Source organism: Rhizobium sp. SRI_017 (genome assembly GCF_057586295.1).
In genome coordinates this window covers 280,445-394,961 of record NZ_JBYCZP010000002.1, presented here as the reverse complement: position 1 = coordinate 394,961, position 114,517 = coordinate 280,445, and the positions used below count along the sequence as shown (strand labels likewise).

Sequence of the window (114,517 nt, the reverse complement as noted above, 5' to 3'; positions counted from 1 at the left end):
GCAGATCTGTCGCACTTTCGGCGATCGCCATGCCGAGAGCCTCGAAATCCCGTCGTCTGCCTGACGCGCTCGCCCGCCAGACGAGCCCGATCTTGCGGGACGGTTGCGGCTCGGCGAAGGGCACGATGCGCATGCGGTTGCGACTCGCCTCATCCTTGACGGCAATCTCCGGGATAAGCGTGATGCCCATGCCATGGCTCACCATCTGCAGAAGCGTGGCCATGGACGTCGCGCCATAATTGGCCACCCGCCTTCCGGCGCTGGTGCCGCAAACCGCAAGCGCCTGGTCGCGCAGGCAATGCCCCTCCTCGAGCAAGAGCAGCCGCTCAACATCGACCATGTCCTCGGTCATCGGCGACATCAGGATCGTCTTCTCATCCTCCGCGCTGGCGATCAGGAACCGGTCTTCGAACAAAAAGGCGCTATCCAGCCCCTCCCCTGTGACCGGCAACGCCACGATGGCGCAGTCCAGCCGGCCGTGCTTGAGATCGTCGATACAGCCGGTGGTCAGCAGTTCCTTGAGCTCGATGGCAAGTTGCGGGTAACGGCGGCGCAGTTCGGGTATCAGCTTCGGCACCATATAGGGCGCGACCGTCGGGATGATGCCGAGCCTCAACCGTCCACCGAACGGCCCCTGCCGCGGCTTCACCCGGTCGGCAAGCCCCTCGGCTCGCTCAAGAATGTCACGAATCTCCGGTAGGAGTTCCTCGCCTTCGCGGGTGAGGATCGCACCGGAGCGCTGCCGCTCGACCAGTTTGACATCGAGCAATCGCTCCATCTCGGCGATCTGCGCCGAAAGCGCAGGCTGGCTGACGGCGACCATTTCCGCGGCCTTGCCGAAATGGCGGGTCGTCGCGAGCGCCTCGAAATATCGCATCTGTCGCAAAGTGATCATGATAGGTTTTTCCTATCGAAAATTGCATGAAATGCAATTGGAAACTATCGCCGCGAAGGCGTTAGAACAGGCTTAGAACAATTCCAACATTCCAGGAGGAAATCAGATGGACGCGAAAGTCGAAGATGCCGGCAAATGTCCCGTACCGCATGGCGGGAGCAAGGCCAGATCGAACCGGGACTGGTGGCCGGAGATGCTGGACATCAGCACTCTGCACCGCAATTCCACGCTCTCCGACCCGATGGGCAAGGCGTTCGACTACGCCGAGGAATTCAAGAAGCTCGATCTCAATGCCCTCAAGGCAGACTTGAATGCCCTGATGACCGATTCGCAGGAGTGGTGGCCGGCTGACTTCGGTCACTATGGCGGTCTTTTCATCCGCATGGCCTGGCACAGTGCGGGCACCTATCGCATCACCGATGGCCGCGGCGGCGCCGGCATGGGCCAGCAGCGTTTTGCGCCGCTCAACAGCTGGCCGGACAATGTCAATCTCGACAAGGCCCGCCGCCTGCTCTGGCCGATAAAGCAGAAGTACGGCAACCAGATCTCCTGGGCCGACCTGCTGATCCTCACGGGCAATGTCGCGCTCGAATCCATGGGTTTCAAGACCTTCGGTTTCGCCGGCGGCCGCGCCGATGTGTGGGAGCCGGAAGAACTCTACTGGGGTCCCGAAGGCACATGGCTCGGCGACGAGCGTTACAGCGGCGAGCGTGAGTTGTCAGAGCCGCTCGGCGCAGTGCAGATGGGTCTGATCTATGTCAACCCGGAAGGCCCGAACGGCACTCCCGATCCGCTCGCCTCTGCGCGCGACATCAGGGAAACCTTCGCCCGCATGGCGATGAATGACGAAGAAACCGTGGCCCTGATCGCCGGCGGCCACACCTTCGGCAAGACCCATGGCGCAGGCGATCCGTCCTTCGTCGGTGTCGATCCCGAAGGCGGCGAGCTTGAGCAGCAGGGCCTCGGCTGGACCAGCAAGTTCAATTCCGGCGTCGGCCGCGATGCCATCGGCAGCGGGCTCGAAGTGACATGGACCCAAACTCCGACCAAGTGGAGCAATTTCTTCTTCGAAAACCTGTTCGGCTTTGAATGGGAGCTGACGAAAAGCCCGGGCGGCGCCAACCAGTGGACGGCAAAGACGACAGAAGCTTCCATCCCGGACGCTTTCGACCCGTCCAAGAAGCATCGCCCGACCATGTTGACCAGCGACTTGGCGCTGCGGTTCGACCCGATCTACGAGAAGATCTCGCGCCGCTTCCTGGAAAACCCGGATCAGTTCGCCGATGCCTTCGCCCGCGCCTGGTTCAAGCTGACCCATCGCGACATGGGCCCGAAGGTCCGCTATCTCGGCCCGGAAGTGCCGGCTGAGGACCTGATCTGGCAGGACGTGATCCCCGCCGTCGACCACCCGCTCGTCGACGACAGGGACATTGCCGAGCTCAAGGCCAAGGTTCTCGCCTCCGGCCTCTCGGTGCAGGAACTGGTCTCGACCGCCTGGGCCTCCGCCTCGACCTTCCGCGGTTCCGACAAGCGAGGCGGCGCCAACGGCGCCCGCATCCGGCTTGCCCCGCAGAAGGATTGGGAAGCGAACAACCCGGCGCAGCTCGCGAAGGTTCTCGGCATTCTCGAAGGCATCCAGACGGATTTCCAGGCCGGCGGCAAGAAGATCTCGTTGGCCGACCTCATCGTGCTTGCCGGTGCGGCCGGCATCGAAAAGGCAGCCAAGGCCGGCGGACAGGACATCACCGTGCCCGTCACGCCGGGCCGAGGCGATGCCTCCGAGGAGCAGACAGATGTGCATTCTTTCGCACCGCTCGAGCCCCGCGCCGACGGTTTCCGCAACTATGTGAACAACAATAAGCACCAGTTCATGAAGGCCGAGGAAGCACTGATCGACCGCGCCCAGTTGCTTACCCTGACCGGTCCGGAACTGACGGTACTGATTGGCGGTCTCCGCGTGCTGGAGGCCGGCAAGCCCGAGCACGGCGTGTTCACCTCGCGTCCCGGGGCGCTGACGAACGACTTCTTCGTCAACCTGCTCGACATGGCCACCGTCTGGGCGCCCGTTGCCGACAAGAAGGGCGTCTATGAAGGCCGCGACCGCAAGACGGGCACGCCCAAGTGGACGGGCACCCGTATCGACCTGATCTTCGGGTCACACTCGCAGCTGCGTGCCTTCGCCGAAGTCTATGGCCAGAGCGATTCCCAGGCGAAGTTCGTCAAGGATTTCGTCGCTGCCTGGAACAAGGTGATGAACGCGGATCGCTTCGACCTCGTGGCCTGATCCGGACTACTCCCAAGACTGACAGGCCCGCGGCGAGTGATCGCCGCGGGCCTTTTCTTGTGATCCGAGCTCAGGGCTTGGCGAGCCAGCCCTTCATGAAGGCGATCTCGCCTTCCTGCGCCTTGATGATGTTGCCGGACAGTTTGTGGAGTTCCGGATCCTTGCCATGCTCCAGCTGCACCTTGGCCATGTCGAGTGCGCCCTGGTGATGCGGGATCATCATCAAGACGAAGTCGCGGTCGGGATCGCCGGTCATCGCGGCATTCATGTCCCTGTTCATCTTCTCCATGCCCTCCATGTAGGCCATGCTCGAGGGCATGTGGTGCGCATGTGTGGCGTCGGTGGGCTTGGAATGTTTTGCGAGCCAGCCCTTCAGAAAGGTGATTTCACTTTCCTGTGCCGTGACGATCGTTTCGGAGAGTTTCCGGAGCCCTGGATCCTTGCCGTATTCGAGCTGCACTTTCGCCATGTCGATGGCACCCTGGTGATGCGGGATCATCATGGCCGCGAAGTCGACATCGGCGTCGCCGGTCATGGCGGCATTCATGTCGCGGTTCATCTTGGCCATGCCATCCATATAGGCCTTGGCAGCCCCGTCTGCTGCATTCTCCACGGCCGCCATGTTGTGGTTCGCGTGATCGTCCTCGGCCCGCGTCACAACCGGCAGCGCCAGCATCGCCAATGTCAATCCAATGCAAACTGTCTTCTTCATCATGACATTCCTTCCGAGACCCAGTTGGATCATGGATGGGTTGTAGACGTTCCAACGATGGCAAGGTCAAGAGGGTGCTGCGCGGGTGATGAAATCGGTCAGCAGCGCAGGCGGCTTGTGTGATCGGTCAGCGATAAAGTGGAGGCCCTGCCGAGGAGTCGAACCTGGATCGGCTGCAAACGAAGCAGCTGCTCTGGCATTGAGCTACGAGGGCCGTGACCTCTCCTATCGCTCCGGGAGTGCCCTCCCGCAAGCGGTTCACGGGGTTAAGGTTACCGTGGATCAGGTGGCCGGCTGCGTTCATCACAAGCAAACGGGCCTTAAACCGATCAGCCTGCCAGTTGCTGGGGCATGCGCTCGACGACCGGACTGATCACTGCGAGATCGTCGACATGGACGACCCGGTTGCGACCGGCGGCCTTGGCAAGATAGAGCGCCTTGTCCGCATCACTGAGCAGCATCGAGAAGCCCTCCTCGCCGCCCGACCGCGACAGGCCGGCGGAGAAGGTTACAGTTATCTGCCCGCCCGACACATGGAATATGTGGTTCTCCAACACAGCGCGGGCGCGTTCCAGCACTGCCAGCGCCTCTTCCCTGCCTCGATCGGGCATCACGACCCCGAATTCCTCGCCGCCTAGCCGGGCAAGCACCACCTCTTCGCCAAAGGCGTTCCGAAGTTCCTCGGCCACCTCGATCAGCACCTTGTCGCCGGCACTGTGGCCATGGGTATCGTTGATCAACTTGAACCGGTCGATGTCTATCACCGCGATGACATAGGGAGCGCGGATCGCAGCGATCGCATCGGTAAACGCCCGGCGGTTGAGTAGTCCGGTCAGGGGATCGATGCGCGACATGCGCTCGAAGGCGTCGCGGGAAATCGCCAGCTCCCGAATTGCGCGGCCGACGAGATAGTAGGCGAGGAAGGAAATAGGCCCGGCGACGCAGGCCGTGACCACGGCGTCGCCCACCGGATCGGTCGGGATGGTGGCAAGGCCAATGCGGCCGAAGACCTCATAGATAAGGAAATTGAGGCCGATCGCCGCAAGCGTCGTCACAAGGGAGCGCGTCGAAGCAAAACGCAGCACGTCGGCGCGCCTGGAGAACGCACCGGCAGCGATGCTCTGGACGATCCACTCCTGTAGGCGGGAAACCATATATATCGCTTTCGTAACAGCGAATATAATGACGCAGTAAATCTTAAAGCTGAGTTTCATGGTCCATGCAGATCTTCACCAGCATGAACTAATAAACATCACCCTATGCAGCAAATCGGGACACCTCGGCACCCGGAATGAATTCGCCCAGGCGCTTGATCTCCCACTCAAGCAGAATGCCCGAATGTTCGAACACGGTGCGGCGCACGGTCTCGCCAAGATTTTCCAGATCATAGCCGGTGGCATGGCCGATATTGATCATGAAATTGCAGTGGAGCGGAGACATCTGCGCGCCACCGATCTGCAAGCCGCGGCAGCCCGCCTCGTCGATCAGCTTCCAGGCCGAATGACCTTCGGGATTCTTGAAGGTCGAGCCGCCGGTCTTTTCCCGCACCGGCTGGACCGTCTCGCGGTGATGCCGGACCGCGTCCATTTCGGCGCGGATCTTGGCCTTGTCCTCAGCATAACCTTCGAAGGTCGCGTGCGTGAAGATCAGCCCTTCCGGCGCCTGCGACTTGCGATAGCTGTAATGCATGTCGGCATTGGAGAGTGTGACGCGATTGCCCTTGCGGTCGACGGCCTCGATCTCGACGACACGGTCCTTGGTCTCGGTGCCGTTGGCGCCGGCATTCATGCGAAGCGCGCCGCCGATCGAGCCAGGAATACCATAATAGAACGCAAAGCCGCCGATCGAATTATCGAGCGCCATGGCGGCGATATTCTTGTCCGGGCAGATCGCGCCGGCGCGGATGCGATTCTCCCCCGCAAGCTCGACATCGCCAAATCCCTTGGCCGACAGACGCAGCACGACACCGCGGATGCCGCCGTCGCGCACCAGGAGATTGGAGCCGACGCCGACCACGGTCAGCGGCACTTGTTCCGGCAAGACTTTCAGAAAGGTCGCCAGATCATCGACATCGTGCGGCTGGAACATCAACTCGGCAAGGCCGCCGGCGCGGAACCACGTCACGCGGTCCATCGGCGCATTCGGCGTCAACTTGCCCCTGATATCCTTCACGCCCTCGCCCAATTCGGCGAGGAGCTTCTCCCCATCAACCTGCTTCATTGTTTCTTCCCTGACAACGCCGCCAGATCCTTCGGCAACGCCTGTGCCCAATTCGTTATGTTTCCAGCCCCCAAAAGAACCACATAATCCCCCGGCTGCGCAATGGCGGCGACGTAGGCCGGTAGCGCATCGGAGGCCGCTAGGAAGCGCGCATCGCGATGGCCGCCCGACTTGATGCGGGAGACGAGTTCTTCCGACGTCACGCCTTCGATCGGATCCTCTCCGGCCGAGTAGATCGGCGCGATGAAGACCGTGTCGGCGTCGTTGAAGCAGGAGGCGAACTCCTCGTAGAGGCTCGCGACGCGGGTGTAGCGGTGCGGCTGGTGGATCGCTATGATGCGGCCGTTGCAGCTGTCGCGCGCTGCCCGAAGCACCGCCTTGATCTCGACAGGATGATGGCCGTAGTCGTCGAAGATCTGCACGCCATTCCATTCGCCGGTATTGGTGAAGCGGCGCTTGACGCCGGCAAAGCCTGCAAGACCCTTTTTGATGTCCTCGGGCGAAATGCCGAGGCGCTGGGCGACGGCGATGGCGGCGGTGGCATTCGACACATTGTGCCGGCCCGGCATGGGTAGGCGCAGATCGCTGAGCTCGATCGTCAGGCCCGTGCGGCGGCGGCGAATCTCGACGTCGAAGATCGACACGGCACCTTCGAAGCGGACATTCTTGAAACGAACGTCAGCTTGAGGATTCTCGCCATAGGTGACGACCTTGCGGTCTTCGATCTTGGACACCATGGCCTGGACCTCGGGATGGTCGAGGCACATCACGCCGAAGCCGTAGAACGGCACGTTCTCGACGAATTGACGGAAGGCCGCGCGGGCGTTGTCGAAGGTGCCGTAATGGTCGAGATGCTCAGGGTCGATATTGGTGACGATGGCGATTTCGGCCGGCAGCTTGAGGAAGGTTCCGTCGGATTCGTCGGCCTCGACCACCATCCACTCGCCTTCGCCCATGCGGGCATTGGTGCCGTAGGCGTTGATGATACCGCCGTTGATGACCGTCGGGTCGAGACCGCCGGCCTCGAGAAGCGTTCCGACCATCGACGTCGTTGTCGTCTTGCCGTGCGTACCGCCAACAGCGATCGCATTGCGAAAGCGCATCAGCTCGGCGAGCATTTCGGCGCGACGCACGACCGGCAACAGTTTTTCGCGCGCAGCGACGAGCTCGGGATTGCTCTTCTTGATCGCGGTCGACACGACGACCACTTCCGCTTCGCCGAGATTGTCCGCCTTGTGTCCAACATGGACGTCGATACCCTTGGCGCGCAGGCGCTGGACGTTGGCGCTGTCGGCCTGGTCCGAGCCCTGCACCTTGTGGCCGAGATTGTGCAGCACCTCGGCGATGCCGCTCATGCCGATGCCGCCGATGCCGATGAAATGAACGAGCCCGATGCTCTTGGGCATTTTCATGCGTTTGGACCTTCCTTGAATTCCGTCACCGACTTGCCCGCGGCGATCCCTTCGACGAGATCCGCGAGGCGCTGCGCGGCGTCCGGCTTGCCGGTCACCTTGGCGGCATGCGCGGTCGCGGCGAGCTTTGCCGGATCATCCATGGCGTGCCGGAGGATCTTGGCAAGCTTTTCCGGCGAAAGATGGGACTGCGTGATCACTTCCGCGCCACCTTCGGCCCTCAGTGCCGCCGCGTTGGCAGCTTGGTCGTGATCAAGGGCGTAAGGGTAAGGCACGAGAATTGCCGGACGGCCAATCACGGCGAGTTCCGACACCGTGGAAGCGCCGGAGCGGCTGATGACGAGATTGGCATCGGCAATGCGCTTCGGCATATCACCGAAGAAGGGCGAAACGTCGGCGGAGAGGCCGAGCTTGTCATAGCTTTTGTTGACGGCATCCTGATCCTCGGCACGCGCCTGCTGCGTCACCTTCAGCCGTTTGCGGTACTGGTCTTCGAGCAGGCAGATCGCTGAGGGGATCGCGCTCGAGAAGAACTGCGCGCCTTGGCTGCCACCAAAGACGACAAGGTTGAACGGGTCGTTTTCACCGGAGGCAACATAAGCCTGGGCGGCGGCCGAGATGACACCCGGTCGCACCGGGTTGCCCGTGACGACCGTCTTGGCCGCATGCGCACCGTGCCCCTCCGGCAGGAAGCCGCCGGCAATCGCCTGGACGCGGGAAGCAAGCATCTTGTTGGCCCGGCCCATGACTGCATTCTGCTCATGAATCAGCGATGGGATCTTCATCGTTGTCGAGGCAAGCAGCGGCGGAACGGTCGGATAGCCGCCGAAACCGATGACGGCCTTCGGCTTGAGCCTGGAGAAAAGGCTACGCGCGGAGCGCATGCCGGACCAGAGCGTGTAGAGAGCCTTGGCGAGCGCGATCGGGTTCTTCGAGCCTATCGTCGCCGATGGCACGACATGGATTTCGTCAGCAGGAAACTTGCCGGCAAAGCGCTCGGCGCGGCTGTCGGTCACCAGATGCACGCGGTAGCCGCGCGCCTTCAGTTCATGTCCGAGCGCTTCGGCCGGAAACAGATGGCCGCCGGTACCACCGGCGGCGAGGACGATCAGCCCTTTGTCTTCCATTTGTTCACTCCGCGGGCACACCATGGCCGCCGCGGAAGAAGCTGCGCTCCTGAGCGCGCTTTTCGGGCCGGTGCCGTGTCAAGGCCAGTATGAATCCGGCGGTGACACATATGGCAATCTGCGACGAACCGCCATAGGAAATCAGCGGCAGCGTCATGCCTTTTGCCGGCAGAAGCTGCAGATTGACGCCGATATTGATGATCGACTGTAGGCCGATCTGCAGGACGAGGCCAGCGACCGCGAAACGGGTGAAGTGATTGCGGTCGCGGAACGCGTGGTTGAGGCCGCGCATCACGACGAAGATGTAAAGCCCGACCATCGCCAGACAGAAAATGATGCCGAATTCCTCGGCCGCGACCGAGAAGACGAAGTCGGTATGGCTGTCCGGCAGGATGCGCTTGACGATGCCCTCGCCCGGTCCGACACCGGCCCAGCCGCCGCGCAGGATCGCCTCATGGGCGGTGTCGACCTGGAAGGTATTGCCTTCGCCGGTGAGAAATTGATTGATGCGTGCTGCCACATGCGGGAAGAAGCCATAGGCAAAAAAGATTGCCCCGGCCCCGGCGCCGGCCATGAGCACGATCCAGATCCACGGCATCCCTGCCATGAAGAACATCGCGCCCCAGACGGAGGTCGTGAGGATGGTCTGGCCGAGGTCAGGCTCGGCGATCAGCAGGGCAGCGACGATGACCAGCAGGATCATCGCGAAGAGATTGCCGGGAATATCGGGCTGGCGCTGATGCTCGGCAAAGAGCCAGGCACAAACCACGACGAATGCCGGCTTCATGAATTCGGATGGCTGGATGGAGACGAAGGAAATGGTAATCCAGCGGCGCGAACCCTTCACTTCCATGCCGACGAACAGGACCAGCACCATCATCACAAGCGCAACGACCAGCATGATCACGGCAGTGCGGCGCACCTGACGTGGCGTGAGGAAGGAAAGCCCGATCATCACCACCAGCGAGGGCAGCAGGAACAAGGCGTGGCGTTCGACGAAATGGAAACTGTCGAGGCCGATGCGCTCGGCAACAGCGGGCGAAGCGGCGAAGGACAGCATGAAACCGGTGCCGATGAGAAGCACGAAAACCGCCAGAAAAAACCGGTCGATCGTCCAGAACCACTCCGCCAGTGGTCCCCGCTCCGCTCTGCTTACCATACGCAAATTCCTCGTTTTTCGCCATGATGCAGGCAATCGATTAATTTGCTGTTAACCACGTCCGCCGCAACGTGGCTGCCAGCCGAATCTGAGCCTAAGAACGCAACCGTGAGTCAGCCTGACGGCAGCCCGTCAAATCAGCATGCTGACGCCGTCAAGAGCAGCGACGAGCGACACGAAATGGTCGCCGCGGACTTCGAAATTCTTGAACTGGTCGAAGCTTGCGCATGCCGGCGAAAGCATCACGACGGCGCCGGGAACTTCATCCCGCTCCGCGTCCGCTGCGGCATGGCGCACGGCATTGTCGAGCGTGCCGGAGATTTCGTAGGGCACGTCGGTGCCGAGTGTCGCGGCGAATTGCGGCGCCGCCTCGCCGATCAGGTAGGCCTTGGCGATCCTGTTGTAGAGCGGCTTGAGCGAGGTGATACCACCCTCTTTGGGCAGACCGCCCGCGATCCAGTAGATCCGATCATAGGACGAAAGCGCCGGCGCCGCCGCTTCGGCATTGGTCGCCTTGGAATCGTTGACGAAAGTCACAGCGCCGCGGCGGCCAATTGGCTGCATGCGATGCATCAAACCGGGGAAAGAGCGGAGACCCATTTGAATCTCGGTGACGGAGACTCCAACCGCGAGGCAGGCGGCGATAGCCGCGCAGGCATTCTGCGAATTGTGCGAGCCGCGCAGGGTCTGGATGCCGTCGAGGTCGGCGACACCTTCCGCGTTGCCGTTCTTCGCGCGAAGGATCTTCGTCCCCTCGGCGTAGAGGCCATTTTCGAGCGCATGGCGGCGCGAGATACGGACGACGTCGACGCCAGCCTTTTCAACGCGGTCGGCGATCAGACTGCAAAAGCTGTCGTCGTCACCGATGATCGCCGTCTTCGAGCCCGCGACCAGCCGCTCCTTGACGTCGGCATAATGCTGCATCGTGCCGTGGCGGTCGAGATGATCTGGGGTGAGGTTGAGCAGGATGCCCGCTGTCGGGTTGATCGTCGGGGCCAGATCGATCTGGTACGACGAGCACTCCACGACGTAGAAACGGTCCGGCGCGGGCGGATCAAGTGTCAGCACCGCAGTGCCGATATTGCCGCCGAGCTGCGTGTCGCGGCCGGAAGATTTCAGGATATGGGCAATCAGCGCCGTCGTGGTCGACTTTCCGTTCGTGCCGGTAATGGCAATGAAGGGGCAATCGGGCGAGAGCACCCGGCGCTCGCGGACGAAGAGCTCGACGTCACCGATGGTCTCGACCCCCGCCGCATGCGCCAGATCAACCGTCCAGTGTGGCTTGGGATGGGTGAGCGGCACGCCGGGCGACAGTACGAAAGCGGCAAAGGCGCTCCAGTCGACGCTGCGGAGATCGGCCGTGCCGATGCCCCGCGACGCAGCTTTGGCGACCGAATCCGGATTGTCGTCCCAGGCGGAGACGTCAGCGCCGCCCGCCACAAGCGCTTCCGCCGTTGCGAGACCCGAGCCGCCGAGCCCGAAAAGCGCGACCTTGCGGCCTTTGAAAGAGCTGACGATCATCGGATTACCGGATCTTGAGGGTGGCAAGGCCAACGAGAGCGAGGATCACGGAAATGATCCAGAAGCGGATCACGACCTGGCTTTCGGTCCAGCCCTTCTTCTCGAAGTGATGGTGGATCGGCGCCATCAGGAACACGCGTTTGCCGGTCAGCTTGAACGAGCCGACCTGGATGATGACCGAAAGCGTCTCCATGACGAAGACGCCGCCGATGATGGCCATGACGATCTCATGCTTGGTGGCAACGGCGACCGAACCGATCAGGCCGCCAAGCGAGAGCGAGCCGGTATCGCCCATGAAGATGGCGGCGGGTGGGGCGTTGAACCAGAGGAAGCCGAGACCGGCCCCTATCACCGTCGCGACAAGGACCGTCAGTTCACCGGTGCCGGGCACGAAATTGATCTGCAGATAATTGGAGAAGACTGCATTGCCGGCGAGATAGGCGATCACGCCGAAGGAAGCCGAGGCGATCATGACCGGCACGATCGCGAGACCGTCGAGACCATCAGTGAAGTTCACGGCATTGCCGGCGGCAACGATCACGAAAGCGCCGAAGATGATGAAGAAATAGCCGAGGTTGAGCAGAAGATCCTTGAAGAAGGGAAAGGCAACAGACGTGCCGATCGTCGAGCCGGGCTGGCCAGCAGCAATGCCCGTGCGCATCATGAAATAGACGGCGACGGCGGCTATGAGCGCCTCCACCAAGAGCCGCATCCGGCCCGAAAATCCGGCCGTCGTCTGCTTGGTCACCTTGAGATAGTCGTCATAGAAGCCGATCAGGCCAAAGCCCAGCATCACGAGCAGGCAGGAGACGACATAGACATTGCCGAGATCGGCCCAGAGTAGGGACGACACCACCACGGAAACGAGAATCATGAGGCCGCCCATGGTCGGCGTACCGGCCTTCTTCAGGTGCGTCTGCGGCCCGTCGGCGCGGATCGGCTGGCCCTTGCCCTGCCGGACTCGGAGCGAATCGATCATGCGCGGACCGAACATGAAGACGATGAAGGTCGAGGTGAAGAGCGCGGCACCTGCGCGGAACGTGATGTAGCGGAACAGATTGAAGGCCTGCAGGTGATCAGCAAATTCTACAAGCCACAAAAACATCAATCTGTTCCCCGTTAGGCCGCTTCACGCGGCCGGAAATTTCGCGGTCAGTGCCGCCACGACGCGGCCGAAGCCCGTCCCGTTGGACGACTTCACCATCAGGACGTCGCCACTGCGGACATTCTCCAGCGCATGGGCCGAGAGTTCGTCCGCCGTGCCGAAATAGATGGTCTCCTTGCCGGAACCCGTCTCCTTATCGAACCCGAGCGCATCGCGCAAATGCGCCATGTCCGGACCGGCCAGCCAGATGTCGGTTACACCTGATTCCTTGAGCGGAGCCGACAAACCGGCATGGACCTCGGCCGAGTACTCGCCCATTTCCAGCATGTCGCCCAAAATGGCGATCTTCCGTCCGCCCTCACCCGGTGTGGCCGTGTCGAGCAGCGAAATCGCTGCCCGCATCGAAGCGGGATTGGCATTGTAGCTCTCATCGATCAGCGTGAACGGCCCATCGGCGGCCCGAAGGCGGATGCGCTGGCCGCGCCCCTTGGCGGCAGAGACGTCACCGAAGGCAGCCACAACCTTGTCGAGATCGGCACCAGCGAGATGGCCGGCGGCGAGGACAGCAACCGCGTTCTCGGCGATATGCCGACCTGGTGCCTTGAGAGCGACCTCGACGGTGCGTCCACCGATGACAGCCCAGAAAGTCGCAGCATCGCCTTCTGCCTGGTAATCGACAAGGCGGAAGTCGGCTTTCACATGCGCGCCGAAAGAGTGGATGTTGGCGATGCCGCAGGCAGTCGCAGCATTTTCAAGGAATTCGAACTGGTCGTTGTCCCTGTTGATCAGCACATGGCCGTCATCCGTCACGCCTTCGAAGATCTCGGCCTTTGCGGCAGCAATCTCCTCCAAACTCTTGAAATTGCCGAGATGGGCCGCGGCGATGGTGGTGATGATGGCGACATGCGGGCGGACCATCTTCACCAGCGGACGAATCTCGTCCGGATGGTTCATGCCGATCTCGAAGACGCCGAAATCTGCCGTCTCGGGCAACCGAGCCAGCGTCAGGGGCACGCCCCAGTGATTGTTGAAAGAGGCCGGGGAATAGTGAACGCTGCCGCAGGCCGAGAGCACATGCCGCAGCATCTCCTTGGTTGTCGTTTTGCCGACCGAACCTGTGACCGCGATGATCTTGGCCTGCGAACGGTCGCGCGCCGCATGTGCCAGCTTCTCCATCGCCTCGAGCACGTCGGGCACGACGATCAGAGGCGCATGAACGGACCCCAGCGCCGGCAACCGGCCTTCCGACACGACAAGCACGCCCGCGCCATTGGCGGCCGCAACATTGGCAAAGTCATGGCCATCGACGCGATCGCCCTTTATGGCGAAGAAGGCGTCACCTGGCGCGATGCTTCTGGAATCGATCGAAATGCCGCCGATCCCCTTGGGCATCGTGCCCCTCGGGCGACCGGCCATCGCCTCGATCATGTCAGCGGTTTTCCACAGAAGCTCGGTCATGCGGCGAGCGCCTTCCTGATTTCTTCGTGATCCGAGAAGGGCAGCGTCTTGTCTCCGACGATCTGGCCCTCTTCATGGCCCTTTCCGGCGACGATCAATGTGTCGCCGGCCTGCAGCATGCCCACCGCATCGCGGATCGCCGTGGCCCTGTCGCCGATCTCGATCGCACCGGGCGCCGCAGCCATGATCTCGGAACGGATCTGCTCGGCCACTTCGCTGCGCGGATTGTCGTCGGTGACGATGGCAATATCGGCGAGACGCGTCGCCACCTCGCCCATGATCGGCCGCTTGCCCTTGTCGCGATCGCCGCCGCAGCCGAAGACCACGACCACGCGGCCGGTCGTGAACGGCCGGACGGAAGCCAGTACGATTTCGAGCGCATCCGGCTTATGGGCATAGTCGACATAGCAGAGAGCGCCGACCTTCGTCTGGCCGACCAGTTCGAGACGGCCCGGAGCGCCCTTGATGTGGTGCAGAGCCTGGAAGGCTTTTGCGGCCGAAACGCCAGTGACGATCGCGAGCCCTGCGGACACGAGCGCATTGGCGATCTGGAAATCACCGGCCAGCGGCAAGTGCACTTCGAAAATATCGCCGCCAACATGAACCTCGGCGACCTGCTTGTCGCGAAAATGTTCGACACGCTTCAGCGACAGGAACTCGCCCTTGCGGCCGACCGTACAGACATCGAGGCTTGCGGCCCGAGCAGCCGCAATCGCTTTGCCCGACCATTCGTCGTCGGAATAGATCACTGCTGGTGCGCCATTCGGCAGCAGCGTATCGAACAGCCGCATCTTGCTCTGGAAATAATGCTCGACGGTCGGATGGTAATCCATGTGGTCGCGGCCGAGATTGGTGAAGGCACCGGCGGCGAGCTTGACGCCATCGAGGCGGCGCTGGTCGAGGCCGTGGCTCGACGCCTCCATTGCGGCGTGACTAACGCCCTCGCCCGCAAGTTCGGCCAGCAGCTTATGGAGCGACACCGGGTCCGGCGTGGTCAGCGAGCCATAGTCGTTACGATTGGGGGCGATCACGCCGGTCGTGCCGATCTGCGCCGCCGCAATGCCGACCTGCGCCCAGATCTGGCGGGTGAAGGAAGCGACCGACGTCTTGCCGGCCGTGCCGGTCACTGCGACCATCGTCCTTGGCTGGGCGCCCGCGAAGTTCGCCGCCGAGAGCGCCAGCATCCGGCGCGGATCATCGACCTGGATAACAGGAATGGAGAGACCGGAGAGCGGGGTGTTTTTCGCAGTGACGACTGCAGCGGCGCCCTTGGCCGCGGCATCCGCCGCGAAAGCCGAGCCATCCGCCTTGCTGCCGGCAAAGGCAAAGAACAGATTGCCCGGCGCGACTGTGCGGCTGTCGGAGGAAATACCCGTCACCGTGAGATCTGCAAAAGGTGCGGCCTCAGAATAGGCTGCGCCCACAACGTCCCCGAGCTTCATCCGCCCACGTCCCCCTGTCCATCCGAATCAGGATTTCGTTTTTAATCGTCAATACGACTCAAGCAAGGCAGTTCCGTCGAGACCGAACCGTGGCTTGACGCCCAGCATGGGTGCCGCGCGGCGAATGATCTCACCGGCCATGATGCCCGCATTGCAGCCCGCCGTGACGCCGCATCCCTTATGCGGAACCGTCGGCTCGTCGATGATCGTAAGCACGATATATCTCGGATCAGTGATCGGGAAGGCCGCGATGAAGGCGTTGAACCGAACCGAGTTCGAATAGCGGCCATTCACGACCTTTTCGGCCGTGCCGGTCTTGCCGCCCACCAGCAGGCCCGGCGTGTCGGCGCGGCGGCCGGAGCCGTCGATCACGTTCGCGCGGAAGAGCATGCGCATGTTTTCGACGGTCTTCGGCTTGAGCACCAGCACGGCATTCTCGTCAGCCTGCTCGAGACTACGCGGCAGGAAGGTCGGCTGGATCAGCTTGCCGCCATTCATCAGCGCGGCGGCAGCAACGGCAGTCTGCAGGGGCGTGGTCGACACGCCGTGACCGAAGGCGACAGTCATCGAGGTGATCTTTTTCCAGACCTTCGGCTGTGACGGGGTCGCCGTCTCCGGCAGTTCGGTGTTGAGACGCGTCAGCAGGCCGAGGCGTGTCAGGAATTCCTTGTGGCCATCGATTCCCACCGCATCCGCCATCTTGGCAGAACCGATATTGGAGGAGTGGACGAAGACATCCGTGACCGACAGGATGCGCCGGGTCGCATGGAAGTCGTGGATGGTGAAGCCGCCGATGTAGAGCGGCCGACGGGCGTCGAACGTGTCGTTCATCGTCACCTTGCCGGAATCCAGCGCCATGGCGCTGGTGAAGGCCTTGAAGGTGGAGCCCATTTCAAAGACACCGCCCGAGACGCGGTTCATATCGCTCTTGGTCTTGCGGTCTATCGTCTCGGCCGGATTGTTGGGATCGAAATCAGGCATCGAACCCAGTGCAATCACCTCGCCTGTATTGGCATCAAGCACAACGGCGCCGGCGCCGATGGCCTTGTAGTTCCCCATCGCGGTCACGAGCACGTCGTGCACGATGTTCTGGACTCGGAGGTCCATCGACAACCGAACCGGCTCGAGCTTTGCGTTGACACTCGTCATGCCGAGTTCGGCGAGATCGGCGAGGCCCTGCGTGTCGAGATATTTCTCCATGCCGCCAACGCCGCGATTGTCGATATTGACATAGCCGACGAAGTGAGCGGCGACAGGGCCGCTCGGATAGAAACGTCGCTTGGCGGGCCGGAAGCCGATGCCGGGAATGCCGAGTGCCAGGATTTCACTCTGCTGCTTGGGCGTAAGCTGGCGGCTGAGCCACTGGAAATGCGACTTGTGCGTGAGCTTCTTGTAGGTCGCCTTGGTGTCGAGATTGGGAAGCACCGTCGACAGAAGTTCGAGCGCCTCGTCGGGATCGACGACCTTGTGCGGCTCGACGAAGAGCGAGACCGTACGCACGTCAGTGGCCAGCACTTCGCCATTGCGGTCAAGAATGTCGGGGCGCGAGGCCACCGTGTTGTCGGCCCGCATGATCGAAGCCACGGTCTGTGGCGCGGTCATGCCATATTGCACCAGCCGCCCACCGATCACGGCATAGACGATGGTGAAGGCGCCGATCATGATGGCGATGCGGTTGCGGGTCTGGCCACCGATCGACTTGCGGGTGCCCTCGAAGGTGAGCGTCGCGGGCGCACCGATCTCGCGGCCCCCGGCGCCGGTGTTGAAATGGGCCTTGCTCTTCAAGACCATGATGCGAGAGAGAAAGCTCATTCCGACTTCACCGATCCCGTTATGATCTTCTCAGCTTCAAGTCTTGCGGCTTCCGCCATTTTCTTTTCATGCGCCTTGGCTTCCTTGGGGGAGACCTTGCCGTCCTTGTCGGCGTCCGCCGGGTCGAAGACCGGCAGTTCCGCCTTGAGCATCGGCAGCTCCGAAGGCTGCACGAGCTGCGTCGATTCCGTCGGCGCGAGCTGTAGCTCTTCCTTGTAGGTCTCGATCAGTTTGGTGAGCCGCGACGGCTGGGTAAGCAGTGCCCAGTCAGCCCTGAGAAGGTCGATCGTGTCGCGTTCGAGCTTGATCTCGGCTTCGATCTTGCGGACCTCCTCGAGCTTGAGTTCCGCCTGATGCTTGATCGTGTAGGTGACCGCGGCGACGGCCGTCATCACCACCGCGAGAATGATATCGAGGGTACGAAACATCAGCCCCCCATCCTTTCGATGCTGGCGAGTTGCGGCAGGTCGAAGATCGTGAGATCGGCCTTGCCCGGCGGAGATTGGGTACGAATGCCGGAGCGAAGCTTGGCGGAGCGTGCACGCGGATTGACATCCGCCTCGGCATCACTTGCGGCGACAGCCTGGCGGGAAATGGGTTCGAAGATAACAGGCGCCTGGGCGATTTCGGGCAGGTGCCGCGAGCCCGAGGCCTTGCCGGCGCGGTCGGCGAAGAAGCGTTTGACGATCCGGTCTTCGAGCGAATGAAAGCAGACGACGACGAGGCGTCCGCCGGGCTTGAGCGCCCGCTCGGCGGCAAAGAGCGCGCCGGCCAGTTCGCCGAGTTCGTTGTTCACATAGATGCGCAGCGCCTGGAAGACGCGCGTCGCGGGATGGATCTTGTCGACGGCACGGCGAGGATTGACCATCTCGATCAGGCTCGCGAGATCCCGCGTCGTGGTGAATTTCTTCTCGGCACGACGCTTCTCGATGGCACGCGCGATACGGCTTGCCTGCCGCTCCTCGCCGAGAAAATTGAAGATGCGGATCAGATCGGTGGCGCGCGCCTTGTTGACGACATCGGCCGCGCTGACGCCGTCGGACGACATGCGCATGTCGAGCGGACCGTTCCTCTGGAAGGAAAAGCCGCGCTCGGCCTCATCGATCTGCATGGAGGAGACGCCGACATCGAGCACGACGCCATCAAGCCCGCCATCAGGGGCGAAATCGTCGAGCCGGCTGAATGTGGAATGCTTGAGCGTAAGCCTGCCGCTGAATTCTGCGACGAGCGCCTGCCCCCCCGCGATCGCATTCGGATCGCGATCGAGCGCGATGACGCTGGCGCCCTGTTCCAGAATTGCGCGCGTATAGCCGCCAGCGCCGAAGGTCCCGTCGAGGATGACGGTGCCGGGAGCTGGCGCGAGATGTTCGAGCACCTCCGCCAGCATAACAGGCACATGCCGGATCGATCCGCCAATGGCATCGCTTTCGCTGCCATGATCCGCCATAGAGCCCATACCCCGCATCATGAAGAGCCGAGGCCTCGTTTCCTCAACTCTTCCCTTGCCGCCGTCTGGGCCGCCGAAAACTCTTCCGGCCGCCACAGTTGAAAGTAGTCCGACCGACCCACGAAGGTGATCTCCCCGGCTATCCCCGTATGGCTCCGGACAAAGTCCGTCACCGATAGCCGGCCCTCGGAATCGAGCCGCATGAACATCCCGCCGCCGTGAACGATCAGCGAAATCCTGTTGGCCTCCAGCGAGAACGGATCCAGACCTTCGAGTTGCCGCTCGAAACGCGTAAGCAGGTCCGGGCCGCCGATATTGATCGCCGGAAAATGAAAGTCCTGAAAGCAGTAGAGCTCCTCGATGCCCATCGCGCCGAGAACAGTGCGGAAGGAGGCGGGCACGGAGACCCTTCCCTTCGCATCGATCCTGTTCGTCGCACTCGAAAGGAACCGGGGCATGACGCGAGACTGACGCTCCGACTTCCGCGGCGCCGCCGCCAGACGGACCCGCTACGCAACTGAAAATACTGAACAGACTTTCGCCTCCCCGCGCGTTTGCGCGAGGTTCAGACGACCCCGAGGGCCGATCCTCACCTGATGGGAAACGGGCCTTACATTGCCCTTGTATTGTGTGCATTTGGGATAACATGGGCAAATATGGGCGTCAATGGGATCATGCTCATTTCGGAGCGCAAATGCTCACAATATTCATAGGCTGTTAAGTTTAACGAAAGGTTAGGACACGCCCGCCGTGTGAAAATTATGAAATTCTAAAGAAACGAGGAAATGAGCCAGTTGGCCTGTAAGCCGGGTTCTGTATGGCTCCGGTCGCCCGGAACGTGGCAGCCATTCATCTGGGGCGTTGCTCGCACAACGCCTCACGCAACCCACCCGGATGACGAGGCCGGAAACGGCCCTGGCGCTTGCGCGCACGTGTCATCCCTATTCGGTCTTGCTCCCGGCGGGGTTTACCAAGCCGTCCCTGTCGCCAGGTCCGCGGTGGGCTCTTACCCCACCTTTTCACCCTTACCCGGCATGCCGGGCGGTTCGATCTCTGTGGCACTTTCCCTAGGGTCGCCCCCGCCGGATGTTATCCGGCGCCGTGTTTCCGTGGAGCCCGGACTTTCCTCACCTCGCGGCCTTTCGACCATTGCGAAGCGCGGCTGCCCAGCCAACTGGCAGGGGTCATTTAGGGGAGCGAGGACACGAAGGGAAGCAAAATCGGCAAAATAACTGATCAGAGAAATTGCGGAGTAAAATCCGCACGGTACGCCTGGTCGATGATTCTGCCATGCAGCAGCAGTTCTGCCCCAAGCCGGCCGATCTCGTCCGAACTCTTGGCGGCTGCCCCGCATCCGCCAGCCATGACCGCGATCGACGAGGCCGAGGTCCAGCCGATCGCCGGATAGCCGGTCGGCGTGTAGGAGACGACGCAGGAGTCGGTATGGATCCGAGATATCTTCAGCCCCGGCAGTAGATTGACCATGTTGTGGATCAGATGTTTCCGCGCTTCGGCATCGCCCTCTGTCTTGAACCAGTTTCTTACGTCTGGCTCGGTTTCGAGCGATATATCAACGACATCGCCGCCGATCTTGAGATAGGTCTTGCCATCGGGATAGCGGATCGGCGGCAGCATGTAGACGCCGAGCATGGCATCTTCGGGTTTGAAGATCATCGAAGGCATCTCCGCCAGCCGTTCAGCCTCCGCCTCGTCGACTTCGAAGAAGGCGACCGTCCGGGCATAGACATTGAGGTCGAGCGGATCGGGCAAAAGGCCTTGCTTGTTGCTGAAGCCGCCGGCTGCGACCAGCACCTTCGCTGTCGTGATGACATCGCCGTTATCAAGCACGATCTCGGCATGACCGTCGCGCTGATGGATCGCCTCCACTTGCTTGCGAAGCACCGTGCCGCCGGCAAGCTCGGTAAGGCGCGTCTGGGCCGCGACCAGATTGCGCGGGCTGACATGGCCAGCACCCTTCGGCTCGAACACGGCCTCGGACCCTTGTGGGAAGGAGAAATATGGGAACTTCTCCGCAAGTCCGGCATCATCGAGCAGTTCGATCTCGACGCCGAGCTTTGCCGCGCTATCGCGCACACTGACCATATAGTCTTGGCTCGGGCCGGTCGTCAGCCCTGAGACCAGGCAGCCTTTCTCAGAGAAGAAGGTGATGCCGCTGCGCGTCTCAATATCGCGATAGCGCGCGATCGAACGATTTGCAAAGCGCGCCCAGTTCTCGTCCGGATCGATCGTCCTGGTGATGCGACCCTCATCGTAGTGGCTCCCGAAGACGCCATCATGCGTCGCGCGATCCGCCGGCTCATCGGGGCCGATCAACACCACGCCGGGAACCTGTTCCGCGAGATGGCGCGCCGCCGCCGCGCCGGTGAGGCCACGTCCGACGATGGCGTACTGAAACTGAGGGGTCATGAGAACTCCGGCAATTCGACTCGCTCCCTTATGGAGCAGATGCCGGCCTCGCGGCAATGGCCCTGATGTCGGCGCGAACGCTCGCTAGCGAGCCAGAACCCGCACGATGCCGGCGGCAATCAGGATGATTGTGCCAACCCATAGGCCGGAAGAATTCGGCTGGCCCCATGACTTCAGATTGGCCTGAATTTCGGCCGATCCCCTGCGCTCATTGGTGAGCTTGTGCACGCGCGAGACAAGCGCCTGAACCCGTATCCGTCGCCAGTTGAAAGCAAGCGCGCCGGCGGTGATGAGATAGACAGTCGAGGCGAGTTGGCCATAAGGCACATTCATACCCTGCACCCGCATGACATGAAACGCCGCTGTCGCAGCGACAAGGATGATGATCAGCGCGGCGAGCCCCGTGAGCCGATAATAGAGAGCAAACGGCAGCGGAAAAAACAGTGCGAGCCACGAAAAACTCCAGGGAAACGAGTCCTTCGCCCTCGCTTCGCGATAATAGTCGAGCATTTTCAGGTCATCGCCCCAGGCCGCCTCGACATAGGCCGGCTCGATTGGCTCGACATTGATGACCGGCCGCTCCGCCGGTTGCGGCATTGACTCACGGCCAACGGCAATTGTGAGAGCACTCAAAAAGTCGCGCGCATCTTCTTCACCCAAATATTCGAGCAAAACCGTGTCCTGGTTCAAGATGCCGAAGCGGCTTTCGAAATCGCGCAGGATCGCCGCATAGTCACCCAATGGCCCGGCATCACGACCACGGGGATCGACCTGCCAATTCGACACGTCGGGCAATTCACCGGCTTGCCGCTTGATATCCTCAAGAAGCCGCGGCAGGACCGTCCACATGTTGTAGTCATGGTTCGAGAGGGCGTCCGCCTCCATGGCGTCGAAAAGCTCAGACCATTGAGCCTTGAGATCGCGCCAGGGGTGGGCCTTGCCCACACCATCCAGCATCTCCGCGATATCGGGAGACCCATCGTCCACCATCGCGCCTGAAGCTTCAAGCAGTTCGCTGAGATTCACGGTGCCGACATCTGCCGCCGCAGGCGGTTCGGGGTCCGGCGGCTCGACGATCGGTTCAGGCGTCGGCGTATGATCGACCGCCGGCTCAATCACCTGTTCAGAAGGTCCCGGCGCGACCACTTCGACGGCCTTCGGCGGATTGACGTAGCGGCATTCGGCCAGCGCGGCGTCCCGCGCTTCGCGCAAGGCCTGAAATCCCGTGGGATCCTCGTCGGGTCGCGTGACGCGAAGTTTCACCGCATAGGCCTTGCGGATCTCGGCGGCGTCGTTCGTCGGCGAGATTTCGAGCACCGACCAGGGATAGCGCAGCGCCATCGCCCTCAGCCCCGCGTGAAGACGAATTTGTCGAAGCGATCGAGGAATTCGCGGAACTCCTGCCTGATGCGCTCGACGTCGCGCAGGCGCTGATCCTCGATGGCCGCATGGAACTGCATCAGGCCCTCGGAGATCGCGTTGCGGTCCTCGTCGAGCGCCTCGGCATAGAGCCGTTCGGCGCGAGCAATCAGCGCCTTGTTTTCCGCCTGGTCGCGCGGCGCGAGCTTGAGCAGCGCGAGTTCGGCAAAGCGAGCGGCGAGATCGGCTTCGCCGAGCCCGATGCTGTTGGCGAACACGGTCTTGAACACCTGCCTGGTCGAATTGACTGTCGCCTCGACCTCCAGCGCGCCGTTTAGGTCGTAAGTAAAGCGGACATCGACGGTCTCCTCGCCCGCCGGCTTCGGCGGCACCCTCACGCGCATATTGCCGATCAGGATATTGTGCTCGGGCCGCATGTTCTCGCCCTGATAGACGCGCAGGTCGATCTCGGTCTGGTTGTTGTCGAGCGTGACGAAGGATTCCGAGCGGCTGATCGGCACGGTCGCATTGCGTTGGATGATCGGCGACACCACGTCCTCGCGCCGGCCATCCGGCCGGCTCCGCATTGTGCCGATGCCGAGGGTGAAGGGGCAGACATCGGTGAGCAGCACATCCTCGACCGCCGCCGCGCGCGCCTTGAGTGCCGCCTGGATGACGGCACCCTGGGCCACGACTTCGTCCGGATTGATGCCGGCATAGGGCAGCTTGCCGAAGAGACGCGCGATCATCTGGCGGATGGCCGGCATGCGTGTCGCACCACCGACCAGCACGATGGCATCCAGCGCGTCGGGCGCGATGGTCGAATCCCGCAGTGCCCGCTCCAGCGGCTGACGCAGGCGCCGGAAGAGGTCGGCGCATTCGATCTCGAAATCGTCGCGGGTAATTCGACCTTCGAGCGTGGAGTTCGAAAGCGTGATCCGGTACTCGACCTCCTGCCGCGCCGTGAGTTCGAGCTTGACAGCCTCGGCGCCACGAATGAGGCGGGCAAGTTCGACGCCTGCCAGTGTCGCGATGTCAACCTGGCCCTTGCGGCACAGCAGCCGTGCCAGCGTATTGCTGAAATCGTCGCCACCGAGAAAGTTGTCGCCGGCCGAAGCGCGAATCTCAAAGACCCCGTCATATTTGTGCATGACCGACACGTCGAAGGTGCCACCGCCAAGGTCGAAGACCAGGAATTGCCCCTCCTCACGTGTCTCCAGACCATAGGCCAGCACGGCTGCAGTCGGCTCGTTGATCAGCCGCTCGACCTTGAGGCCGGCGAGCCGGGCCGCATGGATGGTCGCCTTGCGCTGGACATCGTTGAAATAGGCCGGGCAGGAAATCACCGCCTCGGTGACCGCCTCGCCATGCTGGGCGCGGAAATCGTCCATCAGCGAGCGCAGGACAAAGGAAGAAAGGTCCTCGGCGCGGAACGACTGGCGGCCGAGCTTTACCACCTTATCGGTGCCCATCCAGCGCTTGAAGGACATGACGGCGCCTTCGGGATTGGCCAGCGCCATTTCGCGCGCCGTCTCGCCGACGACGATGTCGCCGTTGGCGCCGATGGAGACGGCCGATGGCGTGAGGAAACTGCCATGGCCGTTGCGGATCAGGTTCGCCTTACCGTCTTCAAATACGCCGATGAGTGAGTTGGTCGTTCCAAGATCTATGCCGATGATCGCCATTCGAAACTACGGATTTCCTTCTGCGTCCCGCAGCAGACTGAATACCGGTTACAATGGAGGCCGACAACAGAAAGTTGCCAAGTCAGGCGCCGGGCAAAGCCTTGAGCAGCCGATGCAGGGTGTCTATTGTCGAAGCGTCGGCAATGCCGTCGACGCGCTCTTGGCGATAGTGGCGCTGGAACGCTTCGACGACGCCCCGGGTTCGCGCGCAATAGTCGCTGCTCACCGGCACGTCGTAGCCGAAGAGCACGAGCATGGCCTGGAGCGCCTCGACCGGTGGGCCGCCGTCGCCCTGCTGGAAGAAGCGCCCGCCGGCAACGGGACTCGGTTCAACCCAATGCCCTATGCCCGAAGCAGCCAACGTCGCCCATGGGAATCGCTCGCCGGGATCGATCTTGCGGACCGGCGCGACGTCGGAATGGGCGAGCACGCGTTCGGGCACAATCGCATTGCGATCGACAATATCGCGACAGAGTTCGATGACAGCCGCAACCTGCTGCGCCGGAAAGTCCGGCAGGCCACCGGGATGGCCCGGATTGGCGATCTCTATGCCGATGGAGGCGGAATTGATATCCGTCTCGCCCTTCCAACAGCTCTTGCCCGCATGCCAGGCCCGCGCGGACTCAGGCACAAGCTGCAAGACGCGGCCATCCTCGAAGACGAAATAGTGGCTTGAGACCTCGCTCTCGGCTCTTGTCAACCAGTCGAGCGCACTGTCGGCCGTCGGCATGCCGGTATAGTGCAGGATCAGCATGTCAGGCACACGACCATCGCTCCGCTCACCAAAATTTGGTGAGGGTTTGACGTCGGCACGATTGAAGTCCGGCGCGAAGCCGCTCATGCCGCCTTAAGCTCTCGCTCGATTGCTGCATAGGCCGCGTTGTAGCGAGCCATGCGGTCATTGGCGATGACATGGAAACTTGCCGGCACGCCCCGCGCGATCAGGCGGTCTGGGTGATGCTCCTGCACCAGGCGATAATAGTGTTTGCGGATGGTCGGAAAGTCATCGTTTCGCGAAACACCGAGCACGAGATAGGGGTCACGCCCCTCGACATGGACGTGGCGCTCTATGATGCGCTCGAAATGCTCGTCGGAAATACGGAAGATCGCAGCGATACTGGCCAGGAACCCGACTTCCTTCTCATGGATGGCGCCATCGGCTTTGGCGATATGGAAGAGCCCGTCCAGCACATTCTCCAGCACTGGGCAATTCGCGTTGCCGGAACTGCAGAGGCCCGAAAGCTTCTCGGCATAGGCCTCGTAGCCCGCAACATCCTGCTTGGCGAGATTATAGAGCCGCGCGACATTGCGCGCTTCGCCCTCGGGGAACTGGAAGATCTCGCGGAAGGCGTCGATCTCGTGTTCGGTCACGATGCCATCGGCTTTCGCCATCTTTGCAGACAGAGCAATGACTGCAACCGAGAACGCCACCTGACGGCGCGTTTCCGGGTCACCTTCAAAAATTGTACGGATTGCCTCGACCAGGCCGGAAAGTGCGTTTGTGGCGGTCTCGGTTATGGCATTAAGCAGCTTTTCCCAAAAGGACATCGAACGGCTCTCAAATCATTCCGGTTTCAAGGACCGGAACATATGAAGATTCCACAATAATGACTGCAAATGCAAGGCGCGGCGAGGATGAAATTTTCGTAATGCCCTGCCAGCCGGAATGATGATTGTTCGAGACTGTCGTGGCGAGAAAGAAAAAGCCCGAGCGCACGGCCCGGGCCTTCCAAAACTCAAGCTTGCGCCCGCCGATCAGGGGCAAACGCGCGTCTTGGTGATGATCGTCTTGCGGTTCTTGATCACCTTGACAGTCTTGTAATAGCAGGGCTGGCGGATGATCACCTTCTTGACCACGGGCACGCGCGGCTTCACGATCACCTTGATGCTGTCGGCCGAGGCCGGAGCGCTGAAAGTAATGGCGGCGGCACAGGCCATGGCAGCGGCGATAATTGTCTTCTTCATATTTCAATCTCCAGGATTCAGGGCACTACACCGAGCGGTATCCGTGCACGTAATGGATCATTCGGGTGAAAAGTTCCCTCAACAACCAGTCTCCCGATTCGGTAATAGAAAAATGCCCGCGGGAGCGCAAGCAGTCCGGCATCGCTACGATAGAGCAGTTAAGATCGACTTAACCATTGTTTCATTCCGTTCATCCTGCGGAGCGCAAGACTTTTCGCATTGACCCTTCTGCCGTGGGGCCGTGCGGGTGCTGGATCAAACGGTCGCAAACTGGACTTTCATGTCTCAAGGAAATTCATGATTTCTTCACTTTACTAAAGCGATGGGCTATTCCATCCATTCGCCCGCAAATGGATATCGCCTGGAGAAAATCGATCATGGCCAAACAGAAAGCCGCATTGCTCACTGCCGGCGGGCTCGCCCCGTGTCTTTCGTCCGCCGTCGGAGGATTGATCGGGCGATATAGCGACGTGGCGCCGGATGTCGAAATCATCGCCTATCGCTCTGGATATCAGGGCGTCCTGCTCGGCGACTCCATCTCCATCACCAAGGACATGCGAGAGAAATCCCACCTGCTCCATCGCCATGGCGGCTCGCCGATCGGCAACAGCCGCGTGAAGCTGACCAACGTAGCGGACTGCGTGAAACGCGGCCTCGTCAAGGAAGGCCAGAACCCGCTCCGCGTCGCGGCAGAGCAACTGACCAAAGACGGCGTCACCATCCTGCACACGATCGGCGGCGACGACACCAATACGACTGCGGCTGACCTCGCCGCCTACCTCGGCGCCAATGGCTACAATCTCACGGTCGTCGGCCTTCCGAAGACTGTCGACAACGATATCGTGCCAATAAGGCAGTCGCTCGGCGCCTGGACGGCGGCCGAAGTCGGGGCGCATTTCTTCGACAATGTCTCGAACGAGCAGAGTGCCGCACCGAAGACGCTAGTGGTTCACGAAGTCATGGGCCGCCATTCTGGCTGGCTCACGGCCGCGACCGCCAAGGCCTACATCGAGAAGACCAGGAACAATGAGTATGTCGAAGGGCTGATGATGAATTCTCAGCTCAAGAATATCGATGCCGTCTATCTCCCCGAAATGACCTTCGACTTCCAGCAGGAGGGCGAGCGGCTGCGCAAGGTCATGGAGCGGCACAGCTTCGCCACCATCTTCGTCTCGGAAGGTGCGGGTCTTGATGCGATCGTCGCCGAGCGCGAGGCATCCGGCGAGCAGATCAAGCGCGACGCCTTCGGCCATGTGAAGATCGATACGATCAATGTCGGCAACTGGTTCTCGAAGAATCTCGGCGGCCTGATCGGCGCCGAGCGCGCCATGGTGCAGAAGTCCGGCTACTATGCCCGCTCTGCTCCGGCCAATGCCGAGGACCTGCGACTCATTCAGGGCATGGTCGACCTTGCCGTCGAAAGTGCGCTCAACCGCGTCTCCGGCGTCACTGGCCATGACGAAGACAAGGGCGGAAAGCTCAGAACCATTGAATTCGAACGCATTGCCGGCGGGAAGCACTTCGATCCGTCCATCCGCTGGTTCGGCGAAATGATGGGCGCCATCGGCCAGCCCTGGAGTGCAGCGTAACGCTTGATCCGACGGATTTCCGGGAAGTGTTGCCGTTGCGCAAGCCTCGGGTAACACTTCCTTAACTCTATGAATTCATAAAGGATTAACTATAAGGTACCGCTGAAATTTCGCGACCTCTGATCGCACGGATCATCGCCATGCCTGCCTCTGGTTGCAAAGTGACTTTTGGCGGGTTGCCGCCCAAAAGTTAATGAGGTATCAGGGCGTAACGATTTGTGAAGACTTACCTCGCGCGGTTGGCGGACCGGCAGGCAAACACGGACGGGCAAAATGGGGCAGACTCTGAAGCTGGCGACGAAGGCGTTTATGGCCACCGGCGCCTTGGTTCTGGCGGCATCCTGCAGCAGCACGGCACCAGTCTACACGGCGGTTCCGAGTAAGAAGCCCACGCAGGAAGAGATCGCCATGCTCAACCAGCTTCAGGCGACCGACACGACCGCTCTTGCAAGTCCTGACACCGTAGCACTTCAGACCCAGCCGAGCGATATGGCGACCGACCAGAGCGTCGCGATGGCCTATGCCATTCCGCAGCCCAAGCCGGCGACGGTGACTAACGATGCCGCCCAGGCGATCGACACCAATCTGGCACTTTCGACGACGACGAAGACCGCGGTCAAGACCCGCAGCATTGAGATCGCAGCTGTTGATCCGGCGATACTCCAGCTTCAGCCGGCAAGCCAGGATCCGGTCAAGGCCGAAGGCGTGACTACCAACGCCATGCTCGAGACCAAGACGCAGAATCTCGATCCCTTCGTCTCCTCCACCAAGAATACCAATCTCAACCAGCTCATCGCCAAATATTCGGCCCTCTATGACGTGCCGGAGCACCTTGTGCACCACGTCGTCCGCCGTGAAAGCAACTACAATCCGACGGCTGTTCACAGCGGTAACTGGGGTCTGATGCAGATCCGTTACAACACGGCCAAGGGCATGGGCTACGACGGCTCGCCGACCGGCCTGCTCGACGCCGAAACCAATCTCAAATATGCCGTGAAATATCTCCGTGGCGCATGGATCGTCGCCGACAAGGATGCGAAGAAAGCCGACTGGCTCTACCGCACCGGCTATTACTTCCAGGCCAAGAAGAAGGGCCTGCTCGACGAAACGGGCCTGAGATAGGCCCTTCCCCTTATTGCTCTTCAGGCGGTATGCGCGGCTGAAGTTCCGGATCCGGAACCGGCTCGCGCGCGGCAGTCACCAGCTTTTCCAAGAGTTTCGCCGGGCGATATTTCAGCCGTGACGGCGTGAGGCCAAGCCGTAGCACGACCAGGCGCTCCGACGGCACGATCGCCATCGATTGCCCATCATGGCCGACCGCCCAATAGGTATCGGCGGGCAAGGCGAACGGTTCGTCACCCTTGCGCTCGCCGCTCTCCATCTTCCAGGCCAATGCGCCGGTATAAACTCCGCCGGACAACTCCGTCGCCGTCGACACACGCTGGATATATTCCGGCGACAGCACCTGTTCGCCATTCCACTGGCCATTGTCGACAAGCAGCAGCCCGAACCGCGCCCAATCGCGCGCTGTCGCATACATCAGCGACCCGCCGGAGAACGTTCCCGCCTCATCCGGCTCCATCACGGCGCTCGTCATGCCGATACGGCCGAAAAGTGCCTTGCGCGGATAGGCGAGTGCCTCCTTCTGGTCGGTGAAGGTGTTCATCCAGAGCCGCGTGAGCAGGACAGCTGAACCCGTCGTATATTCCCACTTCTCGCCGGGCTGGGCCTCGAGCGCTTTCGAGCCGACGAAACGCGCCTGATCAGGTTCCAGAAAGAGCATCCGCGTCACGTCATTGACGTCGCCATAGGTCTCCTCAAGGTCGAGGCCGCTCTGCATCGCAAGGAGGTCGGAAATCTTGATCTTGGCGCGATCGTCGGTCCATTCGGGGAACAGCTTGTCCTGATCGTAGGACAGCTTGCCCTCGGCGATCCGCGCCGCGATCAAGGCGCCTGTCACCGTCTTGGTCATCGACCAGCCCAGCAGTGGCGTGGTCTCGCTGAAGCCTTCGCCGTAACGCTCCCCGATGATACGGCCGTCCTTGACCACGACGATCGCGCGCATATCGGGACCAGCGAGGTCAGGGTCTGCGAGCAGAGCCTGCACCGGGTCGCTCACCGGCTTGCTGACCTGATCGCCAAGTGGCCATTCGAGTTCAGACTTCTCTGCTTTGGGGATTTCCGCGAGCGCGACGGCCCGCGCCGCAGCCACGTTGCCATCAGGCACCGCGACACAGCCAAGGCCGGGGCGATAGAGCGCCGTCTGCTGAGCGACGAAGCCAAAGAGCCTGGTCGTGATTGAATCTTCGCCCCTTTCGAAGGACACGTATTTCAGGAGCGGATGACCCGGCGCCTGAACATCCTTGCTCAGCACTTCCGCTGGATCACGGCCGGCGACGAACGTGTTGGAACACACGATCTTTGCGGCATAGGCGGTGCCAACTCTCAACAATTCCGGCGGAAAGAAATAGAGCCAACCGATGGCTCCGACGACGATGGCAGCGAGCGCCAGCCCGAGCCATTTCAATATCCGCGCGACAATCCGCATGCGTCACTCCTGTTCGTCCCGACTTAATAACCGAGTGGGAAACGAATTGCGATGATTGCGGAAAATCAAATCGTGGATGGAGCTGTGGACGGACGATGTCATGCACTGACGCGCAGGGCCGTCTCGGCAAACGAGCCGGACTGGCTGTATGCGAGCGCGCTCGCGGCACTGGCCGTGAGCGGCCGCGAAATCAGGAAACCCTGTACGTCTGCGGCGCCGAGCATGCGCACCGCTTCAAGCTGGTCCTCATTCTCGATGCCCTCGACCGTCGTCTGTATCCCGAAGATCTGGCCGAGCCTGAGGATGATCTGGACGAGTTCGGTCTCGCGCCCGCCTTCGAGCATGGCTTGCGTGAAGGACCGATCGATTTTCAACCGATCGATCGGAAACTGCTTGAGATGGTTGATGCTGGAGAAACCCATGCCGAAATCGTCGATGGCAACCTTCACACCGAGGTCGCTGAGTTCGGACAGCCCTTTCCTGATAATGGCCGTGTCGATGGTGAACGCCGCTTCAGTGATCTCGATGGTCAGGCGGCTTGGCGCGACGTTGTGGATCTCTAGCAGCGTTCTGATGTGGTCGACAAATCGCGCATCGCAAAACTCGTCACCGGTGACATTCACCGCCACGCCGATCGCCTCAGGCCAGCGGCCGGCATCCTCGATGGCACGACCGAGAACGAAACGGCCGAGAGCCAGCATATGGCCCGAACGTTCGGCGATCGACAGGAAATGCTCAGGACTCAGAACACCACGTTGCGGGTGGCGCCAGCGGGCAAGCGCCTCAAAGGCGGCAATCTCGCGCGTCGTCGCGTTCACGACCGGCTGGTACTCGACAAAGAATTCCTCGCGCAGCAAACCGGAGGCGATTTCCTGTTCCGTCCGCATGCGTTCCTGCATGCCGCTCGCCAGAACACGATCGTGAAAAACATGCGCCGATCCGGCGATGTCCTTTGCAGCATAAAGCGCGAGGTCGGCACGCTTGATGACATCGGGCATCGAGAAGTCGTCCGCCTCGAAATAGGCGATACCGATGGAAACGCCGATCACAGCGCGACCTGCTCTCAGCTCGAATGGTTCTGCCGCGCGCAACTCAACCGAACGGCAGAGCCTCTCCAGATCGACATCGCTGGGCGATCCGGCAACCGTCACCACGAATTCGTCGCCGCCGAGGCGGAATATCCGTGCCTGAGGGCCGACTGCGCCGGTGACCCTGATTGAGAACAGCTGCAACAGTTCGTCGCCCGCATCATGACCCAGTGTATCGTTGACATGCTTGAACTTGTCGAGGTCGAGCAGCAGAAAAGCGGGCCGCGACCGGCCCTTCCTCCGCGCCATGGCAAAGCGCTCGATTTCCCGTTCCAGCGAGGCCCGGTTCGGCAACCCGGTCAGCCGATCATGCAGCGATAGATAGAGCAGCTCACGCTCGATGACTTCTCCCGCGCTGAGCCTGATGAGGAGCCGTTCTCTGCTGCGCCCGAACAGGAAAAAGACTGTCGCCATAAGGAGAGGCAATGCGAAGAGCAGCGCACGGAACGGCTCGTCGAGACGAAGCTCAACCGCACGGTTGCGGTGCAAGAGAAATTCGGCGACGAGCCCGAGAATGGGGAACAGTGACCCTAGCGCCAGGCCAACGATCGCATATCGCTGGGAAACCCCTGGCAGCAAAGCTCGTAACATCATGTTAGCAGCTCCTGCGACATACAGATGACGCTATCGGGCAAAAATTAATTTTCCCTTTTGATGTCCGGCCGTTGCGGCCGATCAACAGGCTATCTTTTGGACTGTCATTAAACCTTCGTTGAATCGCAATATTCCCCGGCCATCGCAATCGAGGGGAGCTGGCATGACGCAAGCGCTGAAGAAGAAGAAGAAATTCGGGCTCGACGAGCGGCTCAAAGGCGCGCTCCTGCAGCACAGGGCATTGAGTTTCGACGGCATGTCGGAACGGCTCTTTGGCCTGCTCTTCTCCGGCTTGGTCTATCCGCAAATCTGGGAAGACCCCGACGTCGACCTGCTCGCCATGGAACTCACCCCGGAGCATCGCATCGCGACGATCGCATCCGGCGGCTGCAACATGCTGAGCTATCTCGCCAAGGGCCCGGCTTCGATCGATGTCGCCGACCTCAACGCCAGCCATATCGCGCTCAACAGGCTCAAGATCGCAGCCTTCGCTCATTTGCCCGGCCATCCCGACGTGATGCGTTTCTTCGGCATCGCCAACGAACCGTCAAACGGCCAAGCCTACAAGCAGTTCATCGCACCGCATCTCGATTTCGAGACCCGACGCTATTGGGAAAAGCGTCGGCTCAACGGCCAGAAGCGCATCGACGTCTTCAACGGAAATTTCTACCGCACCGGCCTGCTCGGCCGCTTCATCGGCGCGAGCCACATGGCCGCCCGTCTCTACGGCGTCGACCTCACCGAGATCATTGAGGCGCGCACGATCGAGGAGCAGCGCGAATTCTTCGACCGCAAGATCGCACCGATCTTCGACCGCAAGGTCGTGCGCTGGATTACCGCGCGCAAGAGCTCGCTTTTCGGTCTCGGAATCCCGCCGCGGCAGTTCGATGAGCTGGCGAGCCTCACCGACGACAGGTCATTGGCCAACGTGTTGCGCGAACGCGTCGAAAAGCTCGCCTGCCATTTCCCGCTCAATGAGAACTACTTCGCCTGGCAGGCCTTCGCTCGCCGCTATCCCAGGCCCGAAGAAGGCAAGCTGCCGCCCTATCTCACGCGCGAGAGCTATCAGCCGATCAAGAACAATCTCGACCGCGTGACGCTCCATCATGCAAATTTCGAGGCCGTTCTCGCGACGAAGCCTGATGCCTCCATGGATCGCTTCGTGCTGCTCGACGCACAGGACTGGATGACCGACCAGCAGCTCAACAGCCTGTGGCGGGAAATCACCCGCACGGCGCGCGAAGGCGCCCGCATCATCTTCCGTACGGCCGCCGAGAAGAGCATCGTCGAAAACCGGCTCGCAACCGAGGTCGACCGCCGCTGGATCTATCTCCGCGAACGCTCGGAACAGCTCAACCGCAAGGACCGGTCGGCGATCTATGGCGGCTTTCACGTCTACGAGCTCGCGAAATGACCGCCGCGCCGACGATGACGCGGAGCGATCACTCCCGGCTGATGGACCGGGTCTACCGCCGGCAACGACACATCTATGACCTGACCCGAAAATACTATCTTCTGGGCCGCGACCGGATGATCCACGGGCTCGACATGTCCGAAGGTCAAAGCCTGCTCGAAGTGGGCTGCGGCACCGGCCGCAATCTGGCTGTTGTTGCCAGCCACTATCCCATGACGCGCCTCTTCGGCCTCGATATCTCCTCGGAGATGCTGGCGACGGCACGTGGCAAGCTCGCCGGCCTTCCCCATGAGGTCACGCTCCGGGAACTCGACGCAAGCCGCTTCGTGCCAGCCGATTTCGACGAGCCGGGCTTTGACCGCATCATGATTTCCTATGCGCTGTCGATGATCCCGGATTGGGAGAAGACGATCGCCGCCTCGCTCGCAGCACTCAAGCCGGGCGGCTCGCTCCACATAGCCGATTTCGGCCAGCAGGAGGGACTGCCGCGCTGGTTTGGCGCGCTGCTGCGAGGCTGGCTCCGGCGATTCCATGTCACCCCGCGTGCCAATCTCGAATCGGCTTTGCGGTCGACGATCGAGGGCGCACCCTACCGACTAGAGTTCTCAAGCCATGCACTCGGCTATGCCTGGCTCGCTGTCATCAGGCGATTGTGAATCGAAAATGGTCCGAGGCTTGCGTTACAAGCCCGGTCCGTATCGATTTGGCTTGAAACTAACCCAATTTTTACGATGATATGGAAGAACGGAGGTTCAATCCTCCTACGGCAGACATTGCGCGGGCAGCGCGTGGGGCTCAGGAGGCAGTGTGTGTCGCGTATCATCGGGGGAACAATGCGGATTCTCGCAGTTGCTATCCTGCCTCTGCTTATGGCTTTGGCGTCCTGCTCGTCCACGGATTACGATCTCGTGGAAACAGCATCCATATCCCCAAAATTCCAGGACACCGATCCACAGAATTTCGGCAAGATCACACCGCACCATCACCCGGTGCATGGCATCGACGTCTCCAAGTGGAATGGCGAGATCGACTGGATGTCTGTGAAGAACTCCGGCGTATCCTTCGTCTTCATCAAGGCGACCGAAGGCAAGGATCGGTTCGACGACAAGTTTAACCAGAACTGGCAGGGTGCGCGGGCGGCTCGCATTCCATACGCGCCCTATCACTTCTATTATTTCTGCTCGACCGCGGACGAGCAGGCCGACTGGTTCATCCAAAATGTGCCGAAGAGCGCGACATACCTTCCGCCCGTTCTCGACGTCGAATGGAATGGCGCTTCCAAGACCTGCAAATACCGCCCGTCAAAGGTGACGGCTGTTTACGAACTCAAGAAGTTCATGGACCGGCTGGAAAAGCATTACGGCAAGCGCCCGATCATCTACACGGCCGTCGACTTCCACCGCGATATCCTCGTCGGCGAGTTCGACAACTATCACTACTGGCTGCGCGCCGTCGCCCAGCATCCGTCCAAGGTCTACGATCGCGATCGCTGGGCCTTCTGGCAGTATACATCCACCGGCCAGATCCCGGGCATCAAGGGCGACACGGATATCAACGTTTTTGCCGGCACGCGCAAGAACTGGCAAAAATGGGTGAAGTCCGCCGCCGCCGAAAGCAACTGAGAACAGGTTCTCAACAGGCGGAATAAGGATAAGGCAGACTTGCATCTGCCTTAATCTTCTGGAAAAGCTTCTGCACCCCAAAGAAGCCAAGTCCAGAAGGTCTTCCATGACGCGCACCACCGCCGCCACCGCTCTCCTTATCCTCTCCGTTCTCGCCGTCCCCGCCCTCGCCCAAGAACAGCCGAAAGCGCCCTGCGGCGGCGATCTCAGCACTTTCCTGGATGGTGTTCGTGCCGACGCCACGGCGAAGGGCATTCCTGCTGAGGCCATCGACCGCGCGCTGGCCAGCGCGCAGATCGACAAGAAGGTGCTGAGCCGTGACCGCGGACAGGGCGTCTTCCGCCAGACCTTCCTCGAATTCTCCAAGCGCACTGTCTCCCAGGCGCGCCTCGACATCGGTCGCCAGAAGATCAAGCAATATGCCGACACTTTCGCCAAGGCCGAGGCCGACTACGGCGTGCCGGCACCTGTCATCACCGCCTTCTGGGCCATGGAAACCGATTTCGGCGCCGTGCAGGGAGACTTCAATACCCGCGATGCGCTGGTGACGCTGGCCCATGATTGCCGTCGTCCGGAACTCTTCCGCCCGCAGCTTCTCTCGCTCATTGAGATGGTCCAGCACGGCGACCTCGATCCGGACGCCAATACCGGAGCCTGGGCGGGCGAGATCGGCCAGGTGCAGATGCTGCCCAGGGACATCATCGCCTTCGGTACCGACGGCGACGGCGACGGCCATGTCAACCTGAAGAAGAGCGAAGAGGATGTGATCCTCACTGCCGCCCGCTTTATCCAGAGCCTCGGTTTCAACAGGGGTGAACCCTGGATCCAGGAAGTGACCATTCCCGACAATCTCCCCTTCGAGAAGACCGGCCTTGGCGGCCCCCTCACCGCCGCCGAATGGTTTGCGCTCGGTGTCCAGCCGCGCGACGGCAATACCAGCTTCGGCCATCTCAAGGCAGCCATCGCCTTGCCGCAGGGTCGCAAGGGACCGGCCTTCATGACCTATCCGAATTTCGGCATCTATCTCGAGTGGAACCAGTCCTTCATCTACACGACCTCCGCCGCCTATTTCGCGACGCGGCTCGCCGGCGCCGGGACCTACCAGAAGGGTAACCCGGAAGCCGGCCTTTCTCCCGACCAGATGAAACAGTTGCAGGAAAAGTTGCAGGCACTCGGCCACGATGTCGGCAAGATCGACGGCATTCTCGGCGGCGGCACGCGCGTCGCGATCCAGAAGGAACAGGCGCGGCTTGGTATGCCCGCGGATGGCTGGGCCACCCCGGCGCTGCTGAACGCACTCTGACCCGAATATCCATGCCGGTCGCCGCCCGGCTTTCGGGTGGCGCCCGCGCGTTGGGTTCGGATAGGACGCTCCAGCAGACAAAGGGCGTCGAGAATGAGCAACCAACCTTCCTCCCAAATTTCCGGCAATGCATGGCTGATGCTTCTCGGCCTCGGCCTGCTCTGGGGCGGCTCATTCTTCTTTGCCGGCGTCGCGGTGCAACACATTCCGCCCTTCACCCTCGCCTTCCTGCGTTTCGCGCTCGCGGCGCTGGCGCTCCACATCTTCATCGCCGGCCGTTACGGGATCTACGGCGTGATGAGAGCGCGCTGGCGCCCCTTCCTGATCCTTGGGCTCTTCAACAACGTCCTGCCGCACAGTATGATCTTTCTCGGCCAGACCGAGATCGGCGCCGGCCTCGCCTCAATCCTCAATGCGACGACGCCGATCTGGACTGTCATCGTCGCCCATCTCATGACCGAGGACGAGAAGCTCACAAGCCGCAAGATGATGGGTACGCTGATCGGCCTTGTCGGGACGGTCATTCTTTTCGCGCCGCAGCTGACGATCGGCGCCGATGCGCCACTCTGGGCGATGGCGCTGCCGCTGGCCGCGGCGATCTCCTACGGCTTTGCCGCCGTCTGGGGTCGGCAGTTCCGCGATGTCGCACCGGCCGTCACTGCAACCGGGCAATTGACCGCCTCGACGCTGATCATCCTGCCGCTGGTGCTTCTGCACGACATGCCCTGGCAACTACCGCTGCCACCTGCGGGCGCGTTCGGCGCGGTTCTGGCACTGGCCTTGCTCTCGACGGCGCTCGCCTACATCATCTATTTCCGCCTGATCAGCACCGCTGGCGCCACCAATGCCTCACTGGTGACACTGCTGGTTCCGCCGAGCGCGATCTTGCTCTCAACCCTCTTTCTCGGCGAGCGCCTGGGGCCAGAGGACTGGCTTGGTCTTGCGTTCATCATCCTTGGCCTCCTCGTCCTCGACGGCAGGTTGATGCGCAGAATCACCCAAGCACGGGAAACGGGCGCGAAGTGATCCGGGCGGAGACGTCAGCGCCACGACGCAGCCGAAAATCTTAACCCTGACGCTAGCCGCGACAAAATAATTACAGGCGGCAAAAATCCAGATGTTTCATGAGATTGGACGAAGATTCGTCATCAATTTTTCACAATCATGTTGCGGCGCGGCATAGATTCCGCTTTTCAACCATCAAAAATTAACCCTTAATGCCCGGGTCAACACAGACCAAGGAGGCCACGATGGGGCTTACAAATTCCTTTAATGCCGTGTTGGTAGGAGCAGCTTTTGCCTTCGTCGCACTGATGATCTTCATCTGACGGCTGCAAGGTCCGGGACAACAAAGCGTCCGGAGACAAATTCAAGAAAAGGGTGCCGCGACAGAGCGGCGCCCTTTTTTTTCGTTTGCTTCAGGCCGCTCGGCTGGCCGCTGCACCGCGCTCGCTGAAGAGGCCGGTGCGCTCCAGAACGTCGGAAACCAGCGGCGCCCGATTCATCGTGTAGAAATGGAATTCCCGGATGCCGAGACGCCTGAGGCCCTCGACCTGGCGCGCCGCAAGTTCCGCCGCCCGGACTGCGTGTTCTTCGGGCTTGTCTTCGACCGGGGCCAGCGCCGCATCGACGAAAGCTGGAACGGTGGCACCGCACAGCCGGGCAAAACGCTTGACCTGGGCCAGATTCTGGATCGGCAGGATGCCGGGTACGACGGGAATGGTGATGCCGGCCGCGGCCACGCGGTCGAGATAGCGGGCAAACACGTCATTGTCGAAGAAGAACTGGGTGAGCGCCCGGGTCGCTCCGTTATCGGCCTTGCGCTTGAGCATGTCGATATCGGCAACCGTGTCCGCACTTTCGGGATGCTTTTCCGGATAGGCCGAGACAGAAATCTCGAAATCGCCCATGGCGCGCAATCCGGCCGTCAGCTCCGCCCCGTTGGCGTAGCCGCCGGGGTGAGGCTGATAGGCTGTGCCGATGCCGCCATGCGCGTCCCCGCGCAAGGCGACGAAATGCCGGACGCCCGCGGCCCGGAACTCGGCTACGATATCGGCCACTTCTTCACGCGTCGAGCCGACGCAAGTCAGGTGCGAGGCAGCGGCAAGACCGTTTTCCGCAATCATCCGCGCAACCGTCGACAGCGTCGTGTCGCGCGTCGAACCGCCGGCCCCATAGGTGACCGACACGAAATCGGGTTTCCAGCGCTTGAGCGCATCCACCGCGATCCAGATCTGCCGCTCCATCTCGTCCGACTTCGGCGGAAAGAATTCAAAGGAGAGTTTGACGTCGTCGTTGCGGCTGTTCATCGTCAGGCCCTCCTGCTGGCAATTTTCAAGGTCGAGTCGTCGGCGATTTCCATCCGGCGGTCACGCGCCAGCCAGATCGTGACTGTCAGCGCCTCCTCGCCCTTCTCGGGCTGGAGATCGCGCGTTTCGATCACTTCGAGGCCCGCGGCCTTGAGCCAGCCGGCCATCGTCTCGCGCGAAAAGCCGAGACGCGCGTGATGATGCTCGATGCGGAGCGCATCGATGCCGTGCGGCGCGAAATCGACGATCAGCAGCCGGCCACCCGGGCGCAGCATGCGGGCCGCTTCGTTGATCGCAAATTGCGGCTCGTCGAGATAGTGCAGCACCTGATGAATGGTGACGAGGTCGAAGCCGCCGCCTTCGAGCGGCAGGTTGAAGATGTCGCCGAGCCGGATCGATGCCTTCGATATGCCGGACTTCTCGAGATTGGAGCGCGCCACAGCCAGCATTTCGCGACTGGCGTCGATGCCCATGCCATGACGGTAGATGCCTTCGAAGAGCTGCAGCAGCCGGCCCGTGCCCGTGCCGAGATCGAGCAGCGAATCCACGGGGCGGTCGCCGATCATGTCGCGCAGCGCGCTTTCGACCTCGGCCTCGCTCACATGCAGCCGCCGCAGATTGTCCCAGCTCTGGGCGTTGCGGCTGAAATAGGCCATCGCCTTGTCGGCACGCGCGGCACGGACCTGACCGAGCCGGCTCTGGTCGCGCGCGATGACAGCGTCACCGCTCGATGCTTCCTCGACGATGCGGCGGGCAAGCTGCGCCGCGTCCCCTTCGCGTCGCAGACGAAACCACGCCCAGGCGCCTTCCTGGTAGCGCTCGATGAGGCCCGCCTCGGTGAGCAGCTTGAGGTGGCGAGAAATGCGCGGCTGCGACTGGCCAAGGATGTCGGTGAGATCGCTGACGGTAAGGTCGCCCGACGAGAGCAGCACCAGAAGCCGCATCCGGGTCGTCTCGGCCGAAGCCTTGAGGACATCCACCAGCTTGTTCAACGAAAGGCTCGACCGTGAACTCATTCAACACCCAATCAACATATAAAGATATCTTTATGTGATTTCGCGACGAGGCGCAAGCAGAAAATGGAATGTCGCTTTCGGCACATTGCGACAGGCCTTGCTTCATGTTCCCGCAGAAACAGCGGCGATCCATCGTTTGTGGGAAAACAGGCTCAACGGATGAGAGAAAACATCCAGCGAAACGAAACAACAACCCATATCTCTAGGAGAGATCCATGAAAAAGTTCATCATCGGCGCCACCGCCGCCCTCGTCGCCACCGTCTCCCTCGCATCGGCTGCTGAAGCAGGCTGGAAGTGGAAGCACAAGCATCACAATCACGGCTGGAAGCGTCATCATTGGGGTGTCGTGGTCGTGAACCCGGGCTATGGCTACGACGACGACTACTGCTACGTGAAGAAGATCAAGCGTTACGACGATTGGGGCAATGTCTACATCAAGAAGGTTCGCGTCTGCGGCTGATCCCGCCCCCCTGAATGCCGGAGAGGCCGCCAGATCCTCCCCCCTGCAAGCGGCGGCACATTCCTAGCTCGCGATCACGCCAGCTAATCTCCGAGGCAGACCCGGCGCGCTCCACCGCCGGGTTCTGTCTTTTTGACGTTCGACGAAGAAATCTGCCAGCGTGGGCAGCGACAAGGCGAAGGCCGTCGGCAAGCGACGCACAGAATGGTTGCGCAACCGATGCCTGTGAACTGCCCTGCCCGGCAGGCGGATTGGGCAATAACGTCAAGGGCCGGCGAGGGACCCCGTCTTGCCCCCTCCTTCACGATACAAGAGAGCCACGCACCGTTTGGCGCGTGGCTCTTGATATTTGCCTCTGCGAACGTGGGCCCGGTCGCTATCGCTTAGCGCGTCAGGCGCTTGTAGGTAACCCGCCCAGGATTGACGGATTCGGGGCCCTTGCGACGAATCTTGTCCTGTTCGTAATCCTCGAAATTGCCCTCGAACCACTCGACATGGCTGTCGCCCTCGAACGCCAGGATATGGGTCGCGAGCCGATCCAGGAACATGCGGTCGTGGCTGATGATAACAGCGCAGCCGGCGAAATTCTCGAGTGCATCCTCGAGCGCCGCGAGCGTTTCGGTATCGAGGTCGTTGGTCGGTTCGTCGAGCAGCAGGACATTGCCGCCGGATTTCAGCATCTTGGCGAGATGGACCCGGTTTCGCTGGCCGCCTGAGAGCGTGCCGACCTTCTGCTGCTGGTCACCGCCCTTGAAGTTGAAGGCACCGCAATAGGCGCGCGAGTTCATGTCGAATTTGCCGAGCTTGATAATATCGACGCCACCGGAGATTTCCTCCCACACGGTCTTGCTGCCATCGAGCGTATCGCGGCTCTGGTCGACATAGGAGAGTTGGACGGAATCGCCGATCCGGACGGCACCGGAATCGGGTTTCTCCTGGCCGGTAATCATGCGAAACAGCGTCGACTTGCCGGCACCGTTCGGACCGATAACACCGACAATGCCGCCCGGCGGCAGCTTGAAGGTCAAGTCGTCGATCAGCACCGTGTCGTCGTAGCCCTTGGAAAGGCCCTCGACCTCGATCACCACGTTGCCAAGACGCTCGCCCACCGGGATGATGATCTGCGCGTCTCCCGGCCTGCGGTTCTCCGCTGCTTCGACCAGTTCGTCATAGGCCCGGATACGCGCCTTGGACTTGACCTGACGTGCCTTCGGGCTTGCCCGGATCCATTCCTGTTCCCGGGAGATCGCCTTCTGGCGCGAGGCGTCTTCACGGCCTTCCTGCGCCATGCGCTTGGCCTTGGCATCGAGGTACTTCGTGTAGTTGCCCTCATAAGGAATGCCGCGACCGCGGTCGAGTTCGAGAATCCAGTTGGTGACGTTGTCGAGGAAGTAGCGATCGTGGGTCACCATCAGCACGGAGCCGGGATATTCGCGCAGGTGCTTCTCGAGCCAGGCGATCGTCTCGGCGTCGAGATGGTTGGTCGGTTCGTCGAGCAGCAGCAGGTCCGGCTTGGAGAGCAGCAGTTTGCAAAGCGCCACTCGCCGCCGCTCACCACCGGAAAGACCATCGATCTCTGTATCTCCGGGCGGGCAGCCCAGGGCCGACATCGCCATTTCGACTTGAGATTCGAGGTCCCAGAGATTCTGGCTGTCAATGACGTCCTGGAGCCTGGAGCTTTCGTCTGCCGTCTCGTCGGAATAGTTCATCATCAGTTCGTTGTAGCGCTCAAGGATCGCGGTCTTGGCCGCAACGCCCTCCATGACATTGTCGCGCACATTCTTGTTCGGATCGAGTTGCGGCTCCTGTGGCAGGTAGCCAAGCGTGGCGCCATCGGCCAGCCACGCCTCGCCCGACCATTCCTTGTCAAGACCAGCCATGATCTTGAGCACCGTGGACTTGCCGGCGCCATTGGGGCCGAGGATGCCGATCTTGGCGTCTGGGTAGAAGGAGAGGTGGATATTCTCCAGAACCTTCTTGTTACCATAGGCCTTGGTCAGCCCGGCCATGTGGTAGATGAATTGACGAGCCATGCGCGTGATTACTCCGGATGAGATCTGGCGGAAATTTTGTCCGTCTTTATGCGATTACTCTCCGGCGTTCAATGACGATCGGCGCATGGCTCGCGATCACTGCAGGCCCGCCTCGTCGACGACACCTTCCGCACATCCGAACTTCGTCTCCTTGGCTGCCGCGATCAAGGTAGCAAGATCGTCCCCCTCGCCTTCGACTTCGCCGAGACCGATGGTTAGGCCGGTAATAACGCGCCGGTCACGATCCTTGCTGCAGCGCATCTTGACGCGATTGCCCGCGCCGGCGCCGAAGGCAGCGTCAAACGCGGCCTTGACTTCCTCCTCGCGGATCGTGCCGCCAAGATTATCCTCGAAGAGCTTCCGAACCTCGGAACCATTCAGGACAGCCAGCATCTTGAGGGCCCGGCCGTAATACTCGTCGGCGACCATTCCCGAGCAAGTGCCGTACTTCACCCATTGGTGACGATCATAGCCCGATGCAACGCCCGGCATCGCCTTGGCGAGTTCGAGCTTGACGTCCTCGGCCAGGGAAAGTTCCGGCATCGACAGCCAGTCCTTCTTCTTGTCCTGGTCACGCAAACCCGTCTCGACGCCGCAGTAAATCTTGCGCATGCGCCAGAGCCCGCTCAGCGAAAACTGCCTGGCATCGACGCTCGATGCCGTCTGGCGAGCACACTCAGGGGTTTTAGATTGTTTTTCGCAGAAACCCGGCATCCAGGTAACGCCGAGAATCATCGCGGTCTTTGCCGTCGATTTTGTCATTTGTGCGGGATTATCGACCGTTTCCACCGGATTCGCCGAAGCCGGGGCGGAAAACGAGCCGAAAACAGAAAGAAACATGCCTATTGCAGTCAACAATGCGTAGTCCCTGCCCGATCTGAACATTGCCATCCCCTAATAAGTGAGAGAACATAACATGTACATTAGAAATACATTACAAGAATGTTTGCAAGTAGAATCTGCATGTAGACCGAAATTTTTACAACCAGACGCAGCATGGTTTCGAAAGCCCTCTTTCCGAGGCAAAGCGTGTCTGCTACCGCTCGGGCAACGGGGAGGCCGAGCCCATGGCGTTCGAACAGGAAATCGCGCTCGAAAGTCCGAGCGGCGCGACGGTTAACATGCGACATCAGCCAGCAGAGGGCAACAGGCATGGCCTCATCCTTCTCTGCCATGGCCTGGCAGAGCATTCGCTGCGCTATGCGCGGTTTGCGCATTATCTCTCGACCCGTGGTTATGAGGTTTATGGCTTCGACCATCGCGGGCACGGAAAGACCAAGGCGCCGGATGCGCCGCTCGGACGCTTCGCGCAAAGGGACGGCGAGGCAAGGGTGCTTGCCGATCTTGCCGCGGTCCGCGCCCATGCCACCGCAACCCATCCTGGCCTCCCCCTGATCCTGTTCGGCCACTCCATGGGCGGCATGATCGCCACGCGCGCCGCCGAGACGCAGCCGCACGCCTATGGCGGTCTCTGTATCTGGAACTCGCATCTCAATCCGGGCATCGCCGGACGGGCGGGCATCGCAATTCTGAAGGCGGAGCGCTTCTTCAAGGGCTCCGATGTGCCGAGCCGCTTCGGTCCCGCATTCACCTTCGACGCCTGGGCCAAATCGGTGCAGAACGCGCGCACCGATTTCGATTGGCTGAGCCGCGACGAGGCAGAGGTCACGAAATATATCGCCGACCCGCTTTGCGGTTTCGATTGCTCGGTGTCGCTCTGGATCGACCTGCTTGGCATGGCGCTGGCGGGCGGGCATCGCGAAAATCTTGCGCGCCTGCCGAAAGACCTGCCGATCAACCTGGTTGGCGGTGGGCAGGATCCGGCGACCGATCGGGGCCAGGCAATGTCGTGGCTCGCCGCACGCCTCAAGAGCCTCGATATCAATAATGTTCATTTGACGATCTATCCCGAGATGCGTCACGAGACGCTCAACGAAATCGGCAGGGAGCAGGCAATGGTGATGCTCGCGGATTGGGCCGATGGCGTCGTCGCGGCGAGAATGGTCAAATGAGTCTATCTGCAGCGTCCCTTTCCTGGCGAGACCGCATCGCCGGCTCGGGCGTGTTCCTGATGGTGGCATCGGTCGTGATCGCGCCGATGATCGATATCTTCTCGAAGCTCGCGACGGCGACTGTACCCGCCGCGGAGATCACGCTCGGTCGCTTCGTCGTGCAGGCGGCACTGATGCTGCCCTTCGCGATGATGCGCGGCCGCGTGTTCAGCCGTTCCCTGAAGCATGTGAGCCTCCACATGCTCCGCGGCCTGATTCTCACCATCGGCATGATTTCCTTCGTCCTTGCGCTGAAGAGCATGCCGATCGCCGACGCCATCGCCATCTTCTTCGTCGAGCCAGCAATACTGACGCTAATGAGCGGCGTCTTCCTGCGCGAGCATATCGGCTGGAAGAAGATCACTGCCTGTGCGACCGGCTTCGCCGGATCGCTGCTGGTCATTCAGCCAAGCTTTTCGCAATTCGGCCTGGTGGCACTCCTGCCTGTTGTCACCGCCTTCACGGTCGCGACCTTCATCCTGCTGACGCGCGCACTCGCCCATATCGAAGATCCCTGGTCCGTGCAGTTCCAGTCGAGCTTCTGGGCGATCGGCATTGCAATCGTGATCCTCCTGCTCGGCGAGGGAACGGGCTCCGAGATCATCGACCCCGTCATGCCCGATCTGCAATCGCTCATCTTCATGGGCTGTGTCGGCATCGCTGCCGCGCTCTCGGGCATTCTCGGTGCTTACGCCTATCGCGCCGCGCCAGCCTCGATTCTGGCGCCGCTACAATATTTCGAAATCGTCTCGGCCTCGATCCTTGCCTATTTCGTGTTCGGCGATTTCCCCGATGCCCTCAAGTGGCTCGGCATTGCCACCATCATCGCGTCGGGGATCTTCATTATCATCAAGGGCGGGGAACGTACGCCGCCGTCACCGGAAACGACGATATGAGCCGGATTTCGCGTGGAGGCGCTTGCGCCCGGGTGACGCCGAACGCTATCAGCGTTAGGACACCCGAACATCTTTCGGACCCAAGGGAGACACCATGCTTGAAGGTCTTTTCACAGTCGATGCGCTTGTCACGTTCCTGATCCTGACCGCGCTCGAGACCGTGCTCGGTTTCGACAACCTTCTCTACATCTCAATCGAATCCAAGAAGGTCGACCCGGCGCGCGAGGCCTGGGTGCGTCGCACCGGCATCATGCTCGCGATCGGTCTTCGCGTAGTGCTGCTTTTCGTGGTGCTGCAGCTGATCGCAGCCTTCCAGTCGCCGTTCTTCGCCTTCCACAGTGCGATCTTCGACGTGTCGCTCAGCGGTCATGCGCTGATCGTGCTCTTCGGCGGCGTCTTCCTGATCTACACTGCGATCAAGGAGATCTGGCACATGATCGGCAAGCCGGACCTCGAAAATGGCGCCAGTCAGGCGCCCCGCCGCACGGTGACGGCGGCGCTGGTATGGATCCTGATCATGAACATCGTCTTCTCCTTCGACACGGTGCTGTCGGCGGTGGCGCTGACCAAGAATTTCATCGTCATGACCGCCGCGATCCTCGTCTCCGGCATCCTGATGGTGGTTATGGCCGATACGGTTGCCAACTTCCTCAAGAAGAACCGGATGTACGAGGTGCTCGGCCTCTTCGTACTGCTGCTGGTCGGCTACATGCTGATGTCGGAAGGCGGCCATCTCGCCCACCTCTCCTTCCTCGGCTTCCCGGTCGAGCCGATGGCGAAATCGACCTTCTACTTCGTGCTCTTCACGCTCGTGATCGTCGAGGTGATCCAGAGCCGCTACCAGAAGCGCATCCTGGCTGAACAGAGCGACGAGAAGCACTAGAACCCACTGACGACGCGGCACGCTTCGCGGCGTGCCGTCAATGAGAGAAGAAGACGGGAAATGACATCTCAGAACAAGAGAACCGGCGGCCAGCTGATCGTCGAAGCGCTGGCGGCCAATGGCGTGAAGCGTGTGTCCTGCGTGCCGGGCGAAAGCTTCCTGGCCGTGCTCGACGCGCTGCATGATAGCGAGATCGAGGTCATGGTCTGCCGCCAGGAAGGTGGCGCGGCGATGATGGCCGATTGCTGGGGCCGGCTGACCGGTCAACCGGGCGTCTGCTTCGTCACCCGCGGCCCGGGCGCCACCAATGCCAGCGCCGGCCTCCACATCGCCCGGCAGGATTCGGTGCCGATGCTGCTGTTCATCGGTCAGGTGCAGCGCGACGCCCGCGAGCGAGAAGCCTTCCAGGAGGTCGAATATCGCCGCGCCTTCACCGAATTTGCCAAATGGGTGGTGGATATCGACGACGCGTCCCGCATTCCGGAACTCGTCACCCGCGCCTTCGCTGTAGCAACCTCAGGCCGGCCCGGTCCGGTCGTGATCGCCCTTCCCGAGGATATGCTGCGCGACCTCGTCGAGGCACCCTCGGCAAAGCCCTACATGCCGGTTCCGACCCATCCCGGCCCTTCGCAGATATCCGAACTCGGTGCGCTGCTGGAGAAGGCGAAGAAGCCGCTCGTCATTCTCGGCGGCACGCGCTGGACCGAGCAATCGGTTCAGGATTTTGCGGCCTTCGCGGAGCGCTGGAAGCTGCCGGTTACCTGCTCGTTCCGCCGCCAGATGCTGTTCGACCATCTGCATGAAAATTACGCCGGCGATGTCGGCATCGGCATCAATCCGACATTAGCCAAAGAGATCAAGGATGCAGACCTGCTCCTCGTTCTTGGCGCCCGCCTCGGCGAGATGCCCTCCTCCGGCTACACGCTGCTCGACATCCCCTATCCCAGCCAGACGCTCGTCCATGTGCATGCCGACGCCGGCGAGCTCGGCCGCGTCTACCGGCCGGATCTCGCCATCAATGCGGATTCGGCAAGCTTCGTCTCGGCACTGGCAAATCTGAGCCCCAAGACAGAACCCACCTGGGCCGATCGCACGAAGTCTCTCCACGCGGCCTATCTTGCATGGTCGACGCCACCGGCGTCCGGGCCTGGCAATGTCCATATGGGTCCGATCATGGAGTGGCTCGAAGCCAACCTGCCCGACGATGCGATCATGACCAATGGCGCCGGCAACTACGCGACCTGGCTGCACCGCTTCCACCGCTTCCGCAAATTCGCGACGCAGGCGGCCCCGACGTCCGGCTCGATGGGCTACGGCCTGCCCGGCGCCGTGGGCGCCAAGGCGCTGCATCCCGATCGCGAGGTTGTCTGCTTTGCCGGCGACGGCTGCTTCATGATGCATGGCCAGGAATTTGCGACGGCGGTGCGCTACAATTTGCCAATCATCACGCTGGTCATCAACAACGGCATCTACGGCACGATCCGCATGCATCAGGAGCGGGACTATCCCGGCCGGGTGAGCGGCACCGGCCTCACCAATCCGGATTTCGCCGCCTATGCCCGCGCCTTCGGCGGCCATGGCGAGACCGTCGAGAGGACCTCCGATTTCGCCGGAGCTTACCTACGCGCCCGCGCCAGCGGCAAGCCTGCCATCATCGAAGTCAAACTCGACCCGGAAGCCATTACGCCGACGCGGACGCTGAGCCAGATCAGGGATGCGGCACGGAAGTAGCGCGTCACCTAAACTAAAATGCCCGCGACGAGCGCGGGCATCCTTGTATCCGTTCTAAGAAATCGATCAGGCAGCGCGTCGCCCCGCCAATGCCGGGCTCTGCGTGCCAAGATCGAAGCGAGAGATCAGGTCCACCAAGCGATTCGCTTCGGCAGCGAGTTTGAGCGTCGCGGCCGACGTTTCTTCGACCATGGCCGCGTTCTGCTGGGTCACGTTGTCGATCTGGTTGACCGCCTGGTTGATCTCGTTGAGGCTCGTCGCCTGCTCCTTGGCGGAGTCGGCGATCGCGTGGATGTGGTTGTTGATTGCAAAGACCCGGCCTTCGATCTCGGACAGAGCCGAACCGGTAGCCTGGACGAGCTTGACGCCCGACTGGACTTCGTCGCCAGACTTCGTGATCAGCGCCTTGATGTCCTTGGCCGCGTTTGCCGAACGCTGGGCGAGTTCGCGCACTTCCTGTGCAACGACCGCAAAGCCCTTGCCGGCGTCGCCCGCGCGGGCAGCCTCGACACCGGCGTTGAGCGCGAGAAGGTTGGTCTGGAAAGCAATCTCGTCAATCACGTTGATGATCTGACTGATTTCCTGCGAGGCCTGTTCAATACGGCCCATGGCGGAGATAGCATCGCCGACGACGAGGCCTGCCTGGCTGGCATTCTGCTTGGCGTCGGTCACCATGGTCGCGGCTTCTGTCGCCTTCTGGGTGGCCGAGCGGACAACGCCGGTGATCTCCTGCAGCGCTGCCGAAGTCTCTTCAAGAGCGGCGGCCTGCTGTTCGGTACGGCGCGACAGGTCGTTGGTCGAGGAGCCGAGCTCGCTGATGTTGCCGTTGATCGAGTCGGACGTATCCAGCACTTCGCGGATCGTACCCTTGAGGCTGGTCATCGTGGCGTTGACATTGGACTGCAGCTCGGCGAAGGCCCCCTGATAGGTACCCTGCATCGAACGCGTCAGGCGGTTCTCGGCAAGGTTGGCCATGACGGCGCGCATCTCGCTGATGCCAGCGTCCACAGTGGTGAGAAGCTGGTCGACGTCATTGGCGACGCGATTGAGGTCGCGGTCACCGAAATCCTTTTCGATACGCTTGGAGAAGTCGCCGCCTGCCGCGGACGCGACCACAGCCGACATGCGGGCCTGCATGTCGTCGTTGCGGGCACGCGCCTCGGCCTGCCGTGCATGATGTTCTGCCACCGCCTGGCCGTTTTCCTTGAAAACACCGACGGCATCAGCCATCTGGCCGATCTCGTCCTTGCGACCGAGAAACGGAACCTCGACATCGAAGCGGCCTTCTGCGACTTCGCGGATCGTGCGGACGATGCGCAGGATGGGGTTGCTGAGGTGGACGCGGGCGATATATGCGCCAAGGCCGGCGCCGGCTGTTAGGCCGACGACGGTGATCAAGGCGACCAGCATCAGGACGTGCTGCTTGAAGGCCTCGAGCCCGTCCCGGACGTTGGTAAGATTCGTCTGGTCGACTTCGACCATCGCATCGATTTCCTTCTGGAAAGCCTTGCGGTTGGCGCGGTTGTCATCGTTGTTGCCCTGCTTGTTCGCAGCGGCGGGATTTTCCTGAGTACCCAGCCGCGCGGTCTCGGTGCGGAATGTCTTGAATTCGGCCGAGCGCGCGAGGAGCGTGTCAAAAGTAGCCTTTTGCTCAGCCGCTACAAGCGGCGTCCAGGCGGCAAGAACCTTATCCATCTCGCCGAGATTCTCAACGAGGCCGTCGGCGAACTTCTTGGCGCCCTCGGTGTCCTTGGCGCCATAGATCCCGCGCGACTCCATCACGACGGCCGTCACGTAGCGGTTGAGTCTTTCGCCAAGATACACGCGGTCGGACACGAGTTTGTATTCTGCGAGCTGGGCGCTGTACTCCGTGACTGCATAAAGCGCCGTTGCACCGATAATGAGTGCTGACAGGCACAATATGCCAACCAGGCTGTAGATCTTTCCGCTGATATTCACTTCGCTCACTCCGCAAGCTGACCCATTTCGGGTCGAATTCAGCGGAAAATAAGCCATTTAGCCTTAACTAATGCTTACTTGGGCAAAAGAACAGCGACATACCTATCTAGAATTGCAGAAAAAGATACGGAAACTACCCGAAATAATCGAAAAATCTTCGGAAATCGCGATCAGCGGAGATGTTGGGTCTGCTGATAAATGATCGTCGAGCGATTCCCTGAGCGGCAATAGCCGAGCATCGGCTTCGGGAGCTCGTCCAGTGCGTCGACCATACCGCGAACCGCATCGGCGGTTGGTTGGCCACTGACAGGGATATGGCGAACCTCGAGGCCGAGCGCCTGGGCGTGCGCGGCGATGTCCGCGAAATCAGGCTGACCCGGGTCTTCGTCGTCAGGCCGATGGCAGACGATGGACTTGAAGCCCATATCCTTGATCTCGTCGAGATCATCAACCGCGATCTGCGCGGTCACCGCATACTCATCATTGATCGGTCGGATATTCATTGCGCCACTCATCTGATAGGTTGCCTGTTGATACGTTGCCTGATCGGTCATGCCATCAGGCATGGCCGTGGATCATTGGAAGCTAAAGCTCAGCCGGTAGATAAGGAATTCTCCCGGCGCGAGCAAGGTCATCAGTCCCTCCCCCTCCAGTTCGCCGCGCTTCTTCCACGGATGCGAAACGGGTTCGATGCCGAGCACATGCGCCGGTGATGACTGGTTGCGCCACATCTGCAGATGGGGCAGCGTGTCGGTCGCGAAACGGACGTTGAGCGATTTGCCGCCGAGCGGCGCGATCGGTCCAAGCACGACACGCGCGAATTCATCGCCAGCCTCGACATCGGCCGGGACGCAGAAAACGTGCCCGTCGCCCTCGCCAAAAGTCCAGCCGAGGCTGCCTTCCTTGAACATGCTGCCGCCGAGCTTCGTGTCTTCGTCGAAGAGATGGGCACCGATGTTCATGTGATACATCAGCATCGGCGGAAATGGCTGAGGCCCGATATTCGTCAGCCGGTCGATCAGCATCACCTCGCCCGTCGCGCCATCCATCCGCCAGGTTCTGAGGATTTCTGCCTCGCCACCTTGCGCCATGCGCACGATCACGCGGGCGATGACCTCCTCGTGAGTCTCCTCCCGATCATGAGCGATGATCTCGGGTTTGGTCGCGGCCATCGAGCCGTGCAGCGGATATTTGCGGCCGCTGTTTCCGGCGATCGGCTCCGGATGGCGTATATGATCAGGACCGCAGGTAAAGAGGAAGCCCCCTACCGCGTGCAGGATCCGCGGGTCGCCATCATCGGGCACGGCCCGGCCGGGCGAGAGCTCGATCCCATTCACCCGGCACGAACCGACATCAAGCGCCGACGTCAGGTCGAGTTGCAGATCGGGACCTGCCCCTATGTGAAACTTCATCGCTTCCCCCGCTCTCGGATTCGGGCCGAACATAACCCAGATGCGCTGGCTCGTCTCTCACGGGCGGAGAATTTTCCCGCGTTCAACTGAATTTTACTCTTTGTTCACCACGGGTTTAGAAATTCCACAATAGAGTCAAAATTCACGTGTTTGCCTCGATGGCAACGGAACTTATCCCCACAAGAAGACTTGTTCGAGATGAAACGCAGACTGATCGCCATATCGCTCCTAGCCATGTCGCTGATGGCCTCGACCGCCCTCGCCCAGGATTACCAAGGGGATCCTGACGGCAAGGTGCTGCTGACGCCAGAGGGCGAAATCTTGGACTACGTGCCCGATGCGTCCGACGTCATCGTCAAGATGAACCGCAAGGGCCAGAAGGTTCTCATCGATCACTATGGCAATGTCGTCGCCACCGAGGTGCCTGCACGGCAATATCTCGACCGCCGCACCGCTCGCCAGGACAATTTCGACGAAGGACAGGGCGTCGGCCAATTGCCCGGAGTCGAGGATTTCGGCAATACCGAACGCTATCCCCGCGAAGCACTGAACGACCCCGACTATTTTCCGGAGCGACCTCAGGATGACGACTTCTCGACCGGCGCGGTGCCGGACGAAAACCAGGACAATCAGGTTTTCGAGGACCAGACCCTGCCCGGCGACGGCATCAAGAATGACAATATGAACCAGGACGATCTCGCTGCGATCGACCCGAATACCGAGGTGATCGAGGAGAAGCCGGCGATCGAATCCGACATCACGCTCGACGGCAAGAAATCGAAGTTCGAGATCACCGCTCTGCAAGTCTTCCTCGACCGCGAAGGCGCCTCGCCCGGCGTCATCGACGGCAAGATGGGCTCGAACGTTTCCAAGGCGATCCGCTCCTACGAGAAGATCACCGGCGAAACGCTCGATCCGAACAACAGCGAAGACATTTTGACCCGCCTCGGCTTCAATGGCGGTCTGCCGGTCATGACCTACGAGATCTCCTCGGCTGATGCCGCCGGTCCCTACGTCGCCTCGATCCCCGAGGACTATTCGCTAAAGGCGCAATTGCCGTCGCTCGCCTATTCGAGCGTTACCGAAGCCTTGGCCGAGAAATTCCATATGGACGAGAACTATCTCAAGGAACTCAATCCGGGCGTCGACTTCACCATTCCCGGCACCCAGATCAAGGTCATCAATCCCGGCACAGAGAAGAAGGGGCTCGTTGCGCGCATCGTCGCCGACAAGGCTCGCAAGCAAGTTTTCGCCTACGACGACGCCGGCCAGCTCATTACGTCCTATCCCGCCTCGATCGGTTCGAGCGATACGCCTTCGCCGTCCGGTCTGCACGCCGTGGCCCGCGTGGCCTTCGATCCCAATTATACTTACAATCCGAAGATCAATTTCCAGCAGGGCAACAATACCAAGGTGCTGACGATTCCGCCCGGTCCAAACGGTCCGGTGGGTACGATCTGGATCGCACTCGACAAGCCGACTTACGGCATCCATGGCACCCCGGACCCGTCCCGCATCGGCCGTTCGCAGAGCCATGGCTGCATAAGACTCACCAACTGGGATGCAACTGAGCTCGCCAAGATGGTAAAGCCTGGCGTGATGGTCGAATTCATCGATTGATCTGACGCCGAATTTGCGTCACTGAGCAATATCCATCGCATTCAATGCAACTTATGGGAATCATTGATTTGTTTCCGCGAGGCACAGCCTTGTTCGCGCCAAAGTGTTAACTATTCGTTAAGGTTAATATTCGACGAATGCGTGTCCTGACACGAAACATCATTGTCGCAAGTTGACTAAAATTTATTGTTTGTTAATCTTTTTAAACGCTTAGACGAGTTTTCTCAGATTGGTGACGGGACGGGGAGATCACCAGCGGGACAAAACCGGCCTCGAGCGCGAGTGGAAATGAGTGCGGCGGTAATTCAATGGCAATGTTCGAAAATATACCCGACCAACTTAGAACAAGTCTTCCTGCGGTTGAAAAGCAGACCTATCCTGTCAATCTACTTGAACGCTGGGAACAGCCCGGCATCTGGTGGCAGGAACGTGTAGAACACAAAATCGATCCTTATCAGAAATACTCGACGACACGAGTGGGCAACTTCATCGAAGGCGCGCACCGGGATGGCACACCTTTTCGTGGCCATAATTTCGCAAGCCAGGATTATCTCTCGCTGGCGTCGCATCCGGCGCTCAAGAAAGCCGCGATCGAGGCAATCGAGACCTATGGTCTTCATAGCGCCGGGTCAGCGGCCCTGATGGGTAACACTGCCCTCTCCGTGGCGCTTGAACAGCGGCTCGCTTCCTTCCTCGGTTATGACGATGTCGTGGTCTTCCCGATCGGCTGGGCCGCCGGCTATGGTTCGGTTAAGACCCTCGTCAAGCCGCATGACCATGTGGTTATCGACATCCTCGCCCATGCCTGCCTGCAGGAAGCGGCGCGAGATGCCACCGACAATGTCCACGTCCATTCGCATATGAATGTGCAGGCCGTGGAAAGCCGCCTCGCCCGCATCCGCCGCGAGGATGAGACCTGCGGCATCCTGGTCGTGACGGAGACGCTGTTCTCCATGGATAGCGACTTCCCCGATATCGCTGCATTGCAGGCGGTCTGCCACCAGTACAATGCGACACTGCTCGTTGATTGCGCCCATGACCTCGGCGCGCTCGGTGCCACGGGCCGCGGCAAGCTCGAAGACCACGATCTGGTCGGCAAGGTCGACATTCTCGTCGGCGCCTTCTCCAAGAGCTTCGCATCGATGGGAGGCTTCGTCGCCACCAACAACAAGGGTTTTCGCTTCGGCCTTCGTGGTCAATGCGGCCCCTCGACCTTCACCAATGCCATGTCGCCGGTGCAGGCTGCCACTATTCTGGCTGCAATCGATATCGTCGAAGGCGAGGAAGGCAAGGCAAGGCGCGAGCGGCTGATGCACAATTCGCTCCGCCTCCGCGCCGGTCTCGAGGAAGCCGGTTTCGAGGTGCTTGGAAAACCGAGCGCGGTGGTGCCGATGCTGATCGGCGACGTCCTGCTCGCCCGGCTCATGACGCGCTATGCGGTCGATTTCGGCGGCGTCGTCAATCTCGTCGAGCATCCGGCCGTTGCCCGTAATGCCTGCCGCTGGCGCCTTCAGGTCATGGCGGACCATACCGACGAGCAGATCGACGCCATGGTCGAGATCGCCGAAAAGGCGCGCGAGATGGCCGAAATGCATATCGAATGGCTGTCGGCCAACGACAACAATGGCGCCGGCGCGGTTGACCTGCCGATCACCGCCGAAGGCAAGATTGCCCTTGCCGCTGAATAGGCCCCAACTCCGGGTTCGAAACGCAGAAGCCTTGCTCCGGAATCGGGAGATCCCCGTTTCCGGAGCTTTTTCGTCGTGCTAGGGGAACTCGATACTCATGCCATGGCACGAGTCACAGCAGCAGCAAGAAGATTTCCGCCCGATGCGCAACGACAAGACCAACAAGAATCTCTGGAGTCACTCGGCTCCCCCGGCGCCAACCACTTCTCCGCTCCAAGGAAATACCACCTGCCAGGTCGCGATCATCGGCGGCGGCTACACGGGTCTGTCGACGGCGTTGCATTTGGCCGAGGCGGGCATCGACTGCGTCGTGCTCGAAGCCAGGGATATCGGCTTCGGTGGTTCAGGCCGCAATGTCGGCCTCGTCAATGCAGGCATGTGGATGCGGCCGGACGACATCATCGAAACGGCCGGCGAGAAGGTCGGCAGCCGACTGGTGAGCGAACTCGGCAATGGTCCCGCCTACGTCTTCGAGCTCATTGCAAAGCATGCTATCGAATGCGAGGCCGTCCATAACGGCACATTGCATCTCGCGGTCGGTGACGCCGGCGTCAAGGAAGTCGAGACGCGTGCCGCCCAATGGCACAAGCGCGGCGCACCCGTCGAGGCCTTGTCAGCCGCTACCGCGGCCGAACTCACCGGCGCCGAGGGCTTCGCCGGAGCCTTGCTCGACCGTCGCGCCGGCACCGTCCAGCCACTCGGCTATGCGCGCGGTCTGGCACGCGCCGCAATGGCAGCCGGCGCCCGCATCCACACCGCAACATCAGTGCTCGATGGCAGGCGTGACGGCGATGCGGTGATCCTCCGCACGGCCCATGGCGAAGTTCGCGCCGACAAGCTGATCGTCGCCAGCAATGCCTATTCCGGCGTGGTGCCCTCAATGAACTGGAGCGAGCACCGCGAGGAGCTGGTGCCGATGTATTATTTCCAGTTCGCCACCGCGCCCCTGCCCGCCGACGTGATCAGCCGTATCCTGCCGCAGGGCCACGGCTGCTGGGATACCGGCATGGTCATGACCTCTTTCCGCACCGACAAGGCAGGGCGGTTGATCTATGGCTCGATCGGCTCGCTCGACTCGCTCGGCCGCATGTCGCACGAACCCTTTGCGCGACGTGCGATCCGCGCGCTCTTCCCCTTCGTTGGCAATGTTACATTCGAGTATTGGTGGGATGGCAAGATCGGCATGACCGCCAACAATCTTCCGTCTTTCCACAAGCCGGAAAAGAATATCTGGTCCATCGCGGGCTATAATGGCCGCGGCATCTCTCCGGGAACCGTGTTCGGCCGGGCGCTGGCCCAAGTAGCACTTGGCAACCAGGAGGCCATGATGCTGCCGGTGACGACAGCCGGCTCGGATTCACTACGCGCTGCCAAGTCCGCATTCTATGATATCGGCGCCGCTGCCAAACATTTCATTGACCATAGACTTTGATTGGACCTATGAATGCTTTCGCAACCTAATCTCGGGGTCCTCCGCGACTATAGATTGCGGAGCACCCATGTTAAACAGCGGATATACATCCAATGACGTTATCAGCGACATGGCAGGCGCTGGCGATTCCGCCAGCATCATCGCCTGTTTTCGCCGCTTTGTTGAGCCATTTCATATCGATACCTTCACGAGTGGCGAGATCGATACATCGATCCGACGGCGTGCGGTCTTTCATGCAATGGAGTGGCCGGAACGCTGGCGGACCTACTATTTCCAATCTGGGCTGCTAGAACACGACCCGCTGATCGAGGCGATGCCGTTCATGGGCGCGTCCTTCACCTGGGACGAGTTGCGGGCAAGGCGGGCGATCAGCGTCGCAGGCACCGAAGCACTCAACAAGATCGCGGCCGAGGGCTGGGTCGACGGCCTGTGCGTATCGATTCATCGCGCCGGCACGCACTATGGCCTGGTCAGCCTCGTGGCAATGAACCATCATCTCACTCCGGGCGAGAAGCGGCAACTCGAAGCCGTGTCCCTGGCCTTTCACGAACGGCTGCGGCATACCGTGCCGAAGGAAGGATTCCGGATCCCACCCGCGGGCCTGACGCCGCGCGAGATCGACTGTATCCGGCTCATCGCCGAAGGGCTCTCGGACATCACGGCAGGCGCGGCGCTCGGCATCAAGGGATCGACGGTGCACGAACATGCCGAGCGGGCCAAGATGAAGCTGCAGGCCAAGAACCGCGCTGAACTCGTGGCGCTCGCCATCGGCTTCGGCATCATCTGCCGCTGAATTCTCCGAGATCGGAAGGAGAAGAAGCCGGCTGGTTCGCCGGCCTCTTCGGTCTCGTCAGATGCACTCGTGGAAGAGCCTGTTCGCCGCGTCGAGTGTTAGTTCCACCGGATTGGCACCAGCCGTCGGATCGACGATCGCCATCGCCGACATCTCGTCGATACGGTCCGTGCCGACGCCGAGAGCCGACAGTTTGTCCGGCACATTGAGTTCTTCCCGCAACGTCAGCACATAGTTGTAAAAGCCGTCAAAGCCACCGGATATGCCGAGATAGGCGGCGGCGGACGCGAGCTTGCCTTCCACGGCCGGACGGTTGAACCGCAGCACGGGCGGCATCACCACTGCATTCGTCATGCCGTGGTGGGTGTGATAGATCGCGCCGACCGGGTGCGACAGCGAATGGATCGCGCCGAGCCCTTTCTGGAAGGCGACCGCCCCCATGGCCGCCGCCGACATCATATGGGTGCGGGCTTCGATATCGGTGCCGTCCTTGTAGGCCCGCGGCAGATAGTCCTTGACCAACCGCAGGCCTTCGAGCGCGATGCCCTGGCTCATCGGATGATAGAACGGCGAGCAATAGGCCTCCAGGCAATGGGCGAAAGCATCCATGCCGGTGCCTGCCGTAATCACCTTGGGCATGCCGACGGTCAACTCCGGGTCGCAGATCGTCACGCCGGGCAGAAATTTGGGATGAAAGATGATCTTCTTGGTATGCGTCTCGGAATTGGTGATGACCGAGGCGCGGCCGACTTCCGAGCCGGTGCCGGCGGTCGTCGGTACGGCAACAATGGGGGCGATACCGTCACTGTTGGCGCGCGTCCACCAGTCGCCGATATCCTCGAAGTCCCAGACTGGGCGGGTCTGGCCGGCCATGAAGGCCACGCATTTACCAAGGTCGAGGCCCGAGCCGCCACCGAAGGCAACGACGCCATCGTGGCCACCATCCCTAAAGGCCTTGACGCCGGCCGCGAGGTTGTGGTCGTTCGGGTTCGGATCGACGTCGGCGAAGATCGCCCGGCCGAGGCCACCGGCCTCCAGAATATCAAGGGCATTCTGCGTAATCGCCATCGGCGCCAGGCCGCGATCGGTGACCAGAAGCGGCTTCCTCATGCCTAGCGACTTGCAGTGGTCGCCGAGTTCCTTGATGCGCCCGGCGCCCATCTTGACTGATGTCGGGTAGCTCCAGTTTGCGGTGATGCTCATCAGAATTGCTTTCTTAGGTGGTAGGATTTCGGGCGGGTCAAGTTGTGGAAGCCGAGGACCGAGAGCGAGCCGCCGCGGCCAGTTTCCTTGACGCCGGTCCAGCAGAGCGCCGGATCGAGATAATCAGCCCTGTTCATGAAGATCGTGCCGCTCTCAAGCTCATCGCCGATGCGTCGAGCGCGCTCGACATCCTGCGTCCAGAGCGACGCCGTCAGACCGTATTTGCAATCATTCATCAGCTCGAGCGCTTCAGTATCGTTCTTGACCTTCATGATGCCGACGGCCGGGCCGAAGGTCTCTTCATTCATGATCGACATGGAATGATCGACATCGACGAGAATCTGCGGCGCGATATAGGCACCGCCATCGTCGGCCGGGAAGAGCTTGGGATCGACCAAAGCCTTGGCGCCCTTGGCCACGGCTTCCGCGATCTGCTCGCGCACGACCTTGGCGAAACGCTTGTTGGCCATCGGGCCAAGCGACGTTTCGGGGTCGAGCGGATTGCCGAGCTTATAGTTCGACACCCACTTCACCGACTTCTCGACGAACTCGTCATAGTGCTTTTCGTTGACATAGATGCGCTCAATGCCGCAGCAGCACTGGCCGGAATTGTAGGTCGCGCCGTCCATCAGCGTATCGACCGCGGCGTCGAGATCGGCATCCTCCATCACATAGCCCGGATCCTTGCCGCCGAGTTCGAGACCGACGCCTGTGAAAGTCCCGGCAGCAGCGCGCTCGATAGACCGGCCACCCTCGACGGAGCCGGTGAAATTGATGAAATTGAACTGGCCGTCGGCGATCAGCTTCGAAGTCGTATCGTGGTCGAGGAAGATGTTCATGAACACATCTTCCGGCACGCCCGCTTCGTTGAAGGCCCGCACCAGCCGCTCGCCCACAAGGATCGTCTGGCTGGCATGCTTGATGATGACCGTATTGCCCGCCATCAGCGCCGGGGCGACCGTATTGATCGCCGTCATGTAGGGGTAATTCCAGGGCGCGATGACGAAGACGACGCCATGCGGCTCGCGGGAAATGTAGCGCTCGAACTTGTCGCTTTTTTCCACCACCATCGGCGCCAAGGCATCATGGGCGATGGAGGCGACATAGTTGGAGCGCTCGTTGAAGCCCTTGAACTCGCCGCCATAGCGCACCGGCCGGCCCATCTGCCAGGCCAGCTCCTTGACGATGTCCTCGGCCATTTCGTTGACGCGTGCGACGCCCTTGAGCACGAGCGAGACGCGCTCTTCCAGCGGCCGCTTCGCCCAGGCCTTCTGTGCCTTGCGCACGCGCGTGATCGCCACCTTCGCATCGTCGAAGCTTGATGCCGGACGTTCGGCATAGACCGAGCCGTCAACCGGCGAAATGCATTGGATCATGGTCATGATCTTCTTCCCGTCTTGTGGATTATGGATGTCCGATACACCGGAGGCGGCCCGCCTCCAATACCCCTTGAGGGTATCGGAGCAGGCCATAAGCACAGACTATGAATAGGGCTCTAAGCCCTCTCGAAGCCGCGCGCCACCTCCCAGTCCGTGATCTTGCGGTCGTATTCTTCCTGTTCCCAACTGGCGGCGCGCACATAGTGATCGACGACGTCGTCACCGAAGGCGTCGCGGAGGAACCTGGATTTGTCGAGCGTCACAGTCGCGTCGCGCAGCGTCTTCGGGATCTCGCGGACCTTCTTGGCGCCATAGGCGTCGCCTTCGAAGGGTTCCTCGAGCTTCAGCTTCTTCTCGATGCCATCAAGACCGGCCGCAAGCAGCGCGGCAAAGGCGAGATAGGGGTTGAGATCGGAACCTCCGACGCGGCATTCGATACGGATGCCCTTGGTCTCTTCCCCGCAGAGCCGATAGCCGGCCGTGCGGTTGTCCTTCGACCAGATCGCCTTGGTCGGCGCGAAGGTTCCGGCGACGAAGCGCTTGTAGGAATTGATATAGGGCGCCAGGAAATAGGTGATCTCGCCGGCATGGGCGAGCAGACCAGCGACATAGTGCTCCATCAGCTCGGACATGCCGTAGCGGCCCTTCTTGTCGAAGAACAGCGGCTTGCCGTCGAGCGACCAGAGTGACTGATGGATATGCGACGACGAGCCGGCCGCGGCATTGCTCCACTTGGCGAGGAAGGTAATGGCCTTGCCCTTCGACCAAGCGATTTCCTTGCAACCATTCTTGATGATCGAATGGCGGTCGGCCATGTCAATCGCCTCGGCATAGCGAACGTTGATCTCTTCCTGGCCGGCCGAAGCCTCGCCCTTGGAATTCTCGACCGGAATGTCAGCACCTTGAAGGCCATTGCGGATCGCCCGCATGACATCCTCCTCCTTCGAGGTCTGGAAAATGTGGTAGTCCTCGTTGTAGCCCGAGACGAGCTGCAGGTCGCGGTAACCGCTGAGGCGCGCGTCGTCATAGGTCTGGTCGAAGAGGAAGAATTCGAGCTCCGAGGCCATGAAGGCCTTCATCCCCATTTTCTCGAGCCGCTTAACCTGCTTCTTGAGGATGGCGCGCGGTGAATGCGGCACTTCCTCATGGGTGTGATGGTCGAGCACGTCGCAGAGCACCAGCGCCGTGGCTTCGAGCCACGGAATACGGCGGAGCGTGCCCATGTCGGGCTTCATCGTGTAGTCGCCGTAGCCTTTCTCCCAGCTCGTGGACTTGTAGCCAGAGACGGTCTCCATCTCCATGTCGGTCGCAAGAAGGTAGTTGCAGCTATGGGTCTCCTCATGCGCGCTGTCGACAAAGTATTGCGCATGAAAGCGCTTGCCCATCAGGCGTCCCTGCATGTCGACCAGCACAGCGAGCACCGTGTCGATCGTGCCTGATGACACATCCTTTTTGAGTTGGTCGAAAGTGTATGAAGCGCTCATCGGAAAACCATCCCTGTCCGTGCAGCGAGCCGGGTGGCGCGCAGCGCTGAATTTTGTTCGAAGGGACTCCCCGACCGCCTGGGCCGGGGAGGCATTGGATCGACTTAGTGGGTTTCGCCCACGGCCCGTTCGGCGGCGGCAATTTCCGCCGCGCGCTTGGCGACTTCGTCACCGATCGGCGGGCCCTTGAAGCGGCGCTGCTCGAAGACGAACCAGATGACAACGGAGAGCACGACAAAACCGAGCGTCACACCGAGAACTTTGTCATTCGGCGGCTGGATGGCGATATAAATAATGATCGCCATGCCAATGGTCGAAAGAACACCCATCAGCTTGAACATGCCCTCACCAATATTCCAGGGACCGGGAGCGGGCCATTTCTTCGTGCCATAGGCGAAAATGCCGAGCACGATCGGCATCAGGAACGACAGGAACAGGAAGATCAAGGTCGCGTTGACCACGGTTACATACAAGCTTGCCGAGCCCACCGAGATAAAGAGGGCGCCCCAGACGAAAAGGCTTTCAAGTGCCGCCGCAGTCCAGATCGCCGCGACCGGCGTGCGGAACTTCGGACTGACACTCGATAAGGCCTTGGAACCCGCAGGTATGCCGCCATCCCTCGAAAACGCGAAGATCATACGCGATGCCGATGTGACGGTCGCAAGGCCGCAGAGGAACTGCGCGATCAGGATCGCCAGATAAAGCAAGGTCACCAGCCAGGCAGGCATGATGGCATTGACTGTCATGAAGAACACGCCCCAGCCCTGCTTGGCACCTTCTGCCATATCCGGAATGGCGATAACAAAGGCGGACAGCATCACCCAACCAGCCAGGGATGACCAGATGACCGAGGATATGATCGACCTCGGAACGGAATGCGCCGCCTTCTTTGTTTCTTCCGAAGTATGCGCCGAAGCGTCATAGCCGGTGATCGTGTATATCGGCAGCAGCAGTCCGAGAGCGAAAATATAAAGCATGCTGTCAGATTGCGGCCAGACGTCGGCACCGGCCGGGCCGGAATTGTTGGTGAACGTCCACAGTCGAGAGATGTCGTGCGTCGGTGCATAGTACAGGCAGGCAATCGTCAGGACCGCCGCAGTCACGAGGATCAGCGAGCCGGAGAAATCGGTGAGCTTTGCGGTGAGGCCAATGCCAAAATGGTTGATCGCGGCCTGTATCGCCGTGAAAATCACGACCACCGCGACTGTCATTCCCGGCGAAAGAACCCCGTTGGCATCGGCAATTCCGAGCTGGGTGCCGAAGGTGCCGCCGAGGAAGGCAGCCGTACCGATGTTGATGGCGCCGAGGACGGTGATCAGACCCAAGAGGTTGAGCCAAGCCGTGAACCACCCGGTAAACCGGTTGCCGAGAATGGACGCCCAATGATAGAGGCCACCCGCTGTCGGATAGGCCGACGCGATTTGCGCCATGCCGAGCGCAAAGAAGCCGGAGATGATGCAGCCCAGTGGCCAGCCGATGCCGATCGCCGCACCGCCAACACCCGACGTCGCTTGTGCCAGCGAATTGATGCCGCCCGATAGAATGCAAATAATCGAGAACGAAATGGCGAAATTGGAAAATCCGCTCATTCTTCGTTCTAGTTCCTGGGCATAGCCCATCGAATGCAGGATATGTGTATCCTGTGTTTTGTCAGACTCAGAATAGCCAGTCATTGACGTACCCCTGTTCCCCTGCTGACCACACCATTGCGGCCGGCAACCATGCAACAATGGGCGGTCTTAGCGCCGCCACTTATATGCTTGGAGGTCTTGTTCTCAGGCGTGAACCAGCAGGCTTTCGCCTATCAGTTCCGCGAGGAAGCCGGCCACGACCTCTTGGCCGGCTTCATCTTTGACGAGATCGTTGCGGATCTCGATCATGACGTTCAAAAGTCCGTTTGCAAGCCCATGTTCGATCAGCGTGTGGGTCACGCCGTCCTTCGGACCATAGGGTTCATTGCGGCCTACGACGAAACGGCTCTCCTTGCTGCCGCGCGCAAGCATTTCATCGGCAAGGCGGGTGTCGCGGTCATGCAGGATGCCGATTTCGACGCTCCGCGGAACACCTTTATAGACAGGCGTGAAGGTGTGGATGGTGACAATCACCGTTTCGCGGCCTGCAGCCTTGCGAGCCGCGATCGTCTCCCTGAGCTGACGCTGCCACGGACGGTAGATCTCGTCGATCCGCGCCTGGCGCTCGGCAGGTTCGATGTTCCTGTTGCCAGGGATTTCAAAGACCTCGCTCACGGCGGGCATGGCGTCGGGCGACTCCGGCGGCCGGTTGCAGTCATAGGCAAGACGGGAAAAATTCTGGAAGACAAGGGTCGCATCGAACCGGGCCGACAGCTTGCGGGCAACGGCAAGCGCACCGGGATCCCACGCGATATGCGCGGTCAGAGTTTCGACAGGCAGACCGAGCGAGCCGAGCGAGACGGGAAGCGTCGAGGACGCATGCTCGCAGACGAGAAGCACCGGCGATCTGCCGCCTGCATTCTCGACGGTCACCACCACCCCCTCGGCAGCCGTCAATATTCCGGTTTGTTTCGACATTGCCCCAATGCCTTCCATTTCTGTAAAAAATTCTTCAAAAAAACAGATCTGTCAATCGGGCTTTCGGAAAATTTGATCCAAGAAAGCTGTTGACACTGCTATCAGTTTGAATTTCTTATTTCAGAAATCAGCCAGCGAAGACTGGACGGGGGAATTCAGGGGTGACAGGCGTCGTCAAGACAGTCTCGGACATGATCACTGCGGGTTATGAGTCCATGACTCGGGCCGAGAAGCAATTGGCCAACAGCTTGTTGGACAACTATCCGGTCTCGGGCCTGGGCTCGATCACCACGGTTGCCGAAGCCGCGGGCGTCTCAACGCCCACGGTTGTGCGCATGGTCCAGAAACTGGGCTTCAGGGGCTTCACCGAATTCCAGTCGCGGCTCCACCAGGAGCTCGAGGCGACGATCTCCAATCCGATCACCAAGCATGAGCGGATGGCGCCGAATGCGCCCGGCGCCCACATCCTCAATCGCTTCGCCGATGCCGTGATGAACAATATGCGCCAGTCGCTCGGCGCGATCGATCCGGCTGATTTCGATGCCGCAGCCAAATTGATCGGCGACCGCAAACGCAGTGTCTATCTCGCCGGAGGTCGCATCACAGGCGCGCTCGCCGAATACTTTTTCACCCATCTCCAGGTCATCCGGCCCGGTGTTACCCGTATGTCCACCAGCCCCTCCAGCTGGCCGCATTACGTGCTCAACATGAACAAGGGCGATGTGCTCATCCTGTTCGATATCAGGCGGTATGAGAGGGAGCTCGAGGCACTCGCCAAGACTGCCTCCGAAGTCGGCGCGGAGATCGTCCTGTTCACCGACAGTTGGGGCTCGCCGATCGGCAAGAATGCCCGCCATGCCTTCCGCCTCCACATCGAGGCGCCATCGGCCTGGGACAGTTCCGTCGTCACCTTGCTCGTGGTCGAGGCACTGATCGAGGCTGTGCAGAGCGCCCATTGGGACAAGACGCGAGAGCGCATGTCGATGCTCGAGAGCCTCTTCGAGACCACGCCGCTGTTCCGGCGGCCGGTGTCCAAGGAATAAACTACGGGAACGGTCTAACCCTAGTTTAGAAAAGCACAAAAGACCGATTTTCAGCTGCAACAAAGGTGTCACACAGACGTCATCAAACAAAACTAACTGCATCGCCAAGCTGAAACCCAACAGAGGAGAAAATCAGTGAAAACCAAGTTCAATTCCATCGTCGCAGTGACCGGCGCCATTCTCATGGCGACCACCGCGATCGCCCGTGCAGAGCCCTCCAAGGAACTCATCGCCGCTGCCGAAGCCGAAGGCCAACTGACCACCATCGCTCTTCCGCACGACTGGTGCGGCTACGGTGCTGTCATCGACAGCTTCAAGGCGAAGTATCCCAAGATTACCGTCAACGAGCTGAACCCGGATGCCGGTTCGGCCGACGAAGTCGAAGCTATCAAGGCCAACAAGGACAACAAGGGGCCGCAGGCTCCTGACGTCGTCGACGTCGGTCTGGCCTTCGGCCCGCAGATGAAGGCCGAGGGCCTCACCATGGCCTACAAGGTCTCGACCTGGGACGAAATTCCTGAAGGCATCAAGGATGCCGACGGTCACTGGTACGGCGACTACTACGGCGTGATGTCCTTCCTCGTGAACAAGGATCTCGTCAAGGACACCCCGAAGGATTGGGCTGATCTCCTGAAGGCCGATTACGCCGGTCAGGTCGCTCTCGCCGGCGATCCGCGCGCTTCCAACCAGGCCATCCTTGCCGTGCTCGCTGCCGGTCTCGCTCAGGACGCCAAGCCAGGTAAGGAATCCGGCGAAAAGGGCCTCGAGTTCTTCAAGGAACTCAATGCCAAGGGCAACTTCGTTCCTGTCATCGGCAAGTCCGGCACGCTCGCTCAGGGCGCAACCCCGATCGTCGTGATGTGGGACTATAACGCCCTCGCCGCCAAGGACACGCTCGCCGGCAATCCGCCGGTCGAAGTTATCGTTCCGGACAAGGGCGTCCTTGCTGGCGTCTACGTCCAGGCGATCTCGGCGTTCGCCCCGCATCCAAACGCTGCCAAGCTCTGGATGGAACACCTCTATTCCGACGAAGGTCAGCTTCTCTGGCTCAAGGGCTATTGCCACCCGGCTCGCTTCAACGCGATGGTCAAGGCCGGCAAGGTTCCGCAGGACCTGATCGACAAGCTGCCGCCGGCTGCTTCCTACGAGAAGGCCTACTTCCCAACCCTCGAGGAAGTCGATGCCAACAAAGCTGCCGTGACCGGCGCCTGGGACAAGGTTGTCGGCGCCAACGTGCAGTAAGCACCGCATGCGATCTGCCGCTCCGGCTCTCGGGCCGGAGCGGATTGCATTTCCGATAGCAATGCGAGGAGAGCTGCAGGCAGCTTTCCGTCCGAAATTTCGTAAAGACAAAGAGATAGAGCATGCCCGCGGCTCAATAAGACGCGGAAGCACTCTATCGGGGAAGCGCCTTTGGGCGCTGCAGCGGGACAGATCGCATGTCATCATCCAATCCGGGCGCAAGCCCGCCATCGATTGCACGCCGCCTGCCATTGAATTGGCTGGGCGTGCTGCCATTCGCAGCCTTCGTGCTGCTGTTCCTGCTTCTTCCGACGTTGAAGATCGTGCTCGGCGCCTTCCAGACGCCGGATGGCAGCTTCACGCTCGAGAATATCGCGGGGCTGTTCACGCCCTCGATCATTGGCGCCTACTGGATCTCGATCAAGATTTCGGTCGCCTCGTCTGTGCTTGGTTGCGCGATCGGCTTCGCGGTCGCCGCCGCTGTGGTGCTGGGCGGACTGCCGCAATGGATCCGCGGCCCGCTGCTTACCTTCTCGGGCGTCGCCTCGAACTTCGCCGGGGTGCCGCTCGCCTTCGCCTTTCTCGCCACGCTCGGGCCGGCCGGCATGATAACCATATTCCTCAACACGGAACTCGGTATCAATCTCAGGATGCTCGGTTTCAGCATCCTGTCCTTCTGGGGCCTGACGTTGACCTACCTCTTCTTCCAGATCCCGCTGATGATCCTGATCATCACGCCGGCGCTCGACGGCCTGAAGAAGGAATGGAAGGAAGCCGCCTCGATCCTCGGCGCCACCGACACGCAATACTGGCGGCTGGTCGGCTTCCCGATCCTCCTGCCGTCGCTGCTCGGCACCTTCGCGCTGCTCTTTGCCAATGCCTTCGGCGCCGTGGCAACCGCGATCGCGCTCACCGGATCGTCGCTCAACATCGTGCCGATCCTGCTCTTCGCCCAGATCCGCGGCGACGTGCTCGGCAATCCCCATCTCGGCTATGCGCTTGCCTTCGGCATGATCGTCATCACCGGCATCGCCAACGCCGTCTATATATGGCTGCGCGCCCGCAGCGAAAGGTGGCTCAAATGAAGAAGTTCTTCGCCTGGGCCGCGCTGGTCGTCGGTCTGCTCTACTTCTTCCTGCCGCTGATGGGCATGACCCGTTTCTCGCTGATGATGCGCCGCGGCGTGTTTTCCCTCGACGCTTATGCGAAGGTGTTTGCCGACCCCCGCTTCCAGGAAACCTTTACCTTTTCTGTCGTGATGGCGCTTGCGACCATCGTGTTCGGCGTGCTTCTCGTTGTGCCGACGGCCTACTGGATCCGATTGAAGCTGCCTTTCCTGCGGCCCTATGTCGAATTCGTCACGCTGCTTCCGCTCGTCATTCCGGCCATCGTCATCGTCTTCGGCTATATCCGGCTCTACAACACCTCGAGCTGGCTGCCGCTGACGGGCACGACGATGGGGACGAACGTCCTGTTGATGTTCGGCTATGCGACGCTCGCTTTGCCCTATATGTATCGCGCCGTGGATACCGGCCTGCGCACCATCGATGTCGGCACACTGACTGAAGCCGCACAGAGCCTCGGCGCCGGATGGGCGACTATTCTGTTCCGGGTGATCCTGCCCAACGTGCTGGTCGCCGTGCTATCGGGCGCCTTCCTGACCTTCGCCATCGTCATCGGCGAGTTCACCATGGCCGCACTTCTCAACCGGCCGGCCTTCGGCCCCTATATGCAGCTTCTCGGCGCCAACCGTGCCTATGAGCCGGCGGCACTGTCTGTGATCGCCTTCGCCATCACCTGGGGCTGCCTGGCCTTGATCCAACTCGTTTCGCGCTTCCAGACAAGCGCGCCTCGCAAGATTTGAGGACCACATCCCATGAGTTTCCTGACACTCACCCATCTCAAGAAGTCCTTCGGACCGGTCCAGGTCGTGCATGACTTCAACATGTCGATCGAGAAGGGAGAATTCATCTCCTTCCTGGGCCCCTCTGGCTGCGGCAAGACCACGGTGCTTCGCATGATAGCCGGCTTCGAGACCCCGACCGACGGCACGATCGTCATCAACGGCAAGAACCAGACAACGCTCAAGCCCAACCAGCGCAATATCGGCATGGTCTTCCAGGCCTATGCGCTGTTTCCCAACATGAATGTCTTCGACAACGTCGCCTTCGGCCTAAAGGTCGCCGGCCGCCCCAAGGCCGAGATCGAGTCCCGCGTCAAGGAAATGCTCGGCCTGATCAAGCTCGATCATCTCGCCGACCGCTTCCCCTATCAGATGTCCGGCGGCCAGCAGCAGCGCGTGGCGCTTGCCCGCGCGCTGGCGCCCAAGCCCCAGGTGCTACTTCTCGACGAGCCGCTCTCGGCGCTCGACGCCAAGATTCGTGTATCACTGCGTGAAGAGATTCGCGCCATTCAGCGCCAACTCGGTATCACCACCGTCTTCGTTACTCACGACCAGGAAGAAGCGCTCTCGATCTCCGACCGCATCGTGGTCATGAACCAGGGCCGCGCCGACCAGATCGGCGCACCGTTCGAGATCTATAACAAGCCTTCTACGAAGTTCGTCGCCAATTTCGTTGGCACGCTCTCGACGATCGACGCCACCGTCGCGGACCCGGCGACCAATTCAGTCAAGATCGGTGACAATGTCATCGCCCTGCCGGAGTCTCTTGGCGCGGCAAAGGCCGGCGACAAGATCACACTGGCGCTGCGCCCCGAGGCACTCACGCTGGAGAGCTCTCCAGGCCGCGACAACGCGCTTTCAGGCACCGTGGAGTCGGTCAACTTCCTTGGTTCGGTGATCCGTACCCGCATGACCGTAGCCGGCCAGCGCCTGTCCTTCGACAGCTTCAACAATCCGTCGTCAAAGCCGCCGGTTGCCGGCGATATGATCTCGGCGCATTTCGCACCGGCGGATTTGCTGGTGCTCAGGGATTGAGTGAATATCTGGCGGCCGCTCTGGCCGCCGGCGTCCCGCTTGGTCCGGTGAGACCGCGCTATCGCTGTCTGCGAAATTGCGTCGGCAGGTAATTGTGCTGCATGAATACGATGCCCGCAGGGGAGGCGAACCGTCCCGCAGCCAGATACATCGCGAACGCGATGTCGAGCCGGCTGTCGCTCTTCGCCTTGGTTTCCTCTTCGGTCTTCAACGAAACATCTGCCACTGTCGCCGCCATCGCCGTCCCCATGGTGAGAATTCATCTAGAGACGGAGCAATATTCGTGCCACCGGCGCTGCCATTGATCGCAAAGGATAAAATGCGCACCAATCGGCACGCGATGTCCTTCCGGCAATCGCATCGGCTAATATTTGTGCAACAACGCCTCGGCGAAGCCACCAGGTACCTTATGTCTTCGGCCGATGGCCCGGCAGCAGCACATTCTTGAGCAAGATCGCCGCGACCAGGCCGATCGCGATCAGGCCCGCCATGCTGAGGAAGACCGGCTGAAACGCGCTGGCATAGATCGCGGAGATCATGTCCTGCGATTGCTGAGGCAGTGCCGCGAGATCGGCCGGGGTCAGTTGGTCGATATTGTTGACGCCGGGAATTGCTGTCCGCTGCCCTAGGATGAAGCTCGACAGAACCGCGCCATAGATGCTGATCGCGATCGAGGCCCCGGCCATGCGGGTCAGGGTCACGGCGCCGGTTGCTGCACCCACGTCTCGGGGATCGGCGGCGTTCTGCACACCCACCACCGGCACCTGCTGGCCGAAGCCCACGCTCAATCCCTGCAGCACCATGACCATCGCGATGACATAGATCGGCGTACCGGGATGCAGCATCGCGAAGATCAGGAAAGTGATCGTGCTGCCGGTCGTGCTGATCATCGCAAAAATCTTGTAGCGGCCGGTGAGCGAGATCAGCCGGCCCGCCGTCAGCGAGCCTGCGGCGATACCGCCCGTCAGCGCGATGAACAACAGACCCGCCTGCGATGGTGTCAGTCCGGTCGTGGTCTGCAGGAAGAGTGCAATATAGTTGACCGAGCCGATGCCGACCGCGCCGCTCATCAGCGAGACGATCAGCAGAAGACTGACGGTCGGATTGAGGAACAAGGCGAGCGGGATGATCGGCTCTGCGACTTTGCGCTCCACGAAAACCCAGGCGATGGCGCAAGCGATGCCGGCCAAGGCAACGGCGGCACTTCCCACTGACAGGAGCGAGCCGAATAGCTGGTGACCATCGGCCCAGAGCACGACTGAAGCCACGGCGCCCGCCAGCAGGATGGCACCGGCGTAGTCGATCTTCGGCTTCCGATCCGGTTTGCGATTCGGCAGGATCATCGCCAGTCCGGCCAACACCGCGATGCCAACAGGCAGGTTGACCAGGAAGATCGAGCGCCAGCCGAAGAGATCGGAGAGGACGCCACCCAGAGTCGGGCCGACCGCGCCGGCCGCCATCAGCATCAGGCTGGTATAGCTCTGGTAACGCGCCCGCACGCGCGGTTCGAACAGGTCGGCATTGATCGAGAAGATCGACACCATGATGCCGCCGCCGCCCAGGCCCTGCAGCACGCGCGCGGCGATCAGCTGGTTCATCGAGCCCGCCAGCCCACACACCAGCGAGCCAAGCGTGAAAATGAAGATCGCCGTCATCATCACATATTTGCGGCCGAACAGGTCGCCCAGCTTGCCGTAGACCGGCATCACCGTGCTGACTGCCAGAAGATAGGCCGAGCCCACCCAGGCAAAGCGCTCGAGCTCGCCGAATTCCCCGACGATCGTGGGCAACGCCGTGGAGACGATTTGGTTATCCAGTGTCGCCATGAACATGCCCGCCATCAGGAGGGAGAAGGCCAATAGCCTGCGGCGCTCATCGGGCACGAGGGAGACAAACGATTTTGCGGCGTCGGCAGTAGGTTGCGTGTGGGCGTTCATGAGGATCACTCAGCAGGATCGATCGCCTTTTATGTGCCTAAGTCACATATATGTCAATGTCACAGATGTGACAAAAGCACGTTTTTCATTTTGCTTTCGCGAGCAATCTGCTAAGAAAAGGGCATGACGCTCGAAACACTGGAAAAGCCGGCCCTGCCGGACCGTAGCGAAGACATCACCCGCATATCCGGCATTATGGGCCGGATGCGCCTCATGATCGGCCGCCGCTATATCGGCCGCCTGGCGATCAGCCGCGTCGGTGCCGGGTTGGAACTCTCCCACCTCGACATATTGTCCCTCGTCCGCCGCCTCTCGCGGACGCAGGAAGTCACGGTCGGGGCGCTTGCCGACCAGATGCGCCTCGATCATTCCCGGGTCAGCCGCATCGTTGCCGATCTCGTCAAGCGTGGCGTGCTTCGCCGCGACGCCTCGCAGGAGGATGCGCGCCGCACGCTGGTGGCTTTGACAGATGATGGCGTGGCCTGGCTCGACCGGATGAACGAGGTCAAACATGAGGTCATCGGCCAGATCCTGGCCGACTGGAGCCATGAGGATCTCGAACATTTCGCCGAACTCTACGAGCGCTTCGTCGAGAAGTTCGAGCAATATGCGCTAGCCAATGACGCCGACCAGGCGACGGCCATAGCCGAGCTCCAGAATTGACCAGCTGCCGCTCTTAGCTGTCTCGATAACGGTGCAGCCGGCCGAGCCGATCCTCGACCGAATAGCACCCGTCGGCCGTTTCCGAGACCGGGCTCTCCGAGAGCGACACTTTGCCGTGGCCGCCGGGTATGTCGAGAATGTAGTGCGGCATGCAAAGGCCCGAAACCCTGCGCCTCAGTTCGGCGACGACCCGCCTCCCCTCCGCGATACCGATGCGGAAATGACTGGTGCCTGGTGCAAGGTCGGGATGGTGAAGGTAGTAGGGCTTTACCCGGAACTCGACGAAACGGCGCATGAGTGCGGCGAGCACATCGGCATCATCGTTCACGCCTTTGAGCAGCACCGACTGGCTGACCATCACGACTCCAGAAGCGATCAGCCGGTCGACCGCGCCCAGCGCTTTGCCGGTGAGTTCGCGGGGATGGTTGGCATGGAGCGCGACATAGACGGTCTTGCCGGATGCATTGAGCGCAGCCAGCAACGCGTCATCGATGCGATCCGGATCGGTCACCGGAACGCGACTGTGGAAGCGGACAATCTTCACATGCTCGATAAAGCCGAGCGCCGCCATGATCTCGCTGAGCCGCCGCGGTGACAGGATCAGCGGATCGCCGCCAGTGACGATCACCTCCCAGATCTCAGGGTGGCCGGCGATGTAGTCGATTGCCCGCTTCAGTGCCGCCGGCCCCATCGTACCGTCGCCGGAAGGGCCGACCATTTCGCGCCGGAAACAGAAGCGGCAATAGACCGGGCAGACATGAACCGCCTTGAGCAGCACGCGATCCGGATAGCGATGCACGATGCCCGGCACCGGACTATGAGGCCCGTCGCCGATCGGGTCGTCGCGCTCCTCGGGCAAGCGGAGGAGCTCCGCTGCGGTCGGGAGATATTGACGGGCAATCGGATCGACGGGGTCAGTGCGGTCGATCAGGGCGGCGACATCAGGTGTCAGCGAGATGGCATAGCGGTCGGCGACCTCACGCAATGCTTCGGCTCGATCTTCATCCAGCAATCCAGCGTCTCGCAGATCGCGCAAGGTCGTCAGGGAAGCAGCCATTTAACCGCCCCATCGCGCCGGCGCCCAGATCACCTGCTCGATCCGCAATGCGCCTGCCGCCAGCATCACCAGTCGATCAAATCCCAGCGCCGCCCCGCTTGCCTCTGGCATTGTGGCCAGCGCCGACAGAAAATCTTCGTCGAGGGGATAACGCTCGCCATAGATCCGCGCCTTCTCGTCCATATCGGCCTCGAAGCGGCGCCGCTGTTCCTTCGCATCGGTCAGCTCGCCAAAGGCATTGGCCAACTCGACGCCGCAGGCATAGAGCTCGAACCGTTCCGCCACCTTGGCCGAACGCGGCGTTCGCCTTGCCAACGCGGCCTCGCTGATCGGATATTCGCAAAGGATCGTCGCACGGCCGCGACCGAGTTCCGGCTCGATCTTTTCGACCAGCACGCGGGAAAAGATGTCCGACCAGCTGTCATCTTCGCCAATGCGGATACCAGCTTTGACCACCTGGTTCGCCAGCTTCTGCCGATCCAGCTCGCCCTTGCGGCTTATTGTCATGAGCAGATCGATGCCGGCATGACGCTCGAAGGCTTCGGCCAGGGTCAGCCGCTCGGGCTCGAGGAACGGATCGCATTCCACACCACGATACCGAAAGACCTTTGCGCCGCCGACTTCGGCCGCCAGCGCCAGCATCTCGCCGCAGTCGCGCATCAGCGCGTCATAGGTCTCGCCCACCCGATACCATTCCAGCATCGTGAATTCCGGCTGGTGCGTGGGCGACTGCTCCCGATTTCGATAGACATGGGCGAAGGTGAAGATGCGGCGTTCGCCAGCGGCCAACAGCTTCTTGCAGGCAAATTCAGGCGAAGTGTGAAGATAGAGCGTTTGGCTGGCACCGTCCGACCCGATCAGTACGGTCGAAAAGGCATGGAGATGAGTCTCGTTGCCGGGCGAGATCTGGAGCGCGGCCGTATCGACCTCGATGAAGTCATCGCCGGAAAAGAAGGCGCGCAACGCAGCCTGGATACGATTGCGGGCGAGGAGGAAAGGACGCCGGTCGGCATGAACATGCGGGCGCCACCACTCCGAGGGCGAAACCGTTTCGGTCGGCGACGAAAGCTTTCTCATCGGTTTCGGTCGATTCCGTCTGGCATTTCACGGGGTTTCGGGTTAGTAGCGCGCCACAAATCCAGCTCAAGCGCGCTTCCGGACGCCGTCCTTTAAAGCGCGATCCAACAAGATACAAGGAAGTCTTATGGCAAAGGTCATCGCTTCTCAGCTTCGCAAGGGCAATGTCCTCGATATCGATGGCCGCCTCTATGTGGTGCTGACCGCGCAGAATTTTCATCCCGGTAAGGGCACGCCCGTCACCCAGATCGACATGCGCCGCATCTCCGATGGCGTGAAGGTTTCTGAACGTTGGAAGACCACTGAACAGGTCGAGCGCGCCGTCGTCGAGGATCTCAACTTCCAATACCTCTATGAAGATGGCGAAGGCTACCACTTCATGAACCCGGAAAACTACGACCAGGTAGCAGCCTCCCCCGACATGGTTGGCGACGACAAGGCTTATCTCATTGAAGGCATGACCGTCCAACTCTCGATCCACGAAGGCAACGCAATCGCGCTGCAGCTGCCGCGCCAGGCCATCTTCGAAGTCGTCGAAACCGAGCCGGTCACCAAGGGCCAGACGGCGTCGTCATCCTATAAGCCTGCCATTCTCTCGAACGGCGTGCGCACCAACGTCCCGCCCCATATCGACGTAGGCACCAGGATCGTGATCCTGACCGAGGATGCCTCCTACGTCGAACGCGCCAAGAACTGATCCGACCCGGATTATCCAGGAATTTGCGGCCCGCCTTCTGGCGGGCCGTTTTCTTTTCCGGCCATCGTTCTTCTCTGAAAAGAAATCCCGCAACAGAGCTCCACACGCAAAACCATTTCTCCCTTTAAACTATATTTTTTATAGACTATAGAAATTCAACGCCGCCACGAGGCGTGTGAGAGGGAGAAAACACTATGTCCATGACCCGCCGGAGCCTCGTCGCTCTCGCATCCGCCACGGCAGCATTGTTGTCCGTCGCGGGCTTCCAAGCCCATGCCGCCGACGTGACCGTCAACATCGCCTACCAGCCGATCGTCGAGCCGTCCCGCGTGCCGCAGGCCGATGCCACCTACGAGAAGGCCTTCGACAGCAAGATCAACTGGCAGAAGTTTGACAGCGGTGCCGATGTGATCGCTGCGCTCGCCTCCGGTTCGGTCGATATCGGCTATGTCGGCTCCTCGCCGCTCGCTGCCGCCGCCAGCCGCCAGCTCGAATTCGAGACCGTCTTCGTCGTCGGCCTGATCAGCGAAGCCGAAGCGCTCGCGGTCAAGGGCATCACCAAGCCCGAGGAACTGGTTGGCAAGAAGATCGCCACGCCCTTCGTCTCCACCGCCCATTACAGCCTGCTGACCGCGCTCAAGCATTGGAACATCGATCCGAAGTCGGTCGAGATCCTAAACCTGCGTCCGCCGGAAATCGCAGCCGCCTGGGAACGCGGCGACCTCGACGGCGCCTATGTGTGGGATCCGATACTGAGCCAGATCAAGAAGAATGCAACGGTGCTCGCCGATTCGAAGAATGTCGCCGACTGGGGCGGCCCGACCTTCGACGCGTGGATCGTCTCGAGGAAATTCGCGACCGAACATCCCGACCTCGTCGCGCAGTTCGTGAAGGTCACCGGCGCAGCCTATGCCAGCTATCGCTCCAATCCTGAATCCTGGGGCGCTTCCTCGCCGGAAGCCGAGAAGATCGCCAAGCTGACCGGTGCCAAGGTCGAGGACGTGCCGGCCCTGCTGAAGGGCTATTACTTCCCGACCCTCGAGGAGCAGGCTTCCGCCGACTATCTCGGCGGCAAGACGGTCGAAGCCGTAGCCAAGACATCAGCCTTCCTGCTCGAACAGGGCAAGATTCCAGCCGTTCTCGACGACTACAAGCCCTATGTGTCGGCCAAGTGGGCAACCGAGGCGCTCAAGGTCAGCCAGTAGCTACCAGCCCTGCGAACCCCGCCGACGGGACTCCTGTGCCCGCCGGCACCGCAGGCTTTTGTCCGGCGGGGAGATCTGCCTCCCTGCCGGACCTTTTCGAACAAAGGGGAACGGCCATGAGCCTTTTGACACTCCAGAACGTCTCGCTCGCTTATCCACTGGCCAAGGGTTCGGCCCGCTCCCGCGACATTCTCCAGAACATCAGTCTCAGCTTCAGCGACAAGGAATTCGTCGTCGTCATCGGCCGTTCCGGCTCAGGCAAGACGAGCCTTGTCAACCTCGTTGCCGGCTTCATCGAGCCGACCCGTGGTCGCATCGCGATCGATGGAGATCCTATCACCGGCCCGGGCAGCGACCGCGCGGTCGTGTTCCAGGACGATGCTCTCTATCCCTGGCTCAATGCCCGGGAGAATGTCTGCTTCCCACTCAAGCTCCGCAATGTCGCGAAGGCCGAGCGCGAGGCGCGTGCCGAGCGGCTGCTCGACCTTGTCGGCCTGTCGGAGGCCGGCTCCCGCAAGATCTGGGAACTGTCCGGCGGCATGCGGCAGCGCGTCGGCATCGCCCGCGCGGTCGCTTCCGACCCGAAATTCCTGCTCTTGGACGAGCCGCTTGGTGCACTCGATGCACTGACCCGCAGCCGCATGCAGGGGCTGCTGTTGAAAGTCTGGCAGGCCAGCGGCACAGGAGTCCTTCTGATCACCCATTCCATTGACGAGGCGCTCTTTCTCGCGACCCGCATCATTGTGCTGGCGCCCGCGCCCGGGCGCATCCAGGCCGACATTCCGGTCGATTTCGGCCGCCGCTTCCTTGCCGGCGACGATGCGAAAGCGCTGCGCGCAAGCGCAGAATTCAAGGCTGCGCAGGAAAACCTGCTTTCGCTGATCCATGAGGAAGAAGAGGAACTCGTGGGATGACTACAGTCGCCGGCCTCTCCGAAAATGCGAAGATCGCCGCAGAACCAGAGGCGCCCCGGCGGCGCCGGCTGGACACGACGCTCATGATTTCCGGTCTCACGATCCTCGCGCTCATCCTGCTCTGGGCGTCGGCATCGAGCCTGAAGCTCGTCTCGCCTGTCTTCCTCCCTTCGCCGCTCACGGTGCTGCAGTCGCTCGGCACAGTCGCGACCATCGGCTTCGTCGACAGCACGCTGGCGCAGCACACGCTCGCCAGCCTCGGCCGCATTTTTGGCGCGCTGGCCGCAGCGATCGTGATCGGCGTTCCCGCCGGCGTCGCCATCGCATCGAGCCGTGTCGGCAAGGGCGTCCTCGACCCGATCGTCGAATTCCTCCGGCCGCTGCCGCCCCTCGCCTACCTGCCGCTCGTCATCATCTGGCTCGGCATCGGCGAGGCTTCGAAAATCACCGTCATCGCACTCGCGATGCTGCCGCCGGTCATCATCTCGACGGCCGCAGGCGTGCGCTCCGCCTCGAAGGACCATGTCAACGCCGCCCGATCCTTCGGTGCGACGCGTTGGCAGGTTCTGTGGCATGTCATCCTGCCCGGCGCCGTCCCGTCGATCCTGACTGGCACGCGCATCGCACTCGGCGCCGGTTGGTCCACACTGGTTGCAGCCGAACTGATAGCCGCCTCGCGCGGATTGGGCTTCATGATCCAGTCAGCAGCTCAGTTTCTCGTGACGGACATCGTGATCGCGGGCATCTTCGTCATCGCCATCATCGCCTTCCTGTTCGAGCTGATCGCACGGTTGGCTGAGCGCATGCTGGTGCCCTGGGCGTCGCATAGATAGGCTAGTGGCATCCGCGTCAGAAGGTCATTGCACCTTCAGCCCAAGCTCGGCGAGCAACTGACCGGCCTGTGCCCGCGAAATCGTCGCGCCCTTGAATTGCTTGGCGTCGCCGAGACGGATGCCGCCGAGGTCGGCGCCACGCAGATCCGCGCCTTCGAACCGGCAGTCGACAAGATGCGCATCACGAAGGCTGCAGCCGTCGAAAACAGCATTGCGGAAATCCGACCCGTGCAGGTCGGCATTCTGAAAATCCAGGCGCACAAGACGGCTTTTCCGGAACGAGAAATGCGGCATGCGCGTATCGGCCAGAACCATCTCCTCGAAGGAGCAATTCAGCGATTTCGCTTCAGCTAGGTTCGCCCCCGTCATCTTGCCGCGCACAAACGATGTATTGGTCAGCGTCGCGCCGCGAAAGCTGGCATTGTTGAAGTCGCAGGCGTCCATTTTCGCGTCGGCCAGATTGGTGCCGGTGAAGTCCGCAAAGGCGCCGCGGCAGCTCTCCCAGATCGTGCCTTCCAGCGCCGCACCGACAAGCTTGGCTTGCTTGAGCACACAGCCATCGAACACCCAGCTTTCGAGCGCCAGGCGAGACAGATCGGCGCCTTCCAGGTCACAGCGCGTTAGGCGCACCGGTTGTCGCTTTGCGCAAAGCGTTTCGAGGTCGCGACGTTCGAGACGCTGCTCCTCAATCGCGACACCGGCGGCAACACTATCCAAGGCCATGAAGCTGTCTTCCGACCCGTTTTCTAGGAATGCGCCCAATCCCAGTAGAGCGAACGTGCCTTGCGGGCGATCGGCCCGAACTGGAAATTCCTGTCGTCGAAGGCGATGATCGGCATCACCTTGTTCATGTTGCCGGTCGAGAAGATTTCGTCCGCCTCGCGGAAATCCTGCACCGACAGCGTCGTCTCATGCACTGTCACGCCCGCATCGCGCAGCAGGCCCATCACGCGCTGGCGCGTTATGCCGTTGAGGAAGGTACCGTTCGGCACCGGCGTGAAGACTTCCCCGCCGCGGGCCATGAAGACATTCGCGGTCGCGAGCTCGGCGACATTGCCCAGCATGTCGCAGGCCAGTGCATTCTGGAAGCCCTTGACCTTTGCCTCGCGCAGCATGCGCGCGTTGTTGGGATATAGGCAGGCGGCCTTCGCATTCACCGGCATGACCTCGATCGTCGGCCGGCGAAAGCTGGTCGTCGTAATTGTCGTACCCTTCGGCTCCGACATTGGAATAGCTTCGAGGCAAAGCGCGAACTCGGTCGTCTCCGGCATCGGCACGATCAGGCTGCCCTCACCCTCCTCGGCCCAGTACATCGGGCGGATATAGACCGCTGTGTCCGGCGGAAACTTCTTCAGCCCCTCGAGCGCGAGCGCTTCGATCTCGCAGGCCGACAGCATCGGTGCAAGGCCGAGCGCTTTTGCCGAGTCGTTGGCGCGCGCCGAATGGCGATCAAGATCCGGCGTCACGCCCTCGAAGAGCCGCGCGCCGTCGAAGATTACCGAGCCCAGCCAGGTTCCATGCGACGCCGCGCCGAGGATTCTTACATCACCCTCGTGCCATTCGCCCTTGAAATAGGTCCAAGTCGGTCTCGCCATGATTTCCTCCGTCTGATTTTCCAAAGCAACTCCAGGGAAAGTGTGAAGCGGTTTCCGGTCCGGAGTTGCGTAACCAAAGAGCAGTCTGCTCAGCTTTGCGTCGGCGCAAAATTCGCGACCAGTTCAAAGGCCTGGCCGGGATAGGTCAGGCGCACGAGCGTCACATAGACGCCATTCATCCGCGTGCGACGTTCGATCTGAAGGCACGCGGTGCCTTCAGGGATTGCTAGGATCTTCGCCATAGCGGCATCGGCACCAACCGCCTGGATGCGATGTTCGGCAGCGCTCCACGGCACGCGTTCAAGCAGCCAAGGGCCGGGCGCCGCCTTGTCGAAAGCCTGTGCCGCCGCCTCGGGCACGGCGGCGAGATTGATCATCCGCTCTTCGTAACTGAAAGGCTTCCGGCCGGCAAAGTGGCGGCATTGCACGGCGAGCACGATCGAACCAGCCTTGAGTTCGAGTCGTTCTCGTTCCTCGCCCTTGGCGCGGCGCTGCTCGCGCTGCAGCAGCTCGTAGTCATAGGTCAGGCCAAGGGACTGCACCTCGGCCTTGATATCGCGGATTTCAAGCACGGCCGACTGTGCATGCGGCTGGGTGACGAAACTGCCCGAGCGCTTGCGCCGTTCGATCAATCCGCCCTTGGCGAGTTGCGACAGCGCCTTGTTTACGGTCATGCGCGAGCAGTCATACTGCGCCGCAAGTTCCATCTCGAACGGAATGCGATAACCCGGCGGCCACTCACCCGACAGGATACGGCCTTCGATATCGCTCAGGATGCGCTGGTGAAGCGAAGGCGCGGAATCACCGCGGGAAAGATGGGATGCGAGCGTCATGCGCCGATGTTGGTTTTCCCGGCGCATTAGTCAAGTGCGGCGGTGCCCGCTTCCTTAAACAGCGAGAAGATCGCGCATGACACCGGCAAATCGAGCGCCGATCCGATCCCGATTCCGGTGGCGCCCTTCGCTGACAAGCTTCTCGCCATGCACCCAGACGCCATCGACCTGCATGCCCTCGCCGAAAATCCAGTTGTCGAGAATCTGGTCGGCGCGATAGCCGACGTCGAAGACCGGCTTGAGGCTAACGAAATCGGCCGGCGATCCGGCAGCGATGCCCGTCTGATGCATGAGCGCCCGGCCCCCGCCCGCGACGGCTTGGTCGAACAGGGTGCGGCCGGTCGACCGTCCTTTTGTCGCAATGACATTGCGGGCGCGATGCAACGGCCGCTGGGAATATTCGAGCTGACGCAGTTCCGCTGCGACGCCGATCTGGACATTGGAGTCGGAGCCGACCGAAATCGCTCCGCCATGTTCCAGAAAAAGCGGCGCCTGGAAAAAGCCGTCGCCAAGATTGGCTTCGGTGATGGGGCAAAGGCCCGCCACCACACCGCGCTTGGCCATCTCGATGGTCTCGACGTCGGACATGTGGGTCGCGTGGATGAAGCACCAGCGGCCATCGGCATCGGATTTCTCCAGCAGATATTCGACCGGCCGCCTGCCTGAAAAGGCGATCGAGTCCTCGACTTCCTTCACCTGCTCGGCGATGTGGATATGAACCGGCCCGTCGAAATCGAGTTGCTGCAGTTCGCGGATCTCTTCGATCGTCGCGGCGCGCAGGCTGTGTGGCGCGATACCGACTTTCGAATGATTCAAAGTCTGAACTGCCTTTTTCGCGCCTTCAAGCAAACGAGCGAAACTGCTGACATCATTGATGAATCGACGTTGCCCATCGCCCGGCGCCTGCCCGCCGAATTGGCTATGGGCATAGAAGACCGGGAGCAGTGTCAGGCCGATTCCTGTCGCCTGTGATGCCGCCGCGACCCGAACCGAATGTTCAGCGATATCAGCATATTGCTGCCCATCTTTGTCATGATGCAGATAGTGGAACTCGCCGACCCGGGTGAAGCCGGCCTCGAGCATCTCGACATAGAGCTGAGCCGCCACCGCCTCGATCTGATCCGGACTGAAGCTGAGCGCAAAGCGATACATCAGATCGCGCCAGCTCCAGAAATTGTCACTGCCCGGACCAGGCATTTCGGTGAGCCCGGCCATGGCACGCTGGAAGGCATGGCTGTGGACATTGCTCATGCCCGGCAGAACAATGGCGTGCCGTTCGTCATCGGCCTGTGGCGGCTCGCCCGCCGTGACGCTGGCAATCCGGCCGGCCTCAACGGCGATCCGGGCATTCGTCATCCAGCCCTCCGGTGTCAGGACTTGTTCCGCAAAAATTGCCATCATGCTCCCCGAAACTGCTTGCAACACATTCCATTATGTATATACATATTGACCGAGACTTGGGAAGGGCATTTTCATGATGGGACAGGATTCGGGCAAGACCACGATCTGGCGCAATGCGCGGCTCGCGACGCTCGATCCAACACGCCCGGGCCTCGGTGAAATAGAGCATGGCGCCGTCGCTGCCCGCGATGGCAAGATCATCTTCGCCGGCCCGGAAGCCGAACTCCCCTTTACGCCGGATGTCGAGGTCATCGATTGTGGGGGCCGATGGATCACGCCCGGGCTTATCGACTGCCACACCCACCTGGTGCATGCCGGCAACCGCGCCCATGAATTCGAACTCCGCCTCAATGGCGCGACCTATGAAGAGGTTGCCCGCGCCGGCGGCGGCATCGTTTCATCGGTCAAGGCGCTGCGGCAGGCGACCGAAGCCGACCTCGTCCACCAGACCCTGCCCCGCCTCGACGCGCTGATGGCCGAAGGCGTCACCACGGTCGAAGTGAAATCCGGCTACGGCCTCGATCTTGAAAACGAGGCAAAGTCGCTCAAGGCCGCGCGCGTTCTGGCCGATGCCCGCCCGGTCACGGTTCGCACGACCTTCCTCGGCGCACACGCGCTGCCGCCGGAAGCCAATGGCGACAAGGATGCCTACATCGCCAAAGTCGTGGACGAGATGTTGCCTGATATCCACGCCGCAGGCCTCGCCGACGCCGTCGACGGTTTTTGCGAGGGCATTGCCTTCTCGCCCGACCAGATCGCAAAGGTCTTCGACAAGGCCCGCGCGCTCGGCATCCCCGTCAAACTCCATGCCGACCAGCTCTCGGATCTCGACGGCGCGGCACTCGCCGCCCGCTACGGCGCGCTGTCCGCCGACCATCTCGAATATACCAGCGATGCCGGCGCCGCCGCGATGGCCAAATCAGGCACAGTCGCGGTTATCCTGCCCGGCGCCTATTACTTCATCCGCGAGACGAGGAAGCCGCCGATCGATGCCTTCCGCAAGCATGGTGTCGCGATGGCGGTGGCCACCGACAACAATCCCGGAACCTCGCCGCTGACCTCGCTGCTTCTGACCATGAACATGGCCGCGACCTTGTTCCACATGACGGTCGAGGAATGCATTGCCGGCGTTACCCGCAATGCCGCCAAGGCGCTCGGCCTGCAGGCCGAGACGGGCACGCTCGAAGCGGGCAAATGGGCCGACCTCGCCATCTGGGACATCGATCGGCCGGCCGAGCTCGTCTACCGCATGGGCTTCAACCCGCTGTGGAAGCGGGTCTGGCACGGTCAGTAAGAACGACAGGAAAGATCAAGATGCCAATTACCCTTCACCCCGGCTCCGTGACGCTCGCCCAGCTCCAAACCATTTACTGGGACGGCGAGACCGCCCGCCTCGATCCTGCCTTTGACGCCGGCATCAACCGCTCTGCCGCCCGCATCGCCGAGATCGCCAGCGGCACCGAGCCGGTCTATGGCGTCAATACCGGCTTCGGCAAACTCGCCTCGATCAAGATCGCGGCAGAAGACACCGCCACTCTCCAACGCAACCTGATCCTCTCGCATTGCTGCGGCCTCGGTGAGCCGCTGGCTCCCGAGATCGTCCGCCTCATCATGGCGCTGAAGCTGATCTCGCTCGGCCGCGGCGCCTCCGGCGTGCGGATCGAACTCGTCCGTCTGATCGAAGGCATGCTCGAAAAAGGCGTGGTGCCGATGATCCCGGAAAAGGGTTCGGTCGGCGCATCCGGCGACCTCGCGCCACTCGCTCATATGGCCGCCGTGATGATCGGCGAAGGCGAGGCTTTCGTGAACGGTTGGCGCCTGTCCGGCGCCGATGCACTGAAGAAAGTCGGATTTACCCCCGTCGAGCTCTCCGCCAAGGAAGGCCTGGCGCTGATCAACGGCACCCAGACCTCGACCGCGCTGGCACTCGCCGGCCTGTTCCGGGCGCATCGCGCCTCGCAGTCCGCCCTTATCACAGGCGCGCTTTCGACTGATGCCGCCATGGGCTCCTCCGCGCCGTTCCACCCCGATATCCACACGCTGCGCGGTCATCAGGGGCAGATCGATGCCGCCGCCAGCCTCCGCGCGCTGCTTGACGGCTCCGTGATCCGGGAGAGCCATATCACCGGCGACGAGCGCGTGCAGGATCCCTATTGCATCCGCTGCCAACCGCAGGTCGACGGCGCCTGCCTCGATATCTTGCGCCAGGCCGCGAAGACGCTTGAGATCGAAGCCAATGCGGTGACCGACAACCCGCTGGTCCTCGCCGATAATTCCGTCGTCTCCGGCGGTAACTTCCACGCCGAGCCCGTGGCTTTCGCCGCCGACACGATCGCGCTTGCGATCTGCGAGATCGGCGCCATCGCCCAACGCCGCATCGCGCTGCTGGTCGACCCCGCCCTCTCCTACGGCCTGCCCGCCTTCCTCGCCAAGAAACCGGGCCTGAACTCGGGCCTGATGATCGCAGAAGTCACCTCGGCCGCGCTGATGAGCGAGAACAAGCAGATGTCGCATCCGGCCTCGGTCGATTCGACACCCACTTCGGCCAACCAGGAAGACCACGTCTCGATGGCCTGCCACGGCGCCCGCCGCCTGCTGCAGATGACCGAAAACCTGTACGGCATCATCGGCATCGAGGCGCTGACCGCCGCCCAGGGCATCGATTTCCGCGCGCCGCTAGTCACCAGCCCGGAGCTCATCAAGGCGGTTGCGGCCGTCCGTAAGGTGGTGCCGACACTCGAAGTCGACCGCTACATGGCGACCGACCTCGGCGCTGCCGCCAAGCTGATCGGGTCTGATGGACTGAATAGCTCGGTGTCAGCCGGGATACTTCCGGTCCTGAGTGCCTGATTGTCGGTGAGTTCACCCCTCACCAAGTTCGTCCAACCGATCGCCTTCGGCTCTCGGGGACGAACTATCCTCTCCCACAAGGGGAGAAGTAGGGTGCCACGCTTTCGGCCTCAGCTTGAGGCAGCGAGGGCGCCACGAGTTTTACCTCTCCCCTTGTGGGAGAGGATGCGAAGGCCGAACGAACGCAGTGAGTTCCTGGCCGAAGTTGGTGAGGGGTAATCCCTTGAGAGACAATTGTTGCTATTCGCAGGAGCCAATCCAATGAACAATCCGCGCCACAATATCCGCGACGTCAGAGCCCCCCGCGGCAATACGCTGAACGCCAAATACTGGACCACCGAAGCGCCGCTCCGGATGCTGATGAACAATCTCGACCGCGAAGTGGCCGAGAATCCGAACGAGCTTGTCGTCTATGGCGGCATCGGCCGCGCCGCCCGCACCTGGGAGGATTTCGACCGCATCGTCGCCTCCCTCAAGGATCTGAACGAGGACGAGACACTACTTGTCCAATCCGGCAAGCCGGTCGGCATCTTCCGGACGCACAAGGATGCGCCGCGCGTGCTGATCGCCAATTCCAACCTCGTGCCGCACTGGGCGACCTGGGATCACTTCAACGAACTCGACAAGAAGGGCCTTGCGATGTACGGCCAGATGACGGCCGGGTCATGGATCTATATCGGCACGCAGGGCATCGTGCAGGGCACCTACGAGACCTTCGTCGAAGCCGGCCGCCAGCATTACGATGGCAGTCTCACGGGCAAGTGGATCCTCACCGGCGGCCTCGGCGGCATGGGCGGGGCGCAACCGCTCGCCGCCGTGATGGCCGGCGCCTGCTGCCTCGCCATCGAATGCAATCCTGATTCCATCGATTTCCGGCTGCGCACCCGTTATGTCGACGAGAAGGCCGAGACGCTTGACGAAGCGCTGGCGCTGATCGACAAGTGGACCAAGGCCGGAGAAGCCAAGTCCGTCGGCCTGCTCGGCAATGCCGCGGAAATCCTGCCCGAAATGGTCCGCCGCGGCATCCGCCCCGACATGGTCACCGACCAGACATCGGCGCATGACCCGATCAACGGCTATCTCCCCGCCGGCTGGACCATGGCCGAATGGCGCGAGAAGCGCGAGAGCGATCCCAAGGCCGTTGAAAAGGCCGCCCGCGCCTCGATGAAGATCCATGTCCAGGCGATGCTGGATTTCTGGAACGCCGGCGTGCCGACCCTCGACTATGGCAACAACATCCGCCAGGTCGCCAAGGACGAGGGCCTGGAAAATGCCTTCGATTTCCCCGGCTTCGTCCCGGCCTACATACGTCCGCTGTTCTGCCGCGGCATCGGCCCGTTCCGCTGGGCGGCGTTGTCGGGCGATCCGGCGGACATCTACAAGACCGACCAGAAGGTCAAGGAACTGACGCCCGGCAATACCCACCTGCACAATTGGCTCGACATGGCACGCGAACGCATCGCCTTCCAGGGCCTGCCGGCGCGCATCTGCTGGGTCGGATTGGGCGACCGCCACCGCCTCGGCCTCGCCTTCAACGAGATGGTCAAGAGCGGCGAACTCTCCGCCCCGCTCGTCATCGGCCGCGACCACCTCGATTCCGGCTCGGTCGCCTCGCCCAACCGCGAGACTGAAGCGATGAAGGACGGGTCGGACGCCGTTTCCGACTGGCCGCTGCTCAACGCATTGCTCAACACCGCTTCGGGCGCGACCTGGGTGTCGCTGCATCACGGCGGCGGCGTCGGCATGGGCTTCTCCCAGCATTCCGGCATGGTGGTCTGCGTCGACGGCACCGATGATGCTGCCAGCCGCATCGAGCGCGTGTTGTGGAACGACCCGGCCACCGGCGTCATGCGCCATGCAGACGCTGGCTACGAGATCGCCATCGATTGCGCCAAGGAAAAGGGCCTGCGCCTGCCAGGCATTCTCGGGAACTGAGAATGCGGATTCTTCGGGCCGCAGATCACAAGCGCATGCCGTGGAAGAACGGCGGCGGGGAGACGACGGAAATTGCCGTCTTCCCCGAAGATGCCGGCCTGTCGGATTTCGACTGGCGCGTCTCCATGGCCCGCGTTGATGGTGACGGCCCCTTCTCGAGTTTTCCCGGGATCGACAGGACGCTGGCGATCCTCCAGGGCGCCGGCATCGTGCTCTCGGTCGAGGGCGGGGAACCGGTGCGGCTGACGCTCGATTCCGAGCCGCATGCCTTTCCGGCCGATATTGCGACATCGGCGCAACTGATCGCCGGTACCGTGATCGACTTCAATGTCATGAGCCGGCGCGGAAAGATCAGGCACATGGTGGATCGGCTCAAGAGCAGGTATCTTTCCCCCGCCGGCCTTGCACGGCTTGTTCATTGCGCCGGCGGCTCCGTCGCGATCAACAGCGCAGGAGTGCAGGAAATGCTGGGGCCGCAAGACGCGGCGGTGCTGCTGCCGGATGAAGCCGCCGACCTGGCACCCGGCCCCGGCGGTGAATTCTACCTGGTCGAGTTTCGACCGGTCTGATCGGCCCTCATGCTGCTGCCGCGCCGGCCCGCTCGTTATCGTGACCGCAACAACCCATCCGGCCGCTGAAGGCGAAGCCGTGCCGGAATGTCCTCGACCGCGGGCGCAAACCATGGCGCGCGGGGCTTGCGCATCGATATTGCTGCGGCGCAAAATCGAACGCTTGTACAAGAACGATTCGATGGGCACGCCCATCCGGCGCGGCCATGAAATCTCAGCAAAGCGGCTACATCTTCGCCATATCAGCTTTCGTCGTCTTTGCCTCGCAGGATGCGATCTCGAAGCATCTCGCCGAGTTCTATCACCCGGTCATGATCACCTTCATTCGCTTCTGGCCGTTTGCGATCTTCGCCCTCTTTCTCGCAGCGCGAGCGCCTGGCGGGATAAGGGGCGCGCTCCGGAGCAAGCATCCGGTGTTGCAGGTGATCCGTGGGCTGTTGCTCGTGTCGCAGATCGCGACGGCGATGGCCGCCTTCGCTGAGGCCGGCCTCGTCAAGTCCCAGGCGATCTTTGCCTCCTCCCCGCTTCTCCTGGCGATCCTCGCCGTCCCTTTGCTCGGCGAGAAGGTCGGATGGCGGCGCGTGCTGGCCATCCTCGCCGGCCTCGTCGGCGTGCTCTTCATCCTGAGCCCGACGGATGGTGGCTTCGATCACACACTGATTCTGCCCATCACCAACGCCGTGCAGATGGCGTTCTACTCGGTCTGCACCCGCATTGTCGGCCGCGACGAGCAGGCCAGCACCAGCTTCTTCTATCTTGGCGTCGTCGGCTGCTTCGCCTCCACCTGCGTCGGGCCATTCTACCTGACGCCGGTCGCGGCACCTGACTGGTTCTGGTTCGCCGTCGTCAGCGTGACCAGCATCGCCAGCCACTATTTCCTGATCATGGCCTACAAGCGGCTCGATGCGATCCAGATCCAGCCGATCAGCTATTTCCAGCTCGTCTGGGCTTCTATTCTCGGCGTCGTGATCTTCAGCGAGACCCTGCACTGGAACGTGCTGCTCGGATCGGCAATTGTCGTCAGCGCCGGCCTCTTCACCATCTGGCGCGAAGCCGTGCGACGGCGGCAGACGGGTTGACAGTGCCCGCCCCGGAATGTCCAATCTCGCGACCTCTAGGAGACGCCCATGAGCGAAGACCAGATCCCCGCCGACAGCAAGCTCACCACCTCCAAGCGCCGCTGGGCCGCCGAAGGGAAATTCCTGACAGGCAAGATGTCCCGCGCTGGGGAAGATCGCCTGCCACCGGGACAGCACCTCGTCAAGAACTGGCCGGTTCTGGATTTGGGCGTCCAGCCGCAGATCCGGCTCGACACGTGGCGGCTGGAACTGCGCGGCCTTGTCGAGAACCAGCTGACGCTCTCCTGGAAATCCTTCCTCGCGCTCGACCAGAGCCGCAAGGTCAGCGACATTCATTGCGTGACCACCTGGTCGCGCTACGACAATGAATGGCAGGGCGTCTCGACGCGCGACCTGCTCGATGAGGGGATGCCGAAGCCGGAAGCCACCCATGTGCTGCTGTCGAGCTATGACGGCTACGAGACCAACCTGCCGCTGATGGATTTTGCGGCCGACGACGCGATCCTCGCGACCCATTGGGAGGGCGAACCGATCACGGCCGAACACGGCGGTCCGATGCGGCTTGTCGTGCCGCATCTCTATTTCTGGAAGAGCGCCAAGTGGCTGCGTCGCATCGAGTTCCTTAACGCCGATCAGGCGGGCTTCTGGGAGCGCAACGGTTATCACATGTATGGCGACCCCTGGACCGAACAGCGCTATTCGGACGATTAGAGCCCTTCATGCCCGCCCGCATCACCCTTCTCTGCCACGGTCGATCAACGGCTCGTCCCTCGGCATTCGCAGCCGACGAGCCGCTGGCCGAAGGCGAGGCCCAGCACATTGCATCACTCGCTTCCGCGCTGACCGGCATTGCCCAGGTTCTGTCATCGCCCGCCAAGGTCGCTCGGCAGACGGCCGATGCACTCTCGCCTACTTCAATCATCGACGTTGCGCTCGCTGACCTTAATCTCGGGCGTTGGCGCGGCCGTGCGCTCAGCGACGTGGAAGCCTCCGAACCCGAGGCGCTTGCGACCTGGATGGCTGACACCGATTTCGCCGGTCATGGCGGCGAGAGCCGCTCGGCGCTCGTGCAACGGGTTTCGTCATGGCTGGAAGAGAGACGCTCTACCGAGGGCTACACCTTTGCAGTGACGCATCCCTTCGTCATCCAGGCTGCGATGCTGGCAATCCTCGGCGCACCGGCTTCCGCCTTCCGCAACATCGACGTGCCGCCGCTCCAGGCGCTCGATATCCGCAGCGACGGCCGCCGTTGGGCGATCCGGTCATTCGGCAGACTTTAGCCGCTCGATGGCGAGAAACTCGGTGACCGCCGCGACGATTTCGTCGATCGGCCGCTCCGCACTGATGGAAAAGGCATTCTCGTCTGCGGCCGGTGGCTCGAGAATCGCGAACTGGTTATCGACCAGGCTTGCAGGCATGAAATGGCCGCGACGACCTGCCACCCGCCTGAATGCCTCTTCCCGGCTGATGGCGAGATGAACGAAAACGACGGAGGGCTCGGAGCGCCTGAGCCGGTCGCGATAGATGCGCTTGAGCGCGCTACATGCCGCGACCGCCCCCTCGTCGCCGAGAATCGCGGCGCGGATGGACTGCCCGACCGCATCGAGCCAACCGGCCCGAAGCTCATCCGTCAGCGGCTCGCCGCGCGACATGCGCGCGACGTTTTCGGGCGGATGCAGACGGTCACCCTCAATGTAGCGGACGCCGATGGCAGCGGCCAGTGCCATTCCGACGGCCGTCTTGCCGCAGCCGGCGACGCCCATCACCACAACAGCAGGCTTTCCATTCCGGCCACCGTTTCGGCGGCTGGATCGGGTGTCAGCTCCCATGTCGATCACCGGCTCGTAGGCGTGCGGCCATAGAGCAGCAGCATGGCGACGATGACGACGCCGTAGATGATCTGGCGGCCCGCTTCGGGCATCTGCATGACCGAGAGGATCGATTGCAGCAGCGTGATCAGGATCACGCCGGCGACGGTGCCGAGATAGGAGCCGCGACCGCCGAGGATCGACGTACCGCCCAGCACGACCGCCGCGATCGACGGCAGCAAGTAGGCATCGCCCATCGACTGCGCCGCCTTCGAGGCATAGCCGGCAACGAGCACACCCGAAAAGGCCGCGAGCCCGCCCGAGATGACGAAGGCGATCATCACGATACGGCGCGTATCGACGCCGGAGAGATAGGCGGCCCGCTCGCTGTTGCCGATACCGTAGACGGACCGCCCGTAGGATGTCCGGCCATAGAGAAATACCATGATCGCGCTCACTGCCGCCCAGACGAGGATCGCATTCGGGACGCCGGGAATGATCGCCCCTGTCGCCAGCCAGCGCATGGCAGGTGTGGCCGAATCCTGGGGCGAGAAGCCGCCGGTATAGAGCACCATAAGTCCCTGGGCGACGACATTCGTCGCCAGCGTGATGATCATCGACGGGATGCGGAGATAGGCGACGCCGAAGCCGTTGATCAGGCCGAACAGCGCACCACAGAAGATGCCAACGGGAATGGCGAGCACATGGCCCATGGCGCCGAAACCCGCCGCCGCGCAGGCCATCATCGCCCCCATGGTCATCACCCACGGCACCGAGAGGTCGATATGGCCGAGCAGGATGACAAGCATCATGCCGGCTGCGACGACGCCGAGAAAGGCCGCGACCTTCAACTGTTGCAGCAGATAGTCCGGCGACAGGAAGTTGCTCGAATAGAGGCTGCCGATGACCAGCAGCAGGATGATGCAGCCGAACGCGGTCGCGACGGCCGGATCGACGCGGCGGAGAAACGAGGGAACGCGGGTCTGGCTGGCCATTCTGATGTCGCTGATCTCGGTCATTGGAACCATTCCAGGCGATTGCGGACCCTGAAGAGCGCGACCGCGCCAATGCTGACCGCGAGCAGTAGCACGACGCCCTGAAGGAGCGGCTGCCACAGCGGATCGACGTCGAAGACGAAGAGCATATCACCGGTCGTGCGAGCCGCGAAGGCGCCGAAGATCGCGCCGATCGCGCTGCCCCGGCCGCCGAAAAGGGACACGCCACCGAGCACCACGGCCGCGATCGACCACAGCGTATAGCCCGAGCCGCTCTGATAAGCAGCGTCGCCGGTATAGGTGAAGAAGGTGAGGAACAGTCCGCCCATGCCGGCGAAGAAGCCGCCCAGCACATAGGCGGCGAACTTGCCCCGCTTGATCGGCACACCGGACATGTAGGCGGCCGCCTCCGATGAACCCGCGGCGTAGGCCGCGCGACCAAGCACGGATTTTCGGAACGGTATCCAGACCAGCAGGACCACCGCTAACAGCAGCAGCAGGCTGGATGGAAAGACGCCAAACAACCGGCCGGTTAGCGCGTCGGCAAGGGTCTCGTTGACGCCACCGCCGGGGAACGGCCGGAGAGTGAGGGCGATGCCGAAATAGATCGCACCGGTCGAAATCGTTGCAACGATCGGCTGCAGGCGACCATAGATGACCAACAAACCATTAATCGCTCCGCAGGCAGAACCCGCGAGCAGAACGCCGACGATCCCGAGCGCAGTCATGCCGACCGATCCGACCACGATGTAGGACGCAATGCAGTTGGTGAGGATGAAGATCATGCCAACAGAGAGATCGATACCGGCGGTAAGCACCACAAGCGCCTGCGCCATCGCCACGAAGGCGAGCAGCACACCCTTGTTTGCCGCGGTCTGCGCCACATTGGCGGTCAGGCCCGCCGGATGATTGGCAATATAGACGATGAACATTGCGAGGAAGATCGCGAGCCCGAGAAGCGTGCCGCGCTGCTCGTTCAGCCAGTAGCGCCATTCACTCATTCCGCGGCCTCCCTCGCGTCTTCGACATTGAGAGCGCTGGCGATCAGCGCATGCTCGTTCAGCCCCTCACCCTCGAGTTCCTTCACCACGCTTCCGTCATAGAGCACCAGCACGCGGTCGCAGCAGCCGATCAACTCGTCGTAGTCGGTCGAATAGAAAACGATAGCGGCACCCGCATCGGCGAGCCGCCGAAGCAATTGGTAGATCTCCTGCTTCGTGCCGACGTCGATGCCGCGCGTCGGGTCGTTGAGCAGGATGATCCGCGGGTGGCGCATCAGCCATTTGGCAATCACCACCTTCTGCTGGTTGCCACCCGACAGCGAGCCGACCGAAATGTCGATACCTGCCGTCTTGATCGCCAGCAGCTTGACCATCTCGTCAATGCGCTCTTCCTCGAGCGGGCGGTCGATGATGCCGGCGTTGGAAAGATGGTCCAGACTGGCGAAGGAGAGGTTTTCCCGCACCGTCATTGGCAGCATCAAGCCTTCAGTCTTTCGATCCTCAGGGATCAGCGCCATGCCGACACCCGATGCCCTTGCTACCGACGGGCTCGAGAGAGACACCGCCTTGCCGTCGACGAGCACCGAACCTGTCGTACCTCGCAGGACACCGAAGAGCGCGAGCAACAGCTCTCTCTGTCCCTGGCCGTCGAGACCACCAAGGCCAATGACCTCACCCTTGCCGACCGCGAAGGAAATGTCCTTGAGTCGCTCCGTCCAGCCGAGATTGCGGCATTCGAGCACCGGCGTCGACTGCGCGTCGCGCGCCGGCTTTGGCGGGAAGACGCTGTGGTACTCGCGGCCGATCATCATCTCGATGACCTCGTTGTCGCTCTTTGTCCCGGCCTCATAGCTGGCGACCTTATGGCCGTTGCGAAACACCGTGCATTCGTCGGCCAGTTCGGCGATCTCGTGCATGCGGTGGGAAATATAGAGGATCGCCAGCCCCTCCGCCTTGAGGCGCTTGAGCACCTCGAAGACGCGGGTCACGTCGCTCGCCGTCAGCGCCGATGTCGCCTCGTCGAGGATCAGGATGCGCGGACGGCCGACAAGCGCCTTGGCGATCTCGACCATCTGCCGACGCGACAGCGGCAGGTCGCGCACCATCGCGCGCGGATGGATATCCTCGGCCCCTGCCCGCGCCAGCGCCTCTTCGGCGATCCTCCGTTGGGCGGCACTATCGATCAGGCCGAAGCGCTTCGGCGGATTGGCGATCAGGATATTATCGGCGACGCTCAAATCGGGGATAAGCGAGAGTTCCTGAAAAACACAAGAGATGCCATGCTTCGCTGCATCGGCCGGCGAGCGGAAAGAAACCTCGGCGCCGTCGATCAGCATGCGCCCCTCATCGGGCGCGACGACGCCGGTCATGATCTTGATCAGGGTGGATTTGCCGGCGCCGTTCTCACCCAAGATGGCGTGGACCCGGCCCGGCTTCACGAAGAGTTCGGCATTTTCCAGGGCACGCACGCCGCCATAGCGCTTTGAAATGCCGCCCATCTGGAAGAACGGCATCGCCGCATTCGACTCTGGGTCTGTCATCGAATTCCCCGGATCTCAGGCTGATGGCATGCCGCGCCGATGGCGCGGCATGCCCCTACACACAATGACTACTGGTCCGCCTGCGTCTGGCCCATGATTTCCTGCGCCGAAAAATTGATGCCACAGGTCGGGAAGGAATTGCCGACGAAGAAATTGTCGGACTGATCCGGATAGAAGTCCGTTCCTTCCTTGAAGTTCGGATCCTCGACGATGGCCAGAGGCAGTTTCACCGACTGTGGCACAACCTGGCCTTCAAGAGCGGCAATCGCCGTCTTGATCGCCACAGCGACCTGAGCCGGGCCGGTGCCCGCCGACGAGCACTTCAAGCCATCGCCCGCATGCTTGGCGCAGAACTTGCGGAAGCCGTTCTCGGTCTCGCCGCCGAACGGCACGAACTTGTGCCCAGCGTCGATCATGGCCTGAACCACGCCCGTGTCACCGCCCTGTGCCGTGATGCCGTCGAAGGCCTTGTGGACGGCAATCGCGTCGGCGGTCGCCTTCTGCGCCGTCGGGTCGTCCCACTTGCCCAACACCTCCACGACTTCCCACTTCTTGCCGGTCGCGTCGAAGGTTTCATGGATACCGTTGTGGCGGTCGGTATCGACGGAGGTCCCGGGCACGCCGCGCACCTCGAGGATCTTGCCGCCGTCGGGCAGATGCTTGGCCAGCCAGTTGGCCCAGAGAATGCCAAGGCCCTTCTGGTCGACATTGACGTTGATCGCATCCTGCGTGTCGAGAATGTTATCGAAAGCGACGAGGATGACGCCGGCTTCCTTGGCGCGCTTGATGACCGGACCGAAGGCGGTAGGGTTCTGGGCATTGACGACGATCGCATCATAGCCGGAGTCGATGAAGTTGTTGATCGCCGAGATTTGCGCCGGCACGTCTTCGCCGGTCGAGACGACCTTGAATTCCTTGAGCTTTGCGGCCACGTCAGGCTGCGCCGCATAGGCCTTGGCGGTCTGGATCATCTGGATGCGCCAGGTATTGGCGATATAGCCGTTGGCTAGCGCAATGCGATACGGGCCATCCTTCTTCGGGAACTTGAAGAACTTGGTGTCTGCTGACCATGGCGAAAAGCATTCGGGCTCAGCCGCCGGGCCGCTGACAATTTCCGGGTCCGCAGCAGCGGTCGAACACATAAGTGCGAGTGTACCAGCGGCCAGGATGCCGCTGACGAAAGCTCTGAACATTGAATTCCTCCCAATGGTTGCCTTGGCAAAATCCCGCGCGGAAGCCGCGCATGGCGACGCCTGCGGCGTCAATGACCACCCGACCTGCATCCGATCTCACGAAATCCATGACGCCCTGAAGGCTCCTCCCGACAAGCGTCATGCTGAAGATGGTAGCGCTACCAAATTTGCTTGTAAAGAGTATCTGATATTCGATGCGGATGTTTTTTATAGATTAAAAAAAGCAGTGCTTTCGCGGATTTTGAGCTCAAACCCAAGATCGAACACGCGTTCGTCCGCAATCTCGCCGGCAATTTCTGCCAAAGCCATGGTCACTGCGCGGCGACCTATTTCGTAGCGGGGCGTGCGCAGCGACGTAATCGACGGATAGGCAGCAGCCATCATTTCGTGGTCGTTGAACCCTGCAATCCCCACCCTGCCCGGCACATCGATTGCCTCGCGATGGCAGGCGAAAAGCACGCCGAGTGCCAGGTCGTCATTGTTGCAGACGACGCCATCGAGATCGGAAGCCCGGCTGAGCGCTTCGGCAAAGAGCTCCGAGCCCATTGTCACGCTCGAGGGTTTGAGCGTCGTCGTTACCAGCCGCTCGTCAAACAGACCTGCCTCGGCCATTGCCGACGAATAGCCTGCGAGACGCCGCTTGGATCGCGGGTCCATCCGCGCGCCGAGAAAGGCAATACGCTTGCGGCCCGTCTCGATCAGATGCCGCGCTACGGCCTTGCCGCCGTCGAAGTGCGAGAAACCGATCATCAGGTCGACCGGGTCGTCGCCGACCTCCATGATCTGGATAACCGGACAGCCGGCATTGTCGAGCAAGCGTCGAGCGCCTGGAGACTGATCAATACCGGAGACGATCAGGGCCGAGGGATGCTGGCCGAGGAAGACCGTGAGCAGCCGCTCCTCTTCCTCGGCCGAATAATGCGTATTGCCGAACTGGATCTGCATATGCGACCCGCCCAGCCCGTCATGGATCCCGCGTACGACATCGGCGAAAACGTTGTTGGTCATCGAAGGGATCAGCACGCCAATCACATCCGAACGCACCGAGGCAAGCGCCCGCGCATTCGGGTTGAGCACATAGCCAAGCGTCTTGACCGCCGCATCGATGCGCTCGCGGAGTTCAGACGAAACCCGCGACGGCTCGCGCAGCGCCCGCGACACAGTGATCGAACCGACGCCCGCGAGGTCGGCGACATCCGACAGCGTCGGGCGGCCGCTCGCCCGGCGCGATTTCGCCTTGGGTCTCCTGCTGTCCGCTTCCGATGCCATTGCCCCGCCCATCTCTCCGACATCGACAAGACGTCCGGATGATCTCGGGACTACATATCGTTCGAGTATCGCCTGCGTCAATCACGTCCGGCAACGTTACAGATAACCGCGAATCTCAGTCGTCGTGCAGCTTGCGCGGGATCGGCGGGCCGACCCGTATATCCCGGAAACCGGCCTGAAAGCCCTTCCGCTCGGGCGAACAGGCCGTAATGCCCACCCTCGCGTCATCCGATGGAAAGGGGCAGAGGCGCGCCATCTGCCACTTGCCATCGCCGAGATGGAACTGCACGCGCACCGCATCATCGTGGCGGGTGATGCGGACAAAAACCGCCGTATCCGCAGACACTTGATGAAGCGGGATGACGGACCAGTCGGAGACGCCGCGGGTGACGACGACGCTGAAATGCATGAGTCCGTCGGTATATTCGATGCCGGCCTTGATCCAATGCTTCTCATCGATCCGGAGCATCATTCCGGCCTGATCATAGAGCTCGCTGAAAGCGCCCTTGAAGGACGCACTGGCAGAGAAATCACCGGAAACCGGGGTCAGCCAAGCATGGCCGCTGTCCCGCACGAAGCCGTAAAACGTCTCGCGCCAGAAGTCCGTCCTGTCGCCGGTCGTCAGCGTCAGATGGGTGGCGTCGCCCTCCCAGGTCTCCGGTTCATTGAGCCAGCGAAAATCCGGCGCCATCCCTATCTTCCCTTGAATTTTGCCGGGCGCTTTTCGACGAAAGCCGCCATGCCTTCCTTCTGGTCTTCGGTGGCGAAGAGGGCGTGGAAGACGCGGCGCTCGAACAGCAGCCCTTCCCTCAGTGAAACTTCGTCCGCACGATCAACCGCCTCACGCGCTGCAACGGTCGCCGCCTTGCCATAGGACGCAATCGTCTTTGCTGCCTTCATGGCTTCGTCGATGAGCTGGTCGTTCTCGAAGACCCGGGCGACAAGGCCACTGCGCTCGGCCTCTTCGGCATCCATCATCCGGCCGGTCAGGATCATGTCCATCGCCTTGGCCCGGCCGATCAGCCGCGTCAGCCGCTGCGAGCCGCCCATGCCGGGGATCACGCCGAGCTTGATCTCGGGCTGGCCGAACTTGGCCGACTTGGACGCATAAATGATGTCGCACATCATCGCGAGTTCGCAGCCGCCACCGAGCGCGAAGCCCGAAACAGCCGCGATCTTCGGCGTCCTGAGCCGATAGAACTCCTCCCACCCGGCGAAGAAATCCTCATGGAACATCTCCATATAGGACTTGCTCGACATCTCCTTGATGTCGGCGCCTGCGGCGAAGGCTTTCTCGGTACCAGCAAGCACGATACAGCCCACCTCGGGGTCGCGATCGAGCGGCTTCAAGGCATCGGCCAAGTCCTGCATCACCTTGGAACTCAGCGCATTGAGCACCTCCGGACGATTCATCCGGACGAGCACCACGCGGCCATCCCGGGTTATGTTCAATGGCTCGTTTTGGGGTTCGCTCACGGCTGGTCTCCACGCTTCATTTCGGTCAGTCGCGGCAGCACGGCGGAGAAATCCTTGCCACGGCCACCATGCTCGACAAACGCCTGATAGAACGCCGCCGCCGCCGCGCCAAGGGGGGTCGCGGCGTTGGCGGCCTCGGCGGCAGCCTGGCTGAGCATCAGGTCCTTCAGCATAAGCTCGGCAGCAAAGCCGGGCTTGTAATCATTGTCAGATGGGCTCTTCGGACCGACGCCGGGCGCCGGGCAATAATTGTTGAGCGACCAGCAATATCCAGACGAGGTGGAAACCACGTCAAACATCTTCTGCCGGTCGAGGCCGAGCCGGTCAGCGAGCGCAAAGGCCTCGCAAACGCCGATCATCGATATGCCGAGGATCATGTTGTTGCAGATCTTGGCCGACTGGCCGGTGCCTGCACCGCCGCAATGCACGGCCTTCTGGCCCATGATGTCGAACAGCGGCGCAGCGCGCTCGAAGGCGGCGTCCTCGCCACCGACCATGAAGGTGAGCGTACCGGCCGCCGCACCGGCGACGCCGCCCGAGACCGGCGCGTCCAGGCTTGCGAGTCCGGCATTGCGCGCCTTGGCATGGGCATAGAGGGCACTTTCGACATCGACGGTCGAGCAATCGATATAGAGTGCATTCTTCCCGCCGTAGCCAACGATCTCGTCATAGACGTCGCGCAGGACCTTGCCGTTCGGCAGCATGGTGATGACCACGTCCTGTCCATCAGCCGCCTGGCGCGCAGTCGCTGCTCTCGCCACACCCTCGGCCGTCGCGCCGACGGGATCGTAGCCGGCGACATCATGGCCAGCCTTGGCCAGATTGGCGGCCATCGGCCCGCCCATATTGCCCAGTCCGAAAAAGCCGATCTTCATGGCCGATCCTCCCAGTTCGTGAGATTGAGGTCACCGCCCTCCGCCTCGCTCTGCATCAAGGTAACGAGCTCAGGCGGAACCGCGGCGATGGCCTGATGCCGCCAGACCGGGTTGCGGTCCTTGTCGATGACGATTGCGCGGATGCCCTCAAGGAAATCGCCGCGTTCGAGCACGCGCGAGACGAAGCGATATTCATTGCGCAGCGCCGTCTCGATCGACGTCGCCCCGCGGACCGCTGAGAAGATCATCAGAGCCGAAAGCGGCGAACCCTTCTCGATGGCGTCGAGCGACTTGAGCGCCCATTCCGAACCGTCAGCACGCAGCCGGTCGAGGATGTCAGGCAGCGTCGGGGCAGAAAAGATTCTGTCGACATCCTTCTGCTGTGCCGCAAGCGTCGACGGCGGCGGTGCCTCGGAAAAATGATCGAGCGCGGCGATATCGCCGGCCTCCACCAGTGCTGCTTTGAGATCCTGCAACCGCCGGCGGTGGACATAAAGGTCGGCGAAACCGGCATAGATCGCGTCCTCGCCCTTCATCCGCGTGCCGGTCAGGCCGAGATATTCGCCCATATGGCCCGGCGCACGCCTGAGCAGCCAGGAGCCGCCGACATCCGTCACCAGACCCACCGCGCATTCCGGCATGGCGATCATGGAGTTGTCGGTCACGATGCGATGCGAGCCATGAGCGGAAATGCCGACACCCCCACCCATGACGATGCCGTCCATGATGGCAACATAGGGCTTGGAATAGCGTGATATCAGGGCATTCAGCCGGTACTCGTCGCGCCAGAAGCGGTTCGGCGTTGCGATGTCGCCCGACTTGCCGTGCCGGTAGACGAAAGCGAGGTCGCCCCCGGCACTGAAGGCTTTCTCGCCTTCGGCATCGATGAGCACGAGATTGATGCTGCTGTCGGTCTCCCACGCCAGCAGCGCCTCCGTCATCATATCGACGATGAGCTGGTTGACCGCGTTCAGCGCCTGCGGCCGAGTCAGCGTGATCCGCCCGACCCGGTCCTCGACGCGCACATGAAGATCGTGTCTCGCTTCCATTCCGCCCTCAATCCGCAAAGATCTGGCGTGCAACGATCACGCGCATGATTTCGTTCGTGCCTTCGAGGATCTGGTGGACCCGGAGGTCGCGCACGATCTTCTCGATCCCGTAATCGGCGAGATAGCCGTAGCCGCCATGCAGTTGCAGAGCGCTGTTGGCGACATTGAAGGCGACGTCGGTGACGAAGCGCTTCGCCATGGCGCAATACTTCGTGGCATCCGGCGTCTTGTTGTCGAGTTTCCATGCCGCCTGATGCAGGAAGACACGCGCTGCCTGCAGCTCGGTTTCCATGTCGGCGACCTTGAACTGCAGTGCCTGGAAATCGGCGAGCGTCTGCCCAAACGCCTTGCGCTCCTTCATATAGGTCACGGCTTTCTCGAGCGCCGATTGGGCACCACCAAGCGCGCAGGCCGCAATATTGAGCCGGCCCCCGTCAAGGCCCGCCATGGCATAGCGGAACCCCTGCCCTTCCTCACCGACAAGGTTTTCAAGCGGCACAGCGCAATTGTCGAACTGCACCTGCGCCGTCGGCTGAGCCTTCCAGCCCATCTTCCTCTCATTGGCGCCGAAGGAGAGGCCCTGGCTTGGGCTCGGCACGATAACGGTCGAAATACCCTTCGGCCCATCGACGCCGGTGCGGCACATCACGACATAGAGATCGGAATAATTGCCGCCTGAAATGAAGGCCTTGTTGCCGGTGAGAACGTAGCTGTCGTTGGTCTTGACCGCCCTGGTCCGGAGTGCGGCGGCATCCGAGCCCGAGCCCGGCTCAGTCAGGCAGTAGGAGCCGATCGTGGTCATCGCACACATATCGGGGAGCAGCCGCGCCTTGAGCTCCGCAGAACCGTAGCGGTCGATCATCCAGGCGCACATATTGTGGATCGAGACGAAGGCCGCGACCGCCGGGCAGGCCATCGACAGCGCCTCGAACACCAGTGCCGCATCGAGCCGCTTGAGGCCCGAACCGCCATGCTCCTCCGAAACATAGATGCCGCCGAGGCCGAGCGCGCCGATATCGACGAGCAGTTCGCGCGGGATCGTTCCCGCGGCTTCCCACTCGGCGGCAAAGGGGGCGATCCGCTCCTGCCCGAAGGCATGGGCCATGTCGAAGATCGCCTGCTCTTCTTCCGTCCGTTCGAAATCCATTCCTCACTCCCTTCCTGCAGCGCCGGTCATGCCGCCGAGGCCTTCGCGTCCTCAAGGATCATCGATGCTCCCTTCATCGCAATCATCGAGGTCGGCGTATTGGTGTTGCCCGAGGTGATGGTCGGCATGACCGAGGCATCGACGACGCGCAATCCTGCAAGACCATGCACCCGGAGACGCTCATCGACAACCGCAAACGGGTCGGACGACAGCCCCATCTTCGCCGTGCCGACAGGGTGAAAGATCGTCGTACCAATGTCACCGGCTGCCTTGGCCAGCGCCTCATCGTCATCGCCGACTTTAGGTCCCGGCAGATATTCTTCAGGCGAGAAGCCGGCCAGCGCCTTCTGCCGCATCAGTTGCCGCGTGACCCGGATCGCATCGGCGGCGACCCGCCTGTCGTCATCGGTCGCGAGATAGTTGGGCGCGATGATCGGCGGCGCATCGAGGTCGGTGCTTCTGAGCCTGACGACACCGCGCGACGAGGGCCGGAGATTGCAGGCGCTGACAGTGATCGCTGGAAACCGATGCAGGGGGTCACCGAATTTGTCGAGCGACAATGGCTGGACATGAAACTGGATGTTCGGCCGCTCCTGCGACGGATCGGATCGGGTGAAAATGCCAAGCTGCGAAGGCGCCATGGTCAGCGGTCCACGGCGCAGGAAGGCATATTCCAGCCCCATCATCCCGCGCTTCATCAGGTTATGATAGGTCTCGTTCAGCGTCTTCACACCCGCCACCTTGTAGATCGCGCGCTGCTGCAGATGATCCTGAAGGTTGCGGCCCAAGCCTTTGACGTCATGCACCATTTCGATCCCGAGCGGCGAGAGCCACTCGCCCGGTCCGATGCCCGAGCGCTGGAGGATCTGCGTTGAACCGATGGAGCCGGCGCAAAGGATTATCTCGCAGCGGGCATTGACGGTTTTCGCCACGCCGTTTTGGCGGAAGCGTATGCCCTTGGCAGCGCGGCCCTCGATCAGCAAATGCTCGACCGTCACGCCCGTCTCCAGCCGAAGATTCGGCCGCGACAAAACGGGCTTCAAGAATCCCCGCGCGGAGGACCAGCGACGGCCGGTCTTCTGGTTGACGTGAAAATAGCCTGAGCCCTCATTGTCGCCGGTGTTGAAATCACGGCTGCGGGGAATGCCCATCTGGGCAGCGGCCTCCTGAACCGCCGTCAACACATCCCAAGCCACCCGCGGCGGCTCCACCCGCCAGCCGCCACCGACCCCATGATGCTCGCTGTCTCCAAGAAAATGATCCTCCATCCTGCGGAAGAGCGGCAGCACGTCCTGCCACCCCCAGCCGGTCAGGCCAAGTTGCCGCCAGTGATCATAATCAGCCGCCTGGCCGCGCATGGCGATCATTGCATTGATGGCCGAGGAGCCGCCAATGACCTTGCCCCGCGGATAAGTCAGAGACCGGCCGTTTAGCCCCGGCTCAGCCTCAGTGCGAAACATCCAGTCGGCGCGCGGATTGCCGATGGCGAAAAGATAGCCGACGGGTATGTGAAACCAGATCCAGTTGTCGCGACCGCCGGCTTCCAGCAGCAGCACGCGATTTCTGGGGTCGGCGGAAAGCTGGTTTGCGACTATGCAGCCGGCCGTTCCCGCGCCGACGATCACATAGTCATAGTCCCCATCGAGCCGTTGCTCCACGCCATCCTCCCAACGAATACTTGTGTCCTGACAGCAATCGTTCTACCAAACGCAGCCGACGGCAACGCCGAAATTTGCACAATGCTCGTGCATGGATGTAGAATGGATTGGGACGATCTTCGAATATTCCTCGCCATCGCCCGTGCCGGCACCATTTCCGAGGCCGCGCGGCAGCTTGAGCTCGACCATTCCACGGTCTCGCGGCGGCTCGCAAATCTGGAGGCCCGCCTCGCAATCCGCCTCTTCGACCGCGCAGGCCGTCGACTGAATATCAATGCCGCCGGCGAGCAACTGAGGCGGACCGCGGAGCGGCTCGAATCCGGCCTGCTCTCCGACCTTGCCGTCTTGGAGACCATGCAGGGTTCCCGTGTCGGGACGGTTCGCATCGGCGTTCCCGAAGGCCTGGGAGTCGGCTATATCGCCGGGCGCCTCGGCGGACTGGCAGAAGCTTACCCGGAGATCGCACTGGAACTTGTGGCGCTGCCGCAGAACTATTCCCTTGCCGCCCGCGAGGTCGATATCGCCATCACGCTCGACCGGCCGGAATTCGGCAATATCGTGGTCCGCAAGCTCACCGACTATGCACTGCAGTTCTTCGGCACCGAGGCCTATTTCGCCCGCCACGGCCGGCCGGCAGATACGACGGAACTCTCGGCGCACCGGCTCTGCGGCTATATCCCGCAACTGCTTTACACACCGCTGCTTGATTATCTGGTCTTCGATGGTTTGCGGCTCAATCCGACCATCAAGAGCACCAGCGTCGTCGCTCATGTCGAGATCGTGCGCAACGGTGCCGCGCTCGGCATGCTGCCGGTCTTCATGTGCGCGAACCAACCTGACCTGCGACCGATCCTGGACGAGAGCAGGATCACGCGAAGCTATTGGCTCACCGTGCATGACGACCTGCGCGGCGTCGAGCGCATCCGCATCATTTCCGAAGCGCTGGCGCAACTGGCGCGGCAGGATCGTCTGCTCTTTCTGCCGGATTGATCAGGCCGATGCCCTGACTTCCACTGGTAGTTCGAGTGCCGTCGCGATATCGGCAACGTCCAGCACGATCCAGGTTTCGAGCTTGGCCTCGCGGCCGCGTATCTCGATGTCTTCGCTCACATGATGGGGGATGGAAATACCAGCAATCCGAACGAGATCCGCCGACACCGCGAGCTGGACATCGCGTTCCTTGGCCAGGCCTTCGAGGCGGCTCGCCGTGTTGATCGTGTCGCCGATAGCGGTCAGCGATGAAACCTTGCCATGCCCCATCTGGCCGACGATAGCCGGCCCCGCATGCAGCCCGATCGCGATGCGCAGTGGCGTCTGAAGCTCCGAATGGAAAGCGGTATTCAATTCGGCAATCCCCTCGCCCAGTTTTACTGCCGCCTGCAACGCCTGCCGGCAGGCATGCGGAAGATCGGTCTCCAGCCCGAACAGCGCGATAGCTCCGTCACCGATGAACTTGTCGACCACGCCGCCCGCACCGGCCACGGCCTCGCCCACCGTCGCAAAATAGCGGTTGAGCAGGAACACGACGTCGTAGGGCAGTTTGCGCTCCGAAAGCTGGGTAAAACCGCGGAGATCGCAGAACAGCGCGGCCACCATGCGCTCCTGGCCAGCCGCCGAATCCAGCGCCGGGCGGACGACCTGCGGAACCGTGCCCGCATCGACCAATGGCGCGACCGTCAGGTCGCGAGCCGGTCGCAACTGGCAGGCAAGGCGCACATCCGGAGCAGCCGAAATGCTCTTGAGGGTGGCCTTCTCCCGTCCCTCAGGCTCGGGCTGGCCTTCAAGGCCGTCGATCACCCGGACCCGACATGTCGAACACCGCCCGCGTCCGCCGCAGACCGAGACATGTGGTATTCCCGCCAGCCTGCTCGCCTCGAGCACGCTGGTGCCGGGGTCGATCGCCACCACCCTGCCACCGGGATAGCGAATGCGGATTCGCGCCTTGTTCGGCACGAACTTGATGACGACGATGCCACCGATCAGCAACACATAGCCTGCGAGAAAGCTTGTCTTGATGGTTTGAAGCATCGCAAGTTCCAGCGCCGGCAGTTCGTTGGGCGTGAACGGCATGGCCTCCACCCAGCGTAACCCGGAGAACATGCCCGTCACCGCCAGAAGCGGCACGACCACTGCCAGCATGTGAAAGAACGGAGCGAAGCGCTGGAACCACGCACGGCCACGCAGCCAGAACCAGAGGCCGAGGCAACCATGCGCCCAGGCGATAACCACCGCGGCGACATAAAGCGCGATCGTTGCCGTCGAAACATTGATGGCGCGGAGCACTTCGGGATAGCCGCGGACGAAACCGGTCAGCGTGAATTCGAGCCGCGTCGCGATGACATGATCGGAAATCAGTAGCGGCAACGCCAGTCCGAACCCGATCTTCAGTGCTTCCGAGGCGGGCATTCTGAGCGAGCGGCGGCGCCAGAGCGCATCGAGTGCGAGAAGAAAATGGCTCAGCAAGGCGCCGTAGAGCAGCACAGTGCCCGGTATGCTGCGCCAGATCACATTGAAGCCGGCGCGGCCGCGCTCCATCATATCAATGGACACGATCCCGAGCGCATGATTGCCGAAGTGGCTCGCGAGGAAAATGGCGAGAACCAGCCCTGAAACGATATGCACCCTGGATTTCACGACGGTGCTGATCATGGACGTGGCAGGACTCCGAACTGTCGGGAGAATCTATGCGATCGATTATCCCGTAGCAATATCAGCCCAGTTTGCTAATCGGTGAACAGATCGTCGACAGCTGAGGATTATGGCTTGAACCGGAGACTGCAGAAATGGCGCGATAGCCTTGCGCTCAGGTTTTTCGACACGCGCTATGGGCGGGACCTGCTGATCAAGACGATCGGTCCCCGGACGCGCTACATGACGGTAGACTGCGGCGACCATCTCCTGACTTTCTCACCTGCAGACTATCTCGGCCGCAGCGTCTTCGTGAAGAATCATTTCGACCGCGACCATGTCGGTCGGCTGATGGGCAAGCTCGCCGAACTCGGAATCAGCGTTGCCGGCAAGACCCTGCTCGAGATCGGCGCCAATATCGGCACGCACACGGTCTATTTCGGCCTCACCGGCGCCTTCAGTCACATCGTCGCGATCGAGCCGGACCCACGCAACTTCGAGCTTCTTGAAGAAAATGTGCTGCAAAACGGCTTCGGCGACCTTGTCAGCAGCATGCCCTTTGCGGTGAGCGATCAGGAGGGAACCATCGAATTCTTCCTCCACCCCAACAATCACGGTAAGAGCAGCCCGAACCAGCGCCACGCGGAGGACCAGAAAATCCTGGTCCCCGCGCTGCCGGTGACCGACATCCTCGAACGGGCCGGCGTGCATGAAAGCGATGTGGGCTTGATCTGGATGGATATCGAAGGCTACGAGCCAGTCGCCGCCAGATCGATGCAGGCGCTGTTCGAGTGCCGCATTCCGGTCCACATGGAGTTCACCGGCGACTTTTACGGCCCGGAAAAAGCAGCTGAATTCGTTGGATTTCTCGCCCGCTTCTACGAGAACTGCATAGTGTTCTACAACGACGACAGCGAGGAGCAGCGAAAGGTCGTAGACATCCCGCTCGGCCGCGAACAGTTCGATATCCTGCTCCTTCCGTGAGCCCGTCGCTTCCTTCAATTGATCGTGATAAGGTCCGCCGCATGGGAGCAAACAGCGACAATTTCTTCGACACGGTGCCCGTCTTCGATGATTTCGGCGGCGTGACCAATCTCGACAATTACCGGCCCTTGCCCGACGACTGGGCGCTCGTATCGGGCGACATCGTCAATTCGACCGGCGCGATCCAGCAGGGCAGCTACAAGATGGTCAACATGGCAGGCGCCGCCATCATCTCGGCGCTTGTCAACGCACTCGACAACCGGCAGCTTCCCTTCGTGTTCGGCGGCGACGGCGCGACGGTCGCCATCCCCCCCTCCGGCATCGACAAGGCGCGCGTAGCAATATCTGCGGTGCGGACCTGGACCGACGAGGAGATGGGGCTGGAGATGCGCGCGGCCATCATCCCGCTTTCCGAAATCCGCCGTGCCGGGGTGGAGGTTCTCGTCGCCCGCTTCAAGGCGAGCGAGCACGCCTCCTACGCGATGTTTGCCGGCGGCGGCGCGAGCTGGGCCGAGGCCCGGATGAAGGCCGGGGAGTTCAGCGTGCCGAAAGCACCGGCGAACAGCCGCCCTGATCTCAAGGGCCTTTCCTGCCGCTGGAGCCCGATCCCGTCACGCCACGGCGAAATCGTTTCGGTCATCGCCGTACCCACGGAGAGCGGTGACAGCGCAGCCTTTCGCGACCTCATCCGCAACATCGTCGCCATCGCCTCGGGCGAGGATCGCGGCGGCCATCCCGTCCCGGCCGACGGGCCCAAGCCTGGGCTGACACGACAGAGTCTCGAACTGGAGGCGCGGGCCCAGGCGCCCAAGGGCCAGCGGCTCAAGGCGCGTATGAGCGCCGTCATGCAATATGTGCTGGGCAACACGCTCGCCCGCTTCAACATAAAGCTCGGTGATTTCGACAGCCGGCGCTACAAGAGTGACGTTTCCGACAACAGCGACTTCCGCAAGTTCGATGACGGGCTCAAGATGACGATCGACGTCGACGGGAACCGGCTGGTGCGGATCGAGGCTCTGCTGGAAGAGGCTGCAGCCAAAGGCGTCGCCCGTTACGGACTTCACAAGCAGGACAACGCCCTGATCACCTGCTTTGTGATCAATCCAATGCAGCGCGACCACATGCATTTCATCGACGGCGCTGCCGGCGGCTATGCGCTCGCCGCCACGCAGTTGAAGGAAAAAGCTGCCAAGCTGTTGCGTCCGGCAGCAGCTACGCCTTGACGACGTTGGCGCCGGACAGCGACCGGCGACCGAAGGCGTTGCGCGTATCGACGATCAGCGACGACCAAGTTGCCAGCGCCGCATAGTCCACCGCATCATGGTCCGTCGCGATGAGCACCGCATCGAAGCCGGCTATCGTTTCCTGGGTCAAGTCCACCGACGGCCGGCCCTTGAGATGGCCGTATTCGCGGGTCGGCGGCACGGTCGGGACATGGGGATCGTGATAGCTCGCCTGGCCGCCGCGCGCCTCGATTAGCTCGATCAGCTTCAAGGACGGGCTCTCGCGGATGTCAGGAACGTTCTTCTTGTAGGCAAGCCCGATCACCAGAACCTTCGAACGGCTCAGCGCCTTGCCGGATCGAACATCGAGCGCCTCGGCGAGCCGGTCGACGACATGCCGCGGCATGGCCGAATTGATCTCGCCGGCGAGTTCGATGAAACGCGTCGGCAGCTCGTATTCACGCGATTTCCAGGTCAGGTAGAAGGGGTCGATCGGGATGCAATGGCCGCCCAGACCCGGCCCTGGATAGAAAGGCATGAAGCCGAAGGGCTTGGTCTTGGCGGCGTCGATCACCTCCCAGATATCGATGCCCATCGCCTCGTAGACGACCTTGAGTTCGTTGACGAGCGCGATGTTGACTGCGCGGAAAATGTTCTCGGTCAGCTTCACCGCTTCCGCCGTCGCGGTCGTGGAGACGGGCACGACGGTGTCGACGGCCGCGCCATAGAAGGCTTCGACCAGGCTAGAGGCCTCTGGGCCATCGCCCGCCACAACCTTTGGAATGGTCGAAGTGCGGAAATTCTGGTTGCCGGGATCCTCGCGCTCCGGCGAGAAACCGAGGAAAAAGTCGCGGCCGGATTTCAGGCCGGTCTCTTCGAGAATCGGTCGCACGACACCATCGGTCGTGCCGGGATAGGTCGTCGATTCCAGCACCACGAGCTGACCCGGGCGCAGCGAAGTGGCGATCGACTGGCTGGTGCGGGTGACGTAGGAAAGATCCGGATCGCGATGCTTGGTGAGCGGCGTCGGCACGCAGATCACGATCACGTCGCAATCGGCAAGGCTTGAAAAATCCGTCGTCGCGGTAAAGCGGCGCGTGGCAGTGAACTCCGCGAGCACCTGGTCGGAGACCGCCTCGATATAGGACTTGCCCGCATCGATGCTGACGATTTTCGACGGATCGATATCGAAACCTGTCACCGGAAAGCCGGCGTTTGCAGCTGTCATCGCAAGCGGCAGGCCGACATAGCCGAGGCCGATGACGCCGACCCTGGCAGACCGGTCCTGGATGCGCTTCAGAAGCGCGGCGTGCGGCGTGAATGTGTCGTTCAATGTGATTGGTTCCACAGGATGAGGAGGCTTTCAGTTGCGGTCTCGGACCCTCAAAGTCAAGGCCATGCCCATAGGCCGCGGTCTCCGCAACGTTGCTGCCGATTTGACTTTTGTAAATCTAGGTAAAGTTAGTGGCCATGAGCTGGCAGCCGCTTTGCGGCGCACTATATTGCAATGCGGCGCAACCACGTTGCGCTGGGTGACGATACCGGGAGCCTCTGTCATGGCGCCTGATGACACAAGGACCAAGGAACCATGCTCCTCCCCCGAGCCAACGTCTCCGAATCCCTCATCGAGCGCGTTTCGCTATGGCTGCAGCAGTCGGCGCTCAAGGGCACCGATCTCGAATCCCTGGTCCACGGGCTCTGCGAACGCCTTGCCGCGGCGGGTGTCCCCCTCCTCCGCGTGCATCTGAGCTTCTCCATGCTACACCCGCTTTATGACGCCCTCGGATTCACTTGGATCCGCGGCAACGGCGTCGCCGTCGAGGGCTTTCGCCCCGCGGGCAGCGATGAGGAAAAGGGCCGCTTCATCAAGAGCCCCTACTACTACCTGCTTGCGAACGGTCTCCCCCACCTGCGTCGCCGGATCGACGCGCTGACGCCGTCGGAATTCTCGATCTTCGATGATCTCAAGACAATGAATGGCACCGACTATCTCGCCTTCGTGCAATCCTTCGATGAAGAAACCACACGCGGCATGGTCGGCTCCTGGACCACGGACGCCGCCGGCGGCTTCAGCGAGGAAGTGATCGAGGCGCTCTTGCATCTCCAGAGCCATCTTGCCGTCGCTGCCAAGATGGCGGTGCTCAGCAAGCTCGCCGGCAACATGGTCACCACCTATCTCGGCGGCAATGCCGGCCAGCGCGTACTGTCCGGCCAGGTGCGCCGCGGCGACGGGGAGACCATCCGCGCGGCTCTTGTCATGGCCGACATGCGGCGGTCGACCGCTCTTGCCGAGAAAGCCGGTCGGGAAATCTATATCGATACGCTGAACCGATTCTTCGACGCGATCGCTGCCCCGTTCAACAAGAATGGCGGCGAGATCCTGAGCTTCCTGGGCGACGGCTTCTTGGCCGTCTACCCGTGTGACAGACATCGCGGTCCATCGGAGGTCGCCACCCAGGCAGCGATGGCCGCGGTGCGGGAAGCGACCGCGCGCATGATCGACCTCAATGCCGACCGCCGTCGTGAAGGCCTCGCCGACATCAACTACGGCATCGGCCTTCATGTCGGAAACGTGATGTTCGGCAATGTCGGCCTGGAAGACCGCTTGACCTTCTCGGCCTTTGGCGGCGCCGTCAACGAGGTCCACCGTCTGCAGGGGCTCACCAAGTCGCTCGGCCAGTCCGTCGTCGCAAGCGACGCCTTTGCCACCTATTGCGGTGGTGATTGGCTGCCGCTGGGCGAACGCCGGCTGCGCGGCGTGCAGGAAAAGCTGGCAATATTCGCGCCGGGCGAAGGAAACATGACGGTCTCGCCGGTCGAGGCGTCCGAGAAGAAGGGGCTTGACCTCCGCTCGGAAGCAGAACATGTCATGCTGCTCTATCGCAATTCCCGCCAGCAGAAGCCGTCGGGGCCCGGAGCAAACCTGTTGCAATGAAAAGGGTCGTCGCCTTTGCCATGTTTCTGACATCCGTACTTTCCAGCGCAGAAGCAGTCGCGGACGACGCCTACAAGGTTCCCCTTTTCGACAGTTTCGAGGGGCAGAATTTCGCACCGGAAGGCGGCCTCTACTATAAGGACAATGCAGAGCAGCGGTCCGGCATCGTCGAATTCGACACCACTGGAGGGCGCGACGGTAGAGGCGCACTCAAGCTCTCGGTCCGCCCGGGCTGCAACGTCAGCGCAGACAGCTGCAGCGAGCGGGCGGAAATCTGGGAGCGGCCCAATCTCCGCGTGCCGTATTTCACGCCGGTCTGGTACGGCCTCGCGGTAAGATTTGCCGATCCCGTGCCGCAGGACGATCACCGCTACCTGATCGCTCAGTGGAAGCGCGAGATCGATCCGGGCGCCCCAGGCGACTTCAGCCCGTTCCTGGCACTCAGGCTGCGCAAGGGCCGGCTCTTCGCCACCGTCGAGGCCAACCACTTCGCCCCGGTTTCGCAGCAGCCCAAGGGCACGCCCGCCAAATGCGGCGCCGGCGAGACGCCGGTCTGGCTACGCCCGGACACCAACCAGATGCGCGCGCTCGTCGCCACTGACGCAAAGTGGGAGCCCGAGGACGGCGTCCTGTTTAACGCCTGCACCGACAAGATCGAGATCATCGACCGCGGCAATCCCCTGCCCTCGCCCAACTCTGGCTGGATCGATTTTGCGATCATGACCAAGCCTGGTCCGGATGGTACCGGCCATATCGAGATCTTCGCCAACAACAAGTGGGTCGCCACGATCAAGGGCTATATTGGCCACAACGATCCGCCACTCGGCGACAACCAATATTTCAAGTTCGGGCCCTATCGCGCCGCCGCCGAGGGTACTTGGACACTCTATTACGACGACTTCCGCCGCAGCCTGGACAAGGCCGATGTCCTGAGCCCCGAGGCCGTCTGCATGCTCGACAAGGCCTCAAGCTGCTGATCTGACTGTCATTTTTTCTTCATTCGCGCTCGGCGCTTTTTGCCGACGCCTGCGATGGACTTGCAGGCGCGAGTGCGTTAGCATTTTTTCGGGGAACTGATAAAAGACTGACAAGGAAGGCCCGCAATCATGGTGCCGGCAACCGACCTGCTGCGGGTCGAGAACCTGAGTATTTCGTTTTCTCTGCTGGGGGGCAGGATCGAAGCCGTAAAGCGGGCCGATCTGCGCGTACTGCCGGGAAGAGTGACGGCGCTTGTCGGCGAGTCCGGTTCGGGCAAGTCGGTCATCAGCCAGGCCGTCATGGGCATTCTGCCCAAATCGGCAAGATCGGCGGGAAAAATCATCTTTCACGACGCGGCCAAGGGCCACGATCCGGTTGACCTTCTGACCCTACCGCCCGATGGCCGGGAGATGCGCGGCCTGCGCGGTGCGCGCATGGGCATGATCTTCCAGGAGCCGATGACCTCGCTGTCGCCGCTGCACACGATCGGCAACCAGATTTCCGAAGTGCTGCAGATTCACACCGGCCAGTCCAAAGCCGAGCGGCGCGAGGCGACAGTGGAGATGCTGTCGCTGGTCGGCTTCAAGGATCCGGCCCGTGCTTTCGATATGTATCCGTTCGAACTCTCGGGCGGCATGCGCCAGCGCGCGATGATCGCGATGGCGCTGATCTGCCGGCCAGCGCTCTTGATCGCCGATGAGCCAACGACGGCGCTCGACGTTACAATTCAGGCCCAGATCCTGCAGTTGCTTCGCGAGCTTCGGGAGAAGCTCAACATGGCGATGCTGTTGATCACCCACGATCTGGGCGTCGTCGCAAACGTCGCCGACGAGGTCGTCGTGATCTACCACGGCGAGATCATGGAAGCCGGGCCGGTCAGCAAGATCTTCCGCACGCCGAGCCATCCCTATCTCAAGGGCCTGATGGCGGCGGTGCCGCATTTCGATATGCATGCCGACGAACGCCTGAAGGCGCTGCGCGACATCCCCGTCAATGCGAGCAAGCTGATGGAGAGCGACCACAAGCCACGCGCTGCAGGCGATGGCGTGCTTCTGTCGGTCCGCGACGTGGTCAAGGCTTTTGGCGGTCGCAAATCCGGCTGGTTCGGCAAGAGCAAGGCCGAACCGTTTCGTGCTGTCGATGGCGTCAGCTTCGATGTCAATCGAGGCGAGTGTCTCGGCCTGGTCGGCGAAAGCGGCTGCGGCAAGACCACATTGTCCAAGATCCTGATGCGCGCCGTCAGCCCGGATTCCGGCTCGGTGACCTTCAACGGCGCGGAGGGTCCGGTCGATCTTCTCGACGCAAGCGGTGCCAAGCTGCAGGCCCTTCGCGCCCGCATCCAGATGGTGTTCCAGGATCCGGTGGCGTCGCTCTCGCCGCGCATGACCATCAAGAATATCGTCGCCGAGCCGCTCGAAATTCACGACCGCGGCGATGCTGCATGGCGACAGGAGAAGGTCGTCGACCTGCTCGAGGCGACCGGACTAGGCCGCCACCATCTCAACCGGTACCCGCATGGCCTGTCCGGTGGCCAGAGGCAACGCGTCGGCATCGCCCGTGCTCTTGCACTCGGGCCGGAACTGCTGATCTGCGATGAACCGGTCTCGGCGCTCGATGTGTCGGTCCAGGCGCAAATTCTCAACCTTCTCAAAGACTTGCAGAGCGAACTAGGCCTGACCTATATCTTCATTTCGCACAATCTGGCGGTCGTCGACTATATGGCCGACCGGATCGCCGTGATGTGCGCCGGACGTATCGTCGAGATCGCCCCGCGTGAAACTCTGATGCAGAACCCCGCCCATCCCTACACCAAGTCGCTCCTCGCCGCCGTCCCCTTCCCCGACCTCGATCGTCCGCTCGATTTTGCGCGGCTGAAGAGCGGCGCCCGCGAGATGAAAAATTGGGGCGCGCAATTCCGAGAAGAGCGCGACGAACATGCTCTGTCTCTTGCCAATATCGGCGAAGGCCATCTCGTGCTGGCCCGTCCTACCGCCGATATCAAGGAGCTGGCACCGTGATGCGCCGCCGCACCTTTCTCGGCTCGATGGTCGCCCTCTCGCTGCCCGGTCTCGCCCGCGCCCAGGTGCCCGCCGATCAGCGCGAGCCGCCCTTTCTCCACGAACGGCTCCGCGCCGCATCACTGCCCGATATTGCGGATCGGCTGCCCAAGAACCCACGCGTCATCAATCTTGCCGGAATGGGGCGCAAGCCCGGCGTCTATGGCGGCGACCTCCGCATGCTCATCGGCAGTCAGCGCGACACGCGACTGATGACGATCAGCGGCTATGCACGGCTTGTCGGCTATGACGACAAGCTCAAGCTTCAGGCCGATGTGCTCGAAAGCTATACGGCCGAGGAAGACCGGGTCTTCACCTTTAGAATCCGTGAGGGTCATCGCTGGTCCGACGGCGAATATCTCACATCTGAAGATTTCCGCTATGCTTGGGAAGACGTCATTCTTGACGAGGATCTCAGACGAGGCGGCCTTCCGCGCGAACTCCTCGCCGGCGACAAGCCTCCCGTCTTCGAGGTCGTCGACAAATACACCGTCCGTTACACCTGGCCGGCACCTAATCCCGATTTCCTGCCGAAGCTTGCTGCGCCACAGCCGATCGTCGTGGTGGCGCCGTCCAAGTACCTCAAGCAGTTCCACAAAAAATACCAGGACGAGAACCGCCTCTCTGCGCTCGTCACCCAGTACCGTGCCAAGCACTGGAGGGACCTGCACACCAAAATGTCGCGCAGCTACCGCCCGGAAAATCCGGAGTTGCCGACACTCGACCCCTGGCGCAACACGACGGCTCCACCGTCCGAACAGTTTGTCTTCGAGCGCAATCCCTTCTTCCATCGCGTCGATGAGAACGGCCTGCAGTTGCCGTATGTCGATCGCGTGATGCTCAATGTCAGCTCGTCGGAGATCATCCCCGCCAAGGCGGGCGCCGGCGAAAGCGACCTGCAATTTACCGGCCTCGACTTCACCGATTACGCCTTCCTCAAGGACGCAGAGAGCCGATATCCGGTGAAAGTCAGCCTCTGGACCAAGACGCAGGGTTCTCTCGTCGCGCTTCTGCCCAATCTCAACAGTGCCGACGATGTCTGGCGGAAGCTCTTTCAGGATGTGCGCGTCCGCCGGGCGCTCTCCGTTGCCATCGACCGGACCGAGATCAATAAAGCGGTGTTCTATGGGCTTGCAGCGGAAAGCGGCGACGCGATCCTGCCCGAAAGCCCGCTGTTCAAGCCGCAATACAAGACTGCCTGGAGCCAGCACGATCCCGAGCTCGCCAACAAGCTGCTGGACGAGGCGGGCTTGGTAAACCGCGATGCCGATGGCTTCCGCCTGCTGTCCGACGGGCGGATGGCCCAAATCATCGTCGAGACCGCTGGCGAAAGCACACTGGAAACCGATGTGCTCGAACTCGTCACGGACCATTGGCAGAAAGTCGGCGTCTCGCTCTTCATCAAGACGTCGCAGCGCGACATCTTCCGCAACCGCGCCATGGCCGGCCAGATCATGGTGTCGATGTGGTCGGGTCTCGATAACGGCGTGCCAACCGCCGACATGAATCCCGGTCTGCTGGCACCGACAGCCGATGAACAGCTGCAATGGCCGGTCTGGGGCATGTACTATCTTTCGAATGGACAGAAGGGCAAAGCGCCTGATCTGCCCGAGGCGATCCAGCTGATCGACCTCCTCGAACAGTGGAAGAAGACGGCCGATATCGAAGGACGGACCGAGGTCTGGAACAAGATGCTCGATCTCTATTCCGACCAGGTATTCTCGATCGGCATCGTCAATTCCTCGCGCCAGCCGATGCTACGGTCGGCCCGCCTGCAGAACATGCCCGATGTCGCGCTCTACGGCTTCGACCCGACCTGTTACCTGGGCGTTTACCTGCCTGACACCTTCTGGCTGGCGCGGGAGGCCTGACGATGCTGCGATATATCCTCTGGCGTGTCACCGTCATGATCCCGACGTTGCTGATCATTTCAGCACTGGTCTTCACCATCATCGAACTACCGCCGGGCGACTATTTCGAGAGCTATATCGCCGATCTGGCCGCGCAAGGCGAAGACGTCGACCTGCAGGAAATCGAACAGCTGCGCGCGGAATACGGTTTCGACAAGCCGCCCGTCATCCGCTACTTCTACTGGGTCGCCGGCATGCTACATGGCGACTTCGGCTATTCCTTCGAATACCAGCTTCCGGTGAGCGAGGTGGTCGGTGACCGGCTTTGGCTCACCATGCTGGTATCGTTTTTCACCATCATCTTCACCTGGGTCATCGCCTTCCCCATCGGCATTTATTCCGCAACCCATCAATACAGCTGGGGCGATTTCGGACTGACCTTCGTTGGGCTCATCGGCATTGCGATCCCGAACTTCATGTTCGCGCTGATCCTGATGTATTTCGCCAACATCTGGTTCGGCACGTCGATTGGGCACCTGATGGACGAGCAATTTCTCAACGCGCCGATGAGTTGGGCGAAAGCAAAATCAATCCTCGAACATATGTGGATCCCCGTCATCATCGTCGGCACGGCGGGCACCGCCAGCATGATTCGAAAGCTGCGCGCCAACCTGCTCGATGAACTGCAGAAACAATACGTCGTTACCGCGCGCGCCAAGGGTCTTCACCCGTTCAAGACGTTGATGAAATATCCGCTGCGCATGTCGCTGAATTTCTTCATCTCGGACATCGGCTCGATCCTGCCGGCGATCATCTCCGGCGCCGAAATCACAGCCATCGTGCTGTCTCTCGAAACGACCGGTCCGATGCTGATCAAGGCGCTGCAGAGCCAGGA

The 114,517-nt window shown here is 61.5% G+C and carries 101 protein-coding genes, 1 tRNA gene and 1 other RNA gene (2 of these 103 cut by a window edge); 43 read left to right on the top strand and 60 right to left on the bottom strand.

The features are described from left to right. Positions 1 to 895, bottom strand: the 5' portion of a protein-coding gene (locus tag AC2YI2_RS06665) for a LysR substrate-binding domain-containing protein (RefSeq protein ID WP_487385652.1). It extends 11 nt beyond the left edge of the window; 895 of the gene's 906 nt are visible here — the first part of the coding sequence; it begins with the start codon at positions 893 to 895; its stop codon lies off the left edge, out of view. A gap of 106 nt (positions 896 to 1,001) precedes the next feature. Here AC2YI2_RS06665 and katG point away from each other — a divergent pair, with 106 nt between their 5' ends. Continuing rightward, positions 1,002 to 3,179, top strand: coding sequence for a catalase/peroxidase HPI (gene katG, locus AC2YI2_RS06660; protein WP_487385651.1), 2,178 nt, complete (start codon positions 1,002 to 1,004; stop codon positions 3,177 to 3,179). Positions 3,180 to 3,249: 70 nt separating this feature from the next. Here katG and copM read toward each other — a convergent pair whose 3' ends face one another. The 23 genes from copM to AC2YI2_RS06545 form a co-directional block, all read right to left on the bottom strand. Beyond that, on the bottom strand, positions 3,250 to 3,801 hold the full coding sequence (gene copM, locus AC2YI2_RS06655; protein ID WP_487385867.1) for a CopM family metallochaperone: 552 nt from the start codon (positions 3,799 to 3,801) through the stop codon (positions 3,250 to 3,252). Positions 3,802 to 4,030: 229 nt separating this feature from the next. Beyond that, positions 4,031 to 4,106: transfer RNA gene (locus tag AC2YI2_RS06650), tRNA-Thr, on the bottom strand. A 114-nt stretch (positions 4,107 to 4,220) separates the two neighbouring features. Next, a complete protein-coding gene (locus AC2YI2_RS06645) occupies positions 4,221 to 5,045 on the bottom strand; it encodes a GGDEF domain-containing protein (protein WP_487385650.1) in 825 nt (274 codons plus the stop codon). Positions 5,046 to 5,148: 103 nt separating this feature from the next. Next, positions 5,149 to 6,111 (bottom strand): UDP-N-acetylmuramate dehydrogenase, encoded by a 963-nt coding sequence (gene murB / locus AC2YI2_RS06640; protein WP_487385649.1) that lies wholly within the window; start codon positions 6,109 to 6,111, stop codon positions 5,149 to 5,151. After that, positions 6,108 to 7,523: a UDP-N-acetylmuramate--L-alanine ligase gene (gene murC, locus AC2YI2_RS06635; RefSeq protein ID WP_487385648.1), complete on the bottom strand. Its 1,416-nt coding sequence runs from the start codon at positions 7,521 to 7,523 to the stop codon at positions 6,108 to 6,110. Before murC ends, murB begins: the two co-directional genes overlap by 4 nt. Then, complete coding sequence (gene murG, locus AC2YI2_RS06630) at positions 7,520 to 8,650, bottom strand: undecaprenyldiphospho-muramoylpentapeptide beta-N-acetylglucosaminyltransferase (protein WP_487385647.1); 1,131 nt, start codon at positions 8,648 to 8,650, stop codon at positions 7,520 to 7,522. Before murG ends, murC begins: the two co-directional genes overlap by 4 nt. Positions 8,651 to 8,654: 4 nt before the next feature. Continuing rightward, entirely contained in the window at positions 8,655 to 9,809 is a 1,155-nt protein-coding gene (gene ftsW / locus AC2YI2_RS06625; protein WP_487385646.1) for a putative lipid II flippase FtsW, read from the bottom strand. A 132-nt stretch (positions 9,810 to 9,941) separates the two neighbouring features. Next, complete coding sequence (gene murD / locus AC2YI2_RS06620) at positions 9,942 to 11,330, bottom strand: UDP-N-acetylmuramoyl-L-alanine--D-glutamate ligase (RefSeq protein ID WP_487385645.1); 1,389 nt, start codon at positions 11,328 to 11,330, stop codon at positions 9,942 to 9,944. 4 nt (positions 11,331 to 11,334) lie between these two features. Further along, positions 11,335 to 12,435 (bottom strand): phospho-N-acetylmuramoyl-pentapeptide-transferase, encoded by a 1,101-nt coding sequence (mraY, locus tag AC2YI2_RS06615; protein ID WP_487385644.1) that lies wholly within the window; start codon positions 12,433 to 12,435, stop codon positions 11,335 to 11,337. A 24-nt stretch (positions 12,436 to 12,459) separates the two neighbouring features. Further along, positions 12,460 to 13,893, bottom strand: a complete 1,434-nt coding sequence (locus AC2YI2_RS06610) for a UDP-N-acetylmuramoylalanyl-D-glutamyl-2,6-diaminopimelate--D-alanyl-D-alanine ligase (RefSeq protein WP_487385643.1) — start codon at positions 13,891 to 13,893, stop codon at positions 12,460 to 12,462. Continuing rightward, positions 13,890 to 15,335, bottom strand: coding sequence for a UDP-N-acetylmuramoyl-L-alanyl-D-glutamate--2,6-diaminopimelate ligase (locus AC2YI2_RS06605; protein WP_487385642.1), 1,446 nt, complete (start codon positions 15,333 to 15,335; stop codon positions 13,890 to 13,892). The genes AC2YI2_RS06610 and AC2YI2_RS06605 overlap by 4 nt, the downstream gene beginning before the upstream one ends. A gap of 48 nt (positions 15,336 to 15,383) precedes the next feature. Next, complete coding sequence (locus tag AC2YI2_RS06600; protein ID WP_487385641.1) at positions 15,384 to 17,147, bottom strand: peptidoglycan D,D-transpeptidase FtsI family protein; 1,764 nt, start codon at positions 17,145 to 17,147, stop codon at positions 15,384 to 15,386. Further along, positions 17,144 to 17,575, bottom strand: a complete 432-nt coding sequence (ftsL, locus tag AC2YI2_RS06595) for a cell division protein FtsL (RefSeq protein WP_487385640.1) — start codon at positions 17,573 to 17,575, stop codon at positions 17,144 to 17,146. Before ftsL ends, AC2YI2_RS06600 begins: the two co-directional genes overlap by 4 nt. Continuing rightward, complete coding sequence (rsmH, locus tag AC2YI2_RS06590; protein WP_487385639.1) at positions 17,575 to 18,594, bottom strand: 16S rRNA (cytosine(1402)-N(4))-methyltransferase RsmH; 1,020 nt, start codon at positions 18,592 to 18,594, stop codon at positions 17,575 to 17,577. The genes ftsL and rsmH overlap by 1 nt, the downstream gene beginning before the upstream one ends. Before the next feature lie 17 nt (positions 18,595 to 18,611). After that, on the bottom strand, positions 18,612 to 19,052 hold the full coding sequence (gene mraZ / locus AC2YI2_RS06585; RefSeq protein WP_487385638.1) for a division/cell wall cluster transcriptional repressor MraZ: 441 nt from the start codon (positions 19,050 to 19,052) through the stop codon (positions 18,612 to 18,614). A gap of 328 nt (positions 19,053 to 19,380) precedes the next feature. Next, positions 19,381 to 19,772, bottom strand: an RNA gene (gene rnpB, locus AC2YI2_RS06580) — RNase P RNA component class A. A gap of 58 nt (positions 19,773 to 19,830) precedes the next feature. Then, on the bottom strand, positions 19,831 to 21,021 hold the full coding sequence (locus AC2YI2_RS06575; protein WP_487385637.1) for an NAD(P)/FAD-dependent oxidoreductase: 1,191 nt from the start codon (positions 21,019 to 21,021) through the stop codon (positions 19,831 to 19,833). An 84-nt stretch (positions 21,022 to 21,105) separates the two neighbouring features. After that, positions 21,106 to 22,362 (bottom strand): hypothetical protein, encoded by a 1,257-nt coding sequence (locus AC2YI2_RS06570; RefSeq protein WP_487385636.1) that lies wholly within the window; start codon positions 22,360 to 22,362, stop codon positions 21,106 to 21,108. 5 nt (positions 22,363 to 22,367) lie between these two features. Beyond that, positions 22,368 to 24,065 (bottom strand): Hsp70 family protein, encoded by a 1,698-nt coding sequence (locus AC2YI2_RS06565; RefSeq protein WP_487385635.1) that lies wholly within the window; start codon positions 24,063 to 24,065, stop codon positions 22,368 to 22,370. Between the two features lie 82 nt (positions 24,066 to 24,147). Next, the gene (locus tag AC2YI2_RS06560) at positions 24,148 to 24,906 is read right to left on the bottom strand and encodes an N-acetylmuramoyl-L-alanine amidase (RefSeq protein ID WP_487385634.1); all 759 of its coding nucleotides are present in this window, start codon (positions 24,904 to 24,906) and stop codon (positions 24,148 to 24,150) included. Continuing rightward, positions 24,903 to 25,613, bottom strand: a complete 711-nt coding sequence (locus tag AC2YI2_RS06555) for a TerB family tellurite resistance protein (RefSeq protein ID WP_487385633.1) — start codon at positions 25,611 to 25,613, stop codon at positions 24,903 to 24,905. The genes AC2YI2_RS06560 and AC2YI2_RS06555 overlap by 4 nt, the downstream gene beginning before the upstream one ends. A 10-nt stretch (positions 25,614 to 25,623) precedes the next feature. Next, positions 25,624 to 25,830 carry a hypothetical protein gene (locus AC2YI2_RS06550; protein WP_487385632.1) on the bottom strand — a complete coding sequence of 69 codons (207 nt, stop codon included), beginning with the start codon at positions 25,828 to 25,830 and terminating at the stop codon, positions 25,624 to 25,626. Continuing rightward, positions 25,821 to 26,030: a hypothetical protein gene (locus AC2YI2_RS06545; RefSeq protein ID WP_487385631.1), complete on the bottom strand. Its 210-nt coding sequence runs from the start codon at positions 26,028 to 26,030 to the stop codon at positions 25,821 to 25,823. The genes AC2YI2_RS06550 and AC2YI2_RS06545 overlap by 10 nt, the downstream gene beginning before the upstream one ends. 377 nt (positions 26,031 to 26,407) lie before the next feature. Between AC2YI2_RS06545 and AC2YI2_RS06540 the strand changes: the two genes are divergently transcribed. Then, positions 26,408 to 27,619 (top strand): pyrophosphate--fructose-6-phosphate 1-phosphotransferase, encoded by a 1,212-nt coding sequence (locus AC2YI2_RS06540; protein ID WP_487385630.1) that lies wholly within the window; start codon positions 26,408 to 26,410, stop codon positions 27,617 to 27,619. A 273-nt stretch (positions 27,620 to 27,892) separates the two neighbouring features. Further along, complete coding sequence (locus AC2YI2_RS06535) at positions 27,893 to 28,741, top strand: transglycosylase SLT domain-containing protein (RefSeq protein WP_487385629.1); 849 nt, start codon at positions 27,893 to 27,895, stop codon at positions 28,739 to 28,741. 10 nt (positions 28,742 to 28,751) lie between these two features. On the opposite strand, the gene AC2YI2_RS06530 is transcribed toward AC2YI2_RS06535, so the two are convergent. After that, on the bottom strand, positions 28,752 to 30,167 hold the full coding sequence (locus tag AC2YI2_RS06530; RefSeq protein WP_487385628.1) for a serine hydrolase domain-containing protein: 1,416 nt from the start codon (positions 30,165 to 30,167) through the stop codon (positions 28,752 to 28,754). A 98-nt stretch (positions 30,168 to 30,265) separates the two neighbouring features. Next, complete coding sequence (locus AC2YI2_RS06525) at positions 30,266 to 31,849, bottom strand: putative bifunctional diguanylate cyclase/phosphodiesterase (RefSeq protein WP_487385627.1); 1,584 nt, start codon at positions 31,847 to 31,849, stop codon at positions 30,266 to 30,268. Positions 31,850 to 32,012: 163 nt separating this feature from the next. Here AC2YI2_RS06525 and AC2YI2_RS06520 point away from each other — a divergent pair, with 163 nt between their 5' ends. The 5 genes from AC2YI2_RS06520 (at position 32,013) to AC2YI2_RS06500 (ending at position 37,214) form a co-directional block, all read left to right on the top strand. Then, positions 32,013 to 33,263 carry a BtaA family protein gene (locus AC2YI2_RS06520; RefSeq protein ID WP_487385626.1) on the top strand — a complete coding sequence of 417 codons (1,251 nt, stop codon included), beginning with the start codon at positions 32,013 to 32,015 and terminating at the stop codon, positions 33,261 to 33,263. Further along, positions 33,260 to 33,919, top strand: a complete 660-nt coding sequence (locus AC2YI2_RS06515) for a class I SAM-dependent methyltransferase (RefSeq protein WP_487385625.1) — start codon at positions 33,260 to 33,262, stop codon at positions 33,917 to 33,919. Before AC2YI2_RS06520 ends, AC2YI2_RS06515 begins: the two co-directional genes overlap by 4 nt. Positions 33,920 to 34,096: 177 nt before the next feature. Next, entirely contained in the window at positions 34,097 to 34,885 is a 789-nt protein-coding gene (locus AC2YI2_RS06510; RefSeq protein ID WP_487385866.1) for a glycoside hydrolase family 25 protein, read from the top strand. Positions 34,886 to 34,991: 106 nt separating this feature from the next. Further along, on the top strand, positions 34,992 to 36,188 hold the full coding sequence (locus tag AC2YI2_RS06505) for a lytic murein transglycosylase (protein ID WP_487385624.1): 1,197 nt from the start codon (positions 34,992 to 34,994) through the stop codon (positions 36,186 to 36,188). A gap of 93 nt (positions 36,189 to 36,281) precedes the next feature. After that, entirely contained in the window at positions 36,282 to 37,214 is a 933-nt protein-coding gene (locus tag AC2YI2_RS06500; protein ID WP_487385623.1) for a DMT family transporter, read from the top strand. Positions 37,215 to 37,606: 392 nt separating this feature from the next. Here AC2YI2_RS06500 and metF read toward each other — a convergent pair whose 3' ends face one another. Both metF and AC2YI2_RS06490 read right to left on the bottom strand, forming a co-directional pair. After that, positions 37,607 to 38,497: a methylenetetrahydrofolate reductase [NAD(P)H] gene (gene metF / locus AC2YI2_RS06495; RefSeq protein WP_487385622.1), complete on the bottom strand. Its 891-nt coding sequence runs from the start codon at positions 38,495 to 38,497 to the stop codon at positions 37,607 to 37,609. Between the two features lie 2 nt (positions 38,498 to 38,499). Beyond that, complete coding sequence (locus AC2YI2_RS06490; protein WP_487385621.1) at positions 38,500 to 39,513, bottom strand: ArsR/SmtB family transcription factor; 1,014 nt, start codon at positions 39,511 to 39,513, stop codon at positions 38,500 to 38,502. A 215-nt stretch (positions 39,514 to 39,728) separates the two neighbouring features. Here AC2YI2_RS06490 and AC2YI2_RS06485 point away from each other — a divergent pair, with 215 nt between their 5' ends. Next, positions 39,729 to 39,974, top strand: coding sequence for a hypothetical protein (locus tag AC2YI2_RS06485; RefSeq protein WP_487385620.1), 246 nt, complete (start codon positions 39,729 to 39,731; stop codon positions 39,972 to 39,974). Positions 39,975 to 40,357: 383 nt separating this feature from the next. On the opposite strand, the gene ettA is transcribed toward AC2YI2_RS06485, so the two are convergent. Together ettA and AC2YI2_RS06475 are read right to left on the bottom strand one after the other, a co-directional pair. Next, the gene (ettA, locus tag AC2YI2_RS06480; RefSeq protein ID WP_487385619.1) at positions 40,358 to 42,007 is read right to left on the bottom strand and encodes an energy-dependent translational throttle protein EttA; all 1,650 of its coding nucleotides are present in this window, start codon (positions 42,005 to 42,007) and stop codon (positions 40,358 to 40,360) included. 96 nt (positions 42,008 to 42,103) lie between these two features. Further along, positions 42,104 to 42,721, bottom strand: a complete 618-nt coding sequence (locus AC2YI2_RS06475; RefSeq protein ID WP_487385865.1) for a ribonuclease T2 family protein — start codon at positions 42,719 to 42,721, stop codon at positions 42,104 to 42,106. Here AC2YI2_RS06475 and AC2YI2_RS06470 point away from each other — a divergent pair. The 5 genes from AC2YI2_RS06470 (at position 42,612) to AC2YI2_RS06450 (ending at position 47,568) form a co-directional block, all read left to right on the top strand. After that, a complete protein-coding gene (locus tag AC2YI2_RS06470; protein WP_487385878.1) occupies positions 42,612 to 42,872 on the top strand; it encodes a hypothetical protein in 261 nt (86 codons plus the stop codon). The two genes, AC2YI2_RS06475 and AC2YI2_RS06470, sit on opposite strands and share 110 nt — an antisense overlap. Positions 42,873 to 43,074: 202 nt before the next feature. Beyond that, positions 43,075 to 44,019 carry an alpha/beta fold hydrolase gene (locus tag AC2YI2_RS06465; RefSeq protein ID WP_487385618.1) on the top strand — a complete coding sequence of 315 codons (945 nt, stop codon included), beginning with the start codon at positions 43,075 to 43,077 and terminating at the stop codon, positions 44,017 to 44,019. Then, positions 44,016 to 44,954, top strand: coding sequence for a DMT family transporter (locus AC2YI2_RS06460; RefSeq protein ID WP_487385617.1), 939 nt, complete (start codon positions 44,016 to 44,018; stop codon positions 44,952 to 44,954). The genes AC2YI2_RS06465 and AC2YI2_RS06460 overlap by 4 nt, the downstream gene beginning before the upstream one ends. A 94-nt stretch (positions 44,955 to 45,048) precedes the next feature. Further along, complete coding sequence (locus AC2YI2_RS06455; RefSeq protein WP_487385616.1) at positions 45,049 to 45,837, top strand: TerC family protein; 789 nt, start codon at positions 45,049 to 45,051, stop codon at positions 45,835 to 45,837. A gap of 60 nt (positions 45,838 to 45,897) precedes the next feature. After that, entirely contained in the window at positions 45,898 to 47,568 is a 1,671-nt protein-coding gene (locus AC2YI2_RS06450) for a thiamine pyrophosphate-binding protein (RefSeq protein WP_487385615.1), read from the top strand. Between the two features lie 66 nt (positions 47,569 to 47,634). Here AC2YI2_RS06450 and AC2YI2_RS06445 read toward each other — a convergent pair whose 3' ends face one another. The 3 genes from AC2YI2_RS06445 to AC2YI2_RS06435 form a co-directional block, all read right to left on the bottom strand. Continuing rightward, complete coding sequence (locus tag AC2YI2_RS06445; RefSeq protein WP_487385614.1) at positions 47,635 to 49,527, bottom strand: HAMP domain-containing methyl-accepting chemotaxis protein; 1,893 nt, start codon at positions 49,525 to 49,527, stop codon at positions 47,635 to 47,637. Positions 49,528 to 49,697: 170 nt separating this feature from the next. Further along, positions 49,698 to 50,030 carry a protein tyrosine phosphatase family protein gene (locus tag AC2YI2_RS06440; RefSeq protein WP_487385864.1) on the bottom strand — a complete coding sequence of 111 codons (333 nt, stop codon included), beginning with the start codon at positions 50,028 to 50,030 and terminating at the stop codon, positions 49,698 to 49,700. Positions 50,031 to 50,102: 72 nt separating this feature from the next. Next, positions 50,103 to 50,939 carry a DUF4432 family protein gene (locus AC2YI2_RS06435; protein WP_487385613.1) on the bottom strand — a complete coding sequence of 279 codons (837 nt, stop codon included), beginning with the start codon at positions 50,937 to 50,939 and terminating at the stop codon, positions 50,103 to 50,105. 198 nt (positions 50,940 to 51,137) lie between these two features. Here AC2YI2_RS06435 and AC2YI2_RS06430 point away from each other — a divergent pair, with 198 nt between their 5' ends. The 4 genes from AC2YI2_RS06430 (at position 51,138) to AC2YI2_RS06415 (ending at position 56,472) form a co-directional block, all read left to right on the top strand. Beyond that, on the top strand, positions 51,138 to 52,559 hold the full coding sequence (locus tag AC2YI2_RS06430) for a L,D-transpeptidase (protein ID WP_487385612.1): 1,422 nt from the start codon (positions 51,138 to 51,140) through the stop codon (positions 52,557 to 52,559). 308 nt (positions 52,560 to 52,867) lie between these two features. Next, positions 52,868 to 54,247 carry an aminotransferase class I/II-fold pyridoxal phosphate-dependent enzyme gene (locus AC2YI2_RS06425; protein WP_487385611.1) on the top strand — a complete coding sequence of 460 codons (1,380 nt, stop codon included), beginning with the start codon at positions 52,868 to 52,870 and terminating at the stop codon, positions 54,245 to 54,247. Positions 54,248 to 54,389: 142 nt separating this feature from the next. Further along, positions 54,390 to 55,679: an NAD(P)/FAD-dependent oxidoreductase gene (locus tag AC2YI2_RS06420; protein ID WP_487385610.1), complete on the top strand. Its 1,290-nt coding sequence runs from the start codon at positions 54,390 to 54,392 to the stop codon at positions 55,677 to 55,679. Positions 55,680 to 55,746: 67 nt separating this feature from the next. Then, a complete protein-coding gene (locus tag AC2YI2_RS06415; RefSeq protein ID WP_487385609.1) occupies positions 55,747 to 56,472 on the top strand; it encodes a helix-turn-helix transcriptional regulator in 726 nt (241 codons plus the stop codon). Positions 56,473 to 56,529: 57 nt separating this feature from the next. Here AC2YI2_RS06415 and AC2YI2_RS06410 read toward each other — a convergent pair whose 3' ends face one another. The 5 genes from AC2YI2_RS06410 to AC2YI2_RS06390 form a co-directional block, all read right to left on the bottom strand. Continuing rightward, entirely contained in the window at positions 56,530 to 57,675 is a 1,146-nt protein-coding gene (locus AC2YI2_RS06410; RefSeq protein ID WP_487385608.1) for an iron-containing alcohol dehydrogenase, read from the bottom strand. Further along, positions 57,675 to 59,057, bottom strand: coding sequence for an aldehyde dehydrogenase family protein (locus AC2YI2_RS06405; protein WP_487385607.1), 1,383 nt, complete (start codon positions 59,055 to 59,057; stop codon positions 57,675 to 57,677). Before AC2YI2_RS06405 ends, AC2YI2_RS06410 begins: the two co-directional genes overlap by 1 nt. A gap of 113 nt (positions 59,058 to 59,170) precedes the next feature. Continuing rightward, positions 59,171 to 60,538: a glutamine synthetase family protein gene (locus AC2YI2_RS06400; RefSeq protein WP_487385606.1), complete on the bottom strand. Its 1,368-nt coding sequence runs from the start codon at positions 60,536 to 60,538 to the stop codon at positions 59,171 to 59,173. Positions 60,539 to 60,642: 104 nt separating this feature from the next. Continuing rightward, positions 60,643 to 62,211, bottom strand: a complete 1,569-nt coding sequence (locus AC2YI2_RS06395; RefSeq protein WP_487385605.1) for an amino acid permease — start codon at positions 62,209 to 62,211, stop codon at positions 60,643 to 60,645. A gap of 102 nt (positions 62,212 to 62,313) precedes the next feature. Continuing rightward, on the bottom strand, positions 62,314 to 63,087 hold the full coding sequence (locus AC2YI2_RS06390; protein ID WP_487385604.1) for an N-formylglutamate amidohydrolase: 774 nt from the start codon (positions 63,085 to 63,087) through the stop codon (positions 62,314 to 62,316). A 161-nt stretch (positions 63,088 to 63,248) separates the two neighbouring features. Here AC2YI2_RS06390 and AC2YI2_RS06385 point away from each other — a divergent pair, with 161 nt between their 5' ends. From AC2YI2_RS06385 to AC2YI2_RS06365, 5 genes are all read left to right on the top strand, one after another. Further along, positions 63,249 to 64,130, top strand: a complete 882-nt coding sequence (locus tag AC2YI2_RS06385) for a MurR/RpiR family transcriptional regulator (RefSeq protein WP_487385603.1) — start codon at positions 63,249 to 63,251, stop codon at positions 64,128 to 64,130. Positions 64,131 to 64,313: 183 nt separating this feature from the next. After that, positions 64,314 to 65,372, top strand: a complete 1,059-nt coding sequence (locus tag AC2YI2_RS06380; RefSeq protein ID WP_487385863.1) for an ABC transporter substrate-binding protein — start codon at positions 64,314 to 64,316, stop codon at positions 65,370 to 65,372. Positions 65,373 to 65,569: 197 nt separating this feature from the next. Then, positions 65,570 to 66,457, top strand: a complete 888-nt coding sequence (locus tag AC2YI2_RS06375) for an ABC transporter permease (RefSeq protein WP_487385602.1) — start codon at positions 65,570 to 65,572, stop codon at positions 66,455 to 66,457. Further along, positions 66,454 to 67,236: an ABC transporter permease gene (locus AC2YI2_RS06370; RefSeq protein WP_487385601.1), complete on the top strand. Its 783-nt coding sequence runs from the start codon at positions 66,454 to 66,456 to the stop codon at positions 67,234 to 67,236. Before AC2YI2_RS06375 ends, AC2YI2_RS06370 begins: the two co-directional genes overlap by 4 nt. 12 nt (positions 67,237 to 67,248) lie before the next feature. After that, positions 67,249 to 68,310, top strand: coding sequence for an ABC transporter ATP-binding protein (locus tag AC2YI2_RS06365; protein WP_487385600.1), 1,062 nt, complete (start codon positions 67,249 to 67,251; stop codon positions 68,308 to 68,310). Positions 68,311 to 68,368: 58 nt separating this feature from the next. On the opposite strand, the gene AC2YI2_RS06360 is transcribed toward AC2YI2_RS06365, so the two are convergent. Together AC2YI2_RS06360 and AC2YI2_RS06355 are read right to left on the bottom strand one after the other, a co-directional pair. Further along, complete coding sequence (locus AC2YI2_RS06360) at positions 68,369 to 68,548, bottom strand: hypothetical protein (protein WP_487385599.1); 180 nt, start codon at positions 68,546 to 68,548, stop codon at positions 68,369 to 68,371. A 169-nt stretch (positions 68,549 to 68,717) separates the two neighbouring features. Next, positions 68,718 to 70,247, bottom strand: coding sequence for an MDR family MFS transporter (locus AC2YI2_RS06355; RefSeq protein ID WP_487385598.1), 1,530 nt, complete (start codon positions 70,245 to 70,247; stop codon positions 68,718 to 68,720). Positions 70,248 to 70,370: 123 nt separating this feature from the next. Between AC2YI2_RS06355 and AC2YI2_RS06350 the strand changes: the two genes are divergently transcribed. Continuing rightward, positions 70,371 to 70,910, top strand: a complete 540-nt coding sequence (locus tag AC2YI2_RS06350; RefSeq protein ID WP_487385597.1) for a MarR family winged helix-turn-helix transcriptional regulator — start codon at positions 70,371 to 70,373, stop codon at positions 70,908 to 70,910. 13 nt (positions 70,911 to 70,923) lie between these two features. Here AC2YI2_RS06350 and AC2YI2_RS06345 read toward each other — a convergent pair whose 3' ends face one another. Both AC2YI2_RS06345 and epmA read right to left on the bottom strand, forming a co-directional pair. Beyond that, positions 70,924 to 71,967, bottom strand: a complete 1,044-nt coding sequence (locus AC2YI2_RS06345) for a lysine-2,3-aminomutase-like protein (RefSeq protein WP_487385596.1) — start codon at positions 71,965 to 71,967, stop codon at positions 70,924 to 70,926. Further along, a complete protein-coding gene (gene epmA, locus AC2YI2_RS06340) occupies positions 71,968 to 73,044 on the bottom strand; it encodes an EF-P lysine aminoacylase EpmA (protein WP_487385595.1) in 1,077 nt (358 codons plus the stop codon). A 127-nt stretch (positions 73,045 to 73,171) separates the two neighbouring features. Between epmA and efp the strand changes: the two genes are divergently transcribed. The 4 genes from efp (at position 73,172) to AC2YI2_RS06320 (ending at position 76,693) form a co-directional block, all read left to right on the top strand. Beyond that, complete coding sequence (efp, locus tag AC2YI2_RS06335) at positions 73,172 to 73,741, top strand: elongation factor P (RefSeq protein WP_487385594.1); 570 nt, start codon at positions 73,172 to 73,174, stop codon at positions 73,739 to 73,741. 194 nt (positions 73,742 to 73,935) lie between these two features. Beyond that, positions 73,936 to 74,946 carry a taurine ABC transporter substrate-binding protein gene (gene tauA, locus AC2YI2_RS06330; protein ID WP_487385593.1) on the top strand — a complete coding sequence of 337 codons (1,011 nt, stop codon included), beginning with the start codon at positions 73,936 to 73,938 and terminating at the stop codon, positions 74,944 to 74,946. A gap of 116 nt (positions 74,947 to 75,062) precedes the next feature. Continuing rightward, positions 75,063 to 75,860, top strand: a complete 798-nt coding sequence (locus AC2YI2_RS06325) for a taurine ABC transporter ATP-binding protein (RefSeq protein WP_487385592.1) — start codon at positions 75,063 to 75,065, stop codon at positions 75,858 to 75,860. Then, on the top strand, positions 75,857 to 76,693 hold the full coding sequence (locus tag AC2YI2_RS06320; protein WP_487385591.1) for an ABC transporter permease subunit: 837 nt from the start codon (positions 75,857 to 75,859) through the stop codon (positions 76,691 to 76,693). The genes AC2YI2_RS06325 and AC2YI2_RS06320 overlap by 4 nt, the downstream gene beginning before the upstream one ends. A 24-nt stretch (positions 76,694 to 76,717) precedes the next feature. Here AC2YI2_RS06320 and AC2YI2_RS06315 read toward each other — a convergent pair whose 3' ends face one another. The 4 genes from AC2YI2_RS06315 to AC2YI2_RS06300 form a co-directional block, all read right to left on the bottom strand. Beyond that, positions 76,718 to 77,416, bottom strand: coding sequence for a pentapeptide repeat-containing protein (locus AC2YI2_RS06315; RefSeq protein ID WP_487385590.1), 699 nt, complete (start codon positions 77,414 to 77,416; stop codon positions 76,718 to 76,720). A gap of 23 nt (positions 77,417 to 77,439) precedes the next feature. Continuing rightward, entirely contained in the window at positions 77,440 to 78,288 is an 849-nt protein-coding gene (locus AC2YI2_RS06310; protein ID WP_487385589.1) for a branched-chain amino acid aminotransferase, read from the bottom strand. Positions 78,289 to 78,377: 89 nt separating this feature from the next. Next, positions 78,378 to 79,121, bottom strand: coding sequence for a histidine utilization transcriptional repressor HutC (hutC, locus tag AC2YI2_RS06305; RefSeq protein WP_487385588.1), 744 nt, complete (start codon positions 79,119 to 79,121; stop codon positions 78,378 to 78,380). A gap of 54 nt (positions 79,122 to 79,175) precedes the next feature. Then, positions 79,176 to 80,522: a formimidoylglutamate deiminase gene (locus AC2YI2_RS06300; RefSeq protein ID WP_487385587.1), complete on the bottom strand. Its 1,347-nt coding sequence runs from the start codon at positions 80,520 to 80,522 to the stop codon at positions 79,176 to 79,178. Between the two features lie 76 nt (positions 80,523 to 80,598). On the opposite strand from AC2YI2_RS06300, the gene hutI reads away from it, so the two are divergent. From hutI to AC2YI2_RS06265, 7 genes are all read left to right on the top strand, one after another. Beyond that, positions 80,599 to 81,816 carry an imidazolonepropionase gene (gene hutI, locus AC2YI2_RS06295; RefSeq protein ID WP_487385862.1) on the top strand — a complete coding sequence of 406 codons (1,218 nt, stop codon included), beginning with the start codon at positions 80,599 to 80,601 and terminating at the stop codon, positions 81,814 to 81,816. Positions 81,817 to 81,836: 20 nt separating this feature from the next. Further along, the gene (gene hutH, locus AC2YI2_RS06290) at positions 81,837 to 83,372 is read left to right on the top strand and encodes a histidine ammonia-lyase (RefSeq protein ID WP_487385586.1); all 1,536 of its coding nucleotides are present in this window, start codon (positions 81,837 to 81,839) and stop codon (positions 83,370 to 83,372) included. Between the two features lie 261 nt (positions 83,373 to 83,633). After that, the gene (gene hutU / locus AC2YI2_RS06285) at positions 83,634 to 85,307 is read left to right on the top strand and encodes a urocanate hydratase (protein ID WP_487385585.1); all 1,674 of its coding nucleotides are present in this window, start codon (positions 83,634 to 83,636) and stop codon (positions 85,305 to 85,307) included. 2 nt (positions 85,308 to 85,309) lie between these two features. Further along, positions 85,310 to 85,876, top strand: a complete 567-nt coding sequence (locus tag AC2YI2_RS06280; RefSeq protein WP_487385584.1) for a HutD/Ves family protein — start codon at positions 85,310 to 85,312, stop codon at positions 85,874 to 85,876. Positions 85,877 to 86,082: 206 nt separating this feature from the next. Further along, positions 86,083 to 86,955, top strand: coding sequence for a DMT family transporter (locus AC2YI2_RS06275; RefSeq protein ID WP_487385583.1), 873 nt, complete (start codon positions 86,083 to 86,085; stop codon positions 86,953 to 86,955). Between the two features lie 48 nt (positions 86,956 to 87,003). Further along, positions 87,004 to 87,666, top strand: coding sequence for a sulfite oxidase-like oxidoreductase (locus AC2YI2_RS06270; protein WP_487385582.1), 663 nt, complete (start codon positions 87,004 to 87,006; stop codon positions 87,664 to 87,666). A gap of 8 nt (positions 87,667 to 87,674) precedes the next feature. Continuing rightward, entirely contained in the window at positions 87,675 to 88,235 is a 561-nt protein-coding gene (locus tag AC2YI2_RS06265) for a histidine phosphatase family protein (RefSeq protein ID WP_487385581.1), read from the top strand. On the opposite strand, the gene AC2YI2_RS06260 is transcribed toward AC2YI2_RS06265, so the two are convergent. The 12 genes from AC2YI2_RS06260 to AC2YI2_RS06205 all read right to left on the bottom strand — a co-directional run bounded on the left by AC2YI2_RS06260 (position 88,218) and on the right by AC2YI2_RS06205 (position 100,967). Beyond that, positions 88,218 to 88,784, bottom strand: a complete 567-nt coding sequence (locus AC2YI2_RS06260) for a gluconokinase (protein WP_487385580.1) — start codon at positions 88,782 to 88,784, stop codon at positions 88,218 to 88,220. The genes AC2YI2_RS06265 and AC2YI2_RS06260 overlap by 18 nt on opposite strands. A 5-nt stretch (positions 88,785 to 88,789) precedes the next feature. Next, positions 88,790 to 89,782, bottom strand: a complete 993-nt coding sequence (locus tag AC2YI2_RS06255; protein ID WP_487385579.1) for an ABC transporter permease — start codon at positions 89,780 to 89,782, stop codon at positions 88,790 to 88,792. Next, entirely contained in the window at positions 89,779 to 90,759 is a 981-nt protein-coding gene (locus tag AC2YI2_RS06250) for an ABC transporter permease (RefSeq protein WP_487385578.1), read from the bottom strand. The genes AC2YI2_RS06255 and AC2YI2_RS06250 overlap by 4 nt, the downstream gene beginning before the upstream one ends. Then, complete coding sequence (locus AC2YI2_RS06245; RefSeq protein ID WP_487385577.1) at positions 90,756 to 92,300, bottom strand: sugar ABC transporter ATP-binding protein; 1,545 nt, start codon at positions 92,298 to 92,300, stop codon at positions 90,756 to 90,758. Before AC2YI2_RS06245 ends, AC2YI2_RS06250 begins: the two co-directional genes overlap by 4 nt. 68 nt (positions 92,301 to 92,368) lie before the next feature. Then, a complete protein-coding gene (locus AC2YI2_RS06240) occupies positions 92,369 to 93,493 on the bottom strand; it encodes a sugar ABC transporter substrate-binding protein (protein ID WP_487385576.1) in 1,125 nt (374 codons plus the stop codon). Between the two features lie 207 nt (positions 93,494 to 93,700). Then, the gene (gene gntR / locus AC2YI2_RS06235; RefSeq protein ID WP_487385575.1) at positions 93,701 to 94,762 is read right to left on the bottom strand and encodes an HTH-type transcriptional regulator GntR; all 1,062 of its coding nucleotides are present in this window, start codon (positions 94,760 to 94,762) and stop codon (positions 93,701 to 93,703) included. 115 nt (positions 94,763 to 94,877) lie between these two features. Then, complete coding sequence (locus AC2YI2_RS06230; RefSeq protein WP_487385574.1) at positions 94,878 to 95,453, bottom strand: DUF1349 domain-containing protein; 576 nt, start codon at positions 95,451 to 95,453, stop codon at positions 94,878 to 94,880. 2 nt (positions 95,454 to 95,455) lie between these two features. Next, on the bottom strand, positions 95,456 to 96,238 hold the full coding sequence (locus AC2YI2_RS06225; protein ID WP_487385573.1) for an enoyl-CoA hydratase: 783 nt from the start codon (positions 96,236 to 96,238) through the stop codon (positions 95,456 to 95,458). Further along, positions 96,235 to 97,113 carry a 3-hydroxyisobutyrate dehydrogenase gene (gene mmsB / locus AC2YI2_RS06220; protein ID WP_487385572.1) on the bottom strand — a complete coding sequence of 293 codons (879 nt, stop codon included), beginning with the start codon at positions 97,111 to 97,113 and terminating at the stop codon, positions 96,235 to 96,237. Before mmsB ends, AC2YI2_RS06225 begins: the two co-directional genes overlap by 4 nt. Then, positions 97,110 to 98,162 carry an enoyl-CoA hydratase/isomerase family protein gene (locus AC2YI2_RS06215; RefSeq protein WP_487385571.1) on the bottom strand — a complete coding sequence of 351 codons (1,053 nt, stop codon included), beginning with the start codon at positions 98,160 to 98,162 and terminating at the stop codon, positions 97,110 to 97,112. The genes mmsB and AC2YI2_RS06215 overlap by 4 nt, the downstream gene beginning before the upstream one ends. 7 nt (positions 98,163 to 98,169) lie before the next feature. Further along, the gene (locus AC2YI2_RS06210) at positions 98,170 to 99,309 is read right to left on the bottom strand and encodes an acyl-CoA dehydrogenase family protein (RefSeq protein ID WP_487385570.1); all 1,140 of its coding nucleotides are present in this window, start codon (positions 99,307 to 99,309) and stop codon (positions 98,170 to 98,172) included. A 26-nt stretch (positions 99,310 to 99,335) separates the two neighbouring features. Continuing rightward, positions 99,336 to 100,967, bottom strand: coding sequence for a GMC family oxidoreductase (locus tag AC2YI2_RS06205; protein ID WP_487385569.1), 1,632 nt, complete (start codon positions 100,965 to 100,967; stop codon positions 99,336 to 99,338). A gap of 102 nt (positions 100,968 to 101,069) precedes the next feature. Between AC2YI2_RS06205 and AC2YI2_RS06200 the strand changes: the two genes are divergently transcribed. Then, the gene (locus tag AC2YI2_RS06200; protein WP_487385568.1) at positions 101,070 to 101,957 is read left to right on the top strand and encodes a LysR family transcriptional regulator; all 888 of its coding nucleotides are present in this window, start codon (positions 101,070 to 101,072) and stop codon (positions 101,955 to 101,957) included. Here the strand turns inward: AC2YI2_RS06200 and AC2YI2_RS06195 are convergent, their stop codons facing one another. After that, positions 101,958 to 103,616 carry an adenylate/guanylate cyclase domain-containing protein gene (locus AC2YI2_RS06195; RefSeq protein ID WP_487385567.1) on the bottom strand — a complete coding sequence of 553 codons (1,659 nt, stop codon included), beginning with the start codon at positions 103,614 to 103,616 and terminating at the stop codon, positions 101,958 to 101,960. Positions 103,617 to 103,730: 114 nt separating this feature from the next. Between AC2YI2_RS06195 and AC2YI2_RS06190 the strand changes: the two genes are divergently transcribed. Next, positions 103,731 to 104,579, top strand: coding sequence for an FkbM family methyltransferase (locus AC2YI2_RS06190; RefSeq protein ID WP_487385566.1), 849 nt, complete (start codon positions 103,731 to 103,733; stop codon positions 104,577 to 104,579). A gap of 41 nt (positions 104,580 to 104,620) precedes the next feature. Next, positions 104,621 to 105,802 (top strand): DUF3095 domain-containing protein, encoded by a 1,182-nt coding sequence (locus tag AC2YI2_RS06185; protein WP_487385565.1) that lies wholly within the window; start codon positions 104,621 to 104,623, stop codon positions 105,800 to 105,802. Here the strand turns inward: AC2YI2_RS06185 and AC2YI2_RS06180 are convergent. After that, positions 105,792 to 107,135, bottom strand: a complete 1,344-nt coding sequence (locus AC2YI2_RS06180) for a nucleotide sugar dehydrogenase (RefSeq protein WP_487385564.1) — start codon at positions 107,133 to 107,135, stop codon at positions 105,792 to 105,794. The genes AC2YI2_RS06185 and AC2YI2_RS06180 overlap by 11 nt on opposite strands. Positions 107,136 to 107,390: 255 nt before the next feature. Between AC2YI2_RS06180 and AC2YI2_RS06175 the strand changes: the two genes are divergently transcribed. The 5 genes from AC2YI2_RS06175 to AC2YI2_RS06155 form a co-directional block, all read left to right on the top strand. After that, positions 107,391 to 108,737: an adenylate/guanylate cyclase domain-containing protein gene (locus AC2YI2_RS06175; RefSeq protein WP_487385563.1), complete on the top strand. Its 1,347-nt coding sequence runs from the start codon at positions 107,391 to 107,393 to the stop codon at positions 108,735 to 108,737. Continuing rightward, a complete protein-coding gene (locus AC2YI2_RS06170) occupies positions 108,734 to 109,714 on the top strand; it encodes a polysaccharide lyase family 20 protein (RefSeq protein ID WP_487385562.1) in 981 nt (326 codons plus the stop codon). Before AC2YI2_RS06175 ends, AC2YI2_RS06170 begins: the two co-directional genes overlap by 4 nt. Positions 109,715 to 109,843: 129 nt before the next feature. Continuing rightward, positions 109,844 to 111,733 (top strand): ABC transporter ATP-binding protein, encoded by a 1,890-nt coding sequence (locus AC2YI2_RS06165; RefSeq protein WP_487385561.1) that lies wholly within the window; start codon positions 109,844 to 109,846, stop codon positions 111,731 to 111,733. After that, positions 111,730 to 113,643 (top strand): ABC transporter substrate-binding protein, encoded by a 1,914-nt coding sequence (locus AC2YI2_RS06160; RefSeq protein WP_487385560.1) that lies wholly within the window; start codon positions 111,730 to 111,732, stop codon positions 113,641 to 113,643. The genes AC2YI2_RS06165 and AC2YI2_RS06160 overlap by 4 nt, the downstream gene beginning before the upstream one ends. Positions 113,644 to 113,645: 2 nt before the next feature. After that, positions 113,646 to 114,517 carry the 5' portion of an ABC transporter permease gene (locus AC2YI2_RS06155; protein ID WP_487385559.1) on the top strand. The gene runs 127 nt beyond the window's last position, so 872 of the gene's 999 nt are visible here — the first part of the coding sequence; it begins with the start codon at positions 113,646 to 113,648; the stop codon falls past the right edge of the window.

What these genes read in the sequence shown, in the direction of transcription:
- AC2YI2_RS06275 (WP_487385583.1), top strand. Translation starts at nt 86,083, where the DNA reads ATGAAATCTCAGCAAAGCGGCTACATCTTCGCCATATCAGCTTTCGTC.
- tauA (WP_487385593.1), top strand. Translation starts at nt 73,936, where the DNA reads ATGTCCATGACCCGCCGGAGCCTCGTCGCTCTCGCATCCGCCACGGCA.
- AC2YI2_RS06355 (WP_487385598.1), bottom strand. Translation starts at nt 70,247, where the DNA reads ATGAACGCCCACACGCAACCTACTGCCGACGCCGCAAAATCGTTTGTC.
- AC2YI2_RS06645 (WP_487385650.1), bottom strand. Translation starts at nt 5,045, where the DNA reads ATGGTTTCCCGCCTACAGGAGTGGATCGTCCAGAGCATCGCTGCCGGT.
- AC2YI2_RS06215 (WP_487385571.1), bottom strand. Translation starts at nt 98,162, where the DNA reads ATGGAAGCGAGACACGATCTTCATGTGCGCGTCGAGGACCGGGTCGGG.
- metF (WP_487385622.1), bottom strand. Translation starts at nt 38,497, where the DNA reads ATGAACAGCCGCAACGACGACGTCAAACTCTCCTTTGAATTCTTTCCG.
- hutI (WP_487385862.1), top strand. Translation starts at nt 80,599, where the DNA reads ATGGGACAGGATTCGGGCAAGACCACGATCTGGCGCAATGCGCGGCTC.
- copM (WP_487385867.1), bottom strand. Translation starts at nt 3,801, where the DNA reads ATGGCGGCCGTGGAGAATGCAGCAGACGGGGCTGCCAAGGCCTATATG.
- AC2YI2_RS06465 (WP_487385618.1), top strand. Translation starts at nt 43,075, where the DNA reads ATGGCGTTCGAACAGGAAATCGCGCTCGAAAGTCCGAGCGGCGCGACG.
- AC2YI2_RS06485 (WP_487385620.1), top strand. Translation starts at nt 39,729, where the DNA reads ATGAAAAAGTTCATCATCGGCGCCACCGCCGCCCTCGTCGCCACCGTC.
- ftsW (WP_487385646.1), bottom strand. Translation starts at nt 9,809, where the DNA reads ATGGTAAGCAGAGCGGAGCGGGGACCACTGGCGGAGTGGTTCTGGACG.
- murC (WP_487385648.1), bottom strand. Translation starts at nt 7,523, where the DNA reads ATGAAAATGCCCAAGAGCATCGGGCTCGTTCATTTCATCGGCATCGGC.
- hutH (WP_487385586.1), top strand. Translation starts at nt 81,837, where the DNA reads ATGCCAATTACCCTTCACCCCGGCTCCGTGACGCTCGCCCAGCTCCAA.
- AC2YI2_RS06270 (WP_487385582.1), top strand. Translation starts at nt 87,004, where the DNA reads ATGAGCGAAGACCAGATCCCCGCCGACAGCAAGCTCACCACCTCCAAG.
- AC2YI2_RS06430 (WP_487385612.1), top strand. Translation starts at nt 51,138, where the DNA reads ATGAAACGCAGACTGATCGCCATATCGCTCCTAGCCATGTCGCTGATG.
- AC2YI2_RS06505 (WP_487385624.1), top strand. Translation starts at nt 34,992, where the DNA reads ATGACGCGCACCACCGCCGCCACCGCTCTCCTTATCCTCTCCGTTCTC.
- AC2YI2_RS06300 (WP_487385587.1), bottom strand. Translation starts at nt 80,522, where the DNA reads ATGATGGCAATTTTTGCGGAACAAGTCCTGACACCGGAGGGCTGGATG.
- AC2YI2_RS06520 (WP_487385626.1), top strand. Translation starts at nt 32,013, where the DNA reads ATGACGCAAGCGCTGAAGAAGAAGAAGAAATTCGGGCTCGACGAGCGG.
- AC2YI2_RS06525 (WP_487385627.1), bottom strand. Translation starts at nt 31,849, where the DNA reads ATGATGTTACGAGCTTTGCTGCCAGGGGTTTCCCAGCGATATGCGATC.
- katG (WP_487385651.1), top strand. Translation starts at nt 1,002, where the DNA reads ATGGACGCGAAAGTCGAAGATGCCGGCAAATGTCCCGTACCGCATGGC.
- AC2YI2_RS06475 (WP_487385865.1), bottom strand. Translation starts at nt 42,721, where the DNA reads ATGCCGGGTTTCTGCGAAAAACAATCTAAAACCCCTGAGTGTGCTCGC.
- murD (WP_487385645.1), bottom strand. Translation starts at nt 11,330, where the DNA reads ATGATCGTCAGCTCTTTCAAAGGCCGCAAGGTCGCGCTTTTCGGGCTC.
- gntR (WP_487385575.1), bottom strand. Translation starts at nt 94,762, where the DNA reads ATGGCATCGGAAGCGGACAGCAGGAGACCCAAGGCGAAATCGCGCCGG.
- AC2YI2_RS06310 (WP_487385589.1), bottom strand. Translation starts at nt 78,288, where the DNA reads ATGGCGAGACCGACTTGGACCTATTTCAAGGGCGAATGGCACGAGGGT.
- AC2YI2_RS06415 (WP_487385609.1), top strand. Translation starts at nt 55,747, where the DNA reads ATGTTAAACAGCGGATATACATCCAATGACGTTATCAGCGACATGGCA.
- AC2YI2_RS06280 (WP_487385584.1), top strand. Translation starts at nt 85,310, where the DNA reads ATGCGGATTCTTCGGGCCGCAGATCACAAGCGCATGCCGTGGAAGAAC.
- AC2YI2_RS06200 (WP_487385568.1), top strand. Translation starts at nt 101,070, where the DNA reads ATGGATTGGGACGATCTTCGAATATTCCTCGCCATCGCCCGTGCCGGC.
- AC2YI2_RS06535 (WP_487385629.1), top strand. Translation starts at nt 27,893, where the DNA reads ATGGGGCAGACTCTGAAGCTGGCGACGAAGGCGTTTATGGCCACCGGC.
- AC2YI2_RS06530 (WP_487385628.1), bottom strand. Translation starts at nt 30,167, where the DNA reads ATGCGGATTGTCGCGCGGATATTGAAATGGCTCGGGCTGGCGCTCGCT.
- AC2YI2_RS06610 (WP_487385643.1), bottom strand. Translation starts at nt 13,893, where the DNA reads ATGACCGAGCTTCTGTGGAAAACCGCTGACATGATCGAGGCGATGGCC.
- AC2YI2_RS06360 (WP_487385599.1), bottom strand. Translation starts at nt 68,548, where the DNA reads ATGGCGGCGACAGTGGCAGATGTTTCGTTGAAGACCGAAGAGGAAACC.
- AC2YI2_RS06365 (WP_487385600.1), top strand. Translation starts at nt 67,249, where the DNA reads ATGAGTTTCCTGACACTCACCCATCTCAAGAAGTCCTTCGGACCGGTC.
- AC2YI2_RS06545 (WP_487385631.1), bottom strand. Translation starts at nt 26,030, where the DNA reads ATGAAGAAGACAATTATCGCCGCTGCCATGGCCTGTGCCGCCGCCATT.
- AC2YI2_RS06515 (WP_487385625.1), top strand. Translation starts at nt 33,260, where the DNA reads ATGACCGCCGCGCCGACGATGACGCGGAGCGATCACTCCCGGCTGATG.
- AC2YI2_RS06250 (WP_487385578.1), bottom strand. Translation starts at nt 90,759, where the DNA reads ATGAGTGAATGGCGCTACTGGCTGAACGAGCAGCGCGGCACGCTTCTC.
- AC2YI2_RS06320 (WP_487385591.1), top strand. Translation starts at nt 75,857, where the DNA reads ATGACTACAGTCGCCGGCCTCTCCGAAAATGCGAAGATCGCCGCAGAA.
- AC2YI2_RS06395 (WP_487385605.1), bottom strand. Translation starts at nt 62,211, where the DNA reads ATGACTGGCTATTCTGAGTCTGACAAAACACAGGATACACATATCCTG.
- AC2YI2_RS06210 (WP_487385570.1), bottom strand. Translation starts at nt 99,309, where the DNA reads ATGGATTTCGAACGGACGGAAGAAGAGCAGGCGATCTTCGACATGGCC.
- AC2YI2_RS06405 (WP_487385607.1), bottom strand. Translation starts at nt 59,057, where the DNA reads ATGACCATGATCCAATGCATTTCGCCGGTTGACGGCTCGGTCTATGCC.
- ettA (WP_487385619.1), bottom strand. Translation starts at nt 42,007, where the DNA reads ATGGCTCGTCAATTCATCTACCACATGGCCGGGCTGACCAAGGCCTAT.
- AC2YI2_RS06240 (WP_487385576.1), bottom strand. Translation starts at nt 93,493, where the DNA reads ATGTTCAGAGCTTTCGTCAGCGGCATCCTGGCCGCTGGTACACTCGCA.
- mmsB (WP_487385572.1), bottom strand. Translation starts at nt 97,113, where the DNA reads ATGAAGATCGGCTTTTTCGGACTGGGCAATATGGGCGGGCCGATGGCC.
- AC2YI2_RS06420 (WP_487385610.1), top strand. Translation starts at nt 54,390, where the DNA reads ATGCGCAACGACAAGACCAACAAGAATCTCTGGAGTCACTCGGCTCCC.
- AC2YI2_RS06325 (WP_487385592.1), top strand. Translation starts at nt 75,063, where the DNA reads ATGAGCCTTTTGACACTCCAGAACGTCTCGCTCGCTTATCCACTGGCC.
- AC2YI2_RS06560 (WP_487385634.1), bottom strand. Translation starts at nt 24,906, where the DNA reads ATGAGCGGCTTCGCGCCGGACTTCAATCGTGCCGACGTCAAACCCTCA.
- rsmH (WP_487385639.1), bottom strand. Translation starts at nt 18,594, where the DNA reads ATGGCGGATCATGGCAGCGAAAGCGATGCCATTGGCGGATCGATCCGG.
- AC2YI2_RS06455 (WP_487385616.1), top strand. Translation starts at nt 45,049, where the DNA reads ATGCTTGAAGGTCTTTTCACAGTCGATGCGCTTGTCACGTTCCTGATC.
- AC2YI2_RS06425 (WP_487385611.1), top strand. Translation starts at nt 52,868, where the DNA reads ATGGCAATGTTCGAAAATATACCCGACCAACTTAGAACAAGTCTTCCT.
- AC2YI2_RS06185 (WP_487385565.1), top strand. Translation starts at nt 104,621, where the DNA reads ATGGGAGCAAACAGCGACAATTTCTTCGACACGGTGCCCGTCTTCGAT.
- AC2YI2_RS06260 (WP_487385580.1), bottom strand. Translation starts at nt 88,784, where the DNA reads ATGGGAGCTGACACCCGATCCAGCCGCCGAAACGGTGGCCGGAATGGA.
- AC2YI2_RS06390 (WP_487385604.1), bottom strand. Translation starts at nt 63,087, where the DNA reads ATGTCGAAACAAACCGGAATATTGACGGCTGCCGAGGGGGTGGTGGTG.
- mraY (WP_487385644.1), bottom strand. Translation starts at nt 12,435, where the DNA reads ATGTTTTTGTGGCTTGTAGAATTTGCTGATCACCTGCAGGCCTTCAAT.
- AC2YI2_RS06350 (WP_487385597.1), top strand. Translation starts at nt 70,371, where the DNA reads ATGACGCTCGAAACACTGGAAAAGCCGGCCCTGCCGGACCGTAGCGAA.
- AC2YI2_RS06565 (WP_487385635.1), bottom strand. Translation starts at nt 24,065, where the DNA reads ATGGCGATCATCGGCATAGATCTTGGAACGACCAACTCACTCATCGGC.
- AC2YI2_RS06345 (WP_487385596.1), bottom strand. Translation starts at nt 71,967, where the DNA reads ATGGCTGCTTCCCTGACGACCTTGCGCGATCTGCGAGACGCTGGATTG.
- AC2YI2_RS06555 (WP_487385633.1), bottom strand. Translation starts at nt 25,613, where the DNA reads ATGTCCTTTTGGGAAAAGCTGCTTAATGCCATAACCGAGACCGCCACA.
- murG (WP_487385647.1), bottom strand. Translation starts at nt 8,650, where the DNA reads ATGGAAGACAAAGGGCTGATCGTCCTCGCCGCCGGTGGTACCGGCGGC.
- AC2YI2_RS06170 (WP_487385562.1), top strand. Translation starts at nt 108,734, where the DNA reads ATGAAAAGGGTCGTCGCCTTTGCCATGTTTCTGACATCCGTACTTTCC.
- AC2YI2_RS06380 (WP_487385863.1), top strand. Translation starts at nt 64,314, where the DNA reads ATGGCGACCACCGCGATCGCCCGTGCAGAGCCCTCCAAGGAACTCATC.
- AC2YI2_RS06460 (WP_487385617.1), top strand. Translation starts at nt 44,016, where the DNA reads ATGAGTCTATCTGCAGCGTCCCTTTCCTGGCGAGACCGCATCGCCGGC.
- murB (WP_487385649.1), bottom strand. Translation starts at nt 6,111, where the DNA reads ATGAAGCAGGTTGATGGGGAGAAGCTCCTCGCCGAATTGGGCGAGGGC.
- AC2YI2_RS06375 (WP_487385602.1), top strand. Translation starts at nt 65,570, where the DNA reads ATGTCATCATCCAATCCGGGCGCAAGCCCGCCATCGATTGCACGCCGC.
- AC2YI2_RS06245 (WP_487385577.1), bottom strand. Translation starts at nt 92,300, where the DNA reads ATGACAGACCCAGAGTCGAATGCGGCGATGCCGTTCTTCCAGATGGGC.
- AC2YI2_RS06230 (WP_487385574.1), bottom strand. Translation starts at nt 95,453, where the DNA reads ATGGCGCCGGATTTTCGCTGGCTCAATGAACCGGAGACCTGGGAGGGC.
- AC2YI2_RS06315 (WP_487385590.1), bottom strand. Translation starts at nt 77,416, where the DNA reads ATGGCCTTGGATAGTGTTGCCGCCGGTGTCGCGATTGAGGAGCAGCGT.
- AC2YI2_RS06195 (WP_487385567.1), bottom strand. Translation starts at nt 103,616, where the DNA reads ATGATCAGCACCGTCGTGAAATCCAGGGTGCATATCGTTTCAGGGCTG.
- hutU (WP_487385585.1), top strand. Translation starts at nt 83,634, where the DNA reads ATGAACAATCCGCGCCACAATATCCGCGACGTCAGAGCCCCCCGCGGC.
- AC2YI2_RS06490 (WP_487385621.1), bottom strand. Translation starts at nt 39,513, where the DNA reads ATGAGTTCACGGTCGAGCCTTTCGTTGAACAAGCTGGTGGATGTCCTC.
- AC2YI2_RS06165 (WP_487385561.1), top strand. Translation starts at nt 109,844, where the DNA reads ATGGTGCCGGCAACCGACCTGCTGCGGGTCGAGAACCTGAGTATTTCG.
- AC2YI2_RS06435 (WP_487385613.1), bottom strand. Translation starts at nt 50,939, where the DNA reads ATGAAGTTTCACATAGGGGCAGGTCCCGATCTGCAACTCGACCTGACG.
- AC2YI2_RS06400 (WP_487385606.1), bottom strand. Translation starts at nt 60,538, where the DNA reads ATGAGCGCTTCATACACTTTCGACCAACTCAAAAAGGATGTGTCATCA.
- epmA (WP_487385595.1), bottom strand. Translation starts at nt 73,044, where the DNA reads ATGAGAAAGCTTTCGTCGCCGACCGAAACGGTTTCGCCCTCGGAGTGG.
- hutC (WP_487385588.1), bottom strand. Translation starts at nt 79,121, where the DNA reads ATGACGCTCGCATCCCATCTTTCCCGCGGTGATTCCGCGCCTTCGCTT.
- AC2YI2_RS06440 (WP_487385864.1), bottom strand. Translation starts at nt 50,030, where the DNA reads ATGAATATCCGACCGATCAATGATGAGTATGCGGTGACCGCGCAGATC.
- AC2YI2_RS06570 (WP_487385636.1), bottom strand. Translation starts at nt 22,362, where the DNA reads ATGGCGCTGCGCTATCCCTGGTCGGTGCTCGAAATCTCGCCGACGAAC.
- efp (WP_487385594.1), top strand. Translation starts at nt 73,172, where the DNA reads ATGGCAAAGGTCATCGCTTCTCAGCTTCGCAAGGGCAATGTCCTCGAT.
- AC2YI2_RS06450 (WP_487385615.1), top strand. Translation starts at nt 45,898, where the DNA reads ATGACATCTCAGAACAAGAGAACCGGCGGCCAGCTGATCGTCGAAGCG.
- AC2YI2_RS06175 (WP_487385563.1), top strand. Translation starts at nt 107,391, where the DNA reads ATGCTCCTCCCCCGAGCCAACGTCTCCGAATCCCTCATCGAGCGCGTT.
- AC2YI2_RS06540 (WP_487385630.1), top strand. Translation starts at nt 26,408, where the DNA reads ATGGCCAAACAGAAAGCCGCATTGCTCACTGCCGGCGGGCTCGCCCCG.
- mraZ (WP_487385638.1), bottom strand. Translation starts at nt 19,052, where the DNA reads ATGCCCCGGTTCCTTTCGAGTGCGACGAACAGGATCGATGCGAAGGGA.
- AC2YI2_RS06575 (WP_487385637.1), bottom strand. Translation starts at nt 21,021, where the DNA reads ATGACCCCTCAGTTTCAGTACGCCATCGTCGGACGTGGCCTCACCGGC.
- AC2YI2_RS06500 (WP_487385623.1), top strand. Translation starts at nt 36,282, where the DNA reads ATGAGCAACCAACCTTCCTCCCAAATTTCCGGCAATGCATGGCTGATG.
- AC2YI2_RS06605 (WP_487385642.1), bottom strand. Translation starts at nt 15,335, where the DNA reads ATGAAGCTCGGGGACGTTGTGGGCGCAGCCTATTCTGAGGCCGCACCT.
- AC2YI2_RS06410 (WP_487385608.1), bottom strand. Translation starts at nt 57,675, where the DNA reads ATGAGCATCACCGCAAACTGGAGCTACCCGACATCAGTCAAGATGGGC.
- AC2YI2_RS06370 (WP_487385601.1), top strand. Translation starts at nt 66,454, where the DNA reads ATGAAGAAGTTCTTCGCCTGGGCCGCGCTGGTCGTCGGTCTGCTCTAC.
- ftsL (WP_487385640.1), bottom strand. Translation starts at nt 17,575, where the DNA reads ATGTTTCGTACCCTCGATATCATTCTCGCGGTGGTGATGACGGCCGTC.
- AC2YI2_RS06265 (WP_487385581.1), top strand. Translation starts at nt 87,675, where the DNA reads ATGCCCGCCCGCATCACCCTTCTCTGCCACGGTCGATCAACGGCTCGT.
- AC2YI2_RS06600 (WP_487385641.1), bottom strand. Translation starts at nt 17,147, where the DNA reads ATGAGCTTTCTCTCTCGCATCATGGTCTTGAAGAGCAAGGCCCATTTC.
- AC2YI2_RS06255 (WP_487385579.1), bottom strand. Translation starts at nt 89,782, where the DNA reads ATGACCGAGATCAGCGACATCAGAATGGCCAGCCAGACCCGCGTTCCC.
- AC2YI2_RS06510 (WP_487385866.1), top strand. Translation starts at nt 34,097, where the DNA reads ATGCGGATTCTCGCAGTTGCTATCCTGCCTCTGCTTATGGCTTTGGCG.